We start from the raw sequence: 115,343 nt of genomic DNA on the forward strand, positions 1-115,343 counted from the left end.
ATTCCATCTCCTCTTTTAGGCGCTTGTTCTCCCGCTTGAGCTTACGCAGCTCTTCGCTTTCGGACTTGGAATAATCTACGCCATCGATGGAGTTAAACTGTTTATCAGAGAGCCGATTGAATTGCCTCTTCCAGTTCGAGATCTGTTGTGCGCTGATCCCGAGTTCCTTGGCCACTTGAGCCTGTGTGACGCCCGGCTTTTCTGAGCGCTTAATAGCTTCTTTTCGAAATTCTTCGGTGTAATGCTGATGCTTTTTACGTGCCATTTTGGACACCTCCATATAGGGCAAATATAACTATACAGGGTGTCTACTTTTTATGGGTAACTTGGACACATAACGCCGCCAACACGCGCGTATTTTTTGTGGAGCCGCAGGCGGAACAAAAAATACGTCGCGGTGCTTGGCCTTGTTATGAGAATCCATGAACTGCACGTGCTCGCTCTAGTGCTTTCTCAAAATCTGTAGGTACAACCCACGTTTTTTCCGACATATGCCGAACCCAATCAGGATCGCCTAAATCGCTGGAGCCTATAGCGTAAAAGTGATTCAGACACTCTATACCGCAATCGGTTACCGCGAATACGCCATAAACTTCTAGAATCTCGCCATCAACTAATCCATCGGCAGCCTCTAGAACGGTACAAGTTTCCCCATCCATTTTCTGCATGATCGATAGATATACATCTGGATTTTCAATGGCGTATTTTCTTTGAGTAACGCTGAATTCGCTGCCGCAATCACTGCATACACCCTCTTTTCTTGCTACCTCGCTCAGATAGCTATCGCAGCTCCTGCAATGCTCAACGTAGTATTCTAAATTCATTTGAAACTCCTTTTCTCATAACGCCTAAAGCAGCGGCGCGTTTAGCGTCCGCTGACTTTATTTGTTAGTTGGCTTTTCAAGGTTGATACCTTTGTATTTCCTTTTCTTATACATTGGCATTGCAATTTCCATAATAAACTCAATAGGTGCTATTCCTTCGAGCTCCATTGCTATTTCTTCTGGATGCAACCCTTTATTAATAAGCATACCTATACGATCAATCATCTCCATTTTTGAAAAATCCCTATTCACATGAAAATCACTATTTCTTTTTTCTAGATATCTAATACGTTTATCGAGTGTTCTAGTGGTATAAAGAATTTCAGTTAAAATATCATCTGGGCTTCGCGTAGGTTCAAGCTCTTCAGTAGATGGGGTATTTTTTACTACCTCGTTGAACCTTTTCTCAAATTGAGGCCAGTATGATTCGAAGACCTGATCCAATATCCGGTCCTCCAAGGCGTTGTCCCCAAGCTCTTTATTTATGGTTGAAAGTAGTGACTTCATGCCTTCTTGATCTGGCATTGTATGGTTGAACTGGGCTAACGGATTTGCCAAATCGGCAGGAGTAAGATCAATAAGAAAGGTACATACTCTATTCGCGGATAGGCCTTTTGCTAAAGCACCTGACTCAAATAGTATCCAAGGATTAGATTTATTCTCTTTCGTAAGGCAAACAATACCTACCTTTGTATCTTTTAACTGGTCATTTATTTCATTAAACCAAAGAGTGCCTTTATCGATATCCTTCGAAGACACCCAAGGCTCTGAAGCTTGTAATGTACACTTAATCCAATCTCTGAGTATTTCGGCACACTCTTTACTTAGATTTTTAGACCAGCTTATAAATATATTCATTTATATTTCCTAATTCTTTGACCGTTATGGCAGGACAACTAACAGCTTATTAATGTGCGAGTTTAAAAATACGTCTGGCAATGTATCTTCCCTAGAAAATTTTTAAAAAGTACTTTCAAGCTTTTGATAAATCTCAAACTTATGGCCACTTGGCGTATTTATTTCAGTGTGTAAAGAAGCCGTCTTACTTCCACACTGGCAATGTATCACTCTTACTTGAGAGTCTTAGCTTTACGCTCTAAACAGCTGAACAGTATCGCTTTTGTTCCAGCAATATCAGCCAAACTGGAAAAACAAAGTGAGCCGGCTCACTTTCTACGGTAATACTGGCTTTGGCAACCAAAAACCAATCGCTTAGAACACGCCATAGCGTGCCTGGAAAAAGTATGGGATTTCAAAACAGAAGGGAGAAGTGCTCGCACATCAGTCCCGATGCACTGTTTACCCTACCTTTCCACTGGCCTAGCTGTGGGATTAATACGGTTAAGACAAGCCAACCAAGCCCACAAGCACTTGATGAAAATAGTGCCATAGCTTTGTCTATTCGGCAATGGGTTAGCGCTTGATGTCGTTCGACTAACGTCCGACGAATAACAGTTATTGAACTACGATAGCGCTACGAAGCGTCGCAGTTGCCCCGTTTACATCTAGGCCGAATGGAAATCGATTTTAGTGGGTAAGCAAACAGGACGTTTGCACAAGCATCATCACGCCAGGGATGGCGTGTTGATGCGGCCCGCTAAAATCGATTGGAATGAGGGAACCCGCAGGGCCAGATGTTGGGGCGCGGCTTTTGGGTACTTTTGGCCAAGACCAAAAGTACCTCGCAACGCCCGGCGACACGGGCATATAAACAAAAAAGCCCCTTAAAAAAGGGGCTTTCCAAAAAAACAAAAACTTACGGATTCCCGTAACTCATCAACCTCTCATACCGCTTCTCAAGCAACTCGTCCACCGGCACGCCCGCCAGGGTATCCAGTTGCTCGCTCAAGCGCACCTTAAGCGTTTGCGCCATGGCATCGATATCGCGATGGGCGCCGCCCAGAGGCTCGGGGATGGTCTCGTCGACAATGCCCAGCTCTTCCAGCACGGTCGAGGTTACACCCATCGCCTCGGCAGCCAGAGGCGCTTTATCAACGGTTTTCCAGATGATGTTGGCGCAGCCTTCTGGTGAGATCACAAAATAGGTGGAGTATTGCAGCATGTTCAGGTGGTCGCCCACGCCAATGGCCAGTGCGCCACCGGAAGAGCCCTCACCGATCACGGTGCAGATAATAGGAGTTTTAAGGCGCGACATAACCGCCAGGTTTTGCGCAATGGCTTCACTGATGCCGCGCTCTTCGGAGTCGATGCCCGGGTAGGCCCCGGGGGTGTCGATCAGGGTTAATACCGGCAGCTTGAAGCGCTCAGCCATTTCCATCAAACGCAGAGCTTTGCGGTAGCCTTCGGGCTTGGGCATACCAAAGTTGCGCGTTACCTTATCGTTAACACTGCGGCCCTTTTCTTCACCAATCACCATCACCGGCTTACCGTCCAATCGGGCAACGCCGCCGACAATGGCTTTGTCGTCACCGAAATGACGGTCGCCGTGCAGTTCGTCCCAGTCGGTAAAAATGCGCTTGATATAATCAGTGGTATAGGGGCGCTGAGGGTGGCGTGCTACCTGCACTACCTGCCATGAGGTCAGGTTGGAGTAGATGCTTTCGGTCAGCTTAGTGCTCTTTTCCCGCAGCTTGGTAATTTCGTCGGTAATATTTAAGTCATTATCATTGCCGACCAACTGCAGCTCTTCGATCTTACCTTCCAGCACCGCGATTGGCTGTTCAAAATCCAGATAATTGAGGTTCATAATTCCACTTGAGTTGTCAGAGCCCACCATGCCGGCAGACTCGCAATAATTTTTGGGTATTGGGACGCATAAGATACGCGAAAACAAAAACTTAGTCGACCTTTAGCGCACCCCTTAGCGTACTCCTGCCCGGCTAATCGACACTTCTTACAGTCAACGAGTCGCACAAGCCAGAAAGAGCTTTGCGCAATACGGGACAATTTAAGGGAAAGCGGATTAAGGCTAACGAACACCCGTAAACACAAAAGAAGCCAAAGAACGGAAAAGGAAAATGCTGCCCGGAACCGGAAAAATCGATCGAGAACCGATTTAGATAGCGACAACTAGCCCGCAGGGCCGAGCGCAAAGATGCGCGAGTCAATTGAGCCGGGAACCGGTTCAATTCCGACGTTCTCACTGGCACTATAGCCAACGGGGATACAGGTAAAACGAAAAAGAAAATAATGGTGCCCGGAGCCGGAATTGAACCGGCACGATCAATTAAGATCGGCAGATTTTAAGTCTGCTGTGTCTACCAATTCCACCACCCGGGCATTGGGCTGGCTGTTAAGCCAAGTTCCACAGAATGCCTGTGGAAAGATGGAGGCGCGAGCCGGAATCGAACCGGCGTAACCGGATTTGCAATCCGGGGCATAACCACTTTGCTATCGCGCCATAAAAGAGGGCGGCATTCTAGCCCAAAAAATCCGGGCTGCCTACCATTAATTCGCAAAAAATTTATTTTGTTTAAACCTAACTGCTTGATTATTAAGCGGTTAGATCAGCCTTCGTCCGATTGGCCGTTCATATCAGCCAGCAGAAACGGTTTTGCTGCCTTTAAATACAACAGCATTGACCACAAAGTTAAAGCGGCGGCGGCCACCATGGCGATAAAACCCACCCAGCGCAAAACGGGAATATCCGCAAGCAGCACAATAATAGCGATCATTTGCAGGGTGGTTTTTACCTTGCCGATGTAGGACACGGCAACGCTGGCGCGCTGACCTAATTCGGCCATCCATTCACGCAGCGCGGAAATCACAATTTCACGCCCCACAATCACAATGGCGCACACCGCAAACCAGGCGGCGGTGTGTAAGGTAACCAATAGCACCAAGGCAATCACCACCATCAATTTATCGGCCACCGGGTCGAGAAAGGCACCGAGCTTGGTGGATTGATTGAATTTACGGGCCACGTACCCGTCAGCCCAGTCGGTAATGGCGGCGGCGCTAAAAATAAGCGCTGAAACAAAGTGTGCCCATTGGAACGGCAGGAAGAACACCAACACGAACAACGGGATTAAGGCGATTCGGATTAACGTCAGCTGATTGGCCAGAGTCATAAAACAACTGCTTTATTGCATGAATGAAAACGCCGATGATACACCAGCGCGGACAAAAATAGTGCGTCTGAGTTACTCGTCGTGAAAATGGTGATAAATATCCTCAGCCAGAGCGCGGCTGATGCCGTTGGCCTTGGCCAAATCGTCGACACTGGCGCGAGCAATTTCCTGCAAGCCACCAAAGTGGCGCAACAGCTCACGCCGCTTTACCGGCCCTACCCCGGCAATGCCCTCAAGGCTTGAAGTACGGCGTTTTTTATCACGCCGGTTTTTGTGGCCGGTGATGGCAAAGCGATGGGCTTCGTCGCGAATGTGCTGAATCACATGCAGCGCGGGCGAATCGCCCCCCAGCACAATTTCCTGGCCGGTATCGGCGTTGTACAGGGTTTCAAAGCCGGGCTTACGTGTGGTGCCCTTGGCCACCCCCACCAGCAGTACACCTTTCACCCCCAACTCAGCCATAACACTGTTGGCCACCCCCAACTGCCCTTTACCGCCATCGATAAAAAGAATATCCGGCAACTTGCCCTCACCCTTTTGCAGACGAGTGTAGCGACGGGTTAAGGCTTGCTCCATGGCCGCGTAATCATCGCCCGGGGTGATGCCTTCAATATTAAAGCGACGGTAATCGGATTTAGCCGGGCCTTCTTTATCAAACACCACGCACGATGCCACGGTCAGCTCACCGCTGGAGTGGCTGATATCAAAACACTCCATGCGTGCGGGCACCTCGTCCAGCCCCAAAACATCCTGCAGGGCGAGCAAGCGGTCGGTGACGGTTTTGCGGCTGTTGATGCGGGCGATAATGTTTTGTTCGGCGGCGCGCTGCGCCATTTGTACCCACTTGGCGCGGTGGGTGCGCACCTTATGGGTGATATTCACCTTAGCGCCGCGCGCTTCGGCCAGGGCCTCGCTGAGAATGTCGGCCTCGGCAAGCTCAACACTGGTAATAATTGCAGCGGGCACTTCGCGGCCACTGCCAAGGTAAAACTGCGGCAAAAACTCACCCAGCACATCGGCGGCATTTTCGCCCAGGCCCAGTTTGGGGTAGTAACTGCGGCTGCCGAGAATGCGTCCCTGGCGAATAAACAACGTGTGCACGCAGGCATTTGCGCTTTGCAGGGCCACGGCAACAATGTCCATATCGCCACTGCCCTCTTCCACGCTCTGCTGCGCCTGCACCTGCCGCAGCGCGCCAATCTGGTCACGCAATTGGGCGGCGCGTTCAAACTCCAGCGCGGCCGATGCCGTTTCCATATCGTCGGCCAGTTCTTTTAACAGTTGCTGGTTTTTACCCAACAAGAACAGGCGCGTGTGGTGAACATCTTTGGCGTAATCTTCAGGGCTGATTAAATCCACGCAGGGGCCGGTGCAGCGATCAATCTGATACTGCAAACACGGGCGCGAACGATTTTTAAAAACGCTGTCTTCGCACTGGCGCACCTTAAAAGTCTTTTGCAAAAAGTTCAGACTATCGCGCACCGCCCCCACGTTCGGATAAGGGCCATAGTAGTCGCCGCGCTTTTTCTTCGCGCCGCGATGCAGAGCCAAGCGCGGATAAGGCTCGCCGGATGAGGCGAAAACATAGGGGTAAGATTTATCGTCCCGCAGCAATATGTTGTACGGCGGGCGGTTGGCTTTAATCAGGTTTTGTTCAAGTATCAGCGCTTCGCTTTCGCTGCCGGTAATGGTGACTTCAATACGCGCAATACGCGACACCAGCGCTTCGGTTTTGGGGGTTAAACCGGTGCGGCGAAAATAACTCGCCAGACGTTTTTTTAGGTTTTTCGCTTTACCGACATACAGAATATCACCCTTGGTATCGAACATTTGATACACACCGGGCGCCTGAGTCTGATTGGCCAAAAGTTGTTTGGAGTTAAAATGAGTCTCTGCCATGGGCGAGAGTATAACGCCAAAGCGCGCGAGTAGAACGCCCGCGCAGAGGCTTTAGCGTTTACGAGCAGATTTAAACCACCGCTTCAGGGTCCAGCAAGTCGTACTTCACCGCTAACAACGCCAGCTCAACATCGGAGTTAATGCCCAGCTTTTCAAAGATGCGGTAACGGTAGCTGTTAACGGTTTTCGGGCTGACGGAAAAGGTCGTGGCGATATCTTGCGCCTTTTGGCCCCCGGCAATCAGCATGGCGGTTTCCAGCTCGCGCTGGGACAAGCGCTCAAAGGGCGAGCGTTCACCGTCGCCACTGATATTACGCAGCGCCAGCTGCTGGGCAATGCTGCTGCTCATAAACTGACGGCCGGACATGACGGTGTCAATGGCGGTGGTAATGTCGGTAAAGCCTGTGCCCTTAGTCACATAGCCTTTGGCACCGGCTTGCAGCAAGCGCGATGGGTAGACACTGTCGTCACAGGCGGTCACCGCAATAATTTTTACCCCAGGGCGGGCGGCGAGCATTTTTCGCGTGGCCTCAAGCCCACCGATGCCGGGCATTTTTACGTCCATCAAGACCACATCAGGGGAGAGTTCCCGCGCTTTACGAACACCTTCTTCGCCACTTTTGGCGTCGCCAACCACCTCGTAGCCGCTAACGTCGTTAAGCATGCGGACGATGCCCATTCGCACCAGGTCATGATCATCTACGACCAGAATTTTTGTCACCGTACCCCCTCGGGCAAGTCATACAACCTACCCCCATACCACTGCGCAACTTAGTGCGCCCTACAATCTACTTATTGTTAATGAATATTAACAGTATTTCTTACTCGCGTGGAACCACTAACTTTTGGGGTTCACCCAACGAAAGGTCAAGTTAATGCGCGCGCCAAGGGACATTTTGGATTTGGCCAATTGATGTAACCAGTTTCTTTGCAATGGGCCACTCATCAGCAGTAAATCGCCATGGGCTAGATCCAACGCCACCGTTTCTCTATCTGCCTTATGTTTGAGGGTAAAGCGCCGTGTTTGCCCCAAGCTAACCGAGGCAATGGCCGGTTCAGGGCCCAGCTCTGGCTCATCATCACTGTGCCAGGCAACACCGTCATTGCCATCGCGATACAAATTGGCCAATACGCTGTTGTAGCGATATCCGGTGTCGGCTTCCAGACGCTCTTTAATCTCTGACAACGCAGGTGTCCAGGGTAAGGGTGTGAAGTGTGCGCCCGAATACTGATAGCGGCTTGCGGTATCCCCATACCAGGCGTTTAACCGGGGGATGCGCACGGGCTTACCGTACATACTGATGACGCTCTGCTCCCAGGCCAGTGAATCGTGCAGTGTATGCAAATACGCACTGGCCGCATCCACCGGCAACCATTCACGGTAGTACACCGCTTTACCGTCTCGGCTGATGACATCCCGCGGGCCAGCGCTGCTGAATAAATCGCTCTGACTCACGATATTAAGGTAGTGCAGAAGGGTAAATACGCGGCTCGACTTCCAGCGCTACGCCGTAGCGCTCCAGCACCGCAGCCTGAATGTGCTCAGCAAGCTCCAACACATACTGGGCACTTTGCTTACCGGGGTTGGTGAGCACCAATGCCTGCTCGCTGTGTACGGCGGCGCTGTTGCGGCTCACGCCTTTGAACCCGGCGTTATCGATTAGCCAGCCAGCGGCCAGCTTTACCTGCATTGATTCCGCATCGGGGTATCCCACTATATTGGGGTGGCGCTGTTTAAGAGTATCGAACTGCGCCTGACTGACCATGGGGTTTTTAAAAAAACTGCCCGCGTTAGGGGTATGCTCAGGTGCGGGGAGCTTCTCACGACGAATAGCACAGACAGCCTCGCTTACCTGCTGCGGGGTTATGTCAGCCTCGGGGATACCAGCCAAGCGTTCGGCCAGTGCCGGATAACCGAGCACCAGTTGCGGTGTTTTTTGCAGTTTAAAGGTAACATCGCAAATCAAGTACTGGTCTTTTAAGCGGCCTTTAAACACACTGTCGCGATACCCAAAACCGCACCCATCGGCGGTAAAGGTAACCGGTAACTGCGAAGCCAGCTCGATGGCGGTGAGTTCGGCAAACACCGACTCCAGCTCGACACCATAAGCGCCAATATTCTGAATGGGCGCTGCCCCCACCGAACCCGGAATTAACGACAAATTCTCAAGCCCATACCAGCCCATATTCAGACAGTACTGCACAAACTCGTGCCAGTTCTCTCCGGCTTGGGCACGCACCCATACCTCGGTGTCGGACTCCCCCACCAGCTCAATACCGCGCAAGTTGACGTGTACCACCAGGGCGTTCAGGTGATCGGTAAGTACCACATTACTGCCGCCGCCTAAGGGCACAATTGGCAGTTTTTGTTCTTTGGCAACGCCGATGGCTTCAACTATGTCTTCACGGCTGGCAACGCTGACGTAAGCGCGGGTGGTTACCGGCGACGCGAGAGTGTTAAAACGGGCGAGATTAAATTCGGGCAGAATCAGGGGCATAACGTAAGTTGAGATTAATCCAGATGTCGCTTGCGAATATCCTCGAGCAAGCCGACCGAGGCCTGCTCGACCAAGTCCAGCACATGCTCAAACCCTTCCGCCCCACCATAGTAGGGGTCGGGCACTTCACGCTCTGCGGCATCAGCGGCAAAGTCCAGAAAAAGTGCCAGGGTACCAGTGTAATGGGCCGGGCGGAGCGCTTTTAAGTCCATCAGGTTGGATTCATCCATGGCGAGAACATAGTCAAAGGCCTCAAAGTCAGCGGCATCCACCTGGCGTGCCCGAAGGCTTGAGATATTGATACCCCGCTCGGCGGCAGCGGCAATGGCCCGCGTATCTGGCGCCTTGCCCACATGCCAGGCTGCCGTACCGGCAGAATCAGTGGCAACCTCATCCACCAACTGCTGCTTTGCCAGCTCAGCGCGAAACAAGCCCTCGGCCGTCGGTGAGCGGCAAATATTGCCCAGACAGACAAACAGTACTTTTACCGGCATGGTGATTACTCCTTACTCGCGAGCTGGGCGCGTACACGGTCAAGATCCGCTTGTGTATCTACCCCGCCCGGCACGGCGCGGCAGGCTTCCGCCAGATGAATACGCTCACCGTAGGCCAGTACCCGTAACTGTTCCAACGACTCAATGTGCTCTAACGCCGCCGGTGGCCAGTTTACAAAACGGTTTAACAGTGACACCCGATAAGCGTACAGCCCGATATGACGACGGGCGGCAAAACCGGTTGGCAAAGGCTGATCGGTTAGCACCTCGGCATCGTCACGGGGCCAGGGAATAGGTGCGCGGGAAAAATACAGCGCCAACCCGGTTTGATCCGCCACCGCTTTGACGATATTCGGGTCGCGAAAGTCGCGGTAGCTTGCCAGTGGTTCGCACAGGGTAGCGACGCTGGCAGTTTGGTTTGCCGCGAGATTATGCGCGACCTGATCGATCACCTCGGCGGGAATGAGTGGTTCATCCCCCTGCACATTCACCACAATCTCGTCATCGGCCAAATTCAGTTTTGCCGCCACTTCCTGCAGCCGATCGGTACCTGAAACATGGTCGTCGCGGGTCATGACCACCTCACCGCCAAAGCTCTCTACCGCCTCGGCAACCCGTGCATCATCGGTGGCCACCAGGACCCGCGAGGCAGAGCTTTTACTCGCCGCTTGGTAAACGTGTTCAATCATGGGCCGACCGGCAATGTCGGCCAGGGGTTTCCCCGGTAGACGGCTGGAGCCGAAGCGGGCGGGAATAACAACCAGGTAACTCATGAATCTGTGTCGCTCTTTATGGGTGATGGCTTAGTGGATGGTGGCCGCTGATCGGACGCTTGCGCAGGGCGCAAGTTATCCAGGGCGGCGTCCAGCTGCGGCCAAAAACGTTTATCCAGTACCGCATCAACTTCCAGCGCCAACCAATCGGGTTTGGCAAAGGCCTGACACTTTACCGCATCTTTACTGGTCATCACGATGGGCAGCGGTGTTTTAAAGGTAAAGTTGGCGGGGGTGAACTGATGGTGATCCCGGTAAATATGACACTCGGGGCGCAACCCCAAACGGGTTAAGGTATCGAAAAAGCGCTGCGGATTACCGATGCCCGCCACCGCGTGTACCGCCGAGCCCGACGGAATGGCATCCAGCGGCAGCGGTGTTAAGTCCCCTACCCGGTACCAGTGCAAAGGCTGCAAACGCATATTAAAACTGTGCACCTCGGCGGGTAAAGCCGGGGCGGTGTCGCCCTGCAGCTGGGTTTGGTTGGCAATGACAAAATCCACCTGGCGCAGGCGCGAGGCACTTTCGCGCAGTGGCCCCACCGGCAGGCAAAAGCCATTGCCCATACCTCGGGCAGCATCCAACACCGCAATTTCGATATCGCGCCCCAAACGGTAGTGCTGCAAACCGTCGTCCGCGAGAATTAAATCGCAGCCCGAGCGCAGCAACGTTTGCGCCGCCGCCACGCGGTTGGCGTCGATGCATACGGCGCAGCCGGTGGCGCGCCAAATGGACAGCGGCTCATCCCCGGCCTGGTGGGCGGTGGATGCGGCGGAAATTACATAGGGATACTCGGGCGCCTGCGAGCCGTAACCCCGGCTCACCACGCCAACGGTGTAGCCGCGTTTTTGCAGGTGCTTAACCAGCGCGATAATCACCGGGGTTTTGCCGGTGCCGCCCACCGATAAATTACCGACAATAATCACCGGCACCGACAGGCGCGTTTGGCAAAAGCGCTCCAGCCACCAGCGGCGGACTTTACTGACGAGATAAAACAAACCCGCCAGCGGCAGCAACCAGTAGACCCAGCGCTTACCTTCATACCAGGCACTCAGCCAGCGGGTTTCACGCGCGGCGTTATCAGACATAGATTATTCGGCTTTGCCCTCGGGGCGACGGGTGGTAATGCTTAAATTGACAAACCCCATCTGGCCTGCGGCGTCCATCACGCGCACCACGGCCTCGTGAGGGGCCTTGGCATCGGCGGTAATAATCAACGGCTGGTCGGTGTTGTCGCCTGCAAGCTCGGTAATGGCCGCTTTTAAGGTGGCCGACTGGTTATTCACCAGTGATTTACCGTCGATGGCGTAAGTGCCTTCGACACTGACAACAATTTCCAAAGGCTCGGGGGTGTCAGGCGAAGCCTCACCCACTGCCTCAGGCAGGTCAATTTCCAGGTGGGTTTCTTTGGTGAAGGTGGTGGACACCATAAAAAAGATCAGCAGCAAAAACACCACATCAATCAGTGGGGTTAAGTTAATGCTGTCTTCTTCGCGCGACTGTCTACGAAACTGCACGGGCTGCCCTCACCTAGCGCTTGGCTTTTACATCGACACGGCGGTCGCTGTGTAAGGCATCCACCAGTTTGATGGCCTCTTCTTCCATGGTTACCACCAGGTAGTCAATGTGGCGCTGGAAATAACGGTGCACAATCATGGCGGGAATGGCCACACACAAACCGGCAGCCGTGGTAATCAAAGCCTGAGAAATACCGCCCGCCAAAACACCGGCATTACCCGAACCTTTGATCATAATGGCGTTAAACACTTCAATCATGCCGAACACGGTACCCAGCAGCCCCAGCAGCGGCGTTACCGCAGCGATCGTGCCCAGCACGCCGACAAAACGCTCCAGATCGTGAACCACCTTACTGGCGGCTTCCTCAATGGAGTCTTTCATAATCTCGCGTCCGTAACGCGAATTGGATAACCCGGCCGAAAGAATTTCGCCCAAAGGCGAAGACTGTTTCAACTCTTTTAAACGCTCGGCGTTAAGATCGTTGTTTTTAATCCAGCCCCATACCTGGGCCAACAGATGACGCGGTGCAATCTTATTAGGATTTAAACTCCAGTAGCGCTCGGCGCTGATTGCCAGTACGGCGACTGAACACAAAATAATCGGCAGCATTAACCAACCGCCAGCGGCAATCACTTCAAACACACACTCATCCTCTTCTGACAGGCTTTTTATGGATCACGAAAAGCGCATAAGCCTACCACAGACCTTTGTCATTGGGTGAGCGCGAGCGGTATTAACTGTGACGAAGCTCAATCACGCCAGTAGCGTTTGCGCTTTGATCGCCACAAGATAACCGTATCGGCACCCGATTCAGAAAAGCGAATGTCTATTGCACCGGAATGGGCCGTGTTTAAAAGTGTACTGCCCTCACTTTGATAGCGGGTAACGACATCTGGATGCGGGTGGCCGTGGCGATTGTTATAACCGGCTGAAAATATCACCGTCTTTGGGGTTAATTTACTCACCCAAGGCCAGCTGGATGACGAGGCACTGCCGTGATGAGGTGCGAGTAAGACGCTCACCTTGTCAAGCTCCTTCAGCAGCGACGCTTCAACGCGCTTTTCGATATCCCCCGGCAACACTATGGTTTTATCGCGCCACTGTATTCGCAGCACACAGGAGGCGTTATTCCCCTCGGCATAGCCCTGCCCCGGCACACCAATAAACTCAAACTGCACCTCACCCCACTGCCAACCGGGCGCGCTGTGACAGCTAATGGGATTGGGGCCATCCAAGCTTTGCAGCGCCTCCCCTGTGTATAGCTGCTCTACGGGCAAAGCATCCATTAACCCGTTTAGTCCGCCCGCGTGATCACTGTGTGAGTGAGAAACCACCAGCGCATCTATGCCATCCCGGCCTTCGGCCAGTAAAAAAGGCGCAACAATATCGGCGCCGGCATTGAAACCTTCGCCAAACCAGGGCCCGGTGTCGTACACCAGCGTTTTGTCCGGTGTTATCACCACCACGGCCAACCCCTGCCCCACGTCCAACACCACCAAGCGCAACGGCGATGGTGGTACTGGCGGCAAAGTGCAGGCCGTGATGAGTAACACCCAGCCTAAGGGCCGAAACCGCAACGGTGCGGGCAGCAATAAAGTCACACAAGCGAAAACCAAAAGCCAAGGCGCCAAGCCCTGCAAGTAAATTCCGGTTTGCGCCGGTACCTGCAGATAATCAGCGGCATTCACGATCCCATGCAACCACCACCAAAGCAGGTTCAGCCCCTGATCGGCCATATACAGAGAAGCGGCAGCAAGCGCAGGAAAAAGAAAAGACAAAAGCGCGGCGGCAAACAACCAGGGCACCACCCAAAGACTCACCAACGTAATGGCAACAATATTCGCCAGTGGCGAAATAATCGACCAGTGATGAAAAAACAGCGCCAAGGGCGCCAGCAGCGCAACAAAGGCCACCCATTGCGGCCGCCACAGCAGTTGCCACCAGCGGCTTTTGCGCAGGCTTAGCACACCACTAAAAACCATCACTAACGCCCCCACCGCCAGAAAGGACAACCAAAAGCCCGCATCGAACACGCTGAGTGGCTCAAGGGTTAACACCAGCGTCGCCGCCAGCAGTAATATGACCGCAGCGCCAACCAGCCGCCCGGTGCATCTGGCGGCGTAAAACAACAACAGCATTGCCAGAGCGCGCTGGGTGGGCAGCGCAAAGCCCGCGAGCGCCGCATAAGCCCAGGCCGATAACGCACCCAACAGCATTGCGGTGACAACGGCGGGTATTGAGACAAACAGCACCAGCACACGCCCCAGCAACATCCCCAAGGCGTAACCCAGGCCTGCGGCAAGGCCGATATGCAAACCCGAAATAGCAATTAAATGGCTGGTGCCGGTGGCCCGAAACAGCTGCCACTGAGCGTCGGTGATCAGATCGCGCTCGCCCAATAACAAGGCGCGCAGCACCGCTGGATTTTGTGGCTGGCGGTCGATCAGCCACTGCCGCAAGGCCGTGCGAATACTGTTGTCACTGCCTGAAGCCAGCAGCGCCTGGCGACCATCACTGCGCACATAGCCGGTGGCCCCCACCCCCCGGCGCAGCTGCCACAAGCGATAATCAAACCCAACCGGATTAATAAAGCTGCGAGGGCGCTTGAGCCTTACATTGACGGTAATGGTATCGCCAGCCTGCAACTGACGCGCCCAGGGTGGTGCGCCGTACCAGCTTAGCTGGATTCGCGGTGGCAGCTCGGCTTGAGTTGCGTCGGGCGTTGAGAGATTCATCTGGGGCGTTAGTAAAAAGCGCAATCGACGCTCATCGCTGACATCAATGTCCGTCACAGCCCCTTCAACCTGAATGTCCTGCCCGATTAACGCGTCAGGCAGCAGCTGCGCCACCAATTGTTGGCCGTAGTAAGTGGACCAGACAAATGCGACGCTAAACCCCAGAGATAACATCGCCGCGTGTTGGATAACCCGCTTACGACATACCTGGCTAATGCCGAGCGAGCACACACCGCATAGAAATGGAGCCCATAGAGGTATCAGGCTAGGAAGAAAACCGGGCAACACCAAGCCGAAAAGCACGGCCAGCAGTAGGCACAGTACAATCATCCTTAACCCTGTTTATCCTTTAGCCGTTTTTATGGTGACATTGAAGCCCACGCCGTTTGCAAAAGTGTAGCAGTTCGGTCAGCTAGCGTGGTGTCGGGGCGCATTTGCCGGTAGAATGCGCCACACCTTGCAGTTGCGATGTTAAAGTTCGAATGGCTCGTAAAGTAATCCGACGCTTTCTCCCAGACGCCGCTGCCGTGAAAGAAAAACCGGCGTTACAGTTTTTAGGTGATTTACTGCACGACCCTAACCTGTTTCACCTAAACCGACACTCGGTTTCGCTGGCCTTCTTTTTCGGCATCTTTTTCGCCTTTTTGCCTCTTCCCGGGCAAATGGTGCTGGCGGCCCTGTGCGCGTTGTGGGTGCGCTGCAACCTGCCAATTACCCTTGCCTTGGTATGGATTACTAACCCCCTGACTTACGCACCGATTTTCTTTGCCACTTACCAGCTGGGGCGCTGGATACTGGACGCCCCCAGCCTTGCGTCATCCAGTGAGCACAATTGGGCCTGGGTGATGGAAGAGTTTAGCCAGATCTGGAAACCGTTATTGCTGGGGTCGGTGCTGACAGGCATTGTCGTTGGGGGGTTAGGCTACATCACCATGCAGCTGTTTTGGCGTTGGCACGTGGTGAGAGCCTGGGAAAAACGCAAACGCGAACGCGAAGAGCGCAACGATAGCTAGACAACTTATTCAAAACGCAGTGCCTCGGCCGGAGGAATGCGCGCCGCGCGCCAGGCCGGATAAATGCTCGCACAGAAGCTCAACCCCAAGGCAACTACCACAATCAACCCCACATCTGCCCACAGCAGCTGCGATGGCAGATAACTTACCGGGTAAACATCGGCATGCAGAAACTGAATACCCAGGCCACGCTCCAGTAACGCCACCGCCGGTGTGACGGTATAAGACAAAAGTACGCCCGCACCAACGCCAACCGCCGTACCCACCAAGCCAATAATGCCGCCCTGCACCAGAAAAATACCCAAGATGTCGCCAGTGCTGGCACCCTGTGTGCGCAAAATGGCGATGTCCGCTTCTTTATCCACCACCACCATAATCAAGGTGGTGACCAGATTAAACGCCGCGATCCCAATCAACAGCAAGAGTAACAACCCCACCAGACGTTTAGACATGTGAATAGCTTGGTAGAGATTGCCGTGGGTGCGTGACCAGTCTTTACCGTAGTAGCCGGGCGGCAGAAAACCGGCCAGCTCATACACCGTCCGCGACGCGGCAAAAAGGTCATCCACCTTTAACCGAATACCGGATACACGACCGGGGTAGTCTGAGAGTTCTGAGGCACGGGTAAGATTTAAGAGGGCAAAATTGTTATCAATTTCGGTGCCGCTGTCGAGCAGGTCGACCACCTCAAGGGTTTGCACCGCCGGTGAGGCGCGGCCATCACCATGGGGAATAACCAAGCGCAGGTGATCACCCACCTCGGTCTGTAAACTGCGCGCCAGTGCCGCACCTAAAATAACGGCCTGCGGGTTATCGGCCAGCACCAACAGTTTACCCAGGCGCAAATACTGCGCCGCGCCGGAGACGTCTTGCTCAAGGCTGGGCTCAACACCGAATAAAGCCACGGGGGAAACATTGCCACGGTAAGCCAACAACCCCTGCAAAGTCACGTAAGGTGCAGCCGCCAGGACCTGTGGATGCTGGCGCAACTGCTCAATAACCGTGCCGGGGGATTCAATGCCGTCGCGCTTGTAGATGGTGGCCTGGGGCAATACCTGCAAAATGCGCTCGCGCAATTCGCGGTCAAAGCCGTTCATAATGGACATCACCAAAATCAGCAGCGCCACCGAAATAATCAGCCCCATCACCGACATGCGCGAAATAAAGCTCACCAAGTGGCTGCCTTTAGAAGACAGCGCGTAACGCTTACCGACCTGCCTGCTAAACCGGCTGAACACTAAACGCCCTCGCCTGGCAATTCGCTTAGCACGCCTTCTTCAAGGTGCAGGGTGCGATCCATTTTGCGAGCCAGAGCCAAGTCGTGGGTTACTACCACAAAGCTGGTGCCGATGCTCTGGTTTAACTCCGCCATCAACGCCTGAATATCGGCGGCGGTGTGGGTGTCCAAATTGCCGGTGGGCTCATCCATCAACACACAGGCCGGTTGAGTCACTAACGCTCGGGCGATGGCGACACGCTGCCGCTCGCCACCAGAAAGCTCAGAGGGTTTATGTTGCCCCCGGTGCCCAAGGCCCACACGAGCCAGCATTTGCTCTGCCTGAGTTTTCGCCTGCGCCGGGCTTTGTTTGCCGATTAACAGCGGCATGGCGACATTTTCCACCGCATTAAACTCGGCCAACAAATGATGAAACTGATACACAAAGCCCAGGCTTTGGTTGCGTAACCGACCTCGAGCGTCGGCACTTAAGCTCGACAGCGATTGCCCGGCCACGCTGACGTCCCCGCTATCCGGGGTGTCTAACCCGCCAAGAATATTCAGCAGAGTGGATTTACCCGAACCCGAGGCACCAATAATGGCAAGAGTTTGCCCGCTGGGCACGGCCAGCTCAACACCGCGCAGCACTTGTACGGCCTCGGGCCCCTGCCGGTAAGCCTTTACAACCTGGCGGCACACCAGCACCTGTGAATCACTCATAACGTAATGCCTCTGCGGGTTCGACCTTACCGGCGCGCCAGGCGGGATAAAGCGTAGCGACAAAGCTGAGCACAATGGCCACGGCGCAAATCACCGTGACATCGCGCCAATACAGCTCGGACGGCAATTGACTGATAAAATAAACATTGGGGTCAAAAATAACCTGGCCCGACAGTGATTCAAAAAACGCCACAATCGAGCTGATGTTGAGAGCAACCAAAACTCCAGCGAGGGCACCGCTTAAGACGCCAATCAAGCCCACCCCACAGCCCTGAACCATAAATATGCCCATGACCTGGCGCGAGGTAAGCCCCAGAGTGCGCAACACGGCAATATCCGAGCGCTTATCGGCCACCATTAACACCAAAGACGAGACGATGTTAAACGCCGCTACCGCGATAATAATGCTGAGCAGGACACCGATCACCAGCTTTTCCATTTTGACTGCCTGGAACAAACTGCCTTGAGTTTGGCTCCAGTCGCGCACACGGTAATCTGTCCCTAGCCGATTTTGCGCCTCGGCAAGTATGGGCGCAGCGCGATAAATATCCGGCACCTTTACTTGTAGCCCTTGGACCTGTAACCCCTGCGCCCCGGTGTAGCGCAATAACCTGGCGGCATCCTCAAGATGAATCAGTGCTAACTGCTGATCAACCGGCGCCCCTACTTCAAATACGCCACTGACTGTAAAACGTTTTACGCGTGGATACGCACCAGCAGGCGTGATGCGAATTTCCGGCAGAGTCAAGGTCACTCGATCACCCGTAACCACACCGAGCTGCCGAGCCAACAAAGAGCCAAGCACAATATTAAACTGCCCGGCCTGTAAGCTGCTCAGCTCGCCAAGCATCATGCTGTTGGCGACTTCAGACACCTTGGGCTGCTGCACAGGATCAATACCGGAAAATTGCACACCTTCAATATTGTTGCGATAGCCCAGTAAGGCAAAGCCACTGATGTAAGGCGCTGCGGCAAGAATGTCTGGCACCCGAGACAGCTCATCGGCCACCGCTTGCCAATTTTGCATACCGCCGGGCTGGTCGATAAATCCGTGGGGTACCACTTTAAGAATGCGCGATTTCATCTCCCGGTCAAACCCGTTCATCACCGACATCACCACAATCAGCGATAACACCCCAAGCGCCATTCCCAACAAGGAAAAGCCACTGACAAAAGAGATAAACTGATTGCGACGCTTAGCGCGGATGTAGCGAAGGCCGACCATAAGGGGGATGTTTTTCAGCATCCGCGCATTTAACCGCAACCGCCTTACAACCACAAGCGCGGGCTGTGCTATTGTAGAGTTCATTAACAACGAAGAAAGAACACACACAATGGACGAAAGACGTGAATACTTCCGTATCGATGTTAAGGCCCGCGTTGATGTAGCGGAGTCAGCATCCTCCTCCCCCTTAGAGCTGGACCCTGCAGACCATTTTACACAAAGCGGTATATTGCACACTTTGGCCGAGCTTAAAAAACTCGATACCGAAGGCATGCAGATACAACAACAAATAAAAGACAGTGATCGCGCTCTGGGAGAGTATCTCCATCTGCTGTCTCGCAAGGTGGATATTCTTGCCCTTTATTGCTTAAGCACTAGCGCCGAGTCGTTGGGCGAAAGCCAAACCGTCACCATCAGCGAAGGCGGGTTGGATTTTAACCACAGTCAGAACTTGGAAACCGGAGAGCCTGTGGCATTGATGCTGGTTTTCAGCCAACCCACTATGGCCATAGCTTTACACGCTCGCGTAGTACGGTGTGAACCAGATCCCACCACAGGATTTACCATTGCGGCAGAATTCCAGTATCAGAATAGCGCACAGCGCCAGCAGATCAGTCAACAGATCATGCGCGCCCAGATGGAATCCATCCGCAGCAGCAAAGCCTGAGCAATCTGAACACAAAAGAATCAACAGGAAGTATCATGACAAAAACAGTTTTGGCCCTAGCCCTAGCATTTGCCGCTCAATTATCCGTTGCTGACACCGTGCGCATTCCCGTGGGCCAGCAAGGCGAAGCCAGCTTACCCACCCCAAATACCGGCACTACCAAAGCCAAAGTAAAATCAGAATACGGCGAACCTCAACAACAGTCTGGCCCCGTGGGAGACCCGGCCATTTACCGCTGGGATTACAGTGACTTTGTGGTTTATTTCGAAAATGACCGCGTGATTCATTCGGTCACGAAGTTTCAGGCAAAAGTTACGCAGGAAAACTAAGTATTTGAAGCATCGCGCTCGGTTTTTATTTGAGCGCCCGCTGTCAACAAGGCCTCATCTTCTGGTGGCAAACGGCCGTAAACTTTAGCCCTTTTAAGATACTGCAACGACTGTTGGTGATTCCCCTGCGCTCTTGCTTTGGCCGCCCGGTTTAAAAAACGCTTTTTCCTTTTCGCCACAATACGTTTGGTTTCTCCACCAGAAACCATTGTACTGAAAACGGTTATGCAAAAAAGCAGCATAAACCCTACTACAACCAAGCCGGGCCTGCGCATCAATACCGCAGCGCCAATGCACGCAATCAATGCAAATACGCCCCACAAACCGAACGCATTATTACCACCGGAACCCGAGCCCGAAAATTCACCACCAAAGCGCTTAAAGCCTTTCACGGGTAATCAAGCCTGCCGCGTTTGCACCTTACTCAACTCAGCACTTTTATCCTGTGCGAATTTAAGCTCTAACTTTTTTAATGACTTTTTATGTTCGAGATAAATAACAAACATTAAATAGACCAGCGTCGCCACCACCACTACTGCCAAAAAACTCCATAAATTCATATTCAATTCCTTCTATAAAAATCAGAAAGAGGTAACCGGGTGTGCGACATGCCCGGTCACTCTTTAATAACAGGCCGTCTTAATAATGCCGGTTAGTTCGATTGGTACCGTCTAGTGCCGCCAGACGATATGCCTCGGCCATGGTGGGATAATTAAACGTGGTATTGAGGAAGAAGTTAATATTATTACCCTCCCCGGTCTGACTCATAATGGCCTGGCCGATATGAATAATTTCGGCGGCCTCAGCACCAAAGCAATGCACACCCAGCAATTGCCCGGTATCCACATGAAACAGCAACTTAAGCATGCCGACATCTTCACCGCTGATTTGACCACGGGCAGTGTTTTTGAACAGGCAGCGGCCCACTTCGTAAGGCACTCGGGCTTCCGTTAATTCACGCTCAGTTTTACCAATCGAGCTGATTTCGGGCAGCGTATAAATACCCGTTGGAACCCCGGCAACTTCTTGATAAGGCTTGCCCAGAATCGCCGCTGCCAAGGCTCGCCCCTGGTCGAAAGAGGCACTGGCAAGGCTGGGCCAACCCACCACGTCGCCCACGGCATACACGTTTTCAACCGCGGTTTGATACTGCTCATTAACCGCCAGGTTGCCGCGATGGTCCGGCTCAAGGCCAATGGCCTCTAAATTTAATTTGTCGGTATTACCACTACGGCCGTTACACCACAAAATGGCATCGGCAGTAATACGTTTACCTGACTCTAAGTAAACCGTAACGCCACGCTCATTGGCTTCAATTTTGTCGTAGTTTTCGCTGTGACGAACCCGAACTCCGTTATCGCGCAGGTGATAACTTAACGCGTCTGAAATTTCGTCATCCAAAAACGACAATAAACGGTCGCGGTTGTTAATTAAATCTACCTTAACGCCCAGCCCTGAAAAAATTGAGGCGTATTCACAACCGATCACCCCAGCACCATAAATAATTAAATGGCGCGGCGAATGGTTCATTTCTAAAATGGTGTCCGAGTCGTACACACGGGGGTGGTCAAAGTCGATGTCAGCCGGGCGATAGGGACGCGAACCGGTGGCAATAATGATTTTGTCGGCACTGATAACTTCTTCACGTGCGCCGTCCAGTAAATCTATAGCGACGGTATGATCATCAATAAAACGAGCAAAGCCTGAGTAAAGTTTGACTCGATTACGCACATAAAAGTCGGTGTGCAATTCAACTTGCTTGGGAATAACCGCATTGGCAGCAGCCAACACCCGCGGATAGGTTAAGCGCCAGGTCTCACCGGTTTCACGAAACAAATTACCGGTTTTAAACTGAATAATTTGTTTCACCGCGTGACGCAGTGACTTGGAAGGAATGGTTCCTTTGTGGGCACAGTTACCACCCACTAAAGCGCGCCCCTCTACCACAGCGACTTTTTTCCCGGCTTTTGCCGAGGCCATAGCGGCACTTTCCCCAGCGGGCCCAGAGCCGATAATCAGTACATCTACATCGTATTTCGCCACTCGTATTCCCCTATTACATCGATAACACGGTGCGGGCATTCTGCGCTGCCCTGTTGCACCTGAAAGTGAAGCTATAACGGGTTTCTCCCCATCGGCCGTGTTAGGGCCTACCACTATAAACCGCAAAAGGCGCCGAAGCGCCTTTGTTAACGTTTTTTGCTGGTCGCATCTACCGCTAAATCGGTATGTGTATTGACCGTCACACCGTCTTCACTGTTAAGGCTTTCGCATTTAGCCTCATCACCGCCGCAGAGCTCGCAGGTGTAGTCTTTTTCACCCAGCGCCTGGCCTACGCCCCCGCAGGAGCCGGTTAGCGGCTTGCGCCCAAACATAACGCCAACCGCCATGCCAGCGACCACCAGCAGCATAACGCACAACGCAACCATAAACATCGCCATAAAAACCTCCCGCCCTAAGGGGCGTATTGCGAAAAAGTAACTGAACGCAAGTCGGTAAAACCGCCATTTTCTTTGACGATCATATACACCGCAAGTTGCTCAGCGTTGGCCAACGCAAGTCCTTTTTCAGGCCCAAGAACGTTCAATGCAGTCGCCCAGGCATCGGCGTGGGCGGCGGTGTCAGCAATTACCGTCACCGACGCAAGATTGTGGGTGATGGGTCGGCCAGTGGCGGGATCAATGGTGTGCGAGTAACGCACACCATCCACTTCAAAGTAATTGCGGTAGTCCCCCGAGGTAGCCACGGATTTGTTGTCCAGCTCGATGGCCAGTCTAGCACTGCCGCCCAACGCTGAGGGCTGCTCTACCGCGATGCGCCAGGGGGTACCACGAGGGCTAACACCGGCCACGCGGACTTCACCACCAATCTCCACCATAAAGTTATTGAAACCGCGCCCCTGCAAAACCTTGGCAATCCAATCAACGCCATAACCTTTGCCCAGAGCCGACAAGTCTACAAAAATAGGGGCTGTACGGCGCGCACGGGTGACATCCAGTTGCAGCTTATCATGCCCGGTAAGCGCTAAAGCTTCGGCCAACTGATCATCAGTGGGAACAACCTCGGGCCGCATTTCCGGGCCAAATCCCCACAAATTAACCAAAGGGCCCACCGTAACATCAAACGCGCCCTCTGAGCGCTGACTGACATCTTCGCCAATATTGAGCACTTCCATCAAGGGTTCTGACAGGTGCATCCATTCATTCACCGGCGCACGGTTAAACTGCATCAACTCCGAATCATCAATGTAGGTAGACATCACCTGATTGATAATTTCCAGCTCATCGTCGATGGTTTTTTGCAGCTCGGCCTGCTCAAAGCCAAAGCTTTCTCCCGCCTCGGCCACCAGCGTTATGTGATAACTGGTGCCCATGGTGGGCCCCGAAAGCTTGACGCTCTCACGAGGAGAATCGGCTTGGCCACAGCCAGTTAATAGGCCACCTATAAACAAAAACGAGGCCAGTAATACCAGCCTCGTTTTTGTTTTTGCTATTTGGGCAAATATCATTGCTTGATTAACCACCGAAGTCATCGAGCATAATATTTTCATCTTCTACGCCCAAATCGTGCAGCAGTTTAATAACCGCGGCGTTCATCATTGGTGGCCCACACATGTAGTACTCGCAATCTTCGGGCGCCGGATGGTCCTTCAGGTACTGCTCGTACAATACATTGTGAATAAAGCCGGTCAAACCGTCCCAGTTATCTTCGGGCTGTGGGTCGGACATAGCCACGTGCCACTCAAAGTTGTCGTTTTCGGCGGCCAGCATGTCGTATTCATCCTGATAAAACAGCTCTTTCAGAGAGCGGGCACCGTACCAGAAAGACATCTTACGCTTGCTGTTTAAACGCTTCAGCTGATCGAAAATGTGCGAACGCATTGGCGCCATACCCGCACCACCACCGATAAACACCATCTCTGCATCGGTATCTTTGGCGAAGAACTCACCAAAGGGCCCGAATACGGTGATTTTGTCACCCGGCTTCAGGTTGAAAACGTAAGTAGACATAATGCCCGGAGGAATGTCCTTTGAGCCCGGAGGCGGAGTGGCGATACGAATGTTGAACTTAACCAGACCTTTCTCTTCCGGGTAGTTCGCCATAGAGTAAGCACGCTGAACCGTTTCGGTGTTTTTGGCTTTAATGTTAAAGAAGCCAAAACGCTCCCAGTCACCGCGGAATTGCTCTTCGATATCAAAATCAGAGAAGCTGATATCGTAGGGCGGACACTCCAGCTGTACGTAACCACCGGCGCGGAAGTCTACGTTCTCGCCTTCGGGCAGCTTCAGAGTTAGTTCTTTAATAAAGGTGGCCACGTTGGGGTTCGACTCGACGGTACACTCCCACTGTTTAACCCCAAACACGTCTTCAGGCACTTCAACTTTCATGTCCTGCTTAACAGGCGTTTGGCAAGACAGGCGCCAGCCTTCATTCGCTTCACGCTTGGTGAAATGGCTCTCTTCGGTGGGCAGCATTGAACCGCCACCTTCGCTCACCACGCAGCGGCACTGGGCACAAGTGCCGCCACCACCGCAGGCTGAAGGCAAAAACAAACCAGCACCAGACAGTGTCTGCAACAGTTTGCCACCGGCGGGAACCGTCAGTGTTTTTTCGCCGTTAATATCGATGGTGACGTCGCCAGACGCTACCAGCTTTGCACGTGCACTCAGGATCACAAACACCAGCGCGAGCACGATGACTGTGAACATGACTACACCAAGAATAATCTCGCTCATGTGTATCCTCGCTGATTACAGATCAATACCGCCGAAGGACATAAAGCCCAGCGACATGAGTCCTACGGTGATGAAAGTAATGCCCAGACCGCGCAGGCCGTCGGGAACATCGGAGTACTTCATCTTCTCGCGAATACCCGCCAGTGCGGTAATAGCCAGCGCCCAGCCCACACCGGAGCCCGCGCCGAATACCACACTCTCGGCAAAGTTGTAATCGCGCTCCACCATAAACAGCGAGCCACCCAGGATGGCGCAGTTTACGGTAATCAGCGGCAGGAACACGCCCAGCGCGTTGTACAGCGCGGGAACGTATTTATCCAGAACCATCTCCAGAATCTGCACCAGGGCGGCAATTACACCAATGTAGGTAATCAGGCCCAGAAAGCTCAGATCCACGTTGGGCAAGCCGGCCCAGGCCAGCGCGCCATCGGCCAGTACATAGGTGTACAGCAGGTTATTGACCGGCACGGTAATGGTCTGCACCACAACCACGGCAATACCCAAGCCAAAAGCAGCGCCAATCTTTTTAGAGATGGCCAAAAAGGTACACATGCCCAGGAAGAAAGCCAGGGCCATGTTGTCGATAAAAATCGACCGAATAAACAGGCTTAAATAAGCTTCCACGATTAGGCCTCCTTCGGCAGTGGCTTAGTGTTAGGTGCCATTTTGTAGTCGACCTCTTCCACCTGGTCTTTTTTCCAGGCGCGAATGCCCCAGATAAAGAGACCGATCAGGAAGAAGGCGCTAGGTGGCAACAACAACATACCGTTGGGGACGTACCAGCCGCCCTCGGTAGCCAGCGGCAGAATTTGGTAACCGTAAAGGCTCCCGGTACCGAACAGCTCGCGGATAAAAGCCAGACCCAACAAGATGGCGCTGTAACCAAAACCGTTACCCACACCGTCTAAAAAGCTCGGCAGAGGTGGGTTTTTCATGGCGAAAGCTTCGGCGCGGCCCATTACGATACAGTTGGTAATAATCAGGCCCACAAACACCGATAGCTGCTTGCTGATTTCGTAGGCGTAAGCCTTGAGCACCTGATCCACCACAATCACCAGTGAGGCGATAATGGTCATCTGGATAATAATCCGGATATTACCCGGGGCGTGGTTGCGCACCAGCGAAACGAACAGGTTTGAGAAAGCGGTCACCGTGGTCAGTGCGATACACATAACAACGGTCACTTTCAAACTGCTGGTCACCGCCAAAGCCGAACAGATACCCAGAATTTGCAGCGCAATTGGGTTGTTCGAGAAAATTGGCGCGAATAAAAGCTCTTTTACTTTCATGGTCTTAGGCCTCCCCCTTCTTGAGGTTGGTCAAAAATGGCATATAGCCCTCTTCACCTAACCAGAATTGAACCAGGTTAGCAACGCCACGGCTGGTCAAGGTAGCACCCGACAAACCGTCAACCTTGTGCTCGGCATCTTTGGTATCTGGACCTACGGCACCTTTAATCACCGTCAACTGAGCATTGCCCTCTTCGTCGTAAACTTCTTTACCTTCCCACAGCGACTTCCAGTTCGGGTTATCCACTTCACCGCCAAGGCCGGGTGTTTCACCATGCTCGTAAAAACCTAAACCTTTCACAGTGTTCAAGTCTTTTTCCAGGGCAACAAAGCCGTAAAGAGTTGACCAAAGGCCGTAACCGCGAACCGGCAGGACAATGGTTTCCAGGCCATTGTCACCTTCAATCAGGTACACCAAGGCCACGTCTTCGCGACGACCAATTTTGGCAATATCCTGATCGGCGCTTAAGTCTTCCGACATGGAAGGATCTTTAGCCGCTTTACGCTGCTCGTAATCGGCCGGATCTACCTCATCTGTGTAGGTGCCAGAATCCAGATCCACGGCGCGAGTTGTAACCCGCTCGCTGAATACTTCTTCAACGCTCTTGCCGTTCAGCTGGTCGGTCAGACCAGCGGCGGCAAGGATATTGCGTTTAAAGTCCAGAGATTTATTCACTTCCTGCACGGGGCGCAGGTACACGGCGGCGGTAGAAACCACCACCGAGCAGACGATGCACAGCAAAATAGTGACTATGAGCGTCTTTTTGATGGAATCGTTATTAGCCACGTGCCAACCTCCGCTTGATGTTTGCTCGTACAACCAGGTAATCAATCAGCGGGGCAAACAGGTTGGCAAACAGAATTGCCAGCATCATGCCTTCGGGGAAGGCAGGGTTTACCACACGAATGATAATTACCATAAAGCCAATCAGGGCACCGAACCAGTATTTACCGGTATCAGTCATGGACGCCGATACGGGGTCAGTAGCCATAAAGATCATGCCAAAGGCAAAACCACCCATAACCATGTGCCAGTACCAAGGCACGGCCACGGCAGGGTTAGACGAGGCATCACCCGTCAGATTCAGCAGCAAGGTGGTGGCAATCATGCCCAGCATAACGCCGGCCACAATACGCCAGGAGGCAATACCCATCACCAGCAGCACAGCGCCGCCGATAAAGATCGCCAGAGTTGAGGTCTCACCGATACTGCCCTGAATGTTACCCAGGAAGGCGTCCATCCAGGTGAACTGGTTAGTCAGAGCTTCAACACCGCCCTGCGCCGCAACGGACAGTGCGGTTGCACCGGTGTAACCGTCAACGGTTGTCCATACCGTATCACCAGACATACTGGCAGGATACGCGAAGAACAAGAACGCACGGCCGGTCAGCGCCGGGTTGAGGAAGTTTTTGCCGGTGCCGCCAAAGACTTCTTTACCCAGAACCACACCAAAGCTGATGCCCAGTGCCGCGTACAGCAAGGGTAAATCGGGTGGGCAAATCAGCGCAAACAGCACTGAGGTAACAAAAAAGCCTTCGTTGACTTCGTGGCCACGCACAGAGGCGAACAGCACTTCCCAGAAACCGCCGACAATAAACACCACCGCGTAAATCGGCAGGAAGTAAGCGGCGCCGTGCACCAGACAATCCCAAATGCTGTTGGGGTCAAAACCGGCAATGGCGCTGATCAGCGCAATACGCCAGCCTTCACCAACACCAGTGCCCAGCTCGGCGAGAATGGTGTTGGCTTGATGCCCAACGTTGTACATGCCGAAGAACATGGCGGGGAAGGTACAAATCCACACCGTGATCATAATGCGCTTCAGGTCGAGACCATCGCGCACATGGCTGGTGGTTTTGGTGACGTTGGCGGGACGGAACAGCCCGGTATCAATCGCCTCGTACAGCGAATACCACTTTTCCAGCTTGCCGCCTTTGTGAAAGTTTGGCTCGATTTTATCGAGATAATTACGCAAGAATTTCATGCCTTAACCCTCCAGCTCGATACGGGTGAGGTTGTCGCGCAAAATCGGGCCGTACTCGTACTTACCCGGGCAGACAAACGTACACAAAGCCAGATCATCTTCGTCCAGCTCAAGGCAGCCAAGCTGCTGAGCGGTTTCAGTGTCACCCACAATTAACGCGCGCAACAGCTGAGTTGGAAGGATATCCAGCGGCATGACTTTCTCATAAGCGCCAACCGGCACCATAGCGCGCTCACTACCAAAAGTGGTGGTGGTGAAATTAAAGCGCTTGGACGGCATTAGCTTAGACAGATAGATGTTCATAACCGAGAAGAAGTCGGTACCGGCGCGCAGGTAGTGCAGCATCGGACGATCATCGCCCTCTTCCAGCACGCTTACCTGAGTGTGGTAGCGCCCCAAAAAGGCGTAAGGACCATTTGCAGTCCGGCCACCAAACACTGAACCGGAAATCACACGGTTGTGATCACCTTTGAGTTTACCGGCGGTCAACTCATCAAGGCTGGCACCCAAGCGGGTACGCAGCAAAGTGGGCTCATTAACCTGAGGGCCTGCAACGGAAATCACGCGAGAAGTTTCCAGACGCCCTTCGCCGAACAAAATGCCCACGGCCACTACGTCTTGGTAGTTGATGGTCCAGACAAATTTGGTTGCGGTAACAGGGTCCAGATGATGAATGTGAGTACCGGCATTACCAGCGGGGTGAACACCACCAAACTCATGCACCTCAATCTGGCCCTCAGCTTTGGCGGGGATATCCGCACCAGCTGCTTTACAGACGAATACCTTACCTTCGGTCAGACGCGCTAATACTTTCAAGCCTTTAGCGAAAGCGTCTTCCTGGCCTTTCAATACCACCTGCGGGTCTGCCGCCAGTGGATTGGTGTCCATCGCCGTGACGAAGATTGAATGGGGTTTGGCATCCAGTGCCGGAACCTTGCTATAGGGGCGCGAGCGCAATGCTGTCCACAAACCCGCTGCATTCAGCTGGTCGCGAACGGCCTGGCCATCCAGCGAGCTAAGCTCACCGTCGCTGTAACTTTGAAAGCTCTCGCTGTCATCGCCATCTACGTCGATAACAACTGACTGCAACATACGGCGCTCGCCACGGTTAATGGCGGCAACAGTACCTGCTGCAGGAGCCGTGTATCTTACCCCTTCGGTTTTTTTATCGGTAAACAGAAGCTGACCGAGCTTGACCTTATCACCCACGGCTACTTCCATGGTTGGCTTCATGCCGTGATAATCTGGGCCAATGACTGCCACAGAGCGAGCCTTTGGCCCATCTTTGATAGTCTGCTCGGGCGCACCGGATATAGGTAAATCCAATCCCCGACGAATCTTTATCATACGTCTCTGCCTAATCACTCGTTGGATTAATGACTTTGCACGGCCAGGTTGCAGGCCGCAGTGTTGCGCTGGTGTCGTTCCAGCTGCTTCTATTGAGTTGAAGCTTAATCAATCGACGGCCGGTGGGCGGGATAGCGCGAAAGCTCGACACAAAAACTCGAACTTTGAGGCCTAACACCGAAAAAAACCAAGTGTGGCGGGTATTTTTCAGACGCAAAGTGTCCAACCGGCAAAAAAATCGCGGCAATTATAAAGATCGACGCCGCTAAAGACCAGTGGCGCGGCACAATTTTAGTGCCACAGCCCTTCGCTGCGCCCTCACCTACAGCATCAGGCCAAACACAGGTACAATCTCGGCCTTTCGTTTTGCGCACCCAGAGACTTGCCGCCCAACATGACAACTGCCGATTCTTTTAACCCCGACATTATCGCCCGTGCCGGCGAACGCCGACAATGGGGCCGTTTACCGGGGGGCGCCGCTGCGCTCACGCTCGCCAACGCCGCCCAACGCCACAATGGGTTAAGCTTAGTCGTTACCAGCGATACAGCCAGCGCCCAACGCCTGGAGACCGAACTGGCCTTTTTTGCTGGCAAAGATTTGCAAATTTTGCATTTAGCCGATTGGGAAACCCTACCCTACGACAGCATCTCCCCCCACCAGGACATCATCTCGCAACGACTGCGCACCCTGTATCAGTTACCCAGCGTCAGCCAAGGCATTCTGGTGGTGCCGGTTACCAGCTTGTTGCAGCGCTTAATGCCTAAAACCTATCTGATGGGCGGCAGCTTGATGCTTAACGTCGGCGAACCGCTTAACCCGGAAACCCTGCGCACCAACCTGACCCAGGCGGGCTATCGCACTGTAGACACGGTTTACGAGCACGGCGAATACGCCGTACGGGGCTCGCTGATTGACATTTTCCCAATGGGCAGCAGCCAGCCTTTGCGCATCGATTTGTTCGACGATGAAATCGACTCGCTGCGCACCTTTGACCCCGACACGCAACTGACCGCGGACAAAATCGAGGCTCTTGAGCTACTCCCAGCCCGCGAATTCCCATTGGATAAAAACGGCATCAGCGCCTTTAAACAGCGCTGGCATCAGCGTTTTGATACCGACCCCAGCGCCTGCAGCGTGTATCGCGATGTAAGCGACGGCATTGCGCCCCCGGGTATTGAGTACTATCTGCCGCTGTTTTTCGATCACTGCGACACACTTTTTGAGTACCTGCCAGAACAAACCGTTGCCTACACCCTTGGGGATATTAATGAGGCTGCGCAACGCTTTTTAGGTGAACTGAAATCACGCTATGACTCGCGTGGCGTTGACCCTACGCGCCCCCTGCTGCGCCCCGAAGAAATTTATCTGCGCGAAGAAGAGCTGTTTGCAGGCTTAAAAAGCCTAAGCCGCACGGCCCTTGTCAGCCACCCGCTGGATGAGGCCGCCGGCAACCAGAATTTCAGCTTTAACAGCCCGCCCTCGCTGCCAGTGCAAGCACAAAACGAACACCCGTTAACCGCGCTGGAAGCGTTTTTAATGGAGTTCGAAGGCCGGGTTCTGTTTTGCGCCGAATCCGCCGGACGCCGTGAAACCCTACTGGAGTTACTATCGCGCATTCGCGTAAAGCCAAAAGAGTTAGACAGCTGGCAAAGCTTCAGCGCGGGCAATGAAACCCTCGCCATTACCGTGGGCAGTATTGATCAGGGGCTCATTTGCACCTCACCCAAGCTGGCTTTAATTACCGAGAGCCAGTTATTTGGCGAGCGGGTGCAGCAAACCCGCCGACGCCGCCAAAGCCAGGAGAACGCCGACAACGTCGTTAAAAACCTGACCGAGTTGCAAGTCGGTGCGCCGGTGGTACACATCGACCACGGTGTAGGCCGCTATCGCGGCCTTGAAACCATTACCATCGAAAACGAAACCAACGAATTTTTAATGTTGGAGTATGCCGACGAGGCAAAGTTGTATGTGCCCGTCACCAGCTTGCATTTAATCAGCCGCTACAGCGGCGCCGATGAAAACGTCGCGCCCCTGCACAAGCTGGGCTCAGAGGCCTGGGGCAAAGCCAAACGCAAGGCTGCCGAACAGGTACGCGACACCGCCGCCGAGCTGTTGGATATATACGCCAAGCGAGCGGCCCGCAAAGGGCTCGCCTTCGACGACCCGAAAGCCGATTATCTGGCCTTTTCAGCGGGCTTCCCCTTTGAAGAAACGCCCGATCAGCAGCTTGCCATTGATGCGGTGGTCAAAGACATGCTCTCGCCGCAACCGATGGACCGACTGGTGTGCGGCGATGTGGGTTTTGGTAAAACCGAAGTTGCCATGCGCGCCGCCTTTGTGGCTGCCCACGGCGGCAAGCAGGTGGCGATTCTCGCCCCCACAACGCTGCTGGCACAACAACACTACGAATCGCTCAAAGATCGCTTTGCCAGCTGGCCTTTTACCATCGAAGTCATGTCGCGCTTTCGCACCAACAAAGAGGTAGAAGCCGTAAAAGAGCGCCTGGCTGAAGGTAAAATCGACATCGTCGTGGGCACCCATAAACTGATTCAACCGGACATCAAGTACAAAGATCTGGGGCTACTAATCATCGACGAAGAGCACCGTTTTGGCGTGCGCCAGAAAGACCAGCTGAAAAAGCTGCGCGCCGAGATCGATATTCTGACCCTGACCGCCACCCCGATTCCGCGCACACTAAACATGTCTATGGCCGGTATTCGCGATTTATCCATTATCGCCACCCCGCCGGCGCGGCGTTTAAGCGTAAAAACCTTCGTACGCCAGCACGACGATGCGACGATCAAAGAAGCGATTCTGCGGGAGATTTTACGTGGCGGTCAGGTGTACTACCTGCATAACGAAGTAAAAAGCATTGAGCGCACCGCCCGCGCCCTGCAAGAGCTGGTGCCGGAGGCGCGCATCGGCATAGGCCACGGCCAGATGCGCGAGCGCGAACTGGAAAAAGTCATGTCGGATTTCTACCACAAGCGCTTTAACGTCATGGTGTGCAGCACCATTATTGAAACCGGTATCGACATTCCCAGCGCCAACACCATTATTATTCACCGCGCCGACAAATTTGGCCTGGCGCAACTGCATCAGTTGCGCGGGCGCGTGGGCCGTTCTCACCACCAGGCCTACGCTTACTTGCTGACGCCCGAGCGCCGCGCCATGACCAATGACGCCATCAAGCGCCTGGAAGCCATTGCCAGCGCAGAGGATCTGGGCGCAGGCTTTACCCTGGCCACCCACGATATGGAAATACGCGGTGCGGGCGAGCTGCTGGGCGACGAACAGTCCGGGCAAATTCAAACAGTGGGCTTTTCCATGTACATGGACATGCTTGATCGCGCGGTAAAAGCCCTGCGCTCGGGTAAGCAGCCCAACATCGATGCGCCTCTTGCGGATAACATTGATGTGAATTTACGCATTCCCGCGTTGATTCCCGACGACTATCTACCCGATGTACACACCCGCCTGGTACTGTACAAACGCATCGCCGGCGCTGAAACACCCGAAGCGCTGCGTGAACTTCAGGTGGAAATGATTGACCGCTTTGGCCTTTTGCCCGAGCAAACCAAAAACCTATTGCGCGTTACTGAAATCAAACTCGACGCCGAAAAGCTGGGCATTGCCAAACTTGAAGCCTCCGCCGGCGGCGGCAAAGTAGAGTTCGGTCCCGATGCGCAAATAGACCCGCTCAAAATTGTGCAGATGGTGCAAAGCCAACCCCAGGTGTTTTCTCTGGCCGGCGCCAACGGCCTCAACTTTAAAGTGCCGATGCCCGATGCGGAAGATCGTCTGCAAAGGGTGACAGACCTTTTAGCCAGCTTGCACTAAAACGGGTTAGACTTGCCACTCGCGCAATAAGGAAGACATTTATGATCGAGGTAAAAACACTGGCCCGCACGCTCGCCACAGGCTTGGCCATGGTTGCGCTAAGCGCCCCCCCCTGGGTGTACGCCCAGGCCAACCACGAGGGCTGGTATCAGGTAGAAGTGATCGTTTATTCACGCCCACTGGACACCAGCGCCGAAACCTGGCCCACCGACATTACCTTGGACTACCCCCTCAACTGGCAAGAGCTGCGCAATCCGGAAACCGAGATAGCTCAGCGCGAAGAACGCGCCCGCGCCAAACAGCAAGAGCGCCAGAACCTACAGAACAATTATTTTGGCGATGACCGTCCCACCCCAACACCAGAATCTGCCGAAGGCTCGCAGGAGATAACCGTTGAGCCTATAGACTTAGCCCGCGATGCTTTTTTTGAGCTACCGGCCGATGAGCGAAGCTTAAACGCCGTTGCCAAACGAGTCGCGGCTCAGCCTGGCTTTGACATTCTTTTTCACGAAGCCTGGCGCCAGTACGTTACCGCAGAAGCCTCCGCCCCTTGGATATTGATTAATGGCGGCAAGGCGTTTGGCGAACATTTTGAACTCGAAGGCAGCATCAATGTAAATGTCTCCCGCTACCTGCACGTGTTTACCGATCTGTGGTTTACCGAGTTTCAAATTAACGCAGGGCAAAGCCGTAACCAATGGCCCAACCTACCCGTTAACCCAGTGAAACGCTTACAGCAATGGGAAGAACAAAGTAACAACAGTTTGGATTATTCAAACTTGATGGCGGATGCGGCGCAAACCCGCCCAGAAGATGCGTTAATGGAGTTTTTAGAGGCGCCCTACCTGCCCGCCCATATCGTGAAGCTGGAACAGCAAAGACGCATGCGCAGTAACGAGCTGCACTATGTGGATCACCCACGCCTCGGGCTACTGGTGAAAATCACACCATACAAAAGACCAGCCAAAACCGAGCCTTTAGCGGGCAACGCCTTAGCCGTGGGCGCTTCAGAATCAACAACTTTACAACCAGTAGCTTCAGCAACAGAAAATCTACAACCCTAAGGTTATCAACTGAGATTACGGACAAGAAAAAGCCGGGTGTGATTCAGCACCCGGCTTTTGGCAGCAACAACACTTACAGCTGTGTTACATCGTCAGCCTGTAAGCCTTTATCGCCCTGCTGCACCGAAAACTCAACACTCTGCCCCTCTGCAAGAGAGCGATAGCCCTCGCCGCGTATATTACGATAGTGCACAAACACATCTTCACTACCCTCACCGCGGGTAATAAACCCGTAGCCACGCGCGTTGTTAAACCATTTAACCGTACCGGATAGACGATCAGACATACTCAAACCTCATTATTTTTATGTACAGCGACTCCTGTCGGAGAGCGGCCCCCACAGCCGCAGAACGAATTTGTACTGTATTGAGCGCTAATTGTCCACTTTGGACGAGGTTTTACCCAATTCATTGCGTAGAAAGCGGAAAACTCGCACATTTATGCGGCTTATTTTTACAGCGTAAAAATTCCCGGCGCATTGCGATCGAGTTCATTATTGTCCATACCGAAACCGTAAACGTAACGGTCTGGCACCGTTAAGCCGACATAGTCAGCCTCGACTACGGCCGGTTTGGTTAGCTGTTTGTGCACCAGCACCGCTGTACTCACACTGCTGGCCTGCTGATCCAAGCAATAGTTAACCACCTCACGCAGGGTGACCCCCTGATCCAGAATATCGTCCACAATCAACAGGGTTCTTCCGGCCAATTCGCTGTGTGGCTTGGCCAACCAGCGCAGCTCATCGCCTGCACTGTTATCGCGATAACGACTGGCGTGGAGGTAATCCACCTCTAAAGGCACCTTGAGCTTTGGCAACAAAGCGCCCGCCGTGACAAGTGCCCCTTTTAACAGTACCAGCACCAAAAGCGGCGATGATGCACCCGCATAATCGGCGTTAATCTTTGCGGCCATTGTTTCCAGGGCAGCATCCACTTGCGCCAAACTGTATAAACACTCGGGCTGACTCATTGCCCCTCCGGTGCTTCTGTATCTAGCTGTGGCAGCTGCTGTGAACCAGCCAAATGTAACGTGCGTGTCGGAAACGCACACTCCGCCCCATGCCGCTCAATAATCTGGATAATCTGCAGCAGTACATCTTGCTTCACTTGATGAAAGTGCACCCAGTTAATGGTTTTGGTGAAGGTGTACACAAAGAAATTCAAGGAAGAGTTAGCAAACTCATTAAAATTGACGATTAACGTCTGGTCAGTGTCAATTTCCTCGTGACTCTCAAGCATAGTACGCACATCATCGACAATAGCAGGCAGCTTACTGACATCCTCGTATCGCACACCAATTGTTTCGTAGATGCGCCGGTTTAACATACGCGACGGGTTTTCTACCGAGATGTGCGTAAAGGTTTGGTTAGGTACGTATAAAGGGCGTTTATCAAATGTGCGAATGCGGGTTAAGCGTAAGCCAATTTCCTCTACGGTGCCCTCAATGTTCTGGTCTGGAGAGCGGACCCAATCACCCACCTTAAAAGGCCTGTCAAGGTAAATCATCAAGCTGCCAAAAAAGTTAGCGAGCAGGTCTTTTGCGGCAAAACCCACCGCAATACCGCCGATACCACCAAACGCCAACACCCCGGAAATGCTGTACCCCAACGTTTGCAACAAAACCAAAGCCGCGGTAATCACAATGGAAATTCGTAACAGCTTGCCGACCGCCATAACCGTGGTGGGATCAGCAGGCTTACCATCGTCCGGGGCGAGAAAGTTCTGCTCGCCATATTTAACCAGGCGCACCAAAAACCAGGTAAGCAGAACCACAATACCGATACGCAGTACTAAATCAGCGTATTGTAAAAGCGAATCCTCGGTAACGTCGTGAGCCAACTCAGCAGCCCAGGACAAGCCCACGAGCCATATCAGCCAGCGCAGCGGAGCAATGGCCGCCTCTACTAGCGTATCATCCCAACGGGTACGGGTTTTGTGGGCGTGTTTCAGTAAGCCTTTGAGTATTCCGCGAACAAACGTCGCCAAAATCAAGGTGGCGAGTACCACCATAAAAACCTGCAACAGCCATAAACTCTCACTTCTCGACAAACCCGAAATCCAATTTTCCATAACTCAATAAACCCTTCTAGCTACTTAATCTGGCTATCACGCGAACACTGAAGACTATTCTATTCACATAAACCCCATTGCCCACACAACCTCCTGAAGGCTGGTCAACACGCAGAGGTGAGTATACATGGGGACCTTTAAATTGTGCGCAATAAGAAAACGGTTGCGCACAGCAAACAACTGTATATAATCACAGACACTGTATAACCAAACAGTAATCCAGACAGGACACAGGGAATCGCTATGCAAAACCTAACCAACCGGCAGCAGCAAGTACTCGAACTGATTAAAAGCTACGCCGATGAGACAGGTTATCCCCCAACCCGGGCCGAAATAGCCCGTATGCTGGGCTACAAATCCGCCAACGCCGCCGAAGAGCACATCAAAGCACTGGCTCGTAAAGGTGCGATTGAATTAATACCGGGCGCCTCTCGAGGCATTCGCCTGCCTGAAGCGCAAACCGGCCTGCCGATTGTCGGCCGTGTCGCAGCGGGCAACCCCATCCTTGCCCAAGAGCACATAGACGATTACTGCAATATTCCCGCGAACTTTTTCCACCCACAGGCGCACTTTTTTCTCAGCGTTAAGGGTATGAGCATGAAAGACGCGGGAATTCTGGATGGCGACCTGTTGGCCGTGCACAGAACCGATCAAGTACACAACGGCCAAATTGTAGTCGCCCGAATTGACGACGAAGTCACCGTTAAGCGCTTTAAGCGAGAGGGCAACCGCGCCCAGGTAGAGCTGCTGCCCGAAAACCCCGACTTCGACGTAATTCACGTGGATTTACGGGATCAAAGTTTTGCGATTGAAGGGCTAAGTGTAGGAGTAATACGCCGTGACTAATTTCAATACCGCGCAACCCATCGCCCAACCCGCCAGCGGTTTAACCGAACTGGTTCTGACTCAAGGTACCAGCCAATCCTGGCAAATGGTTCTGCCCATGATTGCGCACCTAAGCCGCCAGTGCGGTCAGCGCTGGCTAACCTGGGTAACACGCGAGCCCGTGCCAGCCCAGCTTCTGGCCAACTTTAACGTCGACACCTCGCGCCTGCGCCTGGTGCACTGTAAAAATGACGAACAACAGCTGTGGGTCAGCTGGGACGCACTGGCGCTGGGTAATAGCCACACGGTTATCGCCAGCCCAGGCAAACTGAATAAGCGGGAATTTGAACAACTGGAAAGAGCCGCGCAACTGGGGCAGTGCCAGGGATTACTGATTCGCGAGCGCTAATTTAAGGCTTTTAGCTCTGCCCTTTTTTAATCTCTTTACCCCTTTTGCTTTCGGGGCTCTCAGATTTAGGAGGAAGGCACGCCCAGTGGCGCTGTAGTATTGAATTAATGCAGAGTACGCTTGTTGTATACACTTAGTTCGTCGTCTTCAGCCATTGGCTCTTCTGGCTCGGCATCAGCGAGGTCGCCCGCCGCTTCCATGCCCGCCTCTATCATGGCCTTGGCGATATCAAACTTACCTTCACGCATAAATGACAGGGATTCGGTAGAGAATTTTATGCACAGCAAGGGTTCGCCCTCTTCATCGGCGCGCTGCAGTACCACGTCGCCATTGGCTAACTCTACAATTTCATACAGGGATGCTGACATACTATCTCCGCCCGCCGTCAATCCGGGTGTGTAATCCAAACTAAAGCAGTCCAGTTTAACAGTATTCGGCGGCACAATAAATGTGCAATTATCCCGCGGCGCCTGAAACGCCGGGGGCAAGTGCGCATATCAAGAGCTTAGCACTCCAGAGAGCTTTCACGATGGCGCGCAACCAAACCTTGAAACTCACGGCAGATCTTAGCGAGAGATTCGGGGGTTAACTCAAAAAGCTCAGGCTCATCTACATTGGTCAGAGGAATAACCCCTGCATCTGGCTCCCGCTCAGGCAGCGCCCACACAGCCGCATAATGGCCTTTGAGCTCGCACAACCAGCTATTCGGGGAAGAGGAAAGGTTTTCCAGCTCCAATACCTCAGCAGACGTTTTACCCTGCTGCGCCAAAGCCTGACTGAGCGAAATCTCATCCGTAAGGAGCCCTAGATTTTTGATCCCATAGGTTGCGCCCAGCTCTCTCACGTAGTGCTGATATCCACACACCAAGTGAAACAAACAGGCGTCCACCAAGGCTTTGTGATGCACCGCCGTGCGACTGCTTTCAATGTCCGGCAATAGCGCCTTGCAGCATGCCAAGCGCTGATTTACCAGAGAAACCAAAGACACTGCCATGACTCGCCTTCTTATTTATTCGGCATCCACTTGCCGCCTGTGTAGAACGCTTTCCAACCCGTCGCTTTGCCGTCCACTTCCGATTGAACGTACTGCTCTTTGGTCTTGCGGCTGAAACGAACCACCGTTGGCACACCATCCGGGTCTTCCGTTGGAGCAGAAAACAAAAAGGTGTACTTAGGATCTATTTCTTTTTTATGCGGCAGCAGCTCGCTCACTAAGGGCGCGCGGGTTTCGCGGTTCTTGGGAAAGCCGCTGGCGGCCAAGAACAACCCCGAGGCACCGTCGCGTAACACATAGGTGTCATCGACTTTTTGACACTGTAGCTCAGGCATTGGCACAGGATCCATTTTTGGCGGCGCCGCTTCACCATTTTTTAACAACTTACGGGTGTTTTTACATTCTTCATTGGTGCAACCGAAGTATTTTCCGAAACGGCCAGTCTTTAGCTGCATTTCACTGCCGCACTTATCGCACTCAAGAGTCGGACCTTCATAACCTTTCAGTTTAAAGGTGCCCTGCTCCACTTCATAACCCGGGCAGTCCGGGTTGTTACCGCAAATATGCAACTTACGTTTTTCATCTAACAGGTAGCTATCCATGGCGCTGTTGCAAAGCGCGCAGCGCCGCTTAGAGCGCAACTGTCGAGACTCCGCCTCTTCATCCGCCTCTACATCAATAGCTTCTTCGCCCGACACCAAATTCATGGTGTGTTTACAACGTTCTTTTGGGGGCAACCCGTAACCAGAGCAGCCTAAAAACACCCCGGTAGAGCCAGTACGAATTTGCATTGAACGACCACACTTAGCGCATTCAATATCCGTATCGGTCGGGGAGTTTGTACGCATTCCTCCACGCTCTTTGCTCTGGGCCTGGGCCAGCTTTTTAATAAAATCCGCGTAAAACTCATCCAGCAGCTCTCGCCAATTTTTTCCGCCCTCTGCCACAACATCGAGCGATTGCTCCATGCTGGCGGTAAAGCCATAATCCATTAAATCTTCAAAACTTTCGTTCAACCGCTCGGTAACAATATCGCCCATTTTTTCGGCGTAAAAACGTCGATTTTCTACGCGTACATAACCCCGATCCTGAATCGTGGAAATAATGGACGCATACGTTGAAGGGCGGCCAATACCTCTTTTTTCAAGCTCTTTAACCAGACTCGCTTCACTGTATCGGGCCGGCGGCTTGGTAAAGTGCTGGGAGGGATCAAGCTTTTGAAAGGGTAATGCATCGCCCACCGCAACCTCGGGCAATACCACGTCCTCGTCTTTCTTGCTGATAGGTGGCATCACCTTGGTAAAACCATCAAAACGGATAACACGACCTCGCGTGCGCAGCTCATAGTCACCCGCAGTCACGGTAATGTTGGTACTGGTGTACTGTGCCGGGCTCATTTGGCAAGCCACAAACTGCGCCCAGATCAGCGCGTACAAGCGCTCGGCATCTCGATCCATGTTTTGCAGCTGGGTGGGCATAACAGTGACGCTGGAGGGGCGAATTGCCTCGTGCGCTTCCTGCGCGCCCTCTTTGCTGGAGTAAACATTCGCAGACTCTGGCAGGTACTTTTTACCGAACTCTTCAGCGATATACTCACGACACGATGCAACAGCCTCTTGGCTCAGATTGGTTGAATCCGTACGCATGTAGGTAATGTAGCCTGCCTCGTACAGACGTTGCGCCAGCATCATGGTCTTTTTAACACCAAAACTTAAACGGGTGCTGGCCGCCTGCTGCAAGGTCGAGGTAATAAAGGGCGCTGAAGGCTTCGACTGGGTGGGTTTATCCTCACGGGCCTTAACCGTATAGTCAGCATCTTTAAGATCCGCAACCGCCGCCATGGCGTCGGCTTCGTTGTCTGGACGGAAGTTTTCGCCGCTTTTCTTTTTAACTTCAAAGCGAATATTATCACCGCTTTTGGCAGCCAGATCGGCGAAAATATTCCAGTACTCTTCAGGAATAAACGCGCGAATCTCTCGCTCGCGCTCTACTACAAGTTTAGCGGCTACCGACTGTACACGCCCGGCCGACAGACCTCGGGCAATTTTTTCCCACAGCAGTGGCGACACCATGTAACCCACTACCCGATCGAGAAAACGGCGCGCTTGCTGTGCATTCACACGGTCCTGGTCGATCGGACCCGGCGCTTTAAACGCATTCTGAATGGCCGACTTGGTAATCTCGTTGAACACCACACGTCTAAAGCGATCATTATCACCACCAATTGCCTCGCGCAAATGCCAGGCGATGGCTTCCCCCTCGCGGTCCAAATCCGTCGCGAGATAAACCGTATCGGCAGTTTCGGCAAGCTGTTTGAGCTCACTGACAACCTTCTCTTTGCCGGGCAGGATTTCGTAGTGCGCATCCCAGCCGTGCTCGGGGTCAATCCCCATACGATTAATTAACTGTTTATGCGCTTTTTCAGCCTGGTACTTAGCCTTTTCATCGGGCGACATCTTGCGAGTTTTAGCCGCTTGTTTGGCGCGTTCTTTTGGGTCGGTTTTCTTAGCGCTGCCACTGGTGGGCAAATCGCGGATATGACCTACGCTGGACTTAACAATAAAATCTCGACCGAGGTATTTATTGATCGTTTTCGCTTTGGCTGGCGACTCTACAATTACCAGAGATTTACCCATACGCGCTTAATGTTCCTTTATCTCAATCAGTCAGAAGTTGCGCTTTTCGTCTAAAGCGTAGGCGCTGCCGGAATGCTAAACAACCCAAACAGTCGCTGCGAGGTGGGCATATATAAGTCCTGTGAGGGCCAGGGTCAAGCAAGGGGCCGTGAATTTTTTCTGGATTCCCATCAAAAAATGGTATTTTATACGCCACCTTAAGAGCGCGTTTTAAACGATTGAGCAAGCCTCTTAATTAGCAACAACCTATTGATATCTATTGATTTTTTAAGCTTAAACCGTTAGCAACATTAGGCCAACTTAATCGCCATTATGACTAGAGCACAATTTTTTAGGAAATTCGCATGACCACTCTGGCCCTGGGAGCATTGATTGTGATCACGCTGGCAGCTCTGGCGGGGGTCAATATTATTAATCAACGCCAGCAACAGCTTAAACAACTGGCCCGACGACGCGAGCAACTCTCCCTCGGGCTAGAAAACCTTGAAGAAGGGCTCGAAGCCTGCCTGCAAACTGTAGAAAACACCGCCACTTGCTGTGAATTGGCCCGTGAAAAATGCGCTTTATTGAAGGCTTTACTGGATACCGAACACCCCCCATCCAATAAATTAGTTCAAGCTCGACTGGATAAAGCCGAAACCGAGCTGCAACAACTCAGTAGCGGACTTATCGAGCGCCGACTCGACCGCCTGTGTCACAGCGATACAGAGATCAAGGTCCAACAGGCTAAGCTCGCTAACGCGCTGCGTTTCATTCACAAGCGTCAAACTCGGGAGCAGCTGACGATAGATCAAGCCTTGGAGCACAGTAACCAAATTGAATGGGCGCGGTTAATGATCAGCGTCCTCTCAATGGTCGGGGCAGGCTACTTAGCAAGAGAGAATGACCAGCAAATCAGCGCTTTCAATTATTTTCGTAAAGCACAAGAACTGCTGCAAGCATCGCAACATCCAGACCCCAGACGCTTAGCCCTTATTCGCGAATTAAGCGAATTGATGCAACAGCCTGGGATGCACCTTAGCGAAGAATATTTCCCGGAATATACACCTGAGGAAAACGCACAGAACATTGAACAGATACTTTAACTGCGGATTATTCGTGCTTGCTCCACCTCAGCCAAGGCCACAAGAAAATTACGGACACCCTCTACGTCAGCAGGCTCGTGGCTTTCATGCCACAACACTGCCAACTCTCCTGTAGCGCTGGTGATCGCCACGATACGAGCTGATAAATCGGGTAACCGTGCATTAAGGAAGGCTTCGCTAGAAGCACTTAATGCACCCTGCACGAGATGCCAGTGTTGTGCCACATGAGATTCATGTTTATACGAAGCACGGCGCAGCGCCCAGCCCTCCCCTCCCTTTATTTTAATTGTGTAAGCTGGCAACAAAGAAGGTGCATCCAAGTCTGTTGGTATTTGCGGAGGTCTTCTCACCGTAACCCCCAACCCTTGCTTAAACGCATAAGCACGAATTGCTTCACGTCGTTTTTGGGCTGGTGAAGGTCGCATCATTGCCACAGGCCCAATGACCATCGCCGCAACTAAAATAATGATGATAATGGTGATTGAGTTCATACCGAGTTATCGCTTCTATTAAGGCTAAGTTAAGTAAGGCTAAGTTTTATCGCTCTGCAGTGGCTTGCGGCATCGTCACACATCAGATATGCAACAGGCTGGCGATTTACTCCAAAATCATCCAAACTTTTAACATCAGCCATCGAAAGGAGAACACCATGAACGCCTACCAACACATTCTGGTGGGACTGGACCTTACCGAAGAGTGCCCCCAGATCCTTCAAAAAGCCGCGGCTCTGGCGCAGGTTTGCGGTGCGAAACTCACGGTCGCTCATGTCATCGAACCGCTCACCTTCGCTTACGGTGGCGACATGCCCATCGATCTGTCCGAAGTGCAGGACCAGCTGCAAATCAAAGCCGAACAGGAATTGATTCGGCTTATCCGCAACGCGGATTGCACCGTAGAGCAAGAGCACGTGCTGGTGGGCCAAGCGGCAACCGAACTGCACCACCTGGCCAAGCAAATCAATGCCGATTTAATCGCCGTCGGCAGTCATGGGCGCAAAGGCTTTGCACTGCTGCTGGGGTCTACCTCCAACAGCGTACTGCACGGCGCCGGCTGCGATGTACTGGCTATTCGCGTGAGCGGCGAGGGTTAACCTAACCACCCATTTCCTCCAGCTCAGCCCAGCGCTCGTAACAGTTATCGAGCGCTTCCTGGGCAACGGCCATAGCCTGCATATGGGCTTCAACTTCCGCTGGATCGCCGCTGTAAAAATTATCGCTCGACGCTTTTGCTTGCAACGCTTCAAGCTCACTTTCCAAGCGCTCAATTTCTCCAGGCAAAGCATCAAACTCTCGCTGTAGCTTATACGAAAGTTTCTTTTTTTCCTGTGGTTTAGCACTCTGGGACACGGCGGCGCTGGCATCGTGGTTATTGGATGGTGAACGTATTTCTGGCTTAGCATGCGTTTGAGGTTCACGCCATTTACCGCCCTGACGAATCCAATCGTCGTAACCGCCAACGTATTCACGAACCTGCCCGCCGCCTTCAAACGCGATGGTGCTGCTGACCAGATTATTCAAAAACGCCCGGTCGTGGCTCACCAACAACACAGTACCGCCAAATTGACTGAGCACTTCCTCAAGCAGCTCTAAGGTTTCGACATCGAGGTCATTGGTGGGCTCATCGAGCACCAATATATTGGCCGATTTACTGAATAACTTAGCCAACAAGACCCTGTTTCGTTCACCGCCCGATAGCGCACGTACTGGCGTACGAGCTCTTTCACCGGAGAACAAAAAGTCACTTAAATACGAAATAATATGTTTAGACTTACCACCAATTTCGATGGTATCGCGACCTTCGGACACATTATCGACGGCGCTTTTGTCCAAATCTAACTGATCACGCAACTGATCAAAGTAGGCCACAGTGAGGTTGGTACCAAGCTTAATGCGGCCACTATCGGGCTCCAACTGCCCGAGTATCAACCTGAGCAACGTGCTCTTCCCCGCCCCGTTAGGGCCAATCAAACCTATGCGATCGCCACGTAGGATTCGGCAGCTAAAATCGGACACTATTGGCTTGTCTTTATAAGAGAAGCCCACACTGTCCAGCTCGGCCACCAACTTGCCGGATAGCCCGGCCTCTGCCAGCTCAAAGCTGGCATTGCCCTGCTGCACACGGCGAGCTTTGTGCTCTTCACGCATGGCTTTCAGGGCACGCACCCGGCCCTCGTTACGGGTACGCCGGGCTTTGATTCCCTGGCGTATCCACACCTCTTCCTGAGCGAGCTTTTTATCAAACAGTTCGTTGTGGCGAGCCTCCTCGGCCAGGGCACGCTCACGATATTCCAGAAAACTCTGGTAGTTACCTTTCCAGGTACGCAAATGTCCCCGGTCCAGCTCGGCAATGTGAGTCGCCACTTTCTGCAGTAACGCTCGGTCGTGGGTAATAAATACAATGGCGCCGGCAAAGTTAATCAGCTCGGTTTCCAGCCATTCAATCGCGGCCACATCAAGGTGGTTGGTGGGCTCGTCTAGCATTAAAACGTCGGGTTCAATCACCAGCGCGCGCGCCAAGGCCACGCGACGGCGCCAGCCGCCCGATAGAGCTGACATGGGCGTAGTGCCGTCGAGATCCAAGCGCGTAAGCACGGTTTCAACCCGGGTTTGCAAACTCCAGCCATCCACAGACTCAAGCTCACCCTGTACACGCGCCAGTTGATCCACCCAGGCGTCAGTGCGCTCGGCTTCGCTCACTTGGGTCAGATGATAGTAACGCGTGAGCAACGCACCAGCTTCGGGAAGCCCCGACGCGACCACATCAAACACACTCTGGCCGTTTGCATCGGGTAAATCCTGCGCCAGGCGAGCGATTCGCACACCACGATCCACCACCACTGCGCCACCATCTAAGGTGACCTCGCCATCCAGCACTTTTAGAAAACTCGATTTGCCTGCACCGTTACGGCCAATAAGGCACCATCGTTCGCCCCGCTCCAGAGAAAAATCCACTTTATCCAGAAGCACTTGCAAGCCGTAGTTCAACTCGGCTTTATCCACTGTCAGAAGGGCCATATCACCTCTATATTTACGTTCAGATTACCCGGCGAGTTATAACAAAAAAACCATCGCTTAGAAGATATCGCTGAAGTGAGCTATATCACTTAAAATATTTGCATTCAGCGCTAAAAAAGTGGCAGCATATTAACGTTAATTAGCGTTTACAGACAGTCTGTAAGCGGTATTAAAGTCAGTGCACCGCCTTTAATAACAATAAATGAAATTCACAGCACCTAAGGGCCACTGCCTGAAGCTGGCTCTCATCAGTCGTTGATGCATCATGCACGAGGTAAATATGCGGCTACATTATCTAGGACGCCAAACCCAGCCAGGGAAGACTAGGCTATCCACCCAAGTCGGTAAATTCGTGCTTGGCTTGGCGTTTACTATGTTACTCCCCAATGGGACGCTGGCAGCCAATGCAGCCCCAAGCTCGATCAGCGATAAAACCGAGCAGCGCAAAACCTACGCCGAGGCTCAGCAAGCGCTGGGACAGAGCCGCTACAGCGATTACCAACAGCTGGTGCAACAACTTGAGCATTATTCACTTAAACCCTACCTGGAATACCGCTACATCACTAGGCGGCTCTCCCGAGTTGACAACGCCGAAGTCGACCAGTTTCTAAGCGCCTATCCTGAGTCATATTTAGCCAATAAGCTTGAACGGCTCTGGGTAGAAAAACTCGCTGACACTCGCCGCTGGGAAGACGTTATCCGCTATTACCGTGCCGACAACAGCACCACCGAGTTGCACTGCCTTAGCTTGCGCGCACGACTCAACACGGGTGATAAAACCGCATTGGACGAAGTCGCACCACTGTGGAATGTCAGCCAATCGCAACACAAAGCCTGCGATCCGGTTTTCGCCGCCTGGATGGACGCGGGTTTACTCAACGACGATATTGCCTGGCAACGGTTTGAGAAAACCATGCATGCTCGGCAGCGCTCGCTGGCCCGCTACATCAGCAAGCAGATGACGCCAGAGGTGAAAAAGCTCGCGGACCTTTACTACGAAGTGGACAGCAACCCAAGGTTGCTCTCCAAGATGAAACGTTTCAGCCAGCAAAGCGAGCGCATGCAGAGCATTATTTTAAACGGCCTGCAGCGTTTATCCCTGCGCGATGCCAAGCAAGCGATTGATTTGTGGCATAAATACGATGCGCAGCAATTATTTGCCGATCAGGCCCGCATAGACACTCAGCGTTACATCGCTGTGCGCTTGTTGCGCCAGGGCTACACCGATGATGCCGAGGCATTGCTCGCCTCCACCCCTGCGCTCAGCACCGAAACTGTCACCGAATGGCTCATTCGCGATGCCCTGCGCAAGCAGGATTGGCCTCGCGTGCAAAAGTGGATTTCGCAGTTGCCGGCAGAAGAGCAAGGCAGCGAGCGCTGGAGCTATTGGTTAGCTCGTGCCCTACTGCAAAGTGGCGAAAATGATGAGCAGGCACAGCAACTCTACAGCCAAGTAGCCCAAACCCGATCGTTTTACGGTTTTCTCGCCGCCGACATCCTCCAGCAGGAATACGAACTGGTGGACAAACCCGTACAAATCGAAGCGCCAATAAGCGATCAAGTAGCCGAAAATCCAGGCATTATTCGCGCTAAAGAGCTGTTTATTATTGGCGAGAACCTCAATGCACGCCGCGAGTGGTATCACACTACCCGCTCAATGGATGAGCAAGAAGTCATTGCCGCCGGTAAGTTAGCTGAAAGCTGGGGCTGGCACCGCAACGGTATTCAAGCGATGATTCAAGCAAGCTACTGGGACGATCTGCAAACACGCTTCCCGATTGCTTATCGAGAGCATGTGGACGTAACCGCCAAAGAAACGGCCATCTCTCCGCACTTACTCTATGCCATTGCCAGACAAGAAAGCGCTTTCACACCAGATGCACGCTCATCGGCCGGGGCCCTGGGGCTGATGCAACTGCTGCCTTCAACCGCAAAACAAACAGCACATCGCTCGGGAATGAGCTTTTCAACCTACGATTTGCTAAAACCCGAAACCAATATTGCATTGGGCGGGCGCTATTTGGGTCAATTACTTAACGAATTTGACGGCAACCGTATTCTCGCCGCCGCCGCTTACAACGCCGGACCCAACAGAGTGAAAAAATGGCTAAATAAAGATCAGGCCACACAACTGCCTTTTGACATTTGGATTGAAACCATTCCTTATCGTGAAACCCGTGGCTATGTGCAAAACGTGCTGGCTTATTCTGTCATATACGGTTACCGGCTAGGGGAAAAGCTGCCTTTTATCACTCCTGGGGAAGCCGACAAGTCGCTATAACCGGCTTGCTTGAGGACGATTTATCACAAAGGCTTACTTAACCTGCGTAGGTGGTTAAGGCTTTAAAAACTCTCGCAAACGCTTTAATACCAGCTGAGCCAGCTCATCGGGTGCGAACTTGGACAAAAACCCATCGCACCCTACTTTTTCAACCATGGCATGATTAAAACTACCGCTTAACGAGGTGTGCATAATCACATGCAGCGAGGCCAACTCGGGAGAGGCCCGAATTTCCGCGGTTAACCGATAGCCGTCCATCTCCGGCATTTCAGCGTCTGTAACTAACAACAAGTACTCATCAGACACTTTTTTACCGCTCGCACTCACCGCCTGCAAGCGCTGTAACGCTTGCAAACCGTCTTGCGCAGCCTCGATGCTAATGCCTAAATTTTTTAGCGTCTCCCGCACCTGCCCCAAAGCCGTAGGTGAATCTTCGGCTACCAGCGCTTTGAGCCCCAAAGCTTTTGCCTCGGCAATTAATTCTTCGTCTACAACCGCCTTAGACACGGTGGTATTCATTGGCGCAATATCGGCAAGCACACGCTCTACATCAAGTATTTCAACAATCTCATTATCTACCCGAGTAATTGCCGTCAAATAGTGTTGCCGACCAGCCCCTTTGGGCGGAGGTAATATGTCTTCCCAGTTCAGGTTTACGATCGTCTCTATCGCGCCAATCATAAACGCCTGCACACTGCGGTTATATTCGGCCACAATCAAACTGGCATTTTCGACATCTCTTATTGGCCCCAGGCCGATCGCAAGCCCCAAATCAATCACAGGCACGGCTTTACCTCGCAACTGGGCCACACCGCGCACATGAGGGTGGCTGTGAGGTACCGGGCGAAGCTTAGGCAGTTTTACCACTTCCTGAACTTTAAAAACATTGATCGCAAACCTTTGCCCTACTCCTAAACGAAAAATGAGCAGCTCCAATCGATTTTGCCCAACCAGATTAGTGCGTTGATCTACAGAGTTGAGAATGCCTGTCATAAATACCCTTGCCGAGAAGCTTAACCGTCCATTCTGAACCTAGAATAAACTCCCACAAAGCAGAACAAAAGAAAATTTACCCGCCACAGCCAATTTATCCTACAATCGATATTGAGATAATCAAAACATTATATCCGAGTCGCGAATGCCCCAAGAACACCCACTTCTGGCGCGCCAGCCCATCTTCAACCGCAATATGGAGGTCGTTGCCTACGAGCTTCTATACCGCACAGACCAACAGAACCGGGCTAACATTTCCGATGGGAACATTGCCAGCACTCAAGTGCTTCTCAACACTTTCACTGAGCTATCCATTGAGAAGGTAGTAGGCAAGCATCGCGCCTACATCAATTTTACCGGCTCGCTGATGGATGCCAATTTTCCATTTGATGTATCGCAGCTTGTCGTCGAGGTGTTAGAAACCGAACATATCGGTGCCAACTTACTGCACAGACTAAAAACACTGCGTGAAAAAGGATTCACCATTGCTCTGGACGATTTCGAGCTGAGCGAACAAAGTGAAGCTTTATTGCCCTATGCCGATATCGTCAAGCTGGATGTCCTGGCCCTGACCCCAAACCAATTGCTGCAACACACGCAAAAACTAAAACCGCTTGGCTTACAAGTACTGGCTGAAAAAATAGAAACTTTTGAGATGCTTGATTTTTGCAAAAGCATCGGCTGCGATATGTTTCAAGGCTATTTTCTGGAACGACCGAAAGTCCTGAGCGGACAAAAGCTCAGCGAAAGCAAACAAGCTGTTTTGCAACTCCTCGCCAAACTCAATGATAAAAATGCCTCTTTTGAAGACATTGAAATCATTATATCCCGCGACCCGGTACTGAGCTTTAAGCTTTTAAAACTGGTTAACTCTGCCGCTTTTGGCCTGCCCCGAACAATTGATTCATTGCGACAGGCGCTCACCCTTCTGGGACTAAAAATCATAAAAAACTGGATTGGGCTGCTGGCCATGGCAAAGCTGGGTAACAAACCCGCTGAACTGTCAATCAAGGCGTTATCTCGAGCAAAAATGTGCGAGCTTGTGGCTGGAAGCCAAAAACCGATAAGCCAGTGCGACTCATACTTTACCGCGGGTTTACTGTCGATGCTTGATGCATTTATGGATGCACCGCTCGAAAAAGTACTGCAGGATATTCAGCTCAGCCCTTCTCTTCGCGATGCGTTACTTGACCACAAAGGCGAAGAGGGAAAACTGCTACAAATTGTTATTGCTTACGAGCATGGGGAGTGGGAAAAAATTGATTGGGCCTACTTAGCAACCTACAACCTGGACCCTCACTCATTGTCATCACTTTATCTGCAAACCCTAAGCTGGGTGGACGAAACCCAACAAGCATTACACACAGAGACAACCTCTAACGACTTATAAACATTAACCGCCCTTAGGCCTCAAAACCAAGAGTTTACGAACCTCTTCTGCGGTAAATGGCCAATTTAATTCATTACCACATTCAGTTTTTAATACTGGGATACGCTCCCCATACAGCTCGACCATTCTTTCATCACAGGCAATATCAAATTCTACAATTTGAATTTCCCTTGCAAAGTCTTGTAATTCAAGGCGAGCATACTGACACAAATGACAACCTGCCGTTGTCAACAAAAGCACTTTATCCACGTTCTTCTCGAGTAGCGATTATATATTGGCCATTATAATTCAAAAGGTTAATCTGTTTCAGTGATCTCGGAGCCACTTAGCACAACAGACTGAGCCAAAATTGTATGAACAAAGTCCGTGAAGCGGCTGCCTTGTGAGCCCGGCCGATCCGGGTGGTTGTGGTAAAGAGCGTCGATAATAGACTGCAGCAACTCAACCGGCTCTGCAAAAACGGATGCCTTGCTTAGAGCGCTTTGGGTTTCATTAATAAAATGGCCCACAGGCTCTAACTTTTCAGCCAGCCCTTGTCCAGGCTCTTGCCCGTAACTTGCCCCTACCCGCTGGTATTCAACTCGAGTGAGTTTTAAAGCGAAACCACTTATTTGATTGTCGTCGTACCCCAACTCTTGTGCGTAGGCAAACGCCTCATCCAAATCACCGGTAAAGAACGTCTTTGACAAGTGATCAACTTGATCCAATAAATCCGCTAAGGCTTTTTGCTCCTGCTCGTTGAGATCGCCAGAAACCAACAAGTTAAAGCGGCTGCTGGAAACTTGGGCAAACTCATAAGCAGCACCGTTTTCAGTCTCTTTAAAGCTAGCACTTGCCCCCATGCTTGAACGTGCCGCTACCGTTATCGTGTCGCCCTCTTTGGTGCGCACCATAAATTCAAAGCTTTGTGCCCCGGCATAGTCATACAAAGCAGAGGTAGGTGCGGACATCTGTTGTGCGGCTTGGCTTAGCGACACGCTGTCGCTCAACTGTGGCGCGTAAGTATCAGCCAGTCGGCTCACCCCTGCAGTGACTAAGTCATAGGTTTTATCTATATCCGTGCGTACCGAGTCGTTTAGCATATTTAATGCTGAAAGTTTCTCTTCTGCCTCAGAAAAGCCTTTTTTAAACCCTTCAAGCCCGGCCTGCAGCCTGCTTTGTAATTCGCTCTCGCTGGCCCCAGCAGCCGCATCTCTTTGCAGTTGCCGCTCGATAAAACCTAGAATATTACCCGCCGCCTGCTCAGCTGTGAGGGGGTTAACCCCTAAGCTGCGACCCTCTGCAGTGTCCATATTCGACTGTACACGCTCGCTCAACAAAGAAAGGTGACGCGAAACATTAACTTGCGTTGTTTTTTGAGCAATCAAAGGGGTGTCGGACGTCTGCTTCGTCAACATAGGGGGCCTCCGGGGTTGGGCAGTCTCCGAAGGTTAACGGCAAGAAGGTTAAATGCTTTAGCTTCTGGTCAGAAAAAGAGCCACAACAACAATAGCCGTTAAGGCAATTAACACAGCCAAGCCTGCGGTACCATAGCGTGGCTTGTGTGCAGAAGGAGCAGGAGACGCCGTAACCGTTTCGGAGCGCAACGGAGGTGCAGGTTTGGCGGTGCGCCCCACAGACGGACGAGACGGTTGCAAGCCCTGTGATTTCCCCACAGCCCTGACGGTTGTTTTGGCCATGTCGTCAGCCGGTCCAATCACACCAAAGCTTAGGGTGTCGAAGCGCAACTCATCCCCACGCTTGACTCTCGCTTCGGTCACAGGCTTACCATTCAAGTAAGTACCATTCGCCGAGCCCAGATCACGCACGTAAAGAACACCGTCAATAACGCTAAGCTCAGCGTGTCGGCGGGACAAATGAGCTGCCGCGAGAGAAATATCGCATTCGCTTGAACGCCCCACCAGGTTACTGGGCTTAAGCGGGTAAACACGATTACCCAGCGCTGTGTGATTCGCCTTGAGCGCCCAGCCGGTTGCCTTGGGGGTGCGAGGGTTGGTGAGGGTAGATTCGACTGGCTCAGCGGTGGATTCATCCTTGGGATCGATAATTTCCAACTCGACACCCGCAAGGGAAATCGTATCCCGGGGAGACAGCGGCTGACCCTCCTCAACCACCCGGCCATTAACTTTAACTTCCGAGCCTGGAACCAGATTGATTAAGCGAAGCGCTTCGTGCTCGGCTTCGATAACCAGGTGTTTATCCGCCACATTGGGAGCGCTAACCACCAGTGGGTTACTACGATCGCGACCAATACTGATGCTCGGCTCTACCAGCCAAACCGCACTGTATTTTTTATTTTTAAAGCGGATTTTTAACATCAAAGTTCCTTTCCGGGGCAGCGTTTGGGTTGTCGATAATGCAACACTGGTGTTGAGTTTTCAAGGTAACAACCGGCTCTGAGACACCTCTAAAACCATAACTTGCAGCGCAACACAAATTAACCGTCTATTTTACCGGCTAAGCCAATTTCACCCATTGTGATCGCAATCGATTAAAGCGATCACGCTGAGCCGCATCTAAACCCGGCCATTGCTGCAGTCGCTCTACCAGCCCGTCCCCCCTTCTTCGGTGGCCACTTTTATCCCCTTGAACATTTTTAAGCGCGCCCACTAGGGTTTGCAATAAGTTTAACGCCACGCCTCCATGGCGAGGAAATTCGCAAAATGCCTGCTCAAAGCAGGACAGTGCCTCCAGGTATTCTTGTTTCTCATACAAGCCAATACCCTGAGTATTCAATACGGCCAGGCGCTCACGTTTTTTAGCGCTTACAGGCTCGTTAAGAAACAGGTCAACTTTTTCTTGAAGAGTGTGCTCCTCGCAGCGATGTTCACACAGGTAGTCAATTAACTCGTTTCGCAGCACAAGGTCTTGCAGAAAATCAGCGGCACTTACCCAATCGAATAACACATCCGAGGACAAGGTGCCTAAGTCACACTCAGACTGCAACCGTTGCAGTATCCGGCGAGATGAGTCGGCATCGCCACTAACCGCTTTAAACGCACACTCGGCCGAACGCAGTGCCACCAGGTAGCGCTCGGCATCGCTAAAGCGACTTTCAAACTCTTCTAACACCCGGTTTACATCTCTGTAGAATGCCTGGGCTTGCTCGCGGTCAGCGTAGCTCAGCTCAGCACACGAGCGCACAAAGGCCAGATGGGTATCCGGCTGGTCGTAGCACGAATATAAACCTAGCCGGACAGCTTGGCGCAAAGCGCTAGCCGCCAGCGGCAAATAGCGGTTAATGAGCGCCTGCTGCCCCAACTGACTTTGTCTTTGAACAGACAGTGGCGAAAGTTCAACCGCCTGCTGCAGCACAGCTTGCCGCGCCTTTTCATCGCCATTATCCGCATAAATTTTTGCCAGCCAATCGAGCGCAGAAATACAATGCCGGTTACTTACCAAGGCCTGTTCGAGCCACTGCTCTGCCCTTTGCCAGTCGTGATTCGCTAAGCAGATGCGCGCCATACCCACCTGTGCCCAGTCCCACTCACGATCAGCCATTACCTGCCGGTAAAGCGCCTCAGCACTTGCAAGCTGAGAGTCTTCAATTAGCAGCTGGCCCAACAGCTTTTGGACGAAAGTCTGATGGCGGGTTTTGCTGTGCAATAGTAGCTGGCAAATCTCGATGGCCTTGGACTTGTCACCGGCATTAAGGGCCAACCACAGCGGCGCCATGGCACGACGTTGCTGCAATATCCGCAGCAAGCGATCACGCAGCTTTTTGGTGGTAACGGGCTTGGTTAAAAAGGCATCTGGCTCTGCATCGGTAGCGGCCATGACTAAGGCCTTACTGTACTCAGCGGAAAGCAGGATGAAAATAGCACTGGGTTTTAATTGGCGCTCTTCACGCAATTGCTCAAGCAATTGAAGGCCATTCTTCCCCCGTCCCAAACTGAAATCACACAAGACCAAATCGTACTCTAACGCTCGGCACTTGCGCCACGCATCGACAGCGTTAACGGCGGTATCTACCTGCAGACAGCCCAGCTGCTGCAATAGGCGCCTAACAGCCATACGAAAATTGTCAAAGTTATCGACGACCAAAACCTTAGCTTCGGCGATATCGCTCACGCTCATTCAGTGCCCAACCACACAACATCAGAGGCTTCAGCATATATCAAAGCGCTTATAAGGAAAATCTACGCTTGTTCCACTTTCATCATGGCGTCAGGCATACGGCGCCGGGATAAAAACACCTGCTGGCCACCCAAAGCCTTCGCACGGTGCTTTGCCTCGGCAAGCAATAAAGCCACCTGGTGGTGAGTAAGACAATGGTTAGGGTCTGGATGGACGCAGCCAATAGCGATAGTCAACGGGCCAAACCGCCTTCTTTGGCCATGTCGGTCTTCGGTCCAATAATCCAGCTGCGCCGGTGGCATGCGTTCAACAATTGAACGATGAAAGCGCTCCATTAGCGCTTCACACCTTTCACGCCAATCACGACTTTTAAAAACAATAACAAAGTCATCTCCCCCTACATGGCCAACAAAATCCAGCTCGGGCTTAACACTTTGTCGCAATAACTGCCCCAATAAAATAATGACATCATCACCACTGCTATAGCCAAAAGCATCGTTAAAGGGCTTAAAGTGGTTAATATCACAATAGGCAACAATAAAATCCGCTTTTTGGCACAGCAGCTGATCTATCCATTCATACAGAGGGACATTGCCAGGTAAAGCCGTTAAAGGGTTAGAGTGTCGGGCGGCCCGCAGCTTCTCATCCGCTATGCTGCGTAAGATGCTACGCACTTTAGCCACCCCAACGTAACGCCCGGACTCACTGACGATAATATCCACGCTCAGATTTTGCGCCGGGTCCTCGGTGACCAATCGACCAGCGGAGTTTAAGTCGCTGTTGATATCCATTATTAAACTGCGGGGGCTGATAAATCCGGAAATAGGTTTATTAGCGTGCAACTCGTAGGAATAACGCCAAGAAAATGTATTTAAAAGCTCTGACCGACTGATCATACCTATCGGGGTCTGATCTTCAGCCACGACAGGCAGACAGGTTAACCTAACATCCGATCGAAACCGCTCAACCACATCGCCTGCGGTGATATGAGGAGAGAGCCCCCGTTCAACAACTGTCACCTCCCGCAAAGTATGATAAAAAGTATCGCGTGACTGAGGCATGGCGGTAGCCCTTACCTCATTCAAATAAGCTGGCAGCTCATGCACAGGCTCACGACTGGGGCGTGCGATATAAAAGCCCTGCATATACTCCACGCCCATCGAGACGAGGGTTTTAAACTCTTCGGCCGTCTCTATCCCTTCAGCAATGACTTTATTGCCAATACGGTTGGCTATATCCAGCATAAAGCGCACAAACTCGCGCTTAACCGCGCTGCGCTCAATACCAGTGACGAAATGTCGATCGATTTTCACATAATCTGGGTTCAGCTCACTCCAGATACGCAAGCCCGCATAACCCGCGCCTAAATCATCAATAGCGACCGCAAAACCCTGACGCTGAAAATGCTCGCAGGCGTTGCTGAGCAAATCATACTCTTCCATGGGTTGCTTTTCGGTCAATTCAAACACCACCCGCTCGGGGTCCAGCTTGAGCTTACGCAAAATCGCCATGGTCACACCGTCACGATATTGGCTATCGGTAAAAGACAGTGGCGTCATATTGAGAAAAAGTTGGCCGGGCAGACGCTGGGCCATAAATGCCTGACAGGCAACTTCGCGGCAGGTGTATTCGAGCCTGGCAAGCAAACCTGAACTGGCCGCGGCGGAAAACAGTTGATCCGGCCGCTCTAAGCCAGACCCTTGGGGGCCACGAATTAATGCTTCAAAACCAGCTATGGACCCGTTAATCACATTGATAATAGGCTGAAAAACCGGGTAGAGCTGATCGCTCTCGATGACATCTTGCAGTTGCAACTGGAGGTGCTGCGCCACAGCGTCCTCCTTATCTTAGAGTGTAGGGAAAACTAACAGCATGGCGGAATTATCTACTTGAAGTATGACATTCAGATGACAGGGCCGGATTGAGGAGGATTGGGATCACCGCTAGAATGCCCGCAAATTCTCTATAGCGCTTTTCGAACTCAGGCACATCAACCCATGATTGACTATCAGCCACTGCTTCACTTTCTCACCGAGCACCCTCGATTACACAAGTGGTGTGAAACGCTCACAACGGATATCGAGCAAGGCTTAAGCATTCAAAGGTTTGGCGACTTACCTGCCTGGCTGAAGGCACTGGAGCAACTCCCACCCATCCCCCCTCAGCATATTGAGCTCACCCAGCGCGTTGAAGTAAAAGGTAACCACAGCAAACTCGAGCACGAACAAACACTGGCCGCCTTGCAGAGCCTGATCCCTTGGCGCAAAGGCCCCTATACAATTCACGACATCCACATTGATACAGAATGGCGCTCAGATTGGAAATGGGAGCGAATCCGCCACAAAATCGATCCGCTACACAATCGTTTGATCTTAGACGTAGGTTGCGGCAATGGTTACCACGGCTGGCGTATGCTGGGTGATGGTGCCGCACGAGTGATCGGTATCGATCCTTCGCCCCGTTTCGTGGTGCAGTTTGCCGCCATCAAACACTTTCTGGGCGCACACCATCCTATCGATGTATTGCCATTAGGCATTGAGAAACTTCCAGCCGACCTAAAAGCCTTCGACACTACCTTTTCAATGGGGGTTTTTTACCATCGGCGCTCGCCTATGGATCATTTACGCGAATTGAAAGATACCTTGCGACCAGGAGGGCAACTGGTATTAGAAACCTTGGTAATTGAAGGCGCAGAGGGCGAGGTATTAGTGCCCAGCGATCGCTATGCCATGATGAACAATGTATGGTTTCTACCCAGCCCCGCCACACTGCTGAATTGGCTGGCTAAGTGTGGTTTTAAACACGCCAAAATGGTGGATATCTGCCCCACCACCACAGAGGAACAGCGCACTACCGACTGGATGAAATTTCATTCCTTAGAAAATTTTCTCGACCCGGAGGACCCGAGCAAAACCATCGAAGGCTATCCTGGCCCGACTCGAGCCACTTTTGTCGCTCAAGCCTAAATGCCGTCGAAGGTAGAGCGTTTCGTTAGGAGAGATAAAGCCTCTCAGCTTTTGGCGTGATACGAAAAAGCCTGCGCTTAGGTTTACTCTGCCTTGTGGAGAGGAGTCTGCAAGCCAAACTCACGATGAATTTGCTCACACCAGGCATCCAAACGCTCTGCTGTCAAATCTTCCTGCTGATCTTCATCAATGGCTAACCCCACAAACTGGCCATCACGCTCGGCTTTGGAGGCTTCATACTCGTAACCGGTGATAGGCCAAAACCCTACACGCGCAGGATTTGAGGCAGCAATAACATCGTGCAGCATACCCATGGCGTCAAGAAAGTAATCCCCATAACCAAATTGATCGCCCAAACCAAACAAAGCGACGGTTTTGCCACTGAAGTCCACCTGCTCAAGGTCGTCCCAGAACTCTTCCCAATCGGATTGGATTTGGCCAAAATCCCAGGTCGGGATACCGAGAATTAACATCTCATAATCGGTAAACTCCAGCTGCGTTACATCGGCAATATCGTGCAGCTCCACCACATCTACCCCCAAACGGGCTTGAATGCGCTGGGCCACCTGCTCTGTGTTACCTTCATCACTTCCAAAAAATAAACCGATCTTGGCCACTGTCTCTACCTTTACCCAATATCGCCGCGACAGGCGTTACATTTATTTGCCAGTGTACTGGCTGCGCGAATTCTCCCAGTAAAACCCAGTAGGTGCAAGATACGGCATGCTATCCTAAAGGGGTTAAGAAAGGTTAACCGACAGGGTATGCCCATGACAGGGGCGCGCCGGTCATGCAAACTTGGCGCACTTTGCCAACTACAAAGCACACTACAACAGAGGTCGGGATGGCTGACATTTTACTTATCGACGACGACAGAGAACTGTCTGAACTCTTACAGGAATACTTGATCAGCGAAGGCTTCACCGTTTCCGTAGCGTTCGATGGCTCTGAAGCCCTTGACATGGCGCGCGACAACCAATACGCCGCGATGATTCTCGACGTCATGCTCCCCCGTCACAGCGGCTTTGATGTATTAAAGCAATTACGGCAACAACCCGAACTTGGTCAACAAGACACTCCGGTCATTATGCTTACCGCCAAGGGCGACACCATTGATCGTGTAATTGGCCTTGAAATTGGTGCCGACGATTATTTGCCCAAGCCCTGCGACCCAAGGGAATTGGTGGCACGCTTACGCGCCGTGCTGCGCCGCACGGCGGCTAGCCAGAAAAGTGCCCCTGAAGCCGATATATTGCAAGTAGACAACCTGCTCCTGCAAATGGGGAGCCGCGCAGCCTACTGGCAGCAAAGCCTTCTTCCCCTTACCGGGACTGAGTTCAGTGTATTAGAGCTGCTGGTTCGTCAAGCGGGGCAAGTCATCAGCAAAGATGAACTCACTGAACAAGCACTTGGCCGTAAACTGACCCCTTACGACCGAAGTATTGACGTGCACGTCAGTAATATACGCAAGAAGCTATCCACAGCAGGTGCCAGTAAAGAGCAAATTATTAATGTCCGCGGTGCCGGCTATATGCTCACCCGGGCAAGCGAGGCACCGGCCGCCCAATGACCCGGCTTTATCTACGGGTCTTTCTGACCTTCTGGTGCATTACCGCCGTTATTATTGTTACCTCGAACGTTATCGTCCACTGGCGTGATATCAACCCTGACAACAATCTGCAGCGCCTACGAGATGACCGTGATTATGAACCGGCGCTGCGCTTTCTCTATCAAATTGTCGGTTCGGCCATTAACCGCAACTCGGCACAAGTGCTCGCCGACATGCGCAGCATGCCCGAGTGGTCCACTAGACACTTTTACATCATCGATTCCACCAATCGCGATTTATTAGACCGTCCACTGCCTGCGGGGGTGCAGCATTTAATTCCCAAGCTCAACCCTAGCCACCCTTTTGATAAAGTTATTATCGATGAAGAAAAAACCTGGGGTAGGCATGTCACCCTGAACGACGGTAAAAGCGTAAAAATTTTCACCCTCGCCGCCAGTGCGGATGATAAACGTTCTGGCAATATCGTATGGCAGCTGTTTATCAACAACATCTGGCCTTTGCTGCTCACCTCCATCCTCGTTAGCGGTACGGCCTGTTTTTTCCTTGCTCGTCATTTAGCCCGCGGACTTTCTACCCTGCAACGCGCAACACGCTCTATTGCAAAAGGGGATTTGAGTGTGCGCATCAGCCACCGCTTTAATACTCGCCGAGATGAAATCGCCTTCCTGGCGCACGATTTTGACCACATGACCGAGCGCTTAGAAAAAGCCATGGCTGAGCAAAAGCGGCTTATTAAAGACGTCTCCCATGAATTGCGTACACCTCTCGCACGTTTGCAGGTAGCCCTAGCACTTGCTCAACAACGCAGCCAAGGCACGGTGGACAAAGAGCTGGATCGCATCCGCCAAGCGGCTGATTATCTGGGCGATATTATTTCTGACATTCTCGCCCTGCCAGTGATGGACGACGGCGGCTGGAGTCTAGATGACACCATGGATTTAACCGCTTTACTCGAAGCTCTGCACCAAAGCCTAGAGAGCGAAGCTTCACGTCAAGACATTACACTGAAACTGGAAAACCCTTTACCTGAAGCCCTTATGGCCACCCACGGAAACATGCTTTACGGGGTTTTTGACAATGTGCTACGTAACGCCCTGCGCTATACACCAACCGGAGGCATGATCACCACCACCGTTTCGGAGGAGGATAACCAGTATCAGATTTATATCGCCGATACAGGCCCCGGGGTGCCGGAAACACAACTGGCCGATATTTTTGAACCTTTCTACCGTACAGACCAGGCACGGGATCGTGAAAGTGGGGGTTACGGTTTAGGCCTGGCCATCGCACAGCGTACCGTTGCCCTGCACGGCGGCACCATTCGCGCGCGCAACCGCTCGCCGGGAGGCCTTGAAGTCGCCATCAGTTTGCCTCACAACAAAGCTTGACGAGTTTTTGACTGGCGGCAAACTTTTTCCTCTTTACGGTGAGGCGGCGGTCATAATTTTGACCCCTTCGCCTCCCCACCCCTCAGGGAAAAACCTAACACGTTGTTTTATATAGCGTTTCCAGCCCTCAACATTTTGGCACAAAAATCGCTACCCTTATAAAAAGCCTGACAGCTATACCGCGAAAGAGCGGCCCAACACGGCAAATAAAAGAGCAGCGACACTATGCAAGATGTTTCTCATACGGGTACAAACAGCGCCGTCCAACGTTTGAACGGGGCCTTGGCCACCGAATCCGCTAGTACGGGCACTTTTTTAGAAACACGAACCCGATTAGCTCATGCGCTACAAACCAGCCTGAATGCGAACGAGCTGGTGTCGCTGTTTCATCGTCATGCACACAGATTAATAAATTACAGCGGCTTGGTTTTTCAAAATGTCAACGAAGAAGAGATTCAGATAGGCCGTAAAGCCGTCCATAGCTGCCACTATAATTTAAACTTACCTAACACCACGCTAGGCAGCATTTGCTTTTACAGCAAGCAGCGCTTTAGCACCTCTGATCAACAATGCCTGGAGACACTGCTTGGCTCTCTGGCTTTCCCTTTACTGAACGCCCAGAAGTACCAAAATGCCTTACGTATGGCCTTGATTGATCCATTAACACAAATCGGTAATCGAGCCGCTCTGGATAAGGCCCTGGAAAGAGAACACCAGCTATTACAACGAAGTGGGCAAGTTTTTGCCCTACTCATGATTGATATAGATCACTTCAAAGAGATTAACGATAAGTATGGTCACGCGGTAGGAGATAAAATTCTCAGCGAAGTGGCCATGAAAATCGAAAATGTCAGCCGCAGCACTGATATGACATTCCGTTTCGGCGGGGAAGAGTTCGGGGTGATTTTAAGTTCAACGGGTGCTGCCGGAGCACTTATTACTGCGGAACGGGTGCGCCGCGCCATCGAACAAATGCAGGTATCTCACAAAAACCTCCGAATTAACACCACGGTAAGCATAGGCGTGAGTGCGTGTATGCACGCTGAAGAAAGTTTGTCGCTGCTAATAGAACGAGCTGATACGGCGCTTTATAACGCTAAACGCTCGGGGCGCAATCGCTCTTGCTGCGAAACACCGCCCCCTCACCCAATACACGCAAGCTAAAGCACCAGGCCTTTAGCTTCGCGCCGGTCCTTTGGGCCGGAAGTTTCTCTTGCCCCGCCCGGCCCGTAATTTTCGCTCGTGGCGCTCGCGCTGCTTTTTCTCATCAGGCAGTACAGTTTTATTACTGCGTGTGGCTTCTAAGCCTGCGGTAAGACATAAATCGGCAATTTCTTTATCGTTCAACTCAAGCCACTGACCCACACGGACATGCGACGGAATAAATATATTACCGTAACGAACTCGCTTCAAACGGCTAACCCGCACGCCTTGTGATTCCCATAATCTTCGCACTTCACGATTGCGGCCTTCCATAACCACACAGTAAAACCAGCGGTTACGGGATTCACCCGCACCGTCAACAATGTCAGTAAACCGCGCAGGGCCATCATCCAGCAAAACGCCATCAATCAGGCGTTTTTTCATCTCTTCATCCACATCACCCTGAATACGCACCAAGTACTCACGATCAATCACAGAAGACGGGTGCATTAGCTTATTGGCCAAATCGCCATCGTTAGTGAACAGCAGCAAGCCACTGGTGTTAAAGTCCAGCCGACCAACGGAAATCCAACGCTCGCCCGATAACTTAGGCAAAGCGGCATACACTGTGCGGCGGCCTTCAGGGTCCTGGCGTGAGCAGATCTCCCCCTCTGGCTTGTTGTATAAGATCACGCGGCGGCGTGACTTCTGGCCTTTTTCTTTCAGCTCTTTGCCACGAAATATAATGGTGTCTTCGGGGTTAACACGATCACCCAAGGTGGCCACTTTACCGTTGACTTGTACATCACCGGCGACTATCGCGCGCTCCATCTCTCTGCGCGAGCCACAGCCTGCCCGGGCGAGCACTTTTTGCAGCTTTTCATCGGTCGCATCATCCGCCGCGCCCGTCGTTTCCTGATTTCGGATTTTCTTTACCATAATTCTGGCAACGTTTAATCGTTGCGCTCTACCTCTTCGAGCTCGGTGGTCTCTGGGTTAATGGATAATTCGTTTTCACGAGTTTCGTCTGACTCTGATAGCAACGAGCCAGCGGCCTCTTGCCCCGCAGAAAAATCACTTTCTGCAAATGGCTGGTGGCCTACAGAGGGGTCAGCGACACTCTCGTCAGACTCACCTTCATCAGCACGCTGATCGGTAGGCTCTGCGTCGTCTTCGTCATGGACTTTTTCACCCACAGAGGCGTTTGTATCTGACGCATTACCAAGATCCAGTGCATTGTTAATCTCATCAAAATCGCGTATCTCACTCAGAGTGGGCAGCTCGTCCAAGCTTTTCAAATTAAAATAATCCAAAAACTGTCGAGTTGTCGCGTAAAGTGACGGCCTTCCCGGCACATCTCGCTGCCCCACAACTTTTACCCAATCGCGCTCCGTTAGGGTTTTAATGATATGTGAACTAACGGCTACACCGCGAATTTCTTCAATATCCCCTCGAGTGATGGGTTGTCGATAGGCAATCAATGCCAAGGTTTCGAGCAATGCCCGGGAGTATTTCTGTGGCTTTTCTTCCCATAGTCGATTGACCCAAGGGGCCAGTTCTTCACGAACCTGTAATCGCCAACCGCTAGCGACTTCCTTAAGCTCAAATCCACGCTCGCCACACGCCTCAGCAATAGCCTCAAGCGCTGCGCTGAATTGCTCTTTGGTAGGCTGCTCACCTTCCTCAAATAAAGTTTCTAAACGCTTTAACGATAGAGGCTCACCCGCTGCAAGCAACGCCCCCTCAACAATGGCCTGTAGTTGTTTGATTTCCATAAATTCGATTCGTTACTGGGTTTTTGCCTTCACGTGAATAGGGCCGAAAGACTCGCTTTGTACAATTTCCACGAGTGACTCTTTAATCAATTCCATCACCGCAAGAAATGTCACGACCACCCCTAAGCGCCCCTCTTCAACGGTAAACAGGCTCACAAAGGGCATAAACTTTTTACCCGCCAAACGATCCAGTACTTGCGCCATACGCTCACGGGTCGACAACCGCTCGCGCTCTACATGATGACTTTCAAACATGTCTGCGCGACGCAGCACTTCGGAGAGCGCCAACAACAATTCTTTTAATTCCACCTCAGGATCTGGCCGGGTCAAATTGCGGTCTGGGGCTTCGGCGCTAGCCTGAAAGACATCCCGCCCAACGCGAGGCAGGTCGTCGATATCTTCGGCGGCGTGTTTAAAGCGTTCATACTCTTGTAGGCGACGAATTAACGAGGCGCGCGGGTCTTCGCCCTCCTCCTCTTCTTCAACCGAACGCGGCAGCAGCATTCGGGACTTAATCTCCGCCAGCATTGCAGCCATCACCAGGTACTCTGCCGCCAATTCAAAATGGGCGGCGTCCATCAACTCGACATAGGCCATGTATTGACTGGTGATTTCTGAGACGTCGATTTCCAGTATGTCTAAATTCTGACGACGAATCAGGTATAGCAGTAAGTCCAGAGGACCTTCAAAAGCCTCCAGAAACACTTCCAAGGCATCCGGTGGAATATATAAATCTTTTGGCAGCTCGGTGTAAGCTTTGCCCTGCACCATTGCAAACGGCATTTCGCCCTGCTCGGGGCGCTGAGCTTCCTGTTGCCGTTCATCGCCAGTGAGTACATTTTCTTGTGACTTCGCGCCTTCGGTGGCGGGCGGAGCCTGAACGTCAGTTTCAGTTATTGATTCTGTGGACATAGTGGTTTCCAGTTGCGGCGCTGGTGGAGGCACCTGCCGCTTGAGGCTCCGAATAATCAGCCCGCCAACAAGGTAGAAAAATCCCCTTTACCTTGACGAATCAACTCTGGCGTATCGTCGGTAAAGCCCACAACTGTTGTAGGTTCCATACCGCAAAAGCCCCCGTCAATAACCAGTTCGACCTGATGCTCAAGAACATCGCGGATATCGTAAGGGTCTGTCAGCGGAAACTCATCGCCTGGCAGCAATAGAGTGCTACTCATCAACGGTTCGTTTAGCTCTTCCAGCAAAGCCAGTGCAATTTTATTGTCCGGCACCCGCAAACCAATGGTTTTACGCTTGGGGTGACGCAGCCGACGAGGCACCTCTGAGGTGCCCTCAAGAATAAACGTATAAGGACCTGGCGTGTGGGCTTTAAGCAGGCGGAATACTTGATTATCCACCCGGGCGTAGGTTGCGATTTCCGAAAGATCACGACACATCAAGGTAAAATTATGGTCTTTATCCAAACGCCGCATGAGCCGGATACGGTCCAGCGCCATTTTATCGCCAATATGACAACCCAATGCGTAAGCCGAGTCGGTAGGGTAAGCGATAATGCCACCGCGGCGAATAATATCCACCGCCTGAGAAATCAAGCGAGGTTGCGGGTTTTCTGGATGGATTTGGAAAAACTGTGCCACGTCGGAATCCTTTGTACAGGCTATAGGGCCTCTCGGCCTGAAAGGGCCATTATAGGTTTGCTCAGGTCAGGTTACAATTGTTCCGGTGCTTAATGCCACCTCTGCCATACGGCTCTCACACCTGCGGGCAAATGGGTTGCACCCCCCAACTCCTGCCAAGCCGCCCCCGGTTTATGGAAATCACTCCCCAATGAAGCGTCCAAATTAAACTCACTAGCAAGCAAAGCCAGGCTTTCGGCCACCCCACTGGGCTGCATTCCACTAACCAATTCAATGGCCTCACCACCCGCAGAGGCAAAATCGCCGATCAGCGCACGTAACTTTGTACGCGTCAGACCATACTTCGCAGGGTGAGCCAGCACCGCTACCCCACTGGCTGCAACTACCGCTTCAACCACCTCAGCCATTGGCGGCCAAATTAATTTAATATCGCAACTCTTACCGGCCCCAAGATACTTCTTAAAGGCTCGTGCGACATCCGGCACCTTACCTTGTTCAACCAGAACCTGGGCAAAGTGGGGGCGCCCCGGTTCCCCTCCGGCCAGTTCAGAGGCTTGAGCATAGGCGTTCACTACCCCGATCTTGGCCAGCTTAGCCTCTATCTGCTGATTGCGGGAACGACGGCGTTCACCCTGGCGCTCCAACAGCTCAAGCATAGCTGGATGACCAGCATCAAAACCAAGCCCGACAATATGCACCCCAATCTTGCCCCAGCGTGACGATAACTCGACGCCATTAACAAACGATAAATTAAGGGTCTCAGCCTCCCGTCGAGCCTCTTCCAGCCCAGCGGTCGTGTCATGGTCAGTTAAAGCGATAAGCTCTACCCCGTTTTCCTTCGCCCGCTGCATTAACTGTGACGGACTCAGAGCACCGTCAGAACAATGGCTGTGCATATGCAAATCTGCCCTTAGCTGCGTCAAACCCACCCCTTTTCTCTTAATTTACCGTATAATCCGGCGCATTCGCCGCTTGATGATTTTTCCGCTTTACACAAGGCACAGTGCCGCAATGACTGATACGAGCTCTCGGCCAAGCAACCCGGCCTCCGAACAAAACTCTCCCGCGCAACCCGCCAAAAAGCGTGAAAGCCTGTGGGGAAATTTGCTGATCAATATTATCATCCCCACCCTGATACTCAGTAAACTCAGCGGGGAAGATTACCTGGGAACGCGCTTGGCACTGATTGTCGCCCTGGCTTTCCCGTTGCTATATGGCTTAAAAGATCTGCTGGTACGCCGTGAATTTAACGCTTTTTCAGCGCTTGGAGCGATCAGTATTTTATTGACCGGCGGCATTAGCTTGTTAGAGCTAGACCCTCAGTATATCGCGATTAAAGAAGCGGCCATACCCGGCTTGATCGGCTTAGCGACTTTACTCTCTATGAAAACCCGCTTTCCTCTGGTTCGCACTTTTTTATACAACGACAAGGTCCTCAAAACAGACGTCATTGCCGACCGCTTACACAATGCCGGCAACTCTACCGCGTTTGACCGCGCTTTAACTAATGCCTCCTACCTTGTCGCCGCGTCCTTTTTCTTATCGTCATTTCTCAATTATGTACTGGCCAAATGGTTACTGATCAGCCCACCAGGCACCGAAGCATTTAATGCTGAGCTAGGGAAAATGACCGCCTTGAGCTTCCCCGTCATTGCTCTGCCTGCCACCATTGTTATGGCTGGTGCACTTATGTATTTATTTCGCCGCATTCGCCAGCTCACGGGGTTGGACTTTGAAGAAGTCATTAATGCCGGTTAACCCCTGACAGAAAAACGAGAGACCTGTATATGCTTTACGCCATTATCAGCGAAGACGTAGCCGACAGCTTACCCCTGCGCGCAAAAGCCAGAGCAAGCCATGTCGCTCGATTACACGATTTACGCGACAAAGGCCGACTGATTTTAGCCGGCCCCCACCCTGCGGTTGATGCAGCTGAGCCGGGTGAGGCAGGCTTTAGCGGGTCACTGATCGTAGCCGAATTCGACTCCTTAGAGCAGGCACAGCGCTGGGCCGATGCTGACCCCTATATCGCTGCCGGTGTCTATCAAAAAGTCACCGTTAAACCCTTTAAAAAAGTAGCGCCTTAAAACCACAGACTTCAAGGCGTGACGCGGTTGACAGGGATTTGTGAACCCTTTGGTTAGAATAGCGGCGACAAGCATCCACCGCACCCATCAATACGCATAAGGGTAAATTTGTGATTATCAGTAAAAACCGAATCCTCGGCCTTCTCGGCATCATTGTATGCGCACTGGCCTTACTGCAACCGACCAGCACTCAGGCACAAACACTCTACGTCGCCGACGAACTGCGCGTGCCATTACGCAGCGGCATGGGCAATCAGTACCGCATTATCCACCGCGGCCTTCCCAGCGGCACACGCTTGGAACAGCTCAGCAGTAATACCGATGCCGACAACAATGAGTGGACGCAGGTTCGCACCCCCGACGGCCAGGAAGGCTGGCTTCGCTCCCAGTACCTGCTGAATGAACCCACGGCGGCAATCAAACTGGCTCGACTGGAAGAAAAAATGAGCCAGCTGGACGGTGATCAAAGTGAGCTGTTGCAAACAAACGAGCGCTTGAGCCAACAAAAAAACAGCCTTGAGCAACAGGTTGAAGAACTGCAAACCAGCCTTGAGCAGGTGCAAAGCGATTACGCCAGCCTCAAGAAACTCTCGGCCAATGCCATCACCTTAAACCAGCGTCATAAAGAGCTGAACGAAAGCTACCAGTTGCTGCAAACTCGCGCAGAAGTTCTTAAAACCGAAAATGAACGCCTGCAAACCGGTCAGCGCTACCGTGAATGGTTATTTGGTGCCGGCATCTTAATACTCGGTATCATTGTGTCTTTAGCACTGCAATCTATGGGTCGACGTAAACGTCGCTCTGAATGGGGTTAAACATGTTAAAACTCATTAAAGCTTTATCCGCGTCTTTTTTACTCGGCTTCGCCAGTTTATCCAGCGCTGCCGACAGCAATAACGACACTTACGTTACGCTGAAAACAGATTTAGGCACCATGCTGGTAGAGCTCTACCCTGCCCAGGCACCCATTACCGTCGCCAATTTTCTGCAGTATGTAGACAGCGGTTTCTACGACGGCACCATCTTCCACCGCGTTATCCCAGGCTTTGTTGTGCAAGGCGGCGGCTTTACTTTTGACTTTAAGCGTAAAGAAACCGGCGAGCCGATTAAAAATGAATCGGACAATGGCCTTAAAAATCACTACATGACTCTATCCATGGCACGCACCAACGCGGTAGACAGTGCCACCAGCCAGTTTTTTATTAACCTTAAACACAATGACTCTCTTGACGGCAGCGCCGACAAACCCGGTTACGCAGTATTCGGTAAAGTCATTGAGGGCGAAAATGTCGTGGAAAAAATTGTCGCCGAGCCTCGCGGTATTTTTAAATCCTACCCGGACGCCCCGAATGCCGCCGTGCGCATTTTAGAAGCGAAGCGCGGTAAGCACATGGAAAAAACCCGTCACACCTCCAAACTTAAAGAGATGATCGCCGAGTGAGCACCGCGCTAAGTGTCAACCTCAACAAGGTCGCGTTAATTCGCAACTCCCGTGAGGGTCAGTTTCCTGACCTCATTGAATTTGGCACCCTATGTCTGGATGCCGGAGCACAGGGGCTAACGGTGCACCCGCGCCCGGACCAAAGACACATTCGCCCCGGCGATGTTTTCGCGTTGTCGGGCCTCGCCAAGATGTACCCTGGCACCGAGTTTAATATTGAAGGCAACCCTTTCGCAGCCCCTCTGGGCAACTACCCGGGCCTGCTGGCACTGGTGGAGCAAGCCCGTCCAGACCAATGCACCCTGGTGCCCGACAGCGACGATCAGCTCACCTCCGACCACGGCTTCGATCTCAGACGCGACAGCGAAAAACTCAAGCCAATCCTCGCTACTTTAAAAAGCTGGGGCGTGCGCATCAGTTTGTTTATGGATCCCGACTTAGAGCAGATCACGCGAGCCCATGATTTAGGCGTTGAACGCATTGAGCTTTATACCGGCCCCTATGCCGAACACTACGGCTCCGATCAAAGCGCAGCTCTGCTCGATCAGTATCGTCAAGCCGCGGTTTACGCCCAGGAGTTAGGCCTTGAAGTGAACGCCGGCCATGATCTTAACCTCGACAATCTTGCAGAGTTTCTCAGCATTCCCGGTATCGCTGAAGTATCCATTGGCCACGCGCTTACCGTTGATGCACTGCGTACCGGCATGTCGGCCGCGGTAAAGGACTACCTTGGGATTTGTCAGCACTCCCGCTAAGGCTGTTCTACACTTGGGGTAAACGGCCTCTGTAAGCTCATACCAAGAACTTCTCAGGGGCGCGCCTTTAGTCTGTAGGAGTTTCTTATGCATTCCATTCTGGTTCAGGACTACATGCAAAAAGATCCGGTAGCGTTTGGGCGGGATACCAACTTGCTGCAAGTAGTACATAAACTTTTAGCCGCACGGGTTACCGGTGCCCCTGTTATTGACGAGCAGCGTCGGGTGATCGGCTTTGTCTCCGAACAAGACTGTATCAAAGAAATTCTGCAGGGGGCTTTTTACTGCGAAGAGCCGCCGTCAGTCGCAAGCGTTATGTCCACCAATGTAATCAGCTTTACACCTGAGAACACCATAGTGGAAATCGCGCAGATTATGCTCAACCACAAACCAAAAAATTATCCGGTCGTGTCTGAAGGCAAACTGATTGGCCTTATAAGCCGCAGGGATGTACTCGCCGCGCTGTTGGATAACGACGAAGACTGTTATCTGCGCGTCAAGTAGCGTAAGCTCGCCGCCTTCTACCATAAGGTCATTTACGCTATGCAAAGGCGCGACAGCGAAGCCTACCTGGCTAAAAAGCAATTTTTCGACAGCTTATTAACCGTTTACGGGCGCAAACCCGTTTTGGAAGCATTACAAGTAAGCGATGCAAAAATCCACAGGCTTCATTTGGCAGACAGTAATAAGTCCGCGCCGATTCTGAGCGAGATTATCGCCATTGCCGAAGCCCAAGGGGCAGAAATTCTCTACCACTCACGCGCCGCCTTGTCGCGAATATCCAAAAACAGTAAACAAGACCAGGGGGTCGCGGTAGATTTACTCTGCCCGCGGTTCTCCACACTGGATGGCTTTTTACAGAAAAGCCCAAAGCCCACAGGCGATCTTTTAGCCTTGGACGGCATTACCAATCCACAAAACCTGGGAATGATTATTCGCTCTGCCTGTGCCGGGAATATCAACGGCATTCTGCTACCCAGTAAAGGCAACGCCCAAATTGATCCATTGGTTATCAAAGCCAGCGCGGGCACCCTGTTTCGCGCACCGATTATTCGCCTTAACACCAGCCTTGCAAAAGCCTTGCAAGACCTAAAAAACGCGGGATATCAAATAACCGGACTGTCGTCGCACAGCCGCGACACGCTTAGCCAATGCGAAACCAGTGGCAACGTGTTTGTACTAGGTAATGAAACCCACGGTGTTAGCAACGAGGTCGATCAACTTTGTCACAAGCGGGTAAGGATACCCATGAACAATGGCGTAGAATCGCTGAACGTGGCGGTGACAGCGGCGCTCATCGCATTTCGCCACAGTCTGTAAACGTAATTTAAGCCGCAAAGCGTAGCGGAGAACTCAAACAGCAGAGCTCAAAGTAAAAAAGCCCGCATAAGCGGGCTTTTGCTAAACAGAAAACAATTAAAGCTTATACCCTTCCTCTTCGTGCATCGTAATATCCAAGCCTATTTGCTCTTCTTCACGTGTTACACGAAGGCCCGAAGTTAGCACTCCTGTCACTTTCAACAAAATATACGTAATAACACCGGTATAGACGAAAGTGATCACCACACCTAAAAACTGCACCCATACTTGTTCGCCCATACCGCTCACGGCATCGGAAAACCCGTGACCACTGAACACACCGAGGTTTGGCGAAGCAAATACACCCGCAAGCAAAGTCCCTAAAATGCCGCCAACACCGTGTACCGGAAAAACGTCCAGCGAATCATCAATGCGCCACACGCGTTTTACCGCCTGGGTCATAAAAAAGCACACAACCCCCGCCAGCAAACCGATCACCAAGGCTCCGCCGGGCCCCACAAAGCCCGACGCAGGCGTGATAGTGCCCAAACCCGCCACCATACCCGTGACAATACCTAGAACACTGGGCTTGCGAAATTTAATCCATTCGATTGTCATCCAGGCCAACGACCCTGCCGCCGCCGATATATGGGTTACCAGCATCGCCATAGCAGCGTCGCCATTTGCCGCCAGAGCACTCCCACCGTTAAAACCAAACCAGCCAACCCAAAGCATTCCGGCGCCAGTTACCGTCATGGTCATATTATGAGGCGGCATAGCCACCGACTGGAAACCATCGCGCTGCCCCAGAACCAATGCGGCCACCAGCGCCGCCACACCAGCGGTAATGTGAACAACGGTACCGCCAGCGAAGTCCAGCAGCCCCCAGCTGCCTAAAAAGCCTCCGCCCCACACCCAGTGGCAAACCGGCACGTACACCGCTAACAGCCAAAGCGCCGAAAAAATCAGCATCGAGGAGAATTTCATGCGCTCAGCGAAAGCGCCAACAATCAGCGCTGGGGTAATAATCGCAAATGTCATCTGAAAAAGTGCAAACAGAGACTCAGGAATATCCCCTGCCAAGGTCTCTTTACCAATTCCGGCAAACAGCACGTGGCTGAAATCGCCAATCCACGCATTGCCTTCAGCGAAACTCAAGCTGTAACCAACAATCAGCCATAATAGTGAAGCAATACAGGCAATAGCAAAGCACTGCATCAATACGGAAAGAATATTTTTACTGCGGACCAAGCCGCCGTAAAACAGCGATAACCCCGGGAGGGTCATAAACAATACCAGTGCCGTGGCCGTAAGAATCCACGCCGTATTAGCGCCATCAGGAGCCGCCAGTGCGGCTGGAGCTAAAAAAGTTAAACCCGCTGCTGCCCCCAAGCGAGCCATCGAGGTTATTGTTATTTTCATGAAATCTCCTAATTTATCTCTTGCCATTCGGGCCTGACCCGACTCGCCTCTTTGTGCGCACCATAGTAAAGCCAAAAACCTTCGACCTACTCATGCAACATTATTAACGCCTATTGATGACGCACTACGAGCTGCGCATGCACTTATTATGCCCACATAATTTATTCTTATATTTCAACAATATAGAAAATAAAGACTTAAAAAACGCTCTTAACGTGCGCAGCCATGGTGCAGCAGAAAACTCGTCGGCACACCATTGGTGCGCACGACACACAAAACGACCATTTATTGTGCAAAGTAGAGATGAGATTAAGAAAGCTGTCGCAAGAAGTTTCTGACAGCCTGTTGAAACTCCGGCAAAATCGACCGATCGCCAGCGAATCGAATACGCTCAATTAACGTACTCAGGTGTGTAAAGTCCTCGGCAAGCTCAGGCCTTAACCGGGAAACCCGTTCAGAATATTTACGTGGCCCCTCCCCGTCGTAGCGTGGAATTCCCGCAGCAGCGAGTTTGGCACAAACGCGCTGATACATTTTTATCTCAACGGCAACAGGGGGGCGACGCTGAAAAAATAAAAAAACGAAAATCAGAAGTAAAATAAGGCTCAAAGCGGCAATAACAGCAACGACCGAACGCCAAGAAGCACTGCCGCCCAGCAGCTTGCTCAAAAATTGTTTTTGGGTATCAGCATCGTAGCCCATGACCCAGCGGTGCCAACGATAGTTAAGGGCATCCCACTGTAATTGCCAGTTTGCCCACAGAGCAAAACGCCTACCCATGGCATTGCCCAGTAACTGAGCGTCTGAGTCGTCTAGTGAGAACTCTACCCCCCGGTCTATACGCTGAGGAGCAACGGCTGCAGTGGGGTCTATGCGCTGCCACCCAAGCCCCTCTATCCAAACCTCAGCCCAAGCGTGGGCATCTAGCTGACGAACCGTTAAATACCCCTCGTGAGGGTTCACCTCTCCCCCCTGATACCCCACAACAACCCGAGCAGGCACACCGGCAGCGCGCATAAAAAACACAAAACTTCCGGCAAAGTGCTCACAAAAACCAGCCTGCGTTGTAAACAAAAATTCATCCACAGACTCTTGCCCAAGCACCGCAGGCTGTAACGTATAATGAAAACGGCTTCGTACAAACGCTAAAAAACGATCCACCAGAGCTTGAACATCTGGCTCTTCGGCTGCCCACTGACGCGCTCTGCTACGAGTTTGTTCGTTCCCTTCATCTGGCAGCTGCAGTGCACTTCGCCTTTCTCTATCGCTTAAGCTATCTGGCTGTGCTCGGTATTGCAGAAAGGATACAAGTGTATACTGCTTGCGTTGGCTTACAGGGCGGCGCTGAAACAACGTAAAGCCCCGGCTCATATAAATATCCTCTGCCAGCGGGTCGGCCAGCGCTAAGCCGTAAAGCCAGTTCTTGCTACTGGGTTCGAGCATGATATCGTATTCAATAGAGTCACCAAGTCGCTCCAGTTGCCCTTTCGCCTCGTTCCAAATACTGGAGCGCCCAGAGGCCACATCATGCAATTGGCCCTGACTCCAGCGACGGCCGTCAAAAAGATCAAACACTAAAGCGCGCCAGTAGCGTTGTTGAGGCGGGGGCAAAGCCCCTCTGAAGCTCGCTCTAAATGCCACTTCATTGGATTGCATCAAGTTCGCCATGTCACCCGGTGACATGCTATCGCTCAAGCCTGTAACACCAGAGCCATTGTTGAGCGGCACTGTCCATAAAGACCCTATACGAGGAACGGCAAGAAACAATACCAACATTATCGGTATGGCTTGCAGCAGCATAGCCATCAACCTAGGCCAGGGCTGAAAACCGTCCTGCTCTGCTTTTGCTACTTGATTTACCAGTAATGTCGCCGTTACAGCCGCAAAACATACAAGGCTATAAAGCATGCCCACTAGTTGATTGTAAAAAAGTAACTGTGTGCCAATGACAAAATAAGCCAGAAAACACAACAGATACACATGGGAGCGAGTCCGCAGTTCGGTGAGCTTTAGCACGAAGCCCGCCGCCAATAACGAAATCATGGTTTCCATACCAAAGCGGCCACTGAAACTCAGCAACAGTAAAGCAGTAACGGCAAGTGCAAGGACAGTGCGAGACACTTTACCCGGATAGAAGCCTCGCCCCCGGTGTAATACCCAGCGCCAGATAATCACGGCTATGGCTAACCCGCTTAGCCAATAAGGTATGTGGAACACCAATGGCGCCAATACCAGTGCCTGAGCTACCAATAGATGCTTTAAAGTCTGACCGGCAATAACACTATCTGTCTTGGCCACGATCGACTCCACCTTCGAATAGTGCCAACGCTTTTAGAACCTCATGCAGATGGCTATCACCTGAGCCTGGCTCTATAAGTACGCCCGGCATACGCAGACCAAAATCTCTTCCTTTCGTTTGCCAGTGCAACGCTAAATAGCATAGCCCCGACAGCCTTTCTTCTACCGTGCCACTGAGGGCGGCAAAATCTAGCCACACCCCCTGACGCTGCTCTGCACCGAACTCTTTAAGCTGTAGGCCGGCACCACGGGCATAGAGCTTCCAGGCGATTTGCGATAATGGCGCTCCGGCTTGATAGCGGCTAAACCCCATAAAGTCATCATCGGCTCGCACGCGATCACCCGATTCTCCACTGTCGCCCTTATAGGCAGGCTGCTGCAAAACCGCAGCTTTAGGCTGTGGGTATATCAATACCTGCGTGTTTAAAAACACCCAGGACCACACCCGAGTAATCCCTAAAGGGTAATAACTCTTTACCAGTAGTCTTCCGGGCGTGAGCCATCCACGACGTTCGGCAAACAATGGGATTTTTAACGTGTGGGGGCGGTGTTTATCGAGATCGCAACGCAGTGCCACCGCATCCAAATACTGCAGCTGCAAATGCACGCCACCACTGGCAGAGGAAAGCTCTACGGGTAACTCAATATGTTCGCCGGCAAACCCCGGGGGGGCGGACAATGCCCGTAAGCGCACCCCCGCTAAATTGCGATAAGCATGGAGTACAGAGACCAAAAACAGCGCGAAAAGTAGAAAGCTAACGCCCAAGATCAGATTATTTTCATAGTTGGTGCCTAGTAGCCATAACAGCACAGCCACTAATGCGAAACCCAAGCCCGCTTTGCTGGGCAGGACATAAATGGATCGGTGCGCTAACGTCACCTGCTGCGCACGAGGAGAGCGCTTTTCGGTCACACGCCAAAAAAACGCTTTAAGATCATTAAACTTAGCAAGCACAACCGTATTCCGGCACTGGATGACTATCGGCAATAAACACCGGTTAGACTATCACAAAGCCGCCTTAGCCCGCGCAAAAATACACGTGGTAAAAGGCTACCCTCGACCAAATACCCTACGCAAACATTTTCACGAGCCGGGTCAGACACTGCATGGTAATCGGTCAGTAATCATTGCAACTGGCTTTCATCTAACCCGCCGGAGACTACAGGGGCTCGCCTCAAGCTCATGTGAGTACGACGCTGCTGCTCCAGTAAATAATCCACTTGGCTTTGGTTTAACCAGCCGAGACAAACCGCCAGCTCACCGAATAACAGATCGCTTGCCGCTGGTGTAGATTAATTTAAGCGCCCTGAGTGTCATCAACGGCCCCTGCTCCAAGGCTAGACCCGAGGGATTTGTTGCGCAGCACTTGGCAGTCAAGAGCAGAGCCAGCAGTTGGGCAAACACCAACCCTTTTATTAGCAGATATTGGTGGAAAGAAGCCGCCGTCAGAGTCAGCCCTTAACAGAGGGAGCTAACCCGAGTAAAAGTGTCCACCCCAAAAGGGTAGATAAGTTTTGCCAGAATACTTTGGCACGTCATTCTTAATGTTATAAACACCAAAGCAAGAAATGCCGGGAAGTACACCGGGCGAAAGCCCGCTAGGAAACGGCCAGTACATCCACCGTTTGCAGGAGTTCCTCAATCAGACTTGCACCGGCACTGCCAACACCAGCGCTGAGCACCCGGTGAGAAACCACCGCGGGTAACACCGCCTGCAGATCTTCCGGCGTCACATAATCTCTGCTGTGCATATACGCCCAGGCTTTGGCAGCGTGTAACAACGCCAGCGCGCCTCGGGGCGATAGACCATGGCTAAAGCGGGTATCGTGACGGGTGGCGTGTACCAGTCGTTGTAAATAGCTGATCAGGTGATCCGACGTGGCTATACGGTCGATATCCGCCTTAATGTGTTGCAAGGTCTCTGGCGATAACAGCGTTTTTAACTCACCAATATGACGCCGGGAATCCCCACCTTTAAACAGCAGGCGCTCGGCTTCGGCATCAGGGTAGCCGAGACTTAAGCGCATCAAAAAACGGTCCAATTGGGACTCGGGCAACGGAAACGTACCCAGCTGCGATTGCGGGTTTTGCGTGGCGATAACAAAAAACGGCTCGGGCAAATGGCGAGTTTCACCGTCAATCGTTACCTGCTGCTCTTCCATAGCCTCCAATAAAGCGCTCTGAGTTTTAGGCGTGGTGCGGTTAATTTCATCGGCCAGCAACACCTGAGTAAACACCGGCCCCGGATGGAAGGTAAAACCATTTGCAGCGGCATCAAACACTGAAACACCGACGATATCGGCGGGCAGCATATCGCTGGTGAACTGTACCCGCTGATACCGCAAACCAGCCACTTGCGCCAAGGCGTGCGCGAGTGTGGTTTTTCCCATGCCCGGCAAATCTTCAATCAGTAAATGCCCATCGGCCAACAAACAGGCTACGGCTAATTTAATCTGCTCTTCTTTACCAAGCAGAACTTTAGCAATTTCGTCTATGGCTTCGCGGATTGTGCTGCGCATGAAAAACCTACAGGCAAAAGAAAATTAAAGTGCGTCTAACCCGCGGGCCAAATCAGCTTTGATATCATTGACATCCTCAAGACCCACTGCAACACGTATCAAATTTTCACTGATTCCGGCATCACGCTTTTGCTCATCACTCAAACGGCCATGTGTCGTCGTAGCTGGATGCACAATAGTGGTCTTCGCATCACCAAGGTTGGCGGTGAGAGATAAAAATTTTGTGGCATCAATAACCTGCCAAGCCTCACTCCGGCCGCCTTTGACAACAAACGACAAGACACCGCCAAAACCCCGCTGCTGTTTCGCCGCCAGCGTATGGCCGGGGTGATTTTTAAGGCCCGCATAATACACTTTTTCTACCGCCGGATGCTGCTGTAACCATTCAGCCAAGGCCTGAGCATTTGCGCTGTGAGCATCCATACGCAAACGCAAAGTCTCTAGACCTTTGAGAAACACCCAGGCGTTGAAGGCACTCATGGTCGGCCCCGCACTGCGTATAAAACCAAGCACTTCATCTACTAACGTCTCAGGGCCCGCAACCAAGCCACCCAGGCAGCGACCTTGGCCATCGATATACTTGGTAGCTGAGTGAACAATTAAATCCGCCCCAAAATCTGCAGGCTTTTGCAATGCCGGTGTACAAAAGCAGTTGTCCACTACAAACAAGGCACCTCGGCTATGACTTAAATCCGCAAGACGTTGCAGATCTATCACATCACAAAGAGGGTTTGACGGTGTTTCTACGAAAACCAGCTTGGTGTTTTCATTAAAGGCATTTTCCCACGCGTTAAAGTCCGTGGGGTTCACGAAGGTCGTCGTCACACCGAAGCGCGCCAAATACTTAGTAAAGAGCACAGTGGTGGTGCCGAAAACACTGCGCGAACACACAATGTGATCACCCGAACTCAACAGGGCAACGCAGGTCGATAAAATCGCAGCCATGCCTGATGCGGTCGCAACGGCGCTTTCAACGCCCTCCATCGCCGCAATACGCTTTTCCAACGTTCGCACGGTAGGGTTTGTATAACGTGAATACACATTACCAGGTTCATCACCGCTAAAACGTGCAGCGGCCTCGGCGGCATTGGCAAACACGTAGCTTGATGTCAAAAACAAAGCCTCACTATGCTCCCCTTCTGCGCTGCGGCTTTGTCCGGCGCGGACGGCTAAGGTATCAATGCCCGTGCCGTGCAGAGGATTATCCTGATCTGTCCAATCACTCATAACTGTATCCATCGATGAAGACTACACACCCATTAATGAATGTGTAGATCTTCGCCATCATTATGTAAACCAATTGGACTCTCTTCGTCTTTAGCCCGCTGCTCTTTTTTCTTTTTTAACTTTCCTAAGTCGCGCCTGGCTTCCAGCGCGTTGAGATAGTCTTGGTCTACGTCACCGGTTATGTATTTACCGTCAAACACCGCACAATCAAAATCTGTCACCCCACTCCCACCCTCGGCAGAGGCGGCAACCAAATCATCAAGATCTTGATAAATCAACCAGTCAGCACCGATTTCTTCGCACACTTCCTGATGGCTGCGCCCGTGAGCAATAAGCTCTTTTCTGGTGGGCATATCAATCCCATACACATTAGGGTGAATGACGGCCGGAGCTGCCGAGGCAAAATACACTTTCGCTGCCCCTGCTTCACGCGCCATTTGAATGATCTGCTGACAAGTTGTGCCCCGCACAATGGAATCGTCCACCAGCAATACGTTTTTACCACGAAATTCCAAATCAATGGGATTGAGCTTTTGACGCACGGATTTTTTCCGCATCTGTTGCCCAGGCATAATAAAAGTCCGGCCGATGTAACGGTTTTTAATCAGGCCTTCGCGAAACTTAACACCTATTTTGTAGGCCAGCGCCTGACCTGCAACACGGGAACTATCAGGAATAGGAATGACCACATCGATATCGTGATTAGGCCGCTCGCGCAATATCTGCTCCGCCAGTTTTTCGCCTTGACGTAAGCGCGCCTTATAAACGGAAACACCATCCATAATTGAGTCAGGGCGCGCAAAATACACATGCTCAAAAATACACGGATTCAAACGAGTGTTCTTTGCACATTGCTTGCGATGCAGCTGACCATCAAAGGTAATGTACACAGCTTCGCCCGGTGCCACATCGCCAATCAGCTCAAAGCCCAATACATTGAGTGCGACGCTCTCGGAAGCAACCATGTATTCATCGCCGTCTTCAGTGGTACGTTTACCGTAAACCAGCGGGCGGATACCGTTCGGATCACGAAAAGCCACAATGCCGTAGCGAGCGATCAACGCGACAACCGCATAGCCACCACTAACGCGCTTATGCACGCCTTCAACAGCGGCAAAAATATCGTCTTCGGCCGGTACTAGCTTGCCCTGCAGCTGCAACTCGTGAGCGAAAACGTTCAACAGCACTTCAGAGTCCGAATCGGTATTGACGTGACGCAAATCGGTTTTAAATAACTCTTCGCTGAGCTTGTCAGCATTTACCAAGTTACCATTATGAGCCAGAGCAATGCCGTAAGGGGAGTTAACGTAAAAGGGCTGCGCCAGCGCCGGACCTGAACTACCGGCCGTAGGGTAGCGAACATGGCCAATACCCACATTACCCAGCAAGCGCTGCATATGGCGAGTGCGAAAGACATCTTTCACTAAGCCATTGGCTTTTTGCTGCGCCATTTTGCCGCCCTGACAGGTGGTAATACCTGCGGCATCCTGTCCGCGATGCTGAAGGATGGTCAGTGCATCATAAAGCTGGGTATTTACGTCACGTTTACCCACTATGCCAACGATACCGCACATAATTGTCTTACCTTTGTTTACGCCAAAAAGAAATATCAGTCACCGAACAGAGACATGACCCAAGTACTTATCTCGCTGGTGGTTTCACGAGCCCAGCTTTCAAACACTAAAAAGCGAGGAATAATCTTCGACTCTGACCACCACTGATCCTGATCTACAGGAATCATTGATGGCAATAAAATCACCAGCGCCATCACCAAAATAGCGCCGCGCACCAAACCGAACACCATACCGAATAAGCGGTCCGTCCCCGACAACCCGGTCATTCGTACTAATTCTCCGATTAAATAGTTCACCATCGCGCCAATCACCAAGGTGGCTGCAAACAAAATGGTGAATGCGGCAATAGCGCGCAATGATGGGGTTTCAATCAGATTCGTCAACAGTGTTGCCATGCGATCGCCAAATACCATGGCGATAATAAAAGCGGCAATCCAGACCACCAGTGAGAGAGCTTCCTTGATAAAACCGCGCTTGATACTAATCAAGCAGGATACAGACAGTATGCCGACAATAGTCCAGTCTGCCCAATTCATGCGCGGATGACTCCGAAGCTAAAGAAGGCGCAAATTTTACCAGAGCAAAACCGCTGGGCATACCCTAAGATCAAATCCGCTTAGGGTTTAAACTTGAGGACCAGAGAATTGACTTTAAAAGCGGGGTCAATTTCTGCCTTCACGGCTTCAGCCAAAGCTTTGTCCACTTTAGGACCTATAAATACCCGGCTAACCTCACCTTGCGATGTTTTCGCTACCCGAACATAAGCCTTATAGCCCTTATTTTGCAGTTTTTTTCGCAAAGCTTGAGCTGAATCTGCCGACCGCAGGCTGGCCACCTGAACGACCCAAGCGTTCAGCTCAGGCAAAGCCTCGGGAGATTTTCCCGCAGAACTTGAGGTGGACTCTAAAGACTCACTCTTTACAGGCTGCTCAGTTGCGACTGAGTCTGATGCCGACTCAATGGATGACGACTGTGCAGAGGACGAGGATTGAGCTTCAGCCAGGCTTTGCTCATGAGCCTTCGGGTCGTCTGCAATTGGTTGCTCATTTTGAGGGATAAATAAGGTGTCCGGGTCAGGAAGAGTGTCCGAACTGACAATAGGTTGCGGTGCTTTAATAACCACCGGATCTACAGCGGGTCTCGGTGGGATCTGACTACGGGTATCCACCTGGTGCATCTGCTGTTCTTTAAAAAAGCCCGGCAGAAAGATTACCGCCAGCCCCGTAAGCACTAATGCGCCGATCAACCGCTGCTTTAAACCGTCGTTCACTCTTCCCCCTAAAGTGATTTATTCACCTGTGGCTGCAATATATCCAGTGCAGCGCCCACGGTAAAGAATGAGCCTAAAATCACCACCACATCATTTTGCCCTACCGCGCCCAGGGCCGTGTTCAAGCAGTGAGAAAAATCACCAGTAACGGCTACATCCTCACCGGCTACTTTCAGTTTTTGTGCGACCGTTTCGGGAGATGCGGCACGCGCAACCCCCTTTAATTGCGGTAGGTACCAGACGCCAGGCAACTTCAACAAGGGCTGGATTGTGCCATCAATGTCCTTGTCGGCCATTATCGCGAAAATCCAGTGCACTCTGGCACCCTCGAACAGCGGTAAATTGTCCACCAAATGGCCCGTAGCAGCCGGGTTGTGCGCAACATCCAGAATAATCTTGTGGCCCCCGTACTCCAGCCTCTGCATACGCCCTTTGAGCTCGGCATTAGTCACACACCTATCAATTTGGGAAACGTTCAGGCTGATACCAAGCAACTCAATTGCAACGATTGCCGCAGCCACACTGTGGGCCGGTAACTTTACCCGGTCAAACTGCATGTCTTTTTCTGCACTGGAGAAACACCAACGGCCCTGCCGCTGTTGCATATCAAAGTCGCGCCCCAACCAAACACCCTTTGCCCCTATGCTATCGACATAGGCCCGCACTGACACAGGGGGGTTAGGGTCAGCACAGATGAGAGGTCGATCAGGTCGTGCCACACCCGCTTTCTCTCTACCGATAGATTCACGATCATTGCCAAGCCAGGCTTCATGATCGAGCGCAACACTGGTAATAACCGCCACATCGGCATCAATGATATTTACCGCGTCCAACCGCCCCCCCAGGCCTACCTCAAGCACCGCCACGTCCACAGACTTATCGGCAAATAGCCATAAAGCCGCTAAAGTGCCAAACTCAAAATACGTCAGGGAAGTATTGGCCCTCGCACGCTCAACCGCTACAAATGCGCGGCACATATCCGCCTCACTCACGGGCGAGTCGTTGATTTGCACTCTTTCGCAGTAGTGGTGCAGGTGTGGAGAGGTGTAAGTGCCAACCGTCAAACCCGCCGACTGCAGCAAAGCACTGGCCAGAGTGACACAAGAGCCTTTGCCGTTGGTACCGGCTACGGTCAGAACTTTTGCCGGTTGCGGTAAGTTGAGTGCTTCATAGACCTGTTGCGTACGCTCAAGGCCAAGATCAATTTCGGTGGGATGGGCTCGCTCTAAACGAACGAGCCACTCATCAAGACAGAGCTCCGTCACCAATGCTAAGCCAGTTCTTGGCGACGGGTAAATTTAGCAATCAAGCGTGCTACGGTATCGCGCATGTCATTGCGGTGAATGATCATATCAATAGCACCGTGATCCAGCAAAAACTCGGCACGTTGGAAGCCTTTCGGCAGCTTCTGCCGAATGGTTTGCTCAATGATGGCAGGGCCCGCAAAACCAGCCCGAGCGCCAGGCTCGGCGGCATTAATATCCCCCAACAGCGCCAAAGAAGCAGAAACGCCACCGTAAACAGGGTCGGTCATGATAGAGAAGTAAGGGGTACCTTGACCTTTCAGCTTTTCAATCACAGCAGAAGTCTTAGCCATCTGCATAAGCGAGATCAGGGCTTCTTGCATACGTGCACCACCGGTTGCGGGAAAGCAAACCAAAGGAATGTTTTCTTCCAGTGCTACTTTTGCAGCGCGGGTAAAGCGCTCACCCACGACATACCCCATAGAACCGCCGTGAAAGGCGAATTCAAAGGCGACAGCAACGACCGGCATACCTTTTAGCTCGCCTTTCATAGCCACCAGAGCGTCTTTTTCGCCGGTAGACTTTTGTGCAGTAGAAAGGCGGTCTTTGTATTTTTTCACGTCTTTGAATTTCAGGCGATCAATCGGCTCGACGTCTGCGGCAATTTCCTGCCGACCATTCTCATCCAGAAATATATCCAAACGACGACGCGCACCGATGCGCATGTGATGGTCGCACTTGGGGCAAACATCCAGGTTGCGCTCCAGCTCTGGACGATAAAGTACAGCGGAGCACTTAACACACTTTTTCCACAGTCCTTCAGGCACCTTACTCGTACCTTTACGCCCTTCTGCCCGCACAACACTGGGAACCAGTTTCTCAAGCCAACTCATTGCATTACTCTCTTGCTGACCCCAACGGGGTATAAATTTTTAAAAGAAATTACAGATTATCCAGCGCCTGACGGATATCGTGAACAATTGCGCCCACGCTGGCAGCTACTTGCGCGCTATCGGTACCGGCTTTGCTCATGGCGTCGACCAACACGCTTCCAATTACAACACCATCGGCCAGACGCGCCACCTTCGATGCGCTCTCGGCATCTTTAATACCAAAACCAACGCACATGGGCAGATCGGTTAACGCGCCAAACTCTTCCAACTTTGCTTTTACCGAATCCACATCCAGGTGGCCCGCACCGGTCACCCCCTTGAGTGAAACATAGTACAGGAAGCCACTGGCGTGCTGGGCAATGTCGCGCGCCCGCTCGCTGCGCGTAGTCGGGGCCAGTAGGAAGATGTTATCGAGGTCCCGGCTGGCCAATTCCGTTTTTAAACTCTCGACTTCTTCCGGGGGTAAATCAACGGTCAGTAAGCCGTCAACACCCGCTGCAGCGGCTTTTTCAGCAAATACGCTATAACCCATACGCTCTACCGGGTTAGCATAGCCCATCAACAACACAGGTGTTGTCTGATTGGTTTTACGAAATTCTTTCACCACGGCCATGGTATCCGTCAGGCTAACACCATGGGCCAGGGCCCGCTCATGGCCTTTCTGAATGACCGGGCCCTCGGCCATGGGGTCTGAAAAAGGCACACCCAGTTCAATAACATCAACCCCCTCCTCTACCATTTTATGCATAGTAGGCAGGGTCGCCTCGCGCACGGGATCACCGTTAACAATATAAGCTACCAGGGCTTTACGGCCATCGGTCTTTAACTGTGCAAATTTTTGACTAATTCGGCTCATTCAACGATTCCATCGATTCCTTACACAGTAATGCCGTCAATATCGGCCACCGTGAGAATATCTTTGTCACCTCTACCAGAGAGGTTGACGATAATAATTTGGTCTTTGCTCATGGTAGGGGCCAGCTTCTCGGCGTAAGCCAGTGCATGGCTGCTTTCCAGCGCGGGCATAATGCCCTCTGTGCGCGTGGTTTTACGGAATGCCGCCAAGGCCTCGTTATCATTGATGGCGACGTAATTCACCCGCCCCAAATCTTTCAACCAAGAGTGCTCTGGGCCCACCCCCGGGTAATCCAAGCCCGCTGAAACTGAGTGAGTCTCTATAATTTGACCATTCTCGTCTTCCATCAGGTAGGTTCGGTTGCCGTGCAATACACCGGGAATACCGTCGTTTAACGGTGCCGCATGACGGCCCGTTTCCACACCGTCACCGCCGGCTTCAACGCCGTACATAGCAACGGATTCATCATCGAGAAACGGGTGAAACAAACCAATAGCGTTCGAACCACCGCCTACGCAAGCCACTAATGCGTCCGGCAACTTACCGGTCATATCCAGACATTGAGCACGAGCTTCACGACCAATCACTGCCTGGAAATCACGCACCAACTGTGGATAGGGGTGCGGCCCCGCCACTGTGCCAATAATATAAAAGGTGTCATCGACGTTGGTAGACCAGTCTCTTAAGGCCTCATTCATGGCATCTTTCAAGGTTTTAGAGCCGGACTCGACCGGAATAACCTCTGCGCCCAGCAGCTTCATGCGGTAAACGTTAAGGGCCTGACGACGCACGTCTTCGGCGCCCATGTACACCTGGCATTTCAGCCCCAACCGCGCCGCAACGGTAGCCGTAGCCACACCGTGCTGACCGGCACCGGTTTCGGCAATAACACGGGATTTACCGGTCATTTTTGCCAGCAATGCCTGCCCAATGGTGTTGTTTACCTTATGAGCACCTGTGTGGTTTAAATCTTCGCGCTTAAGATAAATTTGCGCACCGCCCAGTTCGCGACTCCAACGTTCAGCGTGGTAAAGCGGTGAAGGACGACCTACGTAATGCGCGAGATCACGATCAAATTCCGCCTGAAACTCATCGTTCTCCTTGAGCTTGCCATATATTTCCTGTAACTCATCAAGCGCATAAATCAAGGTTTCGGAGACGAACCTGCCACCGAAAATACCGAAGTGGCCACGCTCGTCGGGAAAGGCACTGTAATCAACTTTTTGCTTACCTGAATCGCTCACTCTGTCTCACCTTTCACATATGCCTGTTTGGCATTTTCAATAAACTGTTTGATCAAATCCGAGCTTTTTTGCCCCGGTGCGGACTCAACGCCGCCGCTAACATCTACGCCGTAACAGCGAGTTCGGATGACCGCCTGTGCGACATTTTCCGAGTCCAGCCCTCCCGCCAAAACCAAAGGAACGTTACTGACTTTTGGAAAGCGGTCCCAATCAAAGGTGTCACCTGTACCGCCCGGGACCCCCGCTCGATAGGCATCTAATAGCACACCACAGGCACTGCTGTAGTCTTGAATTGCCGCGCTAACATCCAGCTCAGGCCGCATGCGCAGGGCTTTCATGTAAGGTCTTGCAAATTGTTCGCAATAGTCCCTGGGCTCATCTCCGTGAAACTGCAATAGCTGCAGCGGCACCCGGCGAAGAATCGCTTGAACATCGTCGGCATCGGCGTTTACGAACAATCCTACGGTGGTGACAAACGGACCACAAGCGAGGGCTATTTCACGCGCCTGTTCTATTTCCACAGCTCTGGGGCTTTTGCTATAAAACACCAAACCAATAGCATCCGCACCCGCAGCAACCGCAGCAACCGCGTGCTCTACCTGAGTAACACCGCAAATTTTTACCCGTGGAGTGAACACCTAACCTACCAGCTCGAATCTACTTGGAGGGCGAATCTTAGCAGAAATTTGACAGCGAGTCAGAACCGGCAAAGGATCCAATGGGTGCCGTTAAAAATAATGGCCCGGGTATGGACTCAGGCAAGCCAAAACTGAGGTCGTAATCCACCTGCACAAGATACAAACCAAAGGGCGGCGCGGTAACGCCACCTTTACACCTGTCGCGCGCCTCCAGAACCTCCTGAGCCCACTGAACCGGCTTGTCACCTGCACCAATGGCCATAAGCACTCCTACCATATTGCGCACCATGTGGTGCAGAAATGCGTTAGCTTGGACCTCGACCAAAATTAACTCACCGCAACGCACAATGTGCAAATGTTCGATCGTTCGAACAGGCGAATGGGCCTGGCACTGTACGGCGCGATAAGATGTGAAGTCATGCTCACCAACAAGCGCTTGAGCCGCCTCACGCATTTTTTCTACGTTTAACGGATTTCTGGACCAGGTAACCTGATCGTGCAACAGCGCAGGCTTGGTTTTAGAATCGGTAATTAAATAGCGATAGGCACGCGACTTGGCGCTGAAACGAGCGTGAAACTGCGGGGTTACCTCCCGAGCCCAACGAATACCGACACCGTCTGGCAAATGTGCTTTCAACCCACGTGTCCAGGCTTTTTCGGGCCGAACAGCGAGCGTGTCAAAGTGCACAATCTGATTAGTAGCATGCACCCCTGCATCCGTTCGGCCGGCACAAATTAATGTAACCGGCTCATCGGCGACAATCGACAACGACTCCTGCAGCGCCTGCTGCACCGTTGGAACCCCGCCCGGCTGAATTTGAAAGCCACGAAAAGAGGCACCGTGATACTCCACAGCCATGGCAACTCGCTTCATAGCCGAAGGCCAGGGCGTATCAGCAAACACCTCACAATTGCGCGAATAAAATCGTTCCAAAACAGAATCACTACTTTCGTTTACATAAAAAAGCCCTGCATACCCTCGTATGCAGGGCTTTTACAAACAGCACTACTTAACCGTTTACTTTCTCAAGCAAGCTATTTGCTTCTTGTTGCTGTGCCTCGTTACCTTCACTTGCAACCTCGGCCAAGATGTCTTTAGCGCCATCCATATCACCCATATCGATATAAGCTCGGGCCAAATCCAGTTTCGTTGCAACCTCATCGGCATCTGCCAAGAAACCCAGGTCCTCATCTTCTTCAGCTATTTCGTTGACGGACTCTGGGGTGGGTAACTCATCCAAATCCAGAGAATCGTCTTCATCAAAACGAGCAGTTTCAGACTCAGACACATCACCTAGAGCTTTCTCAAAAGCATCGTCATCTTCGACATCCAGATTCAGAGTCTCATCGGCCTCAAATACACTCGCATCAGCATCAGGCTCGCTCTCAATCTTTTCTTCTGCCAGAGGCTCAGACGCATCAAGATCAGCCATTTCACGATCCAGGGCCTCAAGATCAAAGTCATCCATGGACTTTTCAAGATCGAAGTCATCACCATCATCTGCCAGCTCGAGTGTTGGGACTTCTTCATCGTCCAACTCTGGCCCACGACTCTCTGACGCAGGATCGTAAGGCTCACTCGCAGAATAAGTTGTCTCTGTCGCAGTTTCTTGCTCTAGGGAGTCATCTAAAGTGAACTCAAAATCATCTTCCAGAAGCGGCTTCTCTTCGCCCAGAGGCGTTTCAGTTGCTTCCTCCAGACCCGTTTCTGATTCCTCAGCTATTTCGACCGCAGTTTCTTCAAGCTCGAAACCATCTTCCAACGACTCTGCAATTGCAGCATCATCAGCTAATGGCGACTCGCCTTCTTCTTTCGGTAACGACGAACTTTCGCCTTCCTTCAAACCCTCAGAGGCATCTAAATCAAACGCCAAATCTTCCAAATCCGTCTCATCAGTAGACGCCTGCCCTTCATCAAACGACAAGTCATAACGTGACCCGGAGCCTTCAAGTTCTAACTCATTAGTAGCGGGCTCAGCTTTATCATCCTCCACTTCCAGATCAAACTCGAAATCATCATCCAAAACCAGCTCTTCAGCATCCGCAACAGAAGCGTCGGTTTCATTCTCAGAATCAAGTTCCAGATCATCCAGCGTCAACTCGTCAGCGCCATCCAAATCAAAACTAAACTCTTCATCTGCAGTGGCTTCAGCATCATAAGCTGTGGACTTTGTCTCAAATGAATCCTCACCATCGACATCAGAAAGCAACTCACTGGCGGCCTCAGCCATAACTGCTCCAGCTGTTGCAGCGCTACCAGCAGCAACAAAATCTGGTGCACCAATAAATTGGGCTCTTAAGTCTTGAGCTCGACCTACCTCTTCATCATTTCCGTTAGCCAGCACATCGCCGTAAAGATTGTCGAAAGCCTCCAAATTTTGGCTCTCAGCGTAAACCTCAAGTAGCTTTAGCTTTATCGCCGTGGACTCAGGTTCCTTCTCTAAGCCTTTTTTGAGCATTTCTTCGGCTTGATCATACTTGCCGTAGGCGATATAGATATCGGCCTCACTCACCACATCTCCCGTCTCGGGCTCCGTGGGTTCTTCCACATCCAATGGGAAATCGTCTTCCAGATCAGACTCTATAGCGTCATCTTCAGAGTCAGGCTCGGACTCTTGCTCGGTAAAGACACTGTCATCCACCTCAGAAGTAAACTCTTCCACGCCCTCATCTTTACCCGAGCGTTTACGCAAGGCTATAAACAAGGCCACTATCAAGGCGATTAAAGCCAGTCCAATCCAGAGGATATTATCCATAACCTTATCCATCAAAGTCGGCTCTGGTGCGCGACGCACAACAGTGTTTGTCTGACGGACAGGCTTTTCTTTTTCTGCTTCTGCTTCTGCTTCTGCTTCGGGAGCGGCCGCTGTTTCGACTTCTGCTTCAGGAGCAGTCGCTGTTTCGACCTCGGCAGGCTCAGTAACCGATGAGGCCACATCATTCGACGCAGTAGTCTCCTGTACAGACTCATTAGAGTTTGACTCGGTATCCTCGTCTGCGGTTTGGGCGGCAACCTCCAAAGCGCGAAGCTGCTCATTACTGACCTCAAGCAGGCGCTCCATTGTCTCGATCTGCTCTTCCAGGTCACTGACCCGAGAGCGCAACTCTGAGTTTTCTCCCTGAGTGCGTTCAAGCTCGTCTTCCGCTGCGGCCAGCTCAGCGGCTAAGGCATCACCCTCGCCGAAACCGCCACCTTGAGCGGAACCAGAATCAGCCGTTGCACCGGGTGCCGCCAATTTAACCCGACCCGTCACCGAACTTGGGCGATCAGCCTGATCTGCCCCACGACCCGAAGCGTCCAGCGGCGCTCCCATCGCCTCTCCAGACCAGTCGCGATTTTGTTGTGCCACCTGATTTATCGCTTGCCTATTAGACAAGGAGCGAATTTCTTGGGTACCAGGAATACGCAAAACCTGCCCTTGGCGCAGCAGGTTGATGTTGTTATTGATAAAGGCTTCGGGGTTCGCCCTTTGAATACCCAGCATCGCCTGCTGAATAGTTACACCGCCGGGACGGTTATCCCGAGCAATCTCCCACAGCGTGTCGTTAGGCTTAACCGCATACTGACTCTCGCCACCTCCTGAGCGCTGGGCCGATGCCGCAGCCGAGGTTGTCGTTTGCTGCACTTCCTGACTGTTCAGATCAGTGGTCTGAGAACGAATGGGAGTTACGGTAGCCTGTACAGGAGCAGCGCTTTCATCGGAGAAGGTCGGCAAATCCAAAAGCAAGGTGTATTCGCGCAACACTCGGCCCGAGGTCCAGCGCACATCGACAATAAAACTTAAGAAAGGCTCACGCACCGGATCGCGGCTGCTCACAGCAATAAAAGCATCGTCACCTTGATCAGTCACCACATTAAAACGCAGCTGCGAATAAAAGAATGATCGCTCAATACCGGCTCGATCAAAATCCTCTTGTGACCCCAGCTGGACGATGATTTGATTCGGGCCCAGATCGCCCAGATCGTCCAAAGCAATGTGCGCATCTAATGGCTGGTTTAACGTTGAATTGAGAGAAATATCCCCCAACCCAAGACCAAATGCCGCACGCGATACAGCCAGCGACAAAACCCCAAGCAGTAATACCAGCTTACGAAAATGCATAGTACTTTCCTTTATTGTCTCCCCAGCCTTCCGACGGCCCGGCCCTGTGACATCCTGTCAGCCACAACAAGTGGCCAGCCATTTTTTGTTAACGAGGCCCCAAAACCTCGAATATTTATTCACAAACGGACGTAAGTATTCATTATAAATAGCTTTTTATCAACAGTTCGCACAATTGTCCCAAACCTTTAAACCTGTTTTTATGTGAAAACGCGCGCCTTGCCACAAAAAAGACATATTATGCGCCGCGAGGCATCTCTCATCCGACTGTGAAATCGTACAAAAAAGCCCCGCCCCACCAAAGTGGGACAGGGCTTTACTCGTGTGCCACGATTTAAGCGTTACGCAAAACTTGCAACATGCGGCGCAAAGGTTCGGCGGCACCCCATAACAGTTGATCGCCAACCGTAAACGCATTGAGGTACTCACCGCCCATACTCAGCTTACGCAACCGACCCACTGGCACAGTCAAGGTGCCAGTAACAGCCGTAGGCGTCAGATCACGCAAGGTTGACTCTTTATCGTTCGGTACAACTTTCACCCAATCGTTGTGGCTTGCGAGCATATCTTCGATCTCAGCCAGAGGTATGTCTTTTTTCAGTTTTAGCGTCAGGGCCTGGGCGTGACAACGCATGGCGCCAATGCGCACGCACGTTCCATCCAGCGGAATGGGGTTGCCGTCGTTACCAAGGATTTTGTTGGTTTCAGCCTGAGCCTTCCACTCTTCGCGGCTTTGACCGTTGTCTAACTGACTGTCGATAAAAGGAAGCACACTGCCGGCCAAGGGAGCACCGAAGTTTTCGGTGGGGAACTCGCCCGAGCGCATAATTGCCGCCACTTTGCTGTCGATATCCAAAATGGCCGACGCAGGATCAGCCAGCTCGCTGGCCACACCGTCACGAATGGTACCCATCTGCTCAATCAGCTCGCGCATATTGCGCGCACCAGCGCCCGAAGCCGCCTGGTAAGTCATAGAGCTGGCCCACTCGACCAGATCATTGGCAAACAACCCACCCAGGCCCATAAGCATCAGACTAACGGTGCAATTGCCACCGATGTAATTTTTAACACCGCGCGCCAAACCGTCTTTAATAACGTTTAGGTTCACAGGATCGAGAACAATAATGGAATCTTTGTCCATACGCAGGCTTGAGGCCGCGTCAATCCAATACCCATCCCAGCCGGCGCCGCGCAAATCAGAAAACACCGCTTTGGTGTAATCACCGCCCTGACAGGAAATAATCGCATCGAGCTTTTTGAGCTCATCAATCGCGTAGGCATCTTTTAGGGGCGGCAGACCTTCGGCCACATTGGGCGCATCGCCACCGACATTAGAGGTGGTGAAAAATACCGGCTCGATGCCGTCGAAATCGTTCTCAGCTTGCATGCGCTCCATGAGTACAGAGCCGACCATACCGCGCCAACCTACAAAACCTACTTTCATTTTATAACTCTCTGGTTTGAATGAATTAACGCTCTCCCCGGGCCTTGTGAGCACCGTTTTGAGCGCTATATATCTTGCCGCAAACAGCCTCTGGCTGCAAATTAACCAGCCTTTACAGGACGGCCAATACCGCATCACCCATGGCCGATGTAGTCACCTTAGTGCTTCCTTCGGTATAAATATCCGCCGTGCGAAGTCCTTGATCCAGCACTTTGCCGACAGCACTTTCTATGCACTCTGCCGCCTCGGTTAAACCCAGTGAATATCGTAGCATCATAGAGGCAGACAGTATTGTCGCCAGCGGATTGGCAATACCCTGACCGGCGATATCCGGCGCACTGCCGTGGCAAGGCTCGTACATACCCTGCCCGCTTTCATTCAAAGAAGCCGAAGGCAGCATACCGATTGAACCGGTGAGCATGGCAGCGGCGTCCGACAAAATATCGCCAAACATATTGCCAGTCACCAGCACGTCGAACTGTTTAGGCGCGCGCACTAATTGCATGGCGGCGTTATCTACGTACATGTGTGACAGCTCTACATCTGGATACTCCGGTGCCAGGCGATCCATCACTTCGCGCCACAAAATAGTAGCTTCAAGCACATTGGCTTTATCAACCGAACATACTTTTTTATTGCGCTTGCGGGCCATTTCAAAAGCGGTACGACCAATACGCTCGATTTCGCTCTCACTGTATTTGTAGGTGTTGTAGCCTTCGCGCTCGCCATTTTCAAGCGTGCGAATGCCCCGTGGCTCACCAAAATAAATACCGCCCGTCAGTTCACGAACAATCAGAATATCCAACCCCGAAACCACTTCTGGTTTAAGGCTGGACGCCTCGACCAACTGCGGATACAGAAGCGCCGGACGCAAGTTGGCGTACAACCCCAACTGAGAGCGAATTTTTAATAATCCGCGCTCGGGGCGAATGGCGCGATCAATAGTGTCCCACTTAGGGCCACCTACGGCCCCCAGTAAAATGGCATCGCAACCGCGGGCATTTTCTACTGCCGCGTCTGTTAGTGGCTCACCATGCTTATCAATAGACGCACCGCCTATTAGTTCTTCAACAAAAGACAAGCCCAAACTGAATTTATCATTGACGGCGTTAAGCACACGCTGCGCTTCAGCCACAATCTCAGGGCCAATTCCATCGCCCGGTAAAATCATAATTTTTTTAGACACACCAACTCCTAATATTTTTACTTAATGCTTTACGCACTGATTAATTTTTTACCGCATCGAACAGCCACGGAGCACTCACGCGACGTTCAGACTCGTAAGCTTTGATGGCATCGGCTTGCTCCAGCGTCAAGCCGATATCGTCCAGACCATTCAGTAAGCAGTGCTTGCGGAATTCATCAATTTCAAAGGCAAAGGTTTCACCGCTTGGTGTAACAACCTGCTGACTCTGCAAATCAACCGTGAGCTGATAGCCCTCTGTTTGATACATTTGCTGAAACAACTGCTCGACAATTTCTTCACTGAGAATCAGTGGCAACAAGCCATTTTTAAAGCAGTTGTTGTAGAAAATATCCGCAAAGCTTGGCGCTATAATGCAGCGAAAGCCGTAATCATCCAGAGCCCAGGGCGCATGCTCGCGAGATGAACCACAACCAAAGTTTTTCCGTGTGAGTAAAATTTCGGCACCTTGATAACGCGCCTGATTGAGCGGAAACTCTTCGTTGATTGGGCGCCCCGTGCAGTCCTGATCGGGCTGACCCACATCCAAATAACGCAACTCATCAAATAAATTTTTACCAAACCCCGTACGCTTAATGGATTTCAAAAACTGTTTCGGGATAATCATATCGGTGTCGACATTGGCGCGATCCATCGGGGCGACAATGCCGGTTACTTGAGTAAAAGGCTTCATACTAACTCCCGCTTAACCGCGTACAAATTCACGAACATCTACAAAGTGGCCCGCCACACCAGCAGCTGCAGCCATCGCTGGGCTTACCAAGTGCGTGCGACCACCATACCCCTGACGCCCCTCAAAATTTCGATTGGACGTTGACGCGCAATGCTCACCCGAACCCAGTTTGTCGGCATTCATGGCAAGGCACATAGAACAACCGGGTTCGCGCCACTCAAAACCTGCCTCTACAAAAATTTTGTCCAACCCTTCAGCCTCGGCCTGCGCCTTCACTAAGCCCGAGCCTGGCACAACCATCGCTTGTTTGACGCTGTCGGCTTTTTTACGGCCTTTAACGACTTCGGCAGCGGCACGAATATCTTCGATACGCGAATTGGTGCACGAGCCTATAAAGACGCGATCAAGCTTGATATCCGCAATACGCTGACCGGCATTCAACCCCATGTACTCCAAAGCGCGAGCCATCCCTTCGCGTTTTACCGCGTCGGTCTCTGCTGCTGGGTCGGGCACATTGTCATGCACCCCCACCACCATTTCTGGCGATGTGCCCCAGCTCACCTGCGGCATAATCTCCGCGCCATTTAACACCACGACTTCATCAAAATGAGCGCCTTCGTCAGACTTTAAGTCGCGCCAGGCCTCAACGGCACGCTCCCATACATCGCCACTGGGTGCATAAGCACGGCCTTTCACATAGTTGATGGTAATGTCATCCACCGCCACCATGCCTGCACGTGCACCAGCCTCAATGGCCATATTGCAGACGGTCATGCGACCTTCCATACTCATGGCACGGAAAACATCACCCCCAAACTCAACAGCATAACCGGTGCCGCCAGCGGTACCGATTTTGGCAATTATCGCCAAGACAACGTCTTTGGGTGTGACGCCCTCGCCCAATTCACCATCGACACGAATCAACATGTTTTTCATTTTTTTAGCGACTAAGGTTTGGGTCGCCAACACATGCTCAACCTCGCTGGTGCCAATCCCGTGAGCCAGAGCGCCCAAGGCACCATTGGTGGCCGTGTGAGAGTCGCCGCACACAATGGTCATGCCGGGCAAACAGGCACCAGACTCAGGCCCAATAACATGCACAATACCTTGGCGTTGATCGTTAATTTTGTATTCTACGATGCCAAATTCATCGCAGTTATCGTCCAAGGTTTTTACCTGAATCAAAGAGACCGGATCTTCGATACCGCTGATACCAGAAGCACGCTCTTTAACCGTCGTAGGTACGTTGTGGTCTGGCGTAGCCAGCACCGAATCCACCCGCCACGGCGTTCTTCCCGCCATACGTAAGCCTTCAAAAGCTTGCGGTGAAGTCACCTCATGAACAATGTGTCGGTCAATATAGATAAGGGCAGAGCCGTCGTCGCGCTGCTGTACAAGGTGGGCATCCCACAACTTGTCATAAAGGGTTTTTGCGGCCATGTGTACCTCGGCATTGGCTAATCAGGATTGCTCGCTTCAGCGATTTCTTCACTTATGGTATGCGCGACCAAAGAATAAAACAAACTTATATTTTTTATATTTTCCATTCCAATCAGGAATAGATATACTCAGAATATGGACACTCAACATCTTGCAACTTTTATAACCGTGGCCGAAAGCGGCTCCTTTTCAGCAGCGGCAGAGCGCCTTCACTTGACCCAGCCTGCGGTTAGCAAACGCATCGCTCTTCTCGAGCAACGTCTGAATACCGATCTGTTTGATCGTGTGGGCAAACATATACACATCAATCGCGCAGGCGAGCTATTGTTACCCCACGCCAGAAATATTACCCAAAGCCTCCACAATGCCGAGCGCGCTATCGCAGAGCTTACGGGAAGCGTTAGTGGGAAGTTAAGCATCGCCACCAGCCACCACATTGGCTTGCACCGCCTGCCTCCCGTGCTGAGCCGTTTCACTCACCAGCACCCCGAAGTCGTTTTAGATTTACATTTTTTAGATTCGGAAAAAGCCATGCAAGCGGTTTTGCAAGGTAACTTTGATCTGGGTGTGATCACATTGCCAGACACACTGCCCTCCGCCGTCGCTGCCACCAGCGTATGGCGTGACGATTTATGCTTCGCAGTATCCGCCTCGCACCCTCTGGCAAACCAGCAAGTTAACCTGGCAAGCCTCACCAAGTACCAGGCCATACTACCCGACAGCAACACTTACACTACCGCGCAAGTACAAAAGCTGTTTGATAAAAGAGGCTTACCCTTAACCATTAATATGGTTACCAACCATTTGGACACCATAAAAATGATGGTATCTATTGGGCTGGGCTGGGGTGTACTGCCCCGCTTGCTACTGGACGAGTCTCTCGCAACGGTTGATGTCAAACTCAAGCCCATGCACCGCGAGCTGGGTGCCATCGTGCACCGCGAGCGAAGCCAAAGCAACGCCTGCCAAATGTTTTTACAATGCTTAAAGGATAAATAGATAATGCTATTATCTTGCCCGCCACAACATCAGTTACAGGATTTTCCATGAAGAAGTTTGCATCCGTTATTGCCCTCACCACACTCGCCCCCTTAAGTGTCGCCGACGTTCTCGCCATTAAGGCCGATGCTGGCCTATGGCGCACAGATTACGATGGCGAACTGGGCGGTATAAACACCTCGGACTTAGGTTATACGGACGAAAACAGCCGATTTTTTCATCTCGCCTTTGAACACCCCATTCCTTTACTACCGAACGCTCGGCTGGCCTATACAGACATCAACGCCAGCCGCTCAATCCGCTGGAATAACCAGCAAATTGTCGACTCTAAAATAGATGTGAGTCACATAGACGCTACCGCGTATTACGAGATTCTGGACAACTGGATCAATGTCGATTTAGGTATTTCTTTACGCCAGTTTGATGGCGAGATCAATGCCGACCTTCTCGGCTCCGAGAGCGGCATTTCCGTGGATGACGTAGTCCCCATGGGGTATGCGTTACTCGAAGCTGAATTGCCCTTTACCGGCTGGAGAGCGGGAGTTGAACTTAATATCACCGACTTTGATGATTACAAAGTCAGCGATTACACCCTAAAACTTAAGTACCTTTTTGATGCAGTGGTGGATGTAGGCTTTGAAGGAGGCTATCGCTCATTCAGTCTCACACTGAACAAGAGCTACGGCGCGGACCTTGACTTAACCGGTCCTTACGCGTCTTTGGTAATGGAGTTCTAACAAACCAAGCAACAGGATTGTGAACTTACCCCCGCAGCCGATCCTTTTCAGCTGCGGGAAACTTGGCGACACGGCCAGCGGCACTCAAACCTCGCTCCCCCCAAGCGCCGAGGGTCACAAGCGCGAACTTCTCCCCCATGCCAGCTCATCACTCGTTTAACAATCGCCAAGCCCAAGCCAAATCCTTTCGTGTCTTTCTCCGGCACCTGCTTTAAGCGCGTAAACGTAGCAAATACACGAGGCCGGTCTTGCTCAGCTATGCCGGGCCCATCATCCTCTACAGCAACGAAGTAATCACCGCCCACCATGCTTAGCTCAATCAGTATTTTTTTATCCGCGTAGCGTGCCGCATTACCCAGCAGGTTTTGCAGCACCCGTTCCATTAATGGCCACTCGCAAAACACCACAAGGTCGCCCCACTGGTTATCTACCTTAAATTCAAGGTGTTGATAGCTTTGCTGCAATCGCACGCATAAATCGTTCACCAAGTCTTCAAACGCAGCAGCCGGCTCGCCTTGCATGACTAACTGTTGCGTTTGCGCCTCAAACCCGGCGTAACCCAACAATTGAGTGATCAACGAATCCATATCGCTAACGTCCGTTCGCAAACTCACAAGCTGCCGGGCAATAACTTCACGATCATCGCTTGCTTGCGCGAGCTCCAGCGCAAACTTCATACGCGCCAAGGGCGTGCGCAATTCATGAGACACGGCGTAGGTCATTTCTTTATAACTGGCCAGCAGCTCATCAATACGCGACTGCATGCGGTTAAACTCCATAGACACCTGATACACCTGCGAACGCACGCTAAGCTGGATACGACGGCCAGTAGCTCCGGCGCGCCCAAACGCCCGAGCTTGCGCCTCTAGCGATCGCAAATCACGCACTAACGGCCACACCCAAAGGTAAATAACCAGAGCTAGCAATAAATAAAACAACGCTAAATAAACGCCGTACCAACGCCCCTCTGCGGATTGCGGCATAATCACCCGCAACACCCATTCTGAATCAGGAATGAGAGCGTAAAGTTGCCGCCCGCCTTCAGCATTCAAAAGCAGGGGCTCGCCCGTCAATAATTCTTCAGCCAGGGGGGTGTCAGCTACATCATCGCGGCGATAAATGCGGCCGTGCAGAGTAAGGGTTTGCAATTTTTGCTGTAAAAATGTCCGCTGCTCTGATGTGGGCACGGAGGACAGCTGGCCAGCCAGCTCAATGATAAATGCACGCTCTACAGGTGATACAGAGCTGTTATTCGAGTCATATTGATATAAGCGGTCCAAGCCCCAGCCAGCCAGCAAAATCACCAGCACCACCACGACATAAAGGGTTAAGAAAGTGCGCTTTAGCACTTATTCAGCCCTACCAGGCATCTTCGACTAACATATACCCCTTCCCCCAAACCGTCTTAATTCGAGAAGGGTTATCGCTGCTATCACCTAATTTTTTGCGTAAATGTGATACACGAACGTCTACCGTACGATCAAGACCATCGTAGGGACGACTACAGATTGTGGTAAACAGGTATTCTCGACTTAACACCTTACCGGGCTGTTTTGCCAAAGTGAGCAGCAAATCAAACTCATGACTAGACAAAGGTACTAATTCCCCGGCCAGGGTCACTTCCCGGGCGCTAGTGCGAATGGCCAATCCGCCAACATGAATATCTTCAACCTCGTTAGGAGCCCGCTGGGTGCGTCGCAATAGCGCGTGAATTCTGGCGAGCAATACGCGAGGTTCAGCGGGCTTAACCACATAATCGTCCGCCCCGACTTCAAACCCCAACACCTGATCTGCATCGGCGTCACGCGCCGTCAACATGAGAATAGGCCCCTCGTAGGCACCGCGTATTTCCTTACAGATTGTGATTCCGTCTTTGCCGGGCAGGTTTAAATCCAGTATCAATATGTCTGGCTGCAAGCTCTGCACTTGGCGAGGCACGTTTAAACCGTAAGACTCAACCACCACAGTCAGCCCATTTGCCTGCAAATAATCCTTTACCAGAGCGGCAAGGCGTTCATCATCTTCAGCCAGTAGCACCACACTCATTAAAAAAAGCTCCAGGGGTTACGGCGGCGACGGCGATACTTTTGGGCATCGGCCACCACTTCAAAAGCAGCAGAGGCCAGCACTTTCCTCTGGGCCTCTGCAGTGTCAATTAGCTGGAAATATATGTCATCTTGTGCCGCCAACATCGACGTGTAATTTCCGTTACGGCTATGCTCCCAACAGCGTATAGGCTTTTGCGAGCCGCTGGCATACAAACAGGCAGAATAAGACTGTTCAGCGCTCCAACTGATTTGCACTTCATCATCGCAGACCTGCTCGCCGCGCTCAAGAATGCAAAGACTGGGGCGGATTTCAAGCTGTACCGCGGCTGCCTCATCCCCATACGTCTTAACCGTTATTAATAGCGACGCGAATAACATCCATTTACCGCATTTAAAAATGATACACCCCTCCAACGAATATCGTGGTAGAAGTGCTCTTTTCGACCAACGGGCTGTTGGTAATCCCGTCACCCAACCATTTATTATGGAGGGTGGCCTGAAAAGTCCAGCTGGGGCTGATGGGGCGTATCCAATCAAGCCGCACAAAGGGTGTCAGGGTATCCTCACCGCTGTAGTACAGCTCACGAATATCCCCCACATCCGAGGCGTCCAAGCCGTAGTAATAATCGATGATTTTTTCCGACTGCCAGACAAAACCACCTGCCAGTGTGAATAAATTCTTCTCGCCCTTAAGGCGGTAATCCAGCCCCGCACGCAGCTCTTGCCCTTCGTGCACACGAGAAACATCCTGCAAGGCCTGTACACTGAACACGGCAGGCCCCGCATAATAGGCATATTCCAAACCTGCCAAAGCAGCCATGCGACGCTTGCCTATATCATCTAGAGTGATTATTTCGCGTTCAAGCTGAGGGCTTGCGACGTGAGTTTTATGGAAAAATTCGCTGGGACCATCGCGGTCTGTGGTGGTGGGCGTGGTAGTCTCATCTACAGGCGGAGCCAACTCAATGGGGTCTGATGCAGAGCCCAAACTGTCATTTGAGTTAACAACACCACCAAAGCTAAAGCCTCCCCCAGTGCCTTCAATCACAAAGTTGCCCAGACTCAAATCATTAAAATACATCTGGTCCAGACCCAGCGTAGCCACCGCATTGAGCATGTGACGCGGCTGTTCCAGCAAGGTGACTCCAGCCGAGGTGGTATCCAGAAAAAAACGCTCACCGTAGTAACTGATTTCCGGCAATATCACCAGTGGTATATCGTCGCCGTCCACTAAAGGATTGGTACGCAAGCCCAGCCCTAAGCCAACCGAGAACTGCCAGCTGCCCACACTCATGCAGTCATCGGGGTTGGCCACACAGTACTCATCACTGGCCAGACTTAAGGGCGTCGCCAGCAAAAAGGTCAGGCACACAAACCCACGTAAAGAGAATTTAATCAAAAGAAACACCCAGTATTCATCAACCTCTTACTATAAAAAGTTGCGCACACTAACGCCATGGCCAGTGACGCACTTTTTGTAATAGATTGTTACCCAAACCAATAGGCTAAGCGGGCTACCGTAGGTGCTTAGGGTCTGGCTCTCGCAATTGCTGAGCCAGTGGATGCCCCTGTTTTTTCAGCTCGGCCAGCACCAGCTGAGCCACCTCGCGAGCCCCCAAATGATTAAAATGCGTGTCATCGGTCACGCCAATGGGGTAATTGGGGTGTAAATCAGGGGCAATGTGCATAAAGCGTAGCTTAGAAAGATCATCCCCCATCTCGGTAAAATAAGTGCGGGTAACCGTCTCCATATCCACAAAGAATACGCCGCTTTGTTCTGCGACCTGGCGGGCAAGATCGTCGTAGCCGTTGTGGGTGGGCTCAATAACGCCTTGCTCGTTAAAGTAACGTCGAGTGACCGGCGTCATTAAAATGGGCGATGCCTTTGCGCTTTTTACATCAGTGATAAACCGTGTCAGGTTGGCCTTATAATCCGCAGGCGGGGTATAGCGGTCTTTTTTATGTTCGGATTGGTCATTGTGACCAAACTGAATGATGACATAGTCGCCCGGCTGTATGCCCTCCATAATGCCTTTCCAGCGGCCCTCTTCGATAAACGTGCGGGTACTGCGACCATTTTTCGCGCGATTATCGACCACTATGGATTCGTTAAAGAAATAGGCAAAGGGTACGCCCCAGCCGGTTTCCGGATAGTCTTTGGCCTCTTTAATCGACATGGTGGAATCACCCGCTAAATACACGTGTACGGGGCGATCGGATGCGCTGCTAGCGCTGGCACAAAACACCAAAGAGGCAACAGCAGCCAGAGGGGCAACAAGCTTGCGAATCATAGGCGGAAACCTTTTTTATCATTAGAAGTTAATTATCGGATGAATCTTGCAGAGAAAAGCGGTCGGCATCAAGGTGGGCAGGAAATGACTGGCGGTATTCATGTAAACGAGCGGCGCTGAGCACACCGTTTACGCAAGTGGCGTTGCGCCCTGCATCCCGCAGCAGTTCACCATCGGGGGCAAAAATGACGCTGCCACCGGCGTATGCCTGGCCATAGGTATCTTCACCGGTACGGTTAACACCGATCACGTAGCTTAGGTTTTCAATGGCGCGAGCTTTTAACAGACTGCACCAATGGGCGTGACGCGCCTCTGGCCAGTTAGCCACATATACAATGGCATCGTAATCGCCGCGGTTGCGACTGAAGACGGGAAAGCGCAAGTCGTAGCAAACCTGGAGCAAAAATCGCCAGCCGCGATACGGCATAATCACACGGCGCTGCCCCATCAGGTAACGCTCATGCTCTCCGGCCATGCGAAACAAATGGCGTTTATCGTAGTGGCTCAGCGCCCCATCGCCATTCGCCCAAAGCATGCGATTATAAAAACCAGCAGGCGTTTTCATAACCACCGAGCCGGTAATAGCCGCGCCGTACTGTTGGGCTTGCTGTTGTAGCCAGCCGCAAGCTTTGCCTGACATCTCCTCAGCGTGCTGGCGGGCCTTGGGATGAAAGCCCGTGGTAAACACCTCGGGCAATACGGCGAGGTTAAAAGGTGCGGCAGCGGCTAGGCTAGCCTGCAGCTGCTGCAGGTTGGCTGCTGGATTATCACTGACAATATCGCTCTGTACCAGGCAAACTGTCAGGTCATCCATAAAGCTTACCCCTACTCCTGCCCGGCAGGAATAATCGGAATATTATGTTCCACACCGCTGTTCTGGCCGCGCTGGCGCATCAGGTGATCCATAATCACCAAAGCCAACATGGATTCGGCGATGGGGGTTGCGCGAATCCCCACACAAGGGTCGTGGCGACCTTTTGTAACCACCTCAACCTCATTGCCGTGCACATCCAAGCTGCGACCCGGAATCCGCAAGCTCGAAGTAGGTTTAAGCGCTATATGAGCGATGATGTCTTGCCCGGTTGAAATCCCTCCCAAAACGCCACCGGCGTTGTTAGAGGCAAAGCCTTCGGGCAAGATTTCATCGCGGTGCTCTGTGCCCTTTTGGGCAACACTGTCAAAGCCGGCGCCAATCTCCACGCCCTTTACCGCATTAATGCTCATCAAGGCGTGAGCAATGTCCGCATCCAGGCGATCAAACACCGGCTCACCCAGGCCGGGAGCAACCCCTGTAGCCACCACGGTAATTTTAGCCCCTACGGAGTTGCCTTCTTTGTTGAGCGCCTGCATGTAGGTTTCCATTTCAGGTACTTTGCTCGCGTCTGGGCAAAAGAAGGGGTTGTTGCCCACTTCATCCCAGTCCACGCTATCGATGGCTATGGGCCCCAGCTGAGACAAATAGCCACGCACCTGCACCCCAAAGAAATCCTTTAAATACTTTTTCGCAATAGCCCCCGCGGCCACGCGCATCGCGGTTTCGCGAGCAGACGAGCGACCGCCACCACGGTAATCCCGCACACCATACTTTTGCATATAGGTGTAGTCGGCGTGTGCTGGGCGAAACTGATCTTTGATATTGGAGTAGTCTTTCGAGCGTTGGTCGGTGTTTTCAATCAGCAGACCTATAGGAGTACCCGTGGTTTTACCCTCGAAAACACCTGAAAGGATTTTGACCTGATCGGCCTCACGGCGCTGAGTGGTGTAACGCGACTGACCCGGCTTACGCCGGTCCAGATCCAGCTGAATGTCTTCTTCGCTCAACTCTAGCCCCGGCGGACAGCCATCGACGATACAGCCGAGGGCCAAGCCATGGCTTTCGCCGAAGGTGGTAACGGTAAAAAGTTTGCCAAAACTGTTGCCGGACATACGCTCTTGCCTTAATTGCTACTGCGAAAAAGGGGCGATTATACGCCGTTTTTAGTCAGGCCTCACCCCGCAACCAGTTGTTCACGAGTCAAAACGAAGACACCGTGGCCACCGCGTTCAAATTCCACCCAGGTAAAAGGCAAATCGGGGAAGGCCTCAACCAAGGCAGCGGCGCTGTTACCCACTTCGACCACCAACAAACCACCATCGTTAAGATAGTTTGGTACTTCAGACAGTAAACGGCGAGTAAAGGCCAAACCGTCGGCACCAGAGCCCAAGCCAATTTCCGGCTCAGCCTGAAACTCTGCAGGCATGGCGGCCAGATCTTCCTCATCTACATAGGGAGGGTTTGAGACAATCAAATCAAAACACTGGCCTGCCAACCCGGCAAACAAGTCAGACTGTACCGTTTTCACCCGATAAGATAGGTCGTGTTCGGCAACATTACGCTCTGCCACCGCCAATGCGTCGGCACTAATATCACTCAAGGCCACCTGCGCATCAGGGAACTGATACGCACAGGCGATACCAATACAGCCACTGCCGGTGCACAGGTCCAAAATGTACTCAGGCGCATCTAAAAGCCAGGGCGCAAAATTCTGCTCAATAAGCTCTGCAATGGGCGAGCGAGGCACCAACACACGCTCGTCCACATAAAAATCCAAACCACAAAAACGCGCATGACGTGTTATGTAAGCGGCCGGCATTCGCTTTTCAATTCGCCGGACAAAATAATCCAGCACCGCCAGCTTTTCACTGTGGGTTAAGCGCGCCTCCAGAATGGCCGGGTTATCGAATCCGGTGAGCGAAATAGCCGCGCATACCAACTGCACGGCCTCATCCCAGGCATTATCAGTACCGTGGCCAAAATAGAGCCCGGCGCGATTGAATTCGCTGGCACCATAGCGAATAAAATCGCGGACACTGGACAATTCGGCACAAAGTTGGGTTTGCTGATCAAGCATAATTACGGCCCTTTTCGCGGCACATGGTTTTCCGTGACGGTTATTCGTCCGGCTGGGGCGGCAATTGTAGCGCAAAACCAGATAAAGCCTTTACCTGAAGCGCCAGTTGGCGTAATGTTGCCGCCCTTTCATAAAAGGGTAATACTACCCTGAGCCTGTTAACATTTGTTTAACCGGGCTTGGCACAGAGCCGAACCCAATGGGCCAGCTGCCCGGGTCATACAGGACACACAGTCGCATGCAAGAGCATTTTGCCAAAATTATTGAAGGTATCGGTGAAGATCTAGACCGCCCTGGCCTGGTCGATACCCCTAAGCGCGCCGCCAAAGCGTTTCAGTTTTTAACCAAAGGTTATCATCAGTCTCTCGAAGAAGTGGTCAATGGTGCACTGTTTCCGTCCGACTCCAGCGAGATGATCATGGTGAAAGACATCGAACTGTACTCCATGTGCGAACATCACATGCTGCCCTTTATCGGCAAGGCTCACGTTGCTTACATTCCCACGGGTCATGTGCTGGGGCTGTCAAAAGTAGCACGCATTGTTGATATGTATGCGCGCCGCCTACAGATTCAGGAACAGCTTACTCTACAAATTGCAGAATCAATCCAAAGCATCACCGGTGCTTCAGGGGTGGGGGTGATTATCGAGGCAAAACACATGTGCATGATGATGCGCGGGGTAGAAAAGCAAAACTCATCCATGAAAACATCCGCCATGCTGGGCTCTTTCCGCTCCAATCAGGCAACCCGTACCGAATTTTTATCTTTGCTGCGTTAATTGCTCAGCGCCTGCGTTAGGCCCGGCCTAACGCAATAAAACCACATCCACACGGGCTTCGGCATCCCCCTTTCCCACCGGAGCCAAACCACCCAAACCGTAAACCTGCAATCGCTTTTCCTGCACGCCTTCAGCTATCAGCGCGCGCTTAAGTTGTTCTGCATAAGCGAGCGATTGTTCGCGCTGACGCGCTAAAGACTGAAGGACATAGTTGTGGCCAACTAAAGCCACACTCATCTGCGGAGCCTCCCTCAACGCTTTTGCCAGCGCTTTAACATGAGCAGGAGCCAAGCTAAGTTCATTACCAGAGGCAAAACGCAATCCAGAAAAAACCGTAAAGCCATCACGCGATAACTGTTTTATCAGCGTTGCCGGATTACTCGCTGCCTGAAACCTGCTGGACTCTTCACTGGTTAACACCTCTACATGCACAAAGACCCGCTTATTGCCGCGCAATACACTGTACAAAGTGACATAAATACCCGCGTACTCCGGCGCCGTTATCTCAAACACCCCGTAGTATTGATACTGATCCAAACCATAAAGCTGCAACACACCAAAATGAATGTTGGCCCAGGTATTGGATTCACCACACTCTCGAGACTGACAAGTGAACAGCTCCCGCAAAGGGTATTTTTTAAGCTGCTGGTAGAAAAAGTTGTACCCATCGAGAGCCGAATGGTGATCAGGTAACTGATAGGTCTTGCGAGAGAGATCGCCCCCTAGTCGCTGCTCCTCTACGCGCCACAGACCACGCACTTTTTTGTAGTTGCTCAAAGCCAGCACATAATCATTCACCTCTTTTTTAGAGGAGAAAACCAATCGAGCATCGGGGTAATCGTTGATCACTAACGCGCTAGCAGCGGAGTGAGCGAGTGCACTGCTCAGCAGCAACCCAAGAAGCACAAAACCCTTAATCAAAAAACGCATTAACCTGCTCAGCAACCTGGTCCACCTGCTCTTCTATATGTAAATGATGGCCACCATCTAGCATCTGCAACTGCAAATGCGGATAGGCCTTTACCGCCTGATCGAACCCGGGAAATAATTTAGGCATACCTTCGCGGGCCAACATAATCTTGCAGGGCGCCTTAATAGATTCAACAAAAGCACCAATTTGCTCGCGAGTAAACTTAAAAGACGATGGCGCCAGTAAACGCTGGTCGGTACTCCACTGGTAGCCCCCAGGCACTTTGCGCACTCCCCTTTCGGTGAGCAATCTTGCCGCTTCAGCACCAAGGGGAAACATGCCGTTAATACGCGCTTTCACCGCCGCCTCTAAGCTTGGAAACAAGCGCAGTGGCTTACCCGCAAGCTCGCGGGTTTTGATGATGGATTCAGCCAGTTGCTGGGGTGCTTTTTCTGGCGCAAGAGGCTCGGGAAACAACCCCTCAATTAAAGCCAAGCGGTCAATTTTATCGGCGAAAGCGCCAGCGATTAACCCCGCGATAATGGCGCCCCGTGAGTGCCCCAAAATTGAAAACCGATGCCAGTCCAACTGGTCGGCAATGGCCAAAACCTCGGCGACATCTTCCCAAATATTATAAGGCGCACTGCCCGGTCGGTGGCAGCTTTGGCCATGCCCCGCCAGATCCAATGCGATGACATTCAAACCTTTAAGCTTGGGAGCTAATAGCGCGAAGCTCGCACTGTTATCCAACCAGCCGTGCAGCGCTAACACGGGCTTACCCTCTGGATCGCCCCACTGCTGCGCGGCAAAGTGTAAACCATCGATATCAAACTGACGCTCACCCACTTAACTCAACCCCTCGTCAATAGATGTATTTCAAGCAAAGCTATGCTCAATGCTTTCTTTATAGCCGTGCGAAACACTTATGGATGCACAAGCCATTGCAAATGCCCCAAGTCTGCCGCGACAACATCGCACTCAACGCAGGCGAGTGAAGCCGTTTTCATGCCGTGCTGATCACTGGGGCCACAAAGTGCATCCAACAGGCAGCTGACCAATGGCTGATGACTCACCAAAAGCAGTGCATCTAAACCAGACCGATACACTTCGTCGATGACCGCTCCGGGAGAACCCTCCGGTGTGAGTTCAGACAAGGTACGCGATATGCCTGCTGTCACGCCCAGCACCTCGGCGGCAATACCCGCCGTTTGCTGCGCGCGAATATAAGGACTACTCCAGATGGCGAGCGCGCCCATCAACGCTGACTGGCGAGTTACCGTGGCGCTTACCTCGGCCCGCCCCGATGCCACTAACTGCCGGGACGCATCGTCCCGGCGGTAAGATTCGGCTTGTCCATGTCGCAGAATATAAAGTCGCACGAAAATCCAGCGCTTGTTTATTTGTCAGTTTTCGGCTCAGTTGAACCGGTATCGGTTGTCGATACCGGAGGCTCTTCGGTGATGTCGCCGGTGGCAGGCGCTGCAGCGGGTGCGGGCTCTGCTGGCTCTACCATCTCCTCTTCAACCGGCGCAGGTTCTGGCCAATCGGCAAAAGGAAATGGCTTATCGTCGCTGTTGTACGTTAAAAAGCGCAACGCCGCATAAATATATTGCGACAGCGAATCACCCAGCTGGCGCAAGTTACTGTTATCGCTGCCGGTTATCAGGGCAAAAACAAACTGAATCAACACCACGATGCCCATCACGATGCCGGCGACGTATAAAATAACAGCAAACAGAATCATATAAACAAAGCGCATCCAATGCTCTGCACTCAGCAAGTTCGACTTCAATTGATCGTTATCCATGATTTCATCCTTTGTTCGCCAAAATGGCTTTTAATGAATGTGAGTAATCCGGCGGGTAGAACGTGCCCGATAATAGGTAATCCTCTATAAACGGTCAATTATCGCCGGGTGCCGTACTCAACGTCGTAACTTTGCTCACCGGTCATCAGCTCGCGTACTACATCGGCAATTTGCCGCCCTTCAAATAAAACGCCATACAACCCAGTCACCAAAGGCATATACACCTGCATCTGCTCGGCTTTACGTTTCACCTCTCGCAAGGTATTAACCCCTTCAGCTACCTGTCCGAGTCCGGCCACCACCTCTTCCAGCGGCTGCCCCTGCCCTAAGGCATAACCGACGCGGTAATTCCGGCTTAAATCTGATGAACAAGTCAGAATCAAATCCCCCACTCCGGCCAACCCCAAAAAAGTCATTGGGTTTGCGCCCATCTCGGAAGCAAACCGTCCCATTTCGGCAAGAGATCGGGTCAGCAGCATCGCCTGGGTGTTATTGCCCCCGCCCATCGCCGCCGCCATACCACAGATAATGGCATAGATATTTTTCAAGGCTCCGCCAAGCTCAACACCGCCGCGATCATGATTGGCATACACACGAAAGGTTTCAGAGCGCAGCGTACGCTGAACCAGCTCAATCGCCCTATCACTCTCACTCGCAATGACCGACGCCGTGTGCTGACCGGCAACAATCTCTTTGGCAAAGTTTGGGCCGCTTAACACACCAATGTCATGACCAGGCAGCTCCTCACACAAGATCTCACTCATCAGTGTGAAACCGCCACCAGGCTCGATCCCCTTGGCCGTACTAACCACCACCGCCTCACTTTTCAACAGGGGCTTTATCTGGCCGGCCACCTGACGAAAAGAATGACTGGGAATCGAGACAAAAACCAGATCTGCGTCTGCCACAGCCAGCGCCAGGTCAGATGTGATATTTAGAGCTTCGCACAGAGGATATCCCGGTAAATATTTACGGTTTTCCCGAGCGGCCTCACAACTCGCAGCGTTGTGCGCATCACGCATCCATAAGTAGGTGGTATGACCGCTGATGGCGATGATGTTGGCGATGGCAGTACCGAAACTGCCTCCTCCTAATACAGCGACATGCAAAATTTCACTCATTGTTTCTAATCTCCTTGGAGCTGCTGTTTTGCCATTTGGCAAACCCGCCCGCTGTGAAAGCATTCAATATTCTAATTAGGCATTTAAAATCAACGTGCTTATTTCGTCCAAACTGATCAGTTATCTACCCACTTGTTTGTTACACGACCAATAAACTGTAACTTTTTTGCACAATCAATTTTACTTTGGTTTTTTCCACACTTTCTGTGGATAACTTAGTGGATTATTTTTGGGAAAAGTACCTAGAGCCCCGTAAATACTGGCCACCCAACAAATTGAACAATATTTAACCTTAAAGATAAAACCTTTTAATATCAATAAGTTACAACATTAAGCCAGTGTTTTATGGGTATTAGTGGCACCCATGCCTCAAATATGACCTCAGCGCCTCACCTGTGTGCATAAAAAGTTAGTGACTCTTAACCGGAAACTTGCCGTAGACACAAAACTTTCACAAATCAAGCATAAAACTGACAAGAAACTGTCATCTAAAGCATAAGCCCAGAGACGATTTTTTGGGGCTTGCCGGTATAACTTGAGCACGACTCAATCACCTACTCGCCGTCGTGTAATTCAACTTAAGAGTTACTCCGAAACAAGACTGGCGTAACCACCATTGTGATAGATCAACGGATGAGTGTTTAGCTCGCTGACCAGCACATCCTCTATTTGCCCAATGACAATATGATGAGTACCGTAAGCCACAACTTTGTCGGTTCGACAAAAAAACACCGCCTCAGAATCGGTAAGGTAGGGAACCCGATCCGGCCCTTCAAGCCAACTGCCTACACTAAATCGATCCGTAACAGGCTCGAAGCCTGCGCAGACGTTAGACACCTGCTGCTGGGTATCAGCGAGCAGATTCACCGCAAACGGACACCCCTCAAGCTCCAGGTGCCCTTGCAGGGAAATTTTCTTATTAATACACACCAATAAAGAGGGCGGCGTATCTGATACGGATGTGACGGACGAAACCGTCATGGCGAATCGTTCACTTTCATTCACCCGGGTAGAAAGTACACTTACCCCAGAGGCGAGACGCCTCATTCCCTGCTTCATGGCCAACGCCAAATCTGAATTGTGCATATCACCTCCAAAAGACAAGGGCGCTATTTTGAACACCCCGGTGTTGGGACACAAGCCCGGCAATCTCCGCCCCCAAATCTGGCGACAAAAGCATCAGTTCGCACCCATACCAGCCAACTTGTACAGACTTAAAGCAACCAAGCAAGAAAGTTGAATTTGATTGTGTTTTTTCGTTGACGAACTCTAAGTGCATGGGTATTATGCGCACCTCCTGAAACGTGGTCACCACGAAACGGCGGAGTGTAGCGCAGCCTGGTAGCGCGTCTGCTTTGGGAGCAGAATGTCGGGGGTTCGAATCCCTCCACTCCGACCATTTTTTTACCGAACCTGCAAGGTTCAAGATTCAGCCATGCGCCCGTAGCTCAGCTGGATAGAGCATCCGCCTTCTAAGCGGATGGTCGCAGGTTCGAGTCCTGCCGGGCGTGCCATCCTGGCTCACCCCGGGATTGACCAGCATCAGGAATTACACACGTATAACGTCCCGCCCGATTAGGGACAACGCCATAATGGTGGCTGTAGCTCAGTTGGTAGAGCCCTGGATTGTGATTCCAGTCGTCGGGGGTTCAAGTCCCCTCAGCCACCCCATTTTCCCGCATTAATTTTAACGTTTTCAGCCTTGGCGAGACCCTTCCGCTATGGGAAAATGCCGCTCTTGATTCACCCTATCTCTTTCTGACACTTAAAAGGTATTTGCCCTTCATGTCTGCACTGATTCTCGATGGCAAGGCCCTGGCCGCCAAAACCGAACAGGAACTGTCCGCCCGCGTTGAAGCGATTAAAGCCGGTAGCGGCGGTCAAACGCCCATTCTCGCAACCATTTTAGTGGGCGATGATCCCGCCTCAGCGACTTACGTAAAAATGAAAGGCAACGCTTGCGAGCGCATCGGTATGCAATCGGTCAAGGTAGAGATGCCCAGCAGCACCACAACCGACGAGTTGCTGGCAAAAATTGACGAGCTTAACAGCGACGCCAATGTGCACGGCATTCTGCTTCAGCACCCAGTGCCAGAACAAATTGATGAACGCGCCTGCTTTGACGCCATCGCTCTGGAAAAAGACGTCGACGGTGTTACCTGTCTGGGCTTCGGTCGCATGAGCATGGGCGAGCAAGCCTACGGCTGCGCCACCCCGAAAGGCATTATGCGTTTACTGGAAGCTTACGATATCGAACTGTCAGGCAAACATGCCGTGGTTGTTGGCCGCAGCCCTATTTTGGGCAAACCCATGGCTATGATGCTGTTGGGCGCTAACGCCACCGTGACTATTTGCCACTCGCGCACCGAGAATCTTGAGGCGCACATAAAGCAAGCGGACATCGTCGTCGGCGCCGTTGGCCGCCCAGAATTTATTAAAGCCGATTGGATTAAAGACGGCGCCGTTGTGGTCGACGCAGGCTACCACCCAGGTGGCGTTGGCGATATTGAGCTTAAACCGTTAACCGAACGCGTTGCTGCCTACACTCCGGTCCCCGGCGGTGTTGGCCCCATGACCATTAACACATTGATTTACCAAACAGTAGACTCCGGCGAAAAGGCAATTGCCGGTCGTTAACGCTTACTACTCTTAAGGTCGAATTATGGAACGTCACCTTTTATGGATCGCACTAACTCTGGCAGCCAATGCCAGTGCCGATCACAATTATCAGTACGCCTGCCAATTGGATGGCGAAACCCGCGTGATCGAGGTAGCTTACTTGCTGCCCGATCAGGCGGTGCCCTGTGAAGTTCGTTATCAAAAAAATGGCGAGCAGGCCGAGGTGCTGTGGCGCGCCGATAACCAGGAAGGCTTTTGCGAAGGCAAAGCCAAGCAAATGGTCAAAGAACATGGCCAATGGGGCTTTGAGTGCGACACCAGCCAAGAGCCAGAAGGCTCTGTTTCAATGTCCTTATACTAAACCCTGCAGTGAAGTGAGCACGACTGTCCCGCACGACGAAAGACCACTGACGATTTTGTATCGCGACGATGATCTGGTCGCCATCAATAAACCCAGTGGTCTGCTGGTCCATCGCAGCCCCATCGACAAACACGAAACCCGTTTTGCCATTCAGCTGCTGCGCGATCAAATTGGCCAGCGTGTTTACCCTCTGCACCGGCTGGACAAACCCACCTCAGGGGTTTTGTTGTTTGCCCTGTCACCCGAAATCGCAAGCCAAATGCGCATACAGTGGGAAAACGGTCTCGTGCAAAAAGACTACCTGGCAGTGGTACGCGGATACGGCCCGGAACGCTTGCATCTGGATTATCCGCTAAAGTACCAGCGCGACAGTCTGGGTGATGCCGACAAAAGCGACAGCCCTCTGCAAGAAGCCATCACCGATTTTTCTCGACTTGCGTGCATTGAAATTCCCCATTGCGTCGACCGTTACCCGCAAAGTCGTTACAGCCTAATGCACTGCCAACCCCGCACCGGGCGCAAGCATCAACTCAGGCGGCACCTTAAACATTTAAGCCACCCCATTATCGGTGACCCCAAACACGGTAAGAGTGTTCACAACCATTTTTTTGCCCGTCAGTTTGGTGCCGACCGCCTGTTACTGGCCGCTACCGAGCTTACAGTGCACCATCCCAAAACCGCCGAAGTTTTGAGTATCAACGCCCCTTTAGAGGGTCGCTACGCCAAGTTAGTGCGTACTTTTAACTGGCAACACCAGATTCCCTCTCGCTGGCTCAGCAATTAACCATGAGACTGGATAAGTTTGTTGCACACGCAACCCACCTGCCCCGCTCCGAGGTTAGAAAACGACTGAAGTCGGGAGCAGTCACGGTTAACGACACCAAAGAAAAACAAGCGGCCCGGCAATTAACCTTTGAGGATATTGTGCGTCTTCACGGAGAGATCCTTCACCTGCCCGAGCCTCGCTATTTTATGCTTCACAAGCCTCAGGGCTTAGTGTGCAGTAACCACGATGGCGAGCACCCCACTGTGCTGGATTGCCTAAACGAGCCCAACAAAGAAGCGCTGCAAATTGCAGGTCGCTTAGATATCGACACCACTGGACTGGTCTTGCTGACCGATGATGGTCAATGGAACCACCAGATCACTTCGCCCGCGCACCATAAAACCAAAACCTACCGGTTGCGCACGGCAGAGGCATTAACCCCAGATTTGCCCGCACGCTTTGCCGCTGGCATTCAACTGAAAGATGAATCTCGCCCCTGCCGCCCGGCCCAGCTAACACTGTTAGATGACTACACGGCGCGGTTAATCATCAGCGAAGGTAAATACCATCAAGTAAAGCGTATGCTCGCCGCCTGTGGCAATCGAGTCACCGAACTGCATCGCGAGGCCATTGGCGAGCTACAACTGGATACCAGCCTCAACGCTGGGCAATATCGCCACCTAACCTCAACCGAAGTCAAACAACTGAGCAGCAGCAATGAATGATCCCGCACTAACCTGGCTTATCGCACAACCAAGCACGGGCCTAAGTGTATGGCTTTGCGATGAACACTTTTACGGCGCCGAAAATTTTTTACCCAAAGGCGCTGACCATTTTTACGTGTGCAACCGCTACGACATTGTTCAACGGATGCACGCCGCCGGATTAAACGCCGTATTCAGCGACTTTGCGAACGCCGACCTACCCGACACTATCAACACGCTTTATTACCGTGTATCAAAAGAAAAGCCTGTGGTTCATCGCGCACTGAATATCGCCGCCAATAAACTTACGGATGGTGGCCGCCTGCACATCAGCGGCTTAAAAAACGAGGGGGCAAAAAATCACTTAGATAAGGCCGCGACTTTACTTGGTTGCACCAAAGCCACGCAGAAAAACGGGCTGGCTTACAGCGCGAGCCTGGTTCGGCAACAAGCCTCCCAGCAGACACTGGATGACAGCAACTACGCGCAGCTGCGCCCGATTGCAAAAGCGCCCCACCTGGCCAGTAAACCGGGGCAGTTCGGCTGGCAAAAAGTTGACCAAGGCAGCGAGTTTTTAATACAGACCCTGGCGGAACACGAGGCACTAGCACACACTCAATCACTGTTGGATTTAGGCTGCGGCTACGGTTTTCTAGCGTTAACCGCTTGCCGTCAATTATTGACTACCACATCGGTAAAGATCACCTTAACGGACAACAACGCTGCCGCGTTATTAAGTTCAGAGCATAATTGCAAACAGTTAGGGGTTAACGCAGAGGTCGTCGCCGCAGATTGCGGCAACCTGGTAAAAGATCGCTTTGACACACTGTTATGCAATCCACCTTTTCATCAAGGCTTTGGTCTTAGCCAGGATTTAACCGAGCGCTTTTTAAAAAGCGCCGCGCAGCACCTGCAGCCCGACGGCCATGCATGGTTTGTGGTGAACAGTTTTATTCCCGTAGAAGACAAAGCGAAGCCTTATTTCGCCCAGCAAACAACCGTCGCCAACAATAAACAGTTTAAGGTCATTCGCCTGACTCAGCCGCGCATAACTTAATCAATTCGCTAGAATGCCCGCGTAATATCAAGGCGGCTATCGAGCTTGGTGTTATAGACACAGAGCCGAGCTTCAAGAGTGTTGGCAAGATCACCGATAGCCGTCGAATAAAACGCCCCAAACACATTCTCATACTGGGACATCTGCAATCCATAACCGCTGGCAAAACCTGCTTTTAAGCGTTTTAGGCTTTGTTGATAGGCGCTCCGCGAGGCAAAATTCGCCAGCAATAAGCCGTCCGGCTCCAGGCGTTGCCTTAAGGTGGCGCACCAGTGAGGCGTCATTGGCTGAACCCTGCGGGGCTCACCTGCGTCGCCGACAAATAAATCATCAATAATCACATCAAATTTAGGGCCCCGGTAATACCGCATAAACGCTACCGCATCCGCCTCGTACAGGGACATACGAGCGCCGCGCACGCCAAAGTAACGCTGCGCCAGGCGCAAATGTGCCCGACTAATATCAATACCAATAATCAACGCCGAAGGGTAAAGCTGATTTAGTTTTCGGATTACCGCACCGCCCCCAACGCCCAGCACCAATACACGCTTAATACTGCTGGCGTGCTTGGCTAAACACGGTAACCACAGTAAATCCCACAGGCTGCCCTCCAACAGTTTTTGCGAGTGAAATTGACTGTGAAAAATACCGTTGGTGTACAAACGCAAGCTGCCGCCGGCACGGCGCACTTCGCAGACCTGCCCCCACTCGTCCACCTCCTGCGCGACAATCACAAGTTTTGACCTCGCGGCTGCAACACGGACATGGCCCAATTGATGTCCTGTAACTGCTCCGTATCGCCCCCACGGTCGGGGTGCACCTGCATCGCCAAGCGGCGATAGCGTTGCTTTATTTGCCCATAGTCCACCGGCTCTTCAAGCTGTAAAATTTCCAGGGCACGCAACCGATCACCCGAGGTTGACGAAACCCGACCAAATTGTCGCCAGAAATTATCCAGCAGCTCACTCACAGATGCATTCGTCGCCGCTTCAAAATGCTGCCAGTTTAAGTAGTACTCGCTCAGTCGAGCCTCCCGAGACGTCTCCACGGCGACACTGTCGGTTGATGGTGACGCCATTGCATAAACACGGACGTCTACCAAGCCGATATCCAGTCCCAGACGCTGTGACGCCAATTCGCGCTTTAGCGAATACAAGCCGTTAAAAAGTAGAAAGTGCGTCTGAAACAAACGCTGCGGGCCGTCATTAAAATTTTCTGCAATCAACCCCCGAGCTACCAACACTTTGATCAATGCATGTTCGGTGTAACAGTCGCCTGGCTCACACAATAGCTCACGCAAAGCACTGAGTAACGGATTGTCGGTTTTCTTTGCACTCATAAGGGCCTCAAAGGCGGTTTTATGGAAGCCCCCAGTATAGCCATAATGACCCTGAGCACTCCAACTGCAGCTTAGCTATCCCCTTGAATTGTATAGAGTTAATACAATGTGTAGGGTTTTTAAACGAACCTCTACTTTTCTTCTATTTTTTTTACATCAGGGGTTGACCAACTCAGGATCGCTCTATAATATGCGCACCACTTCCACAGAGGAAGTCACAGTTCCGCCTTAGCTCAGTTGGTAGAGCAAATGACTGTTAATCATTGGGTCGCTGGTTCGAGCCCAGCAGGCGGAGCCAAATAAAGATGAAAGGGCTACTCAGAAATGGGTAGCCCTTTTTTCGTTGCGCAACATAAAACTGCAGATAACCTCTGCGCTTCAACACCATTTACGAAACATAAGGGCCCAGGCATGTTCAATGTAAACAGCTACTTCGACGGCAATGTTGCCTCTATCGCTTTTGAAGGCGAAAAACTTCCCGCCACCGTAGGGGTAATGGCTCCTGGGGACTATGAGTTTGGCACCAGCCAAAAAGAATACATGTCGGTCATCAGCGGTGCCTTAACCGTAAAACTGCCAGGCTCACAAGAGTGGATTACCTTCCAGGCCGGTGAAAAGTTCGAAGTCGAAGCCAACCAGAAATTTGCGGTAAAAGTAACATCGGACACCGCCTACCTCTGCCTGTACGAATAAACCTGTCACTCCAGCTCAAAAGATGGGGAGCAACGGCAATATCCGCTCCCCTCTCCTTCCTTTATCACTGCCTTAACCTCTGCGTAAAATCGAATAATAAAACTCTACACTCAGGTGTTTAATCTGTACGCACACGCGCACCCACACCGATTACAAATTGGTTTACATATTGGTGT

General features: G+C 51.9%; 115 protein-coding genes and 6 tRNA genes. 35 read left to right on the top strand and 86 right to left on the bottom strand.

The window, feature by feature from the left end; genetic code table 11:
• The 17 genes from D568_RS0114645 to D568_RS20300 all read right to left on the bottom strand — a co-directional run.
• A partial coding sequence (locus D568_RS0114645; protein WP_020210355.1) for a transposase occupies positions 1-265 on the bottom strand: 265 nt, incomplete at its 3' end.
• A gap of 145 nt (positions 266-410) precedes the next feature.
• The gene (locus D568_RS0114650) at positions 411-824 is read right to left on the bottom strand and encodes a hypothetical protein (RefSeq protein ID WP_020210356.1); all 414 of its coding nucleotides are present in this window, start codon (positions 822-824) and stop codon (positions 411-413) included.
• A gap of 57 nt (positions 825-881) precedes the next feature.
• Positions 882-1,682: a toll/interleukin-1 receptor domain-containing protein gene (locus D568_RS0114655; RefSeq protein ID WP_020210357.1), complete on the bottom strand. Its 801-nt coding sequence runs from the start codon at positions 1,680-1,682 to the stop codon at positions 882-884.
• 898 nt (positions 1,683-2,580) lie between these two features.
• Positions 2,581-3,531 (bottom strand): acetyl-CoA carboxylase carboxyl transferase subunit alpha, encoded by a 951-nt coding sequence (accA, locus tag D568_RS0114660; protein ID WP_020210358.1) that lies wholly within the window; start codon positions 3,529-3,531, stop codon positions 2,581-2,583.
• A 444-nt stretch (positions 3,532-3,975) separates the two neighbouring features.
• A tRNA-Leu gene (locus D568_RS0114665) sits at positions 3,976-4,064 on the bottom strand.
• Positions 4,065-4,111: 47 nt separating this feature from the next.
• Positions 4,112-4,185 (bottom strand) — tRNA-Cys (locus D568_RS0114670).
• Between the two features lie 106 nt (positions 4,186-4,291).
• The gene (pgsA, locus tag D568_RS0114675; protein ID WP_020210359.1) at positions 4,292-4,855 is read right to left on the bottom strand and encodes a CDP-diacylglycerol--glycerol-3-phosphate 3-phosphatidyltransferase; all 564 of its coding nucleotides are present in this window, start codon (positions 4,853-4,855) and stop codon (positions 4,292-4,294) included.
• A gap of 72 nt (positions 4,856-4,927) precedes the next feature.
• Positions 4,928-6,754, bottom strand: coding sequence for an excinuclease ABC subunit UvrC (gene uvrC / locus D568_RS0114680; RefSeq protein ID WP_020210360.1), 1,827 nt, complete (start codon positions 6,752-6,754; stop codon positions 4,928-4,930).
• Positions 6,755-6,824: 70 nt separating this feature from the next.
• A complete protein-coding gene (locus tag D568_RS0114685; RefSeq protein WP_020210361.1) occupies positions 6,825-7,475 on the bottom strand; it encodes a response regulator in 651 nt (216 codons plus the stop codon).
• 117 nt (positions 7,476-7,592) lie between these two features.
• Positions 7,593-8,210, bottom strand: a complete 618-nt coding sequence (locus tag D568_RS0114690) for an alpha-ketoglutarate-dependent dioxygenase AlkB family protein (protein ID WP_020210362.1) — start codon at positions 8,208-8,210, stop codon at positions 7,593-7,595.
• A gap of 4 nt (positions 8,211-8,214) precedes the next feature.
• Complete coding sequence (gene murB / locus D568_RS0114695; protein ID WP_020210363.1) at positions 8,215-9,252, bottom strand: UDP-N-acetylmuramate dehydrogenase; 1,038 nt, start codon at positions 9,250-9,252, stop codon at positions 8,215-8,217.
• Between the two features lie 14 nt (positions 9,253-9,266).
• Entirely contained in the window at positions 9,267-9,746 is a 480-nt protein-coding gene (locus D568_RS0114700) for a low molecular weight protein-tyrosine-phosphatase (RefSeq protein ID WP_020210364.1), read from the bottom strand.
• A 5-nt stretch (positions 9,747-9,751) separates the two neighbouring features.
• Positions 9,752-10,519 carry a 3-deoxy-manno-octulosonate cytidylyltransferase gene (gene kdsB / locus D568_RS0114705; RefSeq protein WP_020210365.1) on the bottom strand — a complete coding sequence of 256 codons (768 nt, stop codon included), beginning with the start codon at positions 10,517-10,519 and terminating at the stop codon, positions 9,752-9,754.
• A complete protein-coding gene (gene lpxK, locus D568_RS0114710) occupies positions 10,516-11,607 on the bottom strand; it encodes a tetraacyldisaccharide 4'-kinase (RefSeq protein WP_020210366.1) in 1,092 nt (363 codons plus the stop codon). The genes kdsB and lpxK overlap by 4 nt, the downstream gene beginning before the upstream one ends.
• Before the next feature lie 3 nt (positions 11,608-11,610).
• On the bottom strand, positions 11,611-12,036 hold the full coding sequence (locus D568_RS0114715; protein WP_020210367.1) for an ExbD/TolR family protein: 426 nt from the start codon (positions 12,034-12,036) through the stop codon (positions 11,611-11,613).
• A 13-nt stretch (positions 12,037-12,049) separates the two neighbouring features.
• Positions 12,050-12,679 (bottom strand): MotA/TolQ/ExbB proton channel family protein, encoded by a 630-nt coding sequence (locus D568_RS0114720; protein WP_020210368.1) that lies wholly within the window; start codon positions 12,677-12,679, stop codon positions 12,050-12,052.
• A gap of 107 nt (positions 12,680-12,786) precedes the next feature.
• Complete coding sequence (locus D568_RS20300) at positions 12,787-15,102, bottom strand: DNA internalization-related competence protein ComEC/Rec2 (RefSeq protein ID WP_051084076.1); 2,316 nt, start codon at positions 15,100-15,102, stop codon at positions 12,787-12,789.
• Between the two features lie 152 nt (positions 15,103-15,254).
• Between D568_RS20300 and D568_RS0114730 the strand changes: the two genes are divergently transcribed.
• On the top strand, positions 15,255-15,785 hold the full coding sequence (locus D568_RS0114730; protein ID WP_020210370.1) for a DUF2062 domain-containing protein: 531 nt from the start codon (positions 15,255-15,257) through the stop codon (positions 15,783-15,785).
• A 5-nt stretch (positions 15,786-15,790) separates the two neighbouring features.
• On the opposite strand, the gene D568_RS0114735 is transcribed toward D568_RS0114730, so the two are convergent.
• From D568_RS0114735 to D568_RS0114745, 3 genes are read right to left on the bottom strand one after another with little or no spacing between them, the layout of a single operon-like run.
• Positions 15,791-17,023, bottom strand: a complete 1,233-nt coding sequence (locus D568_RS0114735; protein WP_020210371.1) for a lipoprotein-releasing ABC transporter permease subunit — start codon at positions 17,021-17,023, stop codon at positions 15,791-15,793.
• Complete coding sequence (gene lolD / locus D568_RS0114740; protein WP_020210372.1) at positions 17,023-17,721, bottom strand: lipoprotein-releasing ABC transporter ATP-binding protein LolD; 699 nt, start codon at positions 17,719-17,721, stop codon at positions 17,023-17,025. Before lolD ends, D568_RS0114735 begins: the two co-directional genes overlap by 1 nt.
• A complete protein-coding gene (locus tag D568_RS0114745) occupies positions 17,714-18,967 on the bottom strand; it encodes a lipoprotein-releasing ABC transporter permease subunit (RefSeq protein ID WP_020210373.1) in 1,254 nt (417 codons plus the stop codon). Before D568_RS0114745 ends, lolD begins: the two co-directional genes overlap by 8 nt.
• Before the next feature lie 88 nt (positions 18,968-19,055).
• Between D568_RS0114745 and D568_RS0114750 the strand changes: the two genes are divergently transcribed.
• Positions 19,056-19,613, top strand: coding sequence for a PilZ domain-containing protein (locus D568_RS0114750; protein ID WP_169334807.1), 558 nt, complete (start codon positions 19,056-19,058; stop codon positions 19,611-19,613).
• 35 nt (positions 19,614-19,648) lie between these two features.
• On the top strand, positions 19,649-19,942 hold the full coding sequence (locus tag D568_RS0114755; RefSeq protein WP_020210375.1) for a hypothetical protein: 294 nt from the start codon (positions 19,649-19,651) through the stop codon (positions 19,940-19,942).
• Here the strand turns inward: D568_RS0114755 and D568_RS0114760 are convergent.
• The 11 genes from D568_RS0114760 to D568_RS0114810 form a co-directional block, all read right to left on the bottom strand.
• On the bottom strand, positions 19,939-20,334 hold the full coding sequence (locus D568_RS0114760; RefSeq protein ID WP_020210376.1) for a hypothetical protein: 396 nt from the start codon (positions 20,332-20,334) through the stop codon (positions 19,939-19,941). The two genes, D568_RS0114755 and D568_RS0114760, sit on opposite strands and share 4 nt — an antisense overlap.
• Before the next feature lie 6 nt (positions 20,335-20,340).
• On the bottom strand, positions 20,341-20,502 hold the full coding sequence (locus D568_RS21720; RefSeq protein WP_020210377.1) for a hypothetical protein: 162 nt from the start codon (positions 20,500-20,502) through the stop codon (positions 20,341-20,343).
• A gap of 79 nt (positions 20,503-20,581) precedes the next feature.
• On the bottom strand, positions 20,582-21,985 hold the full coding sequence (sthA, locus tag D568_RS0114770) for a Si-specific NAD(P)(+) transhydrogenase (protein ID WP_020210378.1): 1,404 nt from the start codon (positions 21,983-21,985) through the stop codon (positions 20,582-20,584).
• A gap of 146 nt (positions 21,986-22,131) precedes the next feature.
• Positions 22,132-22,383 (bottom strand): (Na+)-NQR maturation NqrM, encoded by a 252-nt coding sequence (nqrM, locus tag D568_RS0114775; RefSeq protein WP_026287070.1) that lies wholly within the window; start codon positions 22,381-22,383, stop codon positions 22,132-22,134.
• A 14-nt stretch (positions 22,384-22,397) separates the two neighbouring features.
• Positions 22,398-23,474, bottom strand: coding sequence for an FAD:protein FMN transferase (locus tag D568_RS0114780; protein ID WP_020210380.1), 1,077 nt, complete (start codon positions 23,472-23,474; stop codon positions 22,398-22,400).
• Positions 23,458-24,678 carry an NADH:ubiquinone reductase (Na(+)-transporting) subunit F gene (nqrF, locus tag D568_RS0114785; protein WP_020210381.1) on the bottom strand — a complete coding sequence of 407 codons (1,221 nt, stop codon included), beginning with the start codon at positions 24,676-24,678 and terminating at the stop codon, positions 23,458-23,460. The genes D568_RS0114780 and nqrF overlap by 17 nt, the downstream gene beginning before the upstream one ends.
• 15 nt (positions 24,679-24,693) lie before the next feature.
• Positions 24,694-25,302 (bottom strand): NADH:ubiquinone reductase (Na(+)-transporting) subunit E, encoded by a 609-nt coding sequence (gene nqrE, locus D568_RS0114790; RefSeq protein WP_020210382.1) that lies wholly within the window; start codon positions 25,300-25,302, stop codon positions 24,694-24,696.
• A 2-nt stretch (positions 25,303-25,304) separates the two neighbouring features.
• Positions 25,305-25,967 carry an NADH:ubiquinone reductase (Na(+)-transporting) subunit D gene (locus D568_RS0114795; protein ID WP_020210383.1) on the bottom strand — a complete coding sequence of 221 codons (663 nt, stop codon included), beginning with the start codon at positions 25,965-25,967 and terminating at the stop codon, positions 25,305-25,307.
• Between the two features lie 4 nt (positions 25,968-25,971).
• Positions 25,972-26,754 carry a Na(+)-translocating NADH-quinone reductase subunit C gene (locus tag D568_RS0114800; RefSeq protein ID WP_020210384.1) on the bottom strand — a complete coding sequence of 261 codons (783 nt, stop codon included), beginning with the start codon at positions 26,752-26,754 and terminating at the stop codon, positions 25,972-25,974.
• Complete coding sequence (locus D568_RS0114805) at positions 26,747-27,952, bottom strand: NADH:ubiquinone reductase (Na(+)-transporting) subunit B (RefSeq protein WP_020210385.1); 1,206 nt, start codon at positions 27,950-27,952, stop codon at positions 26,747-26,749. Before D568_RS0114805 ends, D568_RS0114800 begins: the two co-directional genes overlap by 8 nt.
• Positions 27,953-27,955: 3 nt before the next feature.
• The gene (locus D568_RS0114810; RefSeq protein ID WP_020210386.1) at positions 27,956-29,299 is read right to left on the bottom strand and encodes a Na(+)-translocating NADH-quinone reductase subunit A; all 1,344 of its coding nucleotides are present in this window, start codon (positions 29,297-29,299) and stop codon (positions 27,956-27,958) included.
• A gap of 394 nt (positions 29,300-29,693) precedes the next feature.
• Here D568_RS0114810 and mfd point away from each other — a divergent pair, with 394 nt between their 5' ends.
• Both mfd and D568_RS20305 read left to right on the top strand, forming a co-directional pair.
• Positions 29,694-33,140 (top strand): transcription-repair coupling factor, encoded by a 3,447-nt coding sequence (gene mfd / locus D568_RS0114815; RefSeq protein WP_020210387.1) that lies wholly within the window; start codon positions 29,694-29,696, stop codon positions 33,138-33,140.
• Positions 33,141-33,181: 41 nt separating this feature from the next.
• Positions 33,182-34,204 carry a CsiV family protein gene (locus tag D568_RS20305; RefSeq protein WP_020210388.1) on the top strand — a complete coding sequence of 341 codons (1,023 nt, stop codon included), beginning with the start codon at positions 33,182-33,184 and terminating at the stop codon, positions 34,202-34,204.
• Positions 34,205-34,277: 73 nt separating this feature from the next.
• Here D568_RS20305 and D568_RS0114825 read toward each other — a convergent pair whose 3' ends face one another.
• From D568_RS0114825 to D568_RS0114835, 3 genes are all read right to left on the bottom strand, one after another.
• Positions 34,278-34,490 carry a cold-shock protein gene (locus tag D568_RS0114825; protein WP_020210389.1) on the bottom strand — a complete coding sequence of 71 codons (213 nt, stop codon included), beginning with the start codon at positions 34,488-34,490 and terminating at the stop codon, positions 34,278-34,280.
• Positions 34,491-34,657: 167 nt separating this feature from the next.
• The gene (locus tag D568_RS0114830; protein WP_020210390.1) at positions 34,658-35,173 is read right to left on the bottom strand and encodes a hypoxanthine-guanine phosphoribosyltransferase; all 516 of its coding nucleotides are present in this window, start codon (positions 35,171-35,173) and stop codon (positions 34,658-34,660) included.
• A complete protein-coding gene (locus D568_RS0114835) occupies positions 35,170-36,273 on the bottom strand; it encodes a mechanosensitive ion channel family protein (RefSeq protein WP_020210391.1) in 1,104 nt (367 codons plus the stop codon). Before D568_RS0114835 ends, D568_RS0114830 begins: the two co-directional genes overlap by 4 nt.
• A gap of 243 nt (positions 36,274-36,516) precedes the next feature.
• Between D568_RS0114835 and lexA the strand changes: the two genes are divergently transcribed.
• Together lexA and D568_RS0114845 are read left to right on the top strand one after the other, a co-directional pair.
• Entirely contained in the window at positions 36,517-37,119 is a 603-nt protein-coding gene (lexA, locus tag D568_RS0114840; RefSeq protein ID WP_026287071.1) for a transcriptional repressor LexA, read from the top strand.
• Positions 37,112-37,507, top strand: a complete 396-nt coding sequence (locus D568_RS0114845; protein WP_020210392.1) for a cell division inhibitor SulA — start codon at positions 37,112-37,114, stop codon at positions 37,505-37,507. The genes lexA and D568_RS0114845 overlap by 8 nt, the downstream gene beginning before the upstream one ends.
• Positions 37,508-37,611: 104 nt before the next feature.
• Here D568_RS0114845 and D568_RS0114850 read toward each other — a convergent pair whose 3' ends face one another.
• The 3 genes from D568_RS0114850 to topA all read right to left on the bottom strand — a co-directional run bounded on the left by D568_RS0114850 (position 37,612) and on the right by topA (position 41,137).
• On the bottom strand, positions 37,612-37,875 hold the full coding sequence (locus D568_RS0114850) for a hypothetical protein (RefSeq protein WP_020210393.1): 264 nt from the start codon (positions 37,873-37,875) through the stop codon (positions 37,612-37,614).
• 137 nt (positions 37,876-38,012) lie between these two features.
• Positions 38,013-38,501 carry a DUF6586 family protein gene (locus tag D568_RS0114855; RefSeq protein ID WP_020210394.1) on the bottom strand — a complete coding sequence of 163 codons (489 nt, stop codon included), beginning with the start codon at positions 38,499-38,501 and terminating at the stop codon, positions 38,013-38,015.
• 11 nt (positions 38,502-38,512) lie between these two features.
• Positions 38,513-41,137, bottom strand: coding sequence for a type I DNA topoisomerase (gene topA, locus D568_RS0114860; protein ID WP_020210395.1), 2,625 nt, complete (start codon positions 41,135-41,137; stop codon positions 38,513-38,515).
• 344 nt (positions 41,138-41,481) lie between these two features.
• Between topA and D568_RS0114865 the strand changes: the two genes are divergently transcribed.
• A complete protein-coding gene (locus D568_RS0114865) occupies positions 41,482-42,222 on the top strand; it encodes a hypothetical protein (RefSeq protein ID WP_020210396.1) in 741 nt (246 codons plus the stop codon).
• Here the strand turns inward: D568_RS0114865 and D568_RS0114870 are convergent.
• On the bottom strand, positions 42,219-42,713 hold the full coding sequence (locus tag D568_RS0114870; RefSeq protein WP_020210397.1) for a hypothetical protein: 495 nt from the start codon (positions 42,711-42,713) through the stop codon (positions 42,219-42,221). The genes D568_RS0114865 and D568_RS0114870 overlap by 4 nt on opposite strands.
• 158 nt (positions 42,714-42,871) lie before the next feature.
• On the opposite strand from D568_RS0114870, the gene D568_RS0114875 reads away from it, so the two are divergent.
• Positions 42,872-43,312, top strand: a complete 441-nt coding sequence (locus tag D568_RS0114875) for a universal stress protein (protein ID WP_020210398.1) — start codon at positions 42,872-42,874, stop codon at positions 43,310-43,312.
• A gap of 1 nt (position 43,313) precedes the next feature.
• Here the strand turns inward: D568_RS0114875 and D568_RS0114880 are convergent, their stop codons facing one another.
• On the bottom strand, positions 43,314-45,236 hold the full coding sequence (locus tag D568_RS0114880; protein ID WP_020210399.1) for an ATP-binding cassette domain-containing protein: 1,923 nt from the start codon (positions 45,234-45,236) through the stop codon (positions 43,314-43,316).
• A 373-nt stretch (positions 45,237-45,609) separates the two neighbouring features.
• Between D568_RS0114880 and D568_RS0114885 the strand changes: the two genes are divergently transcribed.
• On the top strand, positions 45,610-47,517 hold the full coding sequence (locus D568_RS0114885; RefSeq protein WP_020210400.1) for a transglycosylase SLT domain-containing protein: 1,908 nt from the start codon (positions 45,610-45,612) through the stop codon (positions 47,515-47,517).
• Between the two features lie 54 nt (positions 47,518-47,571).
• Here D568_RS0114885 and D568_RS0114890 read toward each other — a convergent pair whose 3' ends face one another.
• The gene (locus D568_RS0114890) at positions 47,572-48,510 is read right to left on the bottom strand and encodes a chemotaxis protein CheV (RefSeq protein ID WP_020210401.1); all 939 of its coding nucleotides are present in this window, start codon (positions 48,508-48,510) and stop codon (positions 47,572-47,574) included.
• 145 nt (positions 48,511-48,655) lie between these two features.
• Here D568_RS0114890 and D568_RS20310 point away from each other — a divergent pair, with 145 nt between their 5' ends.
• Complete coding sequence (locus D568_RS20310) at positions 48,656-49,900, top strand: EAL and HDOD domain-containing protein (protein ID WP_020210402.1); 1,245 nt, start codon at positions 48,656-48,658, stop codon at positions 49,898-49,900.
• Between the two features lie 3 nt (positions 49,901-49,903).
• Here D568_RS20310 and D568_RS0114900 read toward each other — a convergent pair whose 3' ends face one another.
• The 5 genes from D568_RS0114900 to D568_RS0114920 all read right to left on the bottom strand — a co-directional run bounded on the left by D568_RS0114900 (position 49,904) and on the right by D568_RS0114920 (position 55,809).
• A complete protein-coding gene (locus tag D568_RS0114900) occupies positions 49,904-50,149 on the bottom strand; it encodes a glutaredoxin family protein (protein ID WP_020210403.1) in 246 nt (81 codons plus the stop codon).
• 47 nt (positions 50,150-50,196) lie between these two features.
• Positions 50,197-51,297 (bottom strand): DUF5610 domain-containing protein, encoded by a 1,101-nt coding sequence (locus tag D568_RS0114905; protein WP_020210404.1) that lies wholly within the window; start codon positions 51,295-51,297, stop codon positions 50,197-50,199.
• A gap of 57 nt (positions 51,298-51,354) precedes the next feature.
• Positions 51,355-52,218 (bottom strand): FHA domain-containing protein, encoded by an 864-nt coding sequence (locus D568_RS0114910; protein WP_020210405.1) that lies wholly within the window; start codon positions 52,216-52,218, stop codon positions 51,355-51,357.
• A 139-nt stretch (positions 52,219-52,357) separates the two neighbouring features.
• Positions 52,358-53,977 (bottom strand): response regulator, encoded by a 1,620-nt coding sequence (locus tag D568_RS0114915; protein WP_020210406.1) that lies wholly within the window; start codon positions 53,975-53,977, stop codon positions 52,358-52,360.
• Between the two features lie 62 nt (positions 53,978-54,039).
• Entirely contained in the window at positions 54,040-55,809 is a 1,770-nt protein-coding gene (locus D568_RS0114920) for a bifunctional diguanylate cyclase/phosphodiesterase (RefSeq protein ID WP_020210407.1), read from the bottom strand.
• 165 nt (positions 55,810-55,974) lie between these two features.
• Here D568_RS0114920 and cmoB point away from each other — a divergent pair, with 165 nt between their 5' ends.
• Complete coding sequence (gene cmoB / locus D568_RS0114925) at positions 55,975-56,943, top strand: tRNA 5-methoxyuridine(34)/uridine 5-oxyacetic acid(34) synthase CmoB (protein ID WP_020210408.1); 969 nt, start codon at positions 55,975-55,977, stop codon at positions 56,941-56,943.
• 83 nt (positions 56,944-57,026) lie between these two features.
• On the opposite strand, the gene D568_RS0114930 is transcribed toward cmoB, so the two are convergent.
• On the bottom strand, positions 57,027-57,560 hold the full coding sequence (locus tag D568_RS0114930; protein WP_020210409.1) for a flavodoxin: 534 nt from the start codon (positions 57,558-57,560) through the stop codon (positions 57,027-57,029).
• A gap of 227 nt (positions 57,561-57,787) precedes the next feature.
• Between D568_RS0114930 and D568_RS0114935 the strand changes: the two genes are divergently transcribed.
• The 3 genes from D568_RS0114935 (at position 57,788) to D568_RS20315 (ending at position 61,065) form a co-directional block, all read left to right on the top strand.
• Positions 57,788-58,513 carry a response regulator transcription factor gene (locus tag D568_RS0114935; RefSeq protein WP_020210410.1) on the top strand — a complete coding sequence of 242 codons (726 nt, stop codon included), beginning with the start codon at positions 57,788-57,790 and terminating at the stop codon, positions 58,511-58,513.
• A complete protein-coding gene (locus tag D568_RS0114940) occupies positions 58,510-59,901 on the top strand; it encodes an ATP-binding protein (RefSeq protein WP_020210411.1) in 1,392 nt (463 codons plus the stop codon). Before D568_RS0114935 ends, D568_RS0114940 begins: the two co-directional genes overlap by 4 nt.
• Before the next feature lie 225 nt (positions 59,902-60,126).
• On the top strand, positions 60,127-61,065 hold the full coding sequence (locus tag D568_RS20315) for a GGDEF domain-containing protein (RefSeq protein ID WP_020210412.1): 939 nt from the start codon (positions 60,127-60,129) through the stop codon (positions 61,063-61,065).
• Positions 61,066-61,077: 12 nt separating this feature from the next.
• Here D568_RS20315 and rluB read toward each other — a convergent pair whose 3' ends face one another.
• The 5 genes from rluB to D568_RS0114970 form a co-directional block, all read right to left on the bottom strand.
• Complete coding sequence (gene rluB, locus D568_RS0114950) at positions 61,078-61,983, bottom strand: 23S rRNA pseudouridine(2605) synthase RluB (RefSeq protein WP_020210413.1); 906 nt, start codon at positions 61,981-61,983, stop codon at positions 61,078-61,080.
• 14 nt (positions 61,984-61,997) lie between these two features.
• Positions 61,998-62,819 (bottom strand): SMC-Scp complex subunit ScpB, encoded by an 822-nt coding sequence (gene scpB / locus D568_RS0114955; protein WP_020210414.1) that lies wholly within the window; start codon positions 62,817-62,819, stop codon positions 61,998-62,000.
• A gap of 12 nt (positions 62,820-62,831) precedes the next feature.
• A complete protein-coding gene (locus tag D568_RS0114960; RefSeq protein WP_020210415.1) occupies positions 62,832-63,731 on the bottom strand; it encodes a segregation and condensation protein A in 900 nt (299 codons plus the stop codon).
• A gap of 56 nt (positions 63,732-63,787) precedes the next feature.
• Positions 63,788-64,414 (bottom strand): L-threonylcarbamoyladenylate synthase, encoded by a 627-nt coding sequence (locus D568_RS0114965; protein ID WP_020210416.1) that lies wholly within the window; start codon positions 64,412-64,414, stop codon positions 63,788-63,790.
• An 89-nt stretch (positions 64,415-64,503) separates the two neighbouring features.
• Positions 64,504-65,337: a PHP domain-containing protein gene (locus D568_RS0114970; RefSeq protein ID WP_026287072.1), complete on the bottom strand. Its 834-nt coding sequence runs from the start codon at positions 65,335-65,337 to the stop codon at positions 64,504-64,506.
• Positions 65,338-65,425: 88 nt separating this feature from the next.
• On the opposite strand from D568_RS0114970, the gene D568_RS0114975 reads away from it, so the two are divergent.
• From D568_RS0114975 to D568_RS0115005, 7 genes are all read left to right on the top strand, one after another.
• Positions 65,426-66,172, top strand: a complete 747-nt coding sequence (locus tag D568_RS0114975) for a VC0807 family protein (RefSeq protein ID WP_020210418.1) — start codon at positions 65,426-65,428, stop codon at positions 66,170-66,172.
• 29 nt (positions 66,173-66,201) lie between these two features.
• Positions 66,202-66,501: a YciI family protein gene (locus D568_RS0114980; RefSeq protein WP_020210419.1), complete on the top strand. Its 300-nt coding sequence runs from the start codon at positions 66,202-66,204 to the stop codon at positions 66,499-66,501.
• A 110-nt stretch (positions 66,502-66,611) separates the two neighbouring features.
• Positions 66,612-67,316, top strand: coding sequence for a TIGR04211 family SH3 domain-containing protein (locus D568_RS0114985; RefSeq protein ID WP_020210420.1), 705 nt, complete (start codon positions 66,612-66,614; stop codon positions 67,314-67,316).
• Positions 67,317-67,318: 2 nt separating this feature from the next.
• Positions 67,319-67,942: a peptidylprolyl isomerase gene (locus D568_RS0114990; protein ID WP_020210421.1), complete on the top strand. Its 624-nt coding sequence runs from the start codon at positions 67,319-67,321 to the stop codon at positions 67,940-67,942.
• A complete protein-coding gene (locus tag D568_RS0114995; RefSeq protein ID WP_020210422.1) occupies positions 67,939-68,697 on the top strand; it encodes a pyridoxine 5'-phosphate synthase in 759 nt (252 codons plus the stop codon). Before D568_RS0114990 ends, D568_RS0114995 begins: the two co-directional genes overlap by 4 nt.
• A gap of 87 nt (positions 68,698-68,784) precedes the next feature.
• The gene (locus tag D568_RS0115000) at positions 68,785-69,201 is read left to right on the top strand and encodes a CBS domain-containing protein (protein ID WP_020210423.1); all 417 of its coding nucleotides are present in this window, start codon (positions 68,785-68,787) and stop codon (positions 69,199-69,201) included.
• Between the two features lie 39 nt (positions 69,202-69,240).
• A complete protein-coding gene (locus D568_RS0115005) occupies positions 69,241-70,017 on the top strand; it encodes a TrmH family RNA methyltransferase (protein ID WP_020210424.1) in 777 nt (258 codons plus the stop codon).
• Positions 70,018-70,113: 96 nt separating this feature from the next.
• On the opposite strand, the gene D568_RS0115010 is transcribed toward D568_RS0115005, so the two are convergent.
• From D568_RS0115010 to leuC, 19 genes are all read right to left on the bottom strand, one after another.
• A complete protein-coding gene (locus D568_RS0115010) occupies positions 70,114-71,418 on the bottom strand; it encodes an ammonium transporter (RefSeq protein ID WP_020210425.1) in 1,305 nt (434 codons plus the stop codon).
• A gap of 309 nt (positions 71,419-71,727) precedes the next feature.
• Positions 71,728-73,716: a transglutaminase TgpA family protein gene (locus tag D568_RS0115015; protein WP_020210426.1), complete on the bottom strand. Its 1,989-nt coding sequence runs from the start codon at positions 73,714-73,716 to the stop codon at positions 71,728-71,730.
• Positions 73,700-74,671 (bottom strand): DUF58 domain-containing protein, encoded by a 972-nt coding sequence (locus tag D568_RS0115020; RefSeq protein WP_020210427.1) that lies wholly within the window; start codon positions 74,669-74,671, stop codon positions 73,700-73,702. The genes D568_RS0115015 and D568_RS0115020 overlap by 17 nt, the downstream gene beginning before the upstream one ends.
• Positions 74,672-75,315: 644 nt before the next feature.
• The gene (locus D568_RS0115025) at positions 75,316-76,236 is read right to left on the bottom strand and encodes an AAA family ATPase (protein ID WP_020210428.1); all 921 of its coding nucleotides are present in this window, start codon (positions 76,234-76,236) and stop codon (positions 75,316-75,318) included.
• A gap of 24 nt (positions 76,237-76,260) precedes the next feature.
• A complete protein-coding gene (locus D568_RS0115030) occupies positions 76,261-77,463 on the bottom strand; it encodes an O-succinylhomoserine sulfhydrylase (protein ID WP_020210429.1) in 1,203 nt (400 codons plus the stop codon).
• 32 nt (positions 77,464-77,495) lie between these two features.
• Entirely contained in the window at positions 77,496-79,037 is a 1,542-nt protein-coding gene (gene purF / locus D568_RS0115035; RefSeq protein WP_020210430.1) for an amidophosphoribosyltransferase, read from the bottom strand.
• A 35-nt stretch (positions 79,038-79,072) separates the two neighbouring features.
• Positions 79,073-79,573 carry a CvpA family protein gene (locus D568_RS0115040; protein WP_020210431.1) on the bottom strand — a complete coding sequence of 167 codons (501 nt, stop codon included), beginning with the start codon at positions 79,571-79,573 and terminating at the stop codon, positions 79,073-79,075.
• A gap of 80 nt (positions 79,574-79,653) precedes the next feature.
• On the bottom strand, positions 79,654-80,307 hold the full coding sequence (locus D568_RS0115045; protein ID WP_020210432.1) for an SPOR domain-containing protein: 654 nt from the start codon (positions 80,305-80,307) through the stop codon (positions 79,654-79,656).
• An 8-nt stretch (positions 80,308-80,315) separates the two neighbouring features.
• Positions 80,316-81,572 carry a bifunctional tetrahydrofolate synthase/dihydrofolate synthase gene (gene folC, locus D568_RS0115050; RefSeq protein WP_020210433.1) on the bottom strand — a complete coding sequence of 419 codons (1,257 nt, stop codon included), beginning with the start codon at positions 81,570-81,572 and terminating at the stop codon, positions 80,316-80,318.
• Positions 81,573-81,577: 5 nt separating this feature from the next.
• Positions 81,578-82,444: an acetyl-CoA carboxylase, carboxyltransferase subunit beta gene (accD, locus tag D568_RS0115055; RefSeq protein WP_020210434.1), complete on the bottom strand. Its 867-nt coding sequence runs from the start codon at positions 82,442-82,444 to the stop codon at positions 81,578-81,580.
• A gap of 49 nt (positions 82,445-82,493) precedes the next feature.
• Positions 82,494-83,300 (bottom strand): tryptophan synthase subunit alpha, encoded by an 807-nt coding sequence (gene trpA / locus D568_RS0115060; RefSeq protein WP_020210435.1) that lies wholly within the window; start codon positions 83,298-83,300, stop codon positions 82,494-82,496.
• A 20-nt stretch (positions 83,301-83,320) separates the two neighbouring features.
• The gene (trpB, locus tag D568_RS0115065; protein ID WP_020210436.1) at positions 83,321-84,544 is read right to left on the bottom strand and encodes a tryptophan synthase subunit beta; all 1,224 of its coding nucleotides are present in this window, start codon (positions 84,542-84,544) and stop codon (positions 83,321-83,323) included.
• Entirely contained in the window at positions 84,541-85,182 is a 642-nt protein-coding gene (locus tag D568_RS0115070; protein WP_020210437.1) for a phosphoribosylanthranilate isomerase, read from the bottom strand. The genes trpB and D568_RS0115070 overlap by 4 nt, the downstream gene beginning before the upstream one ends.
• 37 nt (positions 85,183-85,219) lie before the next feature.
• Entirely contained in the window at positions 85,220-86,056 is an 837-nt protein-coding gene (truA, locus tag D568_RS20320; RefSeq protein WP_051084077.1) for a tRNA pseudouridine(38-40) synthase TruA, read from the bottom strand.
• A gap of 136 nt (positions 86,057-86,192) precedes the next feature.
• Complete coding sequence (locus D568_RS20325; RefSeq protein WP_020210439.1) at positions 86,193-89,285, bottom strand: FimV/HubP family polar landmark protein; 3,093 nt, start codon at positions 89,283-89,285, stop codon at positions 86,193-86,195.
• 334 nt (positions 89,286-89,619) lie between these two features.
• Positions 89,620-90,729, bottom strand: a complete 1,110-nt coding sequence (gene asd, locus D568_RS0115085; protein WP_020210440.1) for an aspartate-semialdehyde dehydrogenase — start codon at positions 90,727-90,729, stop codon at positions 89,620-89,622.
• A 112-nt stretch (positions 90,730-90,841) separates the two neighbouring features.
• Positions 90,842-91,915, bottom strand: a complete 1,074-nt coding sequence (leuB, locus tag D568_RS0115090) for a 3-isopropylmalate dehydrogenase (RefSeq protein WP_020210441.1) — start codon at positions 91,913-91,915, stop codon at positions 90,842-90,844.
• Positions 91,916-91,955: 40 nt separating this feature from the next.
• The gene (gene leuD, locus D568_RS0115095) at positions 91,956-92,606 is read right to left on the bottom strand and encodes a 3-isopropylmalate dehydratase small subunit (protein WP_020210442.1); all 651 of its coding nucleotides are present in this window, start codon (positions 92,604-92,606) and stop codon (positions 91,956-91,958) included.
• A gap of 12 nt (positions 92,607-92,618) precedes the next feature.
• Positions 92,619-94,046: a 3-isopropylmalate dehydratase large subunit gene (gene leuC, locus D568_RS0115100; protein ID WP_020210443.1), complete on the bottom strand. Its 1,428-nt coding sequence runs from the start codon at positions 94,044-94,046 to the stop codon at positions 92,619-92,621.
• A gap of 135 nt (positions 94,047-94,181) precedes the next feature.
• Between leuC and D568_RS0115105 the strand changes: the two genes are divergently transcribed.
• Together D568_RS0115105 and D568_RS21185 are read left to right on the top strand one after the other, a co-directional pair.
• Complete coding sequence (locus D568_RS0115105; RefSeq protein ID WP_020210444.1) at positions 94,182-95,045, top strand: LysR family transcriptional regulator; 864 nt, start codon at positions 94,182-94,184, stop codon at positions 95,043-95,045.
• A 47-nt stretch (positions 95,046-95,092) separates the two neighbouring features.
• A complete protein-coding gene (locus tag D568_RS21185) occupies positions 95,093-95,782 on the top strand; it encodes a TIGR04219 family outer membrane beta-barrel protein (RefSeq protein ID WP_020210445.1) in 690 nt (229 codons plus the stop codon).
• Positions 95,783-95,829: 47 nt separating this feature from the next.
• On the opposite strand, the gene D568_RS0115115 is transcribed toward D568_RS21185, so the two are convergent.
• The 8 genes from D568_RS0115115 to prmB all read right to left on the bottom strand — a co-directional run bounded on the left by D568_RS0115115 (position 95,830) and on the right by prmB (position 103,012).
• On the bottom strand, positions 95,830-97,131 hold the full coding sequence (locus D568_RS0115115; protein ID WP_020210446.1) for an ATP-binding protein: 1,302 nt from the start codon (positions 97,129-97,131) through the stop codon (positions 95,830-95,832).
• Between the two features lie 10 nt (positions 97,132-97,141).
• Positions 97,142-97,828, bottom strand: a complete 687-nt coding sequence (locus tag D568_RS0115120; protein ID WP_020210447.1) for a winged helix-turn-helix domain-containing protein — start codon at positions 97,826-97,828, stop codon at positions 97,142-97,144.
• The gene (locus D568_RS0115125) at positions 97,828-98,208 is read right to left on the bottom strand and encodes a DUF3019 domain-containing protein (protein ID WP_020210448.1); all 381 of its coding nucleotides are present in this window, start codon (positions 98,206-98,208) and stop codon (positions 97,828-97,830) included. Before D568_RS0115125 ends, D568_RS0115120 begins: the two co-directional genes overlap by 1 nt.
• A gap of 13 nt (positions 98,209-98,221) precedes the next feature.
• Positions 98,222-99,229 (bottom strand): MipA/OmpV family protein, encoded by a 1,008-nt coding sequence (locus D568_RS0115130; RefSeq protein ID WP_245551644.1) that lies wholly within the window; start codon positions 99,227-99,229, stop codon positions 98,222-98,224.
• Between the two features lie 115 nt (positions 99,230-99,344).
• Positions 99,345-100,121 carry a rhamnogalacturonan acetylesterase gene (locus tag D568_RS0115135; RefSeq protein WP_020210450.1) on the bottom strand — a complete coding sequence of 259 codons (777 nt, stop codon included), beginning with the start codon at positions 100,119-100,121 and terminating at the stop codon, positions 99,345-99,347.
• 28 nt (positions 100,122-100,149) lie between these two features.
• Positions 100,150-100,935 (bottom strand): amidohydrolase, encoded by a 786-nt coding sequence (locus D568_RS0115140; RefSeq protein WP_020210451.1) that lies wholly within the window; start codon positions 100,933-100,935, stop codon positions 100,150-100,152.
• An 11-nt stretch (positions 100,936-100,946) separates the two neighbouring features.
• On the bottom strand, positions 100,947-102,047 hold the full coding sequence (aroC, locus tag D568_RS0115145) for a chorismate synthase (RefSeq protein ID WP_020210452.1): 1,101 nt from the start codon (positions 102,045-102,047) through the stop codon (positions 100,947-100,949).
• Between the two features lie 62 nt (positions 102,048-102,109).
• Entirely contained in the window at positions 102,110-103,012 is a 903-nt protein-coding gene (gene prmB, locus D568_RS0115150) for a 50S ribosomal protein L3 N(5)-glutamine methyltransferase (protein ID WP_020210453.1), read from the bottom strand.
• Positions 103,013-103,250: 238 nt separating this feature from the next.
• Here prmB and folE point away from each other — a divergent pair, with 238 nt between their 5' ends.
• The gene (folE, locus tag D568_RS0115155; protein WP_020210454.1) at positions 103,251-103,790 is read left to right on the top strand and encodes a GTP cyclohydrolase I FolE; all 540 of its coding nucleotides are present in this window, start codon (positions 103,251-103,253) and stop codon (positions 103,788-103,790) included.
• Positions 103,791-103,817: 27 nt separating this feature from the next.
• On the opposite strand, the gene D568_RS0115160 is transcribed toward folE, so the two are convergent.
• From D568_RS0115160 to D568_RS0115185, 6 genes are all read right to left on the bottom strand, one after another.
• Positions 103,818-104,720 carry a DUF4892 domain-containing protein gene (locus tag D568_RS0115160; protein ID WP_020210455.1) on the bottom strand — a complete coding sequence of 301 codons (903 nt, stop codon included), beginning with the start codon at positions 104,718-104,720 and terminating at the stop codon, positions 103,818-103,820.
• Positions 104,704-105,546 (bottom strand): alpha/beta fold hydrolase, encoded by an 843-nt coding sequence (locus D568_RS0115165; protein WP_020210456.1) that lies wholly within the window; start codon positions 105,544-105,546, stop codon positions 104,704-104,706. The genes D568_RS0115160 and D568_RS0115165 overlap by 17 nt, the downstream gene beginning before the upstream one ends.
• A 77-nt stretch (positions 105,547-105,623) precedes the next feature.
• A complete protein-coding gene (gene sixA, locus D568_RS0115170; protein WP_020210457.1) occupies positions 105,624-106,079 on the bottom strand; it encodes a phosphohistidine phosphatase SixA in 456 nt (151 codons plus the stop codon).
• 17 nt (positions 106,080-106,096) lie between these two features.
• Complete coding sequence (locus D568_RS0115175) at positions 106,097-106,507, bottom strand: DUF4389 domain-containing protein (protein WP_020210458.1); 411 nt, start codon at positions 106,505-106,507, stop codon at positions 106,097-106,099.
• 98 nt (positions 106,508-106,605) lie between these two features.
• Complete coding sequence (locus D568_RS0115180) at positions 106,606-107,628, bottom strand: NAD(P)H-dependent glycerol-3-phosphate dehydrogenase (RefSeq protein WP_020210459.1); 1,023 nt, start codon at positions 107,626-107,628, stop codon at positions 106,606-106,608.
• A gap of 585 nt (positions 107,629-108,213) precedes the next feature.
• The gene (locus tag D568_RS0115185; RefSeq protein WP_020210460.1) at positions 108,214-108,714 is read right to left on the bottom strand and encodes a flavin reductase family protein; all 501 of its coding nucleotides are present in this window, start codon (positions 108,712-108,714) and stop codon (positions 108,214-108,216) included.
• A gap of 236 nt (positions 108,715-108,950) precedes the next feature.
• Here D568_RS0115185 and D568_RS0115190 point away from each other — a divergent pair.
• From D568_RS0115190 to D568_RS0115225, 8 genes are all read left to right on the top strand, one after another.
• A tRNA-Pro gene (locus tag D568_RS0115190) sits at positions 108,951-109,027 on the top strand.
• 38 nt (positions 109,028-109,065) lie between these two features.
• Positions 109,066-109,142: transfer RNA gene (locus D568_RS0115195), tRNA-Arg, on the top strand.
• An 81-nt stretch (positions 109,143-109,223) separates the two neighbouring features.
• Positions 109,224-109,299: transfer RNA gene (locus D568_RS0115200), tRNA-His, on the top strand.
• Positions 109,300-109,413: 114 nt separating this feature from the next.
• The gene (gene folD / locus D568_RS0115205; protein ID WP_026287080.1) at positions 109,414-110,265 is read left to right on the top strand and encodes a bifunctional methylenetetrahydrofolate dehydrogenase/methenyltetrahydrofolate cyclohydrolase FolD; all 852 of its coding nucleotides are present in this window, start codon (positions 109,414-109,416) and stop codon (positions 110,263-110,265) included.
• Positions 110,266-110,290: 25 nt separating this feature from the next.
• Positions 110,291-110,608, top strand: a complete 318-nt coding sequence (locus D568_RS21190; protein ID WP_020210462.1) for a hypothetical protein — start codon at positions 110,291-110,293, stop codon at positions 110,606-110,608.
• A 13-nt stretch (positions 110,609-110,621) separates the two neighbouring features.
• Entirely contained in the window at positions 110,622-111,392 is a 771-nt protein-coding gene (locus D568_RS0115215; RefSeq protein ID WP_245551645.1) for a pseudouridine synthase, read from the top strand.
• Positions 111,393-111,394: 2 nt separating this feature from the next.
• On the top strand, positions 111,395-112,099 hold the full coding sequence (locus D568_RS0115220) for a pseudouridine synthase (protein WP_020210464.1): 705 nt from the start codon (positions 111,395-111,397) through the stop codon (positions 112,097-112,099).
• A complete protein-coding gene (locus D568_RS0115225; protein ID WP_020210465.1) occupies positions 112,092-113,135 on the top strand; it encodes a class I SAM-dependent methyltransferase in 1,044 nt (347 codons plus the stop codon). The genes D568_RS0115220 and D568_RS0115225 overlap by 8 nt, the downstream gene beginning before the upstream one ends.
• An 8-nt stretch (positions 113,136-113,143) precedes the next feature.
• Here the strand turns inward: D568_RS0115225 and D568_RS21195 are convergent, their stop codons facing one another.
• Positions 113,144-113,869, bottom strand: coding sequence for a spermidine synthase (locus D568_RS21195; RefSeq protein ID WP_020210466.1), 726 nt, complete (start codon positions 113,867-113,869; stop codon positions 113,144-113,146).
• On the bottom strand, positions 113,866-114,474 hold the full coding sequence (locus D568_RS0115235; protein WP_020210467.1) for a DNA-J related domain-containing protein: 609 nt from the start codon (positions 114,472-114,474) through the stop codon (positions 113,866-113,868). Before D568_RS0115235 ends, D568_RS21195 begins: the two co-directional genes overlap by 4 nt.
• A 222-nt stretch (positions 114,475-114,696) precedes the next feature.
• On the opposite strand from D568_RS0115235, the gene D568_RS0115240 reads away from it, so the two are divergent.
• Together D568_RS0115240 and ppnP are read left to right on the top strand one after the other, a co-directional pair.
• Positions 114,697-114,772 (top strand) — tRNA-Asn (locus tag D568_RS0115240).
• A 113-nt stretch (positions 114,773-114,885) separates the two neighbouring features.
• The gene (ppnP, locus tag D568_RS0115245) at positions 114,886-115,167 is read left to right on the top strand and encodes a pyrimidine/purine nucleoside phosphorylase (RefSeq protein WP_020210468.1); all 282 of its coding nucleotides are present in this window, start codon (positions 114,886-114,888) and stop codon (positions 115,165-115,167) included.
• Positions 115,168-115,343 lie beyond the last annotated feature (176 nt).

The organism is Gilvimarinus chinensis DSM 19667, assembly GCF_000377745.1.
Lineage (GTDB): Bacteria > Pseudomonadota > Gammaproteobacteria > Pseudomonadales > Cellvibrionaceae > Gilvimarinus > Gilvimarinus chinensis.

Coding starts and splice junctions, on each gene's coding strand:
- D568_RS0115005 (WP_020210424.1), top strand. CDS start 69,241: ATGCAAAGGCGCGACAGCGAAGCCTACCTGGCTAAAAAGCAATTTTTC.
- D568_RS20305 (WP_020210388.1), top strand. CDS start 33,182: ATGATCGAGGTAAAAACACTGGCCCGCACGCTCGCCACAGGCTTGGCC.
- nqrF (WP_020210381.1), bottom strand. CDS start 24,678: ATGAGCGAGATTATTCTTGGTGTAGTCATGTTCACAGTCATCGTGCTC.
- D568_RS0114885 (WP_020210400.1), top strand. CDS start 45,610: ATGTTACTCCCCAATGGGACGCTGGCAGCCAATGCAGCCCCAAGCTCG.
- accD (WP_020210434.1), bottom strand. CDS start 82,444: ATGAGTTGGCTTGAGAAACTGGTTCCCAGTGTTGTGCGGGCAGAAGGG.
- D568_RS0114795 (WP_020210383.1), bottom strand. CDS start 25,967: ATGAAAGTAAAAGAGCTTTTATTCGCGCCAATTTTCTCGAACAACCCA.
- D568_RS0115000 (WP_020210423.1), top strand. CDS start 68,785: ATGCATTCCATTCTGGTTCAGGACTACATGCAAAAAGATCCGGTAGCG.
- D568_RS0114850 (WP_020210393.1), bottom strand. CDS start 37,875: ATGTCAGCATCCCTGTATGAAATTGTAGAGTTAGCCAATGGCGACGTG.
- leuD (WP_020210442.1), bottom strand. CDS start 92,606: ATGAAGCCTTTTACTCAAGTAACCGGCATTGTCGCCCCGATGGATCGC.
- D568_RS0114980 (WP_020210419.1), top strand. CDS start 66,202: ATGCTTTACGCCATTATCAGCGAAGACGTAGCCGACAGCTTACCCCTG.
- D568_RS0114935 (WP_020210410.1), top strand. CDS start 57,788: ATGGCTGACATTTTACTTATCGACGACGACAGAGAACTGTCTGAACTC.
- D568_RS0115105 (WP_020210444.1), top strand. CDS start 94,182: ATGGACACTCAACATCTTGCAACTTTTATAACCGTGGCCGAAAGCGGC.
- lexA (WP_026287071.1), top strand. CDS start 36,517: ATGCAAAACCTAACCAACCGGCAGCAGCAAGTACTCGAACTGATTAAA.
- D568_RS21185 (WP_020210445.1), top strand. CDS start 95,093: ATGAAGAAGTTTGCATCCGTTATTGCCCTCACCACACTCGCCCCCTTA.
- mfd (WP_020210387.1), top strand. CDS start 29,694: ATGACAACTGCCGATTCTTTTAACCCCGACATTATCGCCCGTGCCGGC.
- D568_RS0114870 (WP_020210397.1), bottom strand. CDS start 42,713: ATGAACTCAATCACCATTATCATCATTATTTTAGTTGCGGCGATGGTC.
- trpA (WP_020210435.1), bottom strand. CDS start 83,300: ATGAGCCGAATTAGTCAAAAATTTGCACAGTTAAAGACCGATGGCCGT.
- ppnP (WP_020210468.1), top strand. CDS start 114,886: ATGTTCAATGTAAACAGCTACTTCGACGGCAATGTTGCCTCTATCGCT.
- D568_RS0115025 (WP_020210428.1), bottom strand. CDS start 76,236: ATGCGCAGCACAATCCGCGAAGCCATAGACGAAATTGCTAAAGTTCTG.
- nqrM (WP_026287070.1), bottom strand. CDS start 22,383: ATGGCGATGTTTATGGTTGCGTTGTGCGTTATGCTGCTGGTGGTCGCT.
- murB (WP_020210363.1), bottom strand. CDS start 9,252: ATGCCCCTGATTCTGCCCGAATTTAATCTCGCCCGTTTTAACACTCTC.
- D568_RS0114650 (WP_020210356.1), bottom strand. CDS start 824: ATGAATTTAGAATACTACGTTGAGCATTGCAGGAGCTGCGATAGCTAT.
- D568_RS0114855 (WP_020210394.1), bottom strand. CDS start 38,501: ATGGCAGTGTCTTTGGTTTCTCTGGTAAATCAGCGCTTGGCATGCTGC.
- folD (WP_026287080.1), top strand. CDS start 109,414: ATGTCTGCACTGATTCTCGATGGCAAGGCCCTGGCCGCCAAAACCGAA.
- D568_RS0114910 (WP_020210405.1), bottom strand. CDS start 52,218: ATGTTAAAAATCCGCTTTAAAAATAAAAAATACAGTGCGGTTTGGCTG.
- pgsA (WP_020210359.1), bottom strand. CDS start 4,855: ATGACTCTGGCCAATCAGCTGACGTTAATCCGAATCGCCTTAATCCCG.
- D568_RS0114780 (WP_020210380.1), bottom strand. CDS start 23,474: ATGACTTCGGTGGTTAATCAAGCAATGATATTTGCCCAAATAGCAAAA.
- leuC (WP_020210443.1), bottom strand. CDS start 94,046: ATGGCCGCAAAAACCCTTTATGACAAGTTGTGGGATGCCCACCTTGTA.
- D568_RS0114960 (WP_020210415.1), bottom strand. CDS start 63,731: ATGTCCACAGAATCAATAACTGAAACTGACGTTCAGGCTCCGCCCGCC.
- D568_RS0114865 (WP_020210396.1), top strand. CDS start 41,482: ATGACCACTCTGGCCCTGGGAGCATTGATTGTGATCACGCTGGCAGCT.
- lolD (WP_020210372.1), bottom strand. CDS start 17,721: ATGAGTGATTCACAGGTGCTGGTGTGCCGCCAGGTTGTAAAGGCTTAC.
- D568_RS0115135 (WP_020210450.1), bottom strand. CDS start 100,121: ATGATTCGCAAGCTTGTTGCCCCTCTGGCTGCTGTTGCCTCTTTGGTG.
- D568_RS0114810 (WP_020210386.1), bottom strand. CDS start 29,299: ATGATAAAGATTCGTCGGGGATTGGATTTACCTATATCCGGTGCGCCC.
- D568_RS0115175 (WP_020210458.1), bottom strand. CDS start 106,507: ATGGATAACGATCAATTGAAGTCGAACTTGCTGAGTGCAGAGCATTGG.
- kdsB (WP_020210365.1), bottom strand. CDS start 10,519: ATGAGTTACCTGGTTGTTATTCCCGCCCGCTTCGGCTCCAGCCGTCTA.
- D568_RS0114805 (WP_020210385.1), bottom strand. CDS start 27,952: ATGAAATTCTTGCGTAATTATCTCGATAAAATCGAGCCAAACTTTCAC.
- D568_RS0114890 (WP_020210401.1), bottom strand. CDS start 48,510: ATGACAGGCATTCTCAACTCTGTAGATCAACGCACTAATCTGGTTGGG.
- D568_RS0115160 (WP_020210455.1), bottom strand. CDS start 104,720: ATGCGTTTTTTGATTAAGGGTTTTGTGCTTCTTGGGTTGCTGCTGAGC.
- D568_RS20300 (WP_051084076.1), bottom strand. CDS start 15,102: ATGATTGTACTGTGCCTACTGCTGGCCGTGCTTTTCGGCTTGGTGTTG.
- D568_RS21190 (WP_020210462.1), top strand. CDS start 110,291: ATGGAACGTCACCTTTTATGGATCGCACTAACTCTGGCAGCCAATGCC.
- D568_RS0115180 (WP_020210459.1), bottom strand. CDS start 107,628: ATGAGTGAAATTTTGCATGTCGCTGTATTAGGAGGAGGCAGTTTCGGT.
- D568_RS0115225 (WP_020210465.1), top strand. CDS start 112,092: ATGAATGATCCCGCACTAACCTGGCTTATCGCACAACCAAGCACGGGC.
- D568_RS0114825 (WP_020210389.1), bottom strand. CDS start 34,490: ATGTCTGATCGTCTATCCGGTACGGTTAAATGGTTTAACAACGCGCGT.
- accA (WP_020210358.1), bottom strand. CDS start 3,531: ATGAACCTCAATTATCTGGATTTTGAACAGCCAATCGCGGTGCTGGAA.
- D568_RS0115235 (WP_020210467.1), bottom strand. CDS start 114,474: ATGAGTGCAAAGAAAACCGACAATCCGTTACTCAGTGCTTTGCGTGAG.
- prmB (WP_020210453.1), bottom strand. CDS start 103,012: ATGCTTGATCAGCAAACCCAACTTTGTGCCGAATTGTCCAGTGTCCGC.
- D568_RS0114975 (WP_020210418.1), top strand. CDS start 65,426: ATGACTGATACGAGCTCTCGGCCAAGCAACCCGGCCTCCGAACAAAAC.
- D568_RS0115140 (WP_020210451.1), bottom strand. CDS start 100,935: ATGGATGACCTGACAGTTTGCCTGGTACAGAGCGATATTGTCAGTGAT.
- D568_RS0114940 (WP_020210411.1), top strand. CDS start 58,510: ATGACCCGGCTTTATCTACGGGTCTTTCTGACCTTCTGGTGCATTACC.
- topA (WP_020210395.1), bottom strand. CDS start 41,137: ATGGGTAAATCTCTGGTAATTGTAGAGTCGCCAGCCAAAGCGAAAACG.
- scpB (WP_020210414.1), bottom strand. CDS start 62,819: ATGGAAATCAAACAACTACAGGCCATTGTTGAGGGGGCGTTGCTTGCA.
- D568_RS0114835 (WP_020210391.1), bottom strand. CDS start 36,273: ATGGAAAATTGGATTTCGGGTTTGTCGAGAAGTGAGAGTTTATGGCTG.
- D568_RS0115185 (WP_020210460.1), bottom strand. CDS start 108,714: ATGCACAATTCAGATTTGGCGTTGGCCATGAAGCAGGGAATGAGGCGT.
- D568_RS0114880 (WP_020210399.1), bottom strand. CDS start 45,236: ATGGCCCTTCTGACAGTGGATAAAGCCGAGTTGAACTACGGCTTGCAA.
- rluB (WP_020210413.1), bottom strand. CDS start 61,983: ATGGTAAAGAAAATCCGAAATCAGGAAACGACGGGCGCGGCGGATGAT.
- D568_RS0115040 (WP_020210431.1), bottom strand. CDS start 79,573: ATGAATTGGGCAGACTGGACTATTGTCGGCATACTGTCTGTATCCTGC.
- D568_RS0115030 (WP_020210429.1), bottom strand. CDS start 77,463: ATGAGTGATTGGACAGATCAGGATAATCCTCTGCACGGCACGGGCATT.
- D568_RS20310 (WP_020210402.1), top strand. CDS start 48,656: ATGCCCCAAGAACACCCACTTCTGGCGCGCCAGCCCATCTTCAACCGC.
- purF (WP_020210430.1), bottom strand. CDS start 79,037: ATGTGCGGTATCGTTGGCATAGTGGGTAAACGTGACGTAAATACCCAG.
- D568_RS0114755 (WP_020210375.1), top strand. CDS start 19,649: ATGACAAAAACAGTTTTGGCCCTAGCCCTAGCATTTGCCGCTCAATTA.
- D568_RS20315 (WP_020210412.1), top strand. CDS start 60,127: ATGCAAGATGTTTCTCATACGGGTACAAACAGCGCCGTCCAACGTTTG.
- D568_RS0115010 (WP_020210425.1), bottom strand. CDS start 71,418: ATGAAAATAACAATAACCTCGATGGCTCGCTTGGGGGCAGCAGCGGGT.
- D568_RS0114655 (WP_020210357.1), bottom strand. CDS start 1,682: ATGAATATATTTATAAGCTGGTCTAAAAATCTAAGTAAAGAGTGTGCC.
- lpxK (WP_020210366.1), bottom strand. CDS start 11,607: ATGTCTGATAACGCCGCGCGTGAAACCCGCTGGCTGAGTGCCTGGTAT.
- D568_RS0115220 (WP_020210464.1), top strand. CDS start 111,395: ATGAGACTGGATAAGTTTGTTGCACACGCAACCCACCTGCCCCGCTCC.
- D568_RS0114875 (WP_020210398.1), top strand. CDS start 42,872: ATGAACGCCTACCAACACATTCTGGTGGGACTGGACCTTACCGAAGAG.
- cmoB (WP_020210408.1), top strand. CDS start 55,975: ATGATTGACTATCAGCCACTGCTTCACTTTCTCACCGAGCACCCTCGA.
- D568_RS21720 (WP_020210377.1), bottom strand. CDS start 20,502: ATGAATTTATGGAGTTTTTTGGCAGTAGTGGTGGTGGCGACGCTGGTC.
- D568_RS0115120 (WP_020210447.1), bottom strand. CDS start 97,828: ATGAGTGTGGTGCTACTGGCTGAAGATGATGAACGCCTTGCCGCTCTG.
- D568_RS0114905 (WP_020210404.1), bottom strand. CDS start 51,297: ATGTTGACGAAGCAGACGTCCGACACCCCTTTGATTGCTCAAAAAACA.
- D568_RS0114700 (WP_020210364.1), bottom strand. CDS start 9,746: ATGCCGGTAAAAGTACTGTTTGTCTGTCTGGGCAATATTTGCCGCTCA.
- folE (WP_020210454.1), top strand. CDS start 103,251: ATGCAAGAGCATTTTGCCAAAATTATTGAAGGTATCGGTGAAGATCTA.
- D568_RS0114750 (WP_169334807.1), top strand. CDS start 19,056: ATGGACGAAAGACGTGAATACTTCCGTATCGATGTTAAGGCCCGCGTT.
- D568_RS0114830 (WP_020210390.1), bottom strand. CDS start 35,173: ATGAGTCAGCCCGAGTGTTTATACAGTTTGGCGCAAGTGGATGCTGCC.
- D568_RS20325 (WP_020210439.1), bottom strand. CDS start 89,285: ATGCATTTTCGTAAGCTGGTATTACTGCTTGGGGTTTTGTCGCTGGCT.
- asd (WP_020210440.1), bottom strand. CDS start 90,729: ATGAAAGTAGGTTTTGTAGGTTGGCGCGGTATGGTCGGCTCTGTACTC.
- D568_RS0114915 (WP_020210406.1), bottom strand. CDS start 53,977: ATGAGCGTGAGCGATATCGCCGAAGCTAAGGTTTTGGTCGTCGATAAC.
- D568_RS0114745 (WP_020210373.1), bottom strand. CDS start 18,967: ATGCTGAAAAACATCCCCCTTATGGTCGGCCTTCGCTACATCCGCGCT.
- D568_RS0114990 (WP_020210421.1), top strand. CDS start 67,319: ATGTTAAAACTCATTAAAGCTTTATCCGCGTCTTTTTTACTCGGCTTC.
- aroC (WP_020210452.1), bottom strand. CDS start 102,047: ATGTCCGGCAACAGTTTTGGCAAACTTTTTACCGTTACCACCTTCGGC.
- D568_RS0114730 (WP_020210370.1), top strand. CDS start 15,255: ATGGCTCGTAAAGTAATCCGACGCTTTCTCCCAGACGCCGCTGCCGTG.
- truA (WP_051084077.1), bottom strand. CDS start 86,056: ATGAAGCGAGTTGCCATGGCTGTGGAGTATCACGGTGCCTCTTTTCGT.
- uvrC (WP_020210360.1), bottom strand. CDS start 6,754: ATGGCAGAGACTCATTTTAACTCCAAACAACTTTTGGCCAATCAGACT.
- D568_RS0115125 (WP_020210448.1), bottom strand. CDS start 98,208: ATGTTATTCGCGTCGCTATTAATAACGGTTAAGACGTATGGGGATGAG.